The organism is Palleronia rufa, assembly GCF_000743715.1.
Taxonomy (GTDB): domain Bacteria; phylum Pseudomonadota; class Alphaproteobacteria; order Rhodobacterales; family Rhodobacteraceae; genus Palleronia; species Palleronia rufa.
Window position 1 is genome coordinate 1 of record NZ_JQEY01000007.1, and the last position, 111,835, is coordinate 111,835.

The following is a 111,835-nucleotide window of genomic DNA, read 5'->3' on the forward strand; positions in this document are numbered from 1 at the left end:
GTCCGGCTTGGGTTCTGGCGGAACTGAAAAGATCGTCGCCATGTTGGCGGGGCATTTCGGCAGTCGCGGGCATGAGGTCGTCGTGCTCGCGATCCACGGGTCTCCCGCGAACGGCTATTACACGATGCCGGAGCGAACGGTCGTCAGGAGCATGGAGGCGGAAGAGGGCCCCGACGCGGCCAAACGGACCATGCGTCGAGTGTCATGGCTTCGGAAGACGTTCCAGGACGTCCGGCCGGACCTGATTGTATCCTTCCTGACCAAGATCAATATCCAGACCACGGCGGCGTGTTTCGGAATGTCGATTCCCCGGATCGCGTCCGAGCGGAACAATTTCAAGACGCAGCCCATGCACTGGCTCTGGCGCCTTGCAATGGCTCCGACCCTTGCGATGGCGAATGCCGTGGTGATGCTCACCAGCGGTTCTATGAACGCGCTTCCCGAATACGCACGTCGCCGCGCGCGAGTCATCCCGAACCCTTGCCCCCCGATCGTCCGGCATCCGCCGATTTCTGTGCCGCAACGCCTGATCGCCGTGGGACGCTTATGCGACCAGAAGGGCTTTGACACGCTCATCCGTGCCGTCGCGCTCGCCCGCCAGAATGTCCCTGACCTATCGCTGACAATCTATGGAGAAGGTGAGAAGCGGGGTGAGCTAGAGGCCCTGCGCGACACTTTGGAACTCTCAGGGGCGGTGGCGATGGGCGTTGTTGCAGAACTCTAGCCGTAAAGGATTCACATCGGGAATTCATGCGCTTAGACGAGCAGCATGAGCAAGCCCAAGCCCGCCCGCTACCGCACGACGAACTGGTCCACCTACAACGATGCGCTCAGGAAGCGCGGGTCGCTGCTGATCTGGCTGGACAAGGAGATGACCTGGCACGCGCCGCATGAGGGACGCCCGGGGCGCCCCCCGGTCTTTTCGAATGCCGCGATACAGTTCTGCCTATCGATCAAGGTTCTGTTCAAGTTGCCGCTCAGACAGACTGCCGGGATGGTCGCCAGTCTGCTGCGACTCGCGGGGCTGGACTGGCCCGTTCCGGACTACTCGACCCTGTGCCGTAGGCAGAAGACCTTGAAGGTTCAGATCCCCTATCGCCGTGCTGGCGGGCCACTGAACCTGCTGGTTGATAGCACCGGCATCAAGTTCCTCGGCGATGGCGAGTGGCAGGCCCGGAAGCATGGCATTCAGGGTCGCCGCCAATGGCGCAAGGTGCATCTGGCGATGGACACCGCCACCTCGGATATCCTGGCCGTCGAGTTCACCCACAGCCGGGAAGGCGACAGCCCCGTCCTGCCGGACCTGTTGGGCCAGATCCCCGAAGACGAAGACATCGGCACCGTGACCGCGGACGGCGCCTACGACACCCGCCGCTGCCACGGCGCCGTCATCGCACGCGGTGGCACGGCAATCATACCCATCCGAAGGAACGGTCGGGCTTGGAAGGAGGACTGTCCGGCTGCCAAGGCACGCAACGAAACCCTGCGCGCCACGCGTCACTACGGTCGGGCGTTTTGGAAGCGGTGGACCGGATACCACGCCCGAAGCCGCGTGGAGGCCAAGATGCGATGCCTGAAGGCCTTCGGCGAGCGCATCGCCGCGAGAGACCCAGACCGCCAGACCGCCGAAATCCACATCCGTGTCGCCCTTATCAATCGCTTCAACGCGCTCGGCACCGCCGAGGTCGTCCGCGTGGCCTGAACCCGAACGGGAAAGGGACACTCACGCCTCAGGCGGCCTTTCTGCAACAAAACCTGCCCGCGCCCGTGACGGCGACATGAGCGATGATCTCGCGGTCGAAGGCGTCGATGACGAACGCCACCCGGACCTTCTCGCCGTTCCAGCAGGTGATCTCGCAGGCGTCCGAGCACCAGCGCAGTTTCGAGGCCATGACGGCGACCTTGCCGTCGTGGACGCGGCCCTCCCGCGGCCCGTGGACCGCTCCAGCGTCAGGCCGTGCTGGCCCAGAATGCGCAGCACCCGCTTGCGGTTGACCGGCTCCAACCCTGCCGCGCTGCGCTGGCGGTTCAGCAGCGCCGTGATGCGCCGATAGCCGTAAGTCGGGCATGCGTCGACGAGGCGGCGCAGGGCGGGGAGCAGGTCGTCGTCCTCGGCCTTGCCGTAGCGCCCGCGGGGCTTCGACATGCCCGCAGCCCTGGCATGGCGCTGCGAGCGGCTCACGCCGATCGTCTCGGCCACGGCCTTCATCGGCGGCGACAGCGGCAGCGACATCCGTTTTTTGCCCCCGACTTGGCCAGAGCCTCCTTCAGAATCTCCACCTCCATGGTCTTGCGACCGAGCAGGCGTTCCAGGTCGCGAACCCGATCCTCGAGCTTGCGGACCTCCGAGGCACCGACCACCGGCTCGTTCTTCCCGACCGACATGGCGCCCCCCTCGGCCATCAGGCGCCGCCAGCGGAACAGCAGGTTCGGGGCCACCCCGATGCGCCTGGCGACGCCCGAGACGGACCCGCCGTGCGCCAAGCTCTCCTCCACAATGCGCAGCTTCTCCTGCGCGAGCCAATAGCGGCGACCGGCAACGCCGGTCATCACCTCGACGCGGGGTCGATCTTCGTTGGGCACAAGCATGTCCCCAAGCACAGGCTTGGGCCGTCCATCGTCATGCCAGGCTGTCCGGGCAAAATGGGGGGCAGTTCCCATCGACTTTCCGGCACATGGTGCAGGACACCGACATGCCCCTCCAACCGCAAGTCGATCCCGCGCGCGAAGATCGAGGACGGCGGAACCGATGCTCCGCCGCCTACGGCCTGCGCGACAGGTCTTCGCGCTGACCACGGTCATGTTCATCGATGCGTGGGACATGCAGTGTGCGACGTCGAACGGCGACGATCATCGCTTCCTCCGCCCTGGGTCGTCATCCCCGCCCCCAGCGCCAAGCCTGGGACGTCGCGCGCCTGGCGTGAGCCAAGTTTTCACGCATCTGTCGCATGACGGTCACCCATCCGTTGTGTGAAACGGCTATGCTCTTCCCGCGATCCATGAACAATCCGGGGGATATACCTTGACATCAAAAATTTCCGTCTCGCTGGCCGCGATCCTGTGCGCAGGCGCCGCCTCGGCCCAGGATCTGCCGCAATCCGGCAACGAGTGGTTCACGGCCGCACAGGAGACCGTGCAGGCTGTGCTCGACCGGCAGCCGAACACCAACCGCGCCAAGAACGTCATCATCATGATCTCCGACGGCAACGGCGTCGGTACGAACTATGCGTCTCGCCTGTTCGCGGGTCAGCAGGAGGGCGGTTTCGGCGACGGCTACGTTCAGCCCCAGGAAGCGTTCCCGAACCTTGCGCTGGTCAAGACCTACAACACCAACGCCCAGACCCCGGATTCGGCGGGCACCGCGACGGCGATGATGTCGGGCATCAAGACCAAGGCCGGCGTGCTCGGCGTGACCGACGCCGTCGTGCGCAGCGATTGCGCCACGGTCGAAGGCAACACCGTCGCGTCGATGAACGATGTCATGAGCGACATGGGCAAGGCCACGGGAATCGTGACCACCGCGCGGGTCACCCATGCCACGCCCGCGGCGGCCTACGCCAAGAGCGCCGACCGCGACTGGGAGGACAGCGTGCCTGATGGCTGCACCGCCCAGAAGGACATCGCCAGCCAGCTCATCGACGCGATGGAGGCCGGCACGGTCCTGGTCGCCATGGGTGGCGGGCGCCGTCACTTCCTGCCCGAAGGCACCGCGACCGAAGAGGGCGGCGAAGGCCGCCGCGCCGACGGTCAGAACCTGATCGAGACGGCCACCGGGATGGGGGCGCAATACGTCATGGACCAGGAGACGTTCGACGCGGCCAACCTGGACGGTTCGACCCCGATCCTGGGCCTGTTCGAGGACAGCCACATGCAGTACGAGGCCGACCGCGAGGGTGAGCCGTCGCTGGCAGAGATGACCGGCGCCGCCATCGAGGCACTGTCCGCGGCGGGCGGCGACAACGGATTCTTCCTGCAGGTCGAGGCCGGCCGCGTGGACCACGCCAACCATGCTGGCAACCTGGCGCGCACCGTGCGCGACCAAAAGGCCTTTGCGGATGCCGTCGCCGTGGCCGACGAGATGACCGACGATGCCGACACGCTGATCGTCGTCACCGCCGACCATGAGCACGCGATCGCGTTCAACGGCTATTGCGGCAGAGGCTCCGATATCCTGGGACTGTGCATGGAGATCAACGAGGCCGCCCCGGAGGCGTTGGACACGCCGACCCTGGGCGCCGACGGGCTGCCTTATACCGTCGCCGGCTACCTGAACGGTGCGGGATCGGTCCTGGTCGAAGAGATGCCCCAGGACGACAGCACCTCGGCCCCGGCCGACATCGACACCGGAGAGGCCAGCGCCGACGCCGGAGCGGCCGTATATTCCGGCGACCGGTCGGCGATCGAGGGAGCGGACGTGACCGATCTCGACTATCTCCAGCAGGCGCTGATCCCGATGGAGTCGGAGACCCATTCGGGAGAGGACGTGGCGGTTTACGCGAAGGGGCCGTATGCGCATCTCTTCGACGGGACGATAGAGCAGAACGTGATCTTCCATGTCATGTATCGGGCCGCAACGGCGGAGTGACCGCACCGTAAGGCAGGGGCGGGCGATACGTGTCCCCCGCCCGCCACCGTTCGCCCTACACGGACGGCGCCGCCGTTCCGCGGCGCTGGGGGAGGTACGGCCCGAGCATCACGGGCCGTACCTGCGGCTGGCTGCCCCTAGCAGATGCGGGCGGAACGCCCGGTCCTTCCGATCCGCCGCCGCCCTGCCCACGCGACTGGTGCTGGTCGCCCCGCACCAGAGTTCGGCGGGCCGCCGCTACCGGATCACATGCGCCGAACAGGACGCGCGGCGGACGATGCGCCCGTCGGTCGACCCCGGGAAGAAGTCCTGGATGCCCGGGTTATGCGACCGCAGGACGATGACATCGTGTTTGACCTCTCTTTGGTAGGCGACGATGGCGCCTGCGGAGCTACCGGTCTCGACGGTCCCGGTGTGATCCGTCTCACCCGACAGGGCCGCGCCGAGCTTTCGCTTCACCTCGCCGCAGGCGTTTTCGTGGGCGGGATCGGGAAAGCTGACTTCGCGGTACCGAGACGGCGCCGAGCGCCTCGACCTCTGCGCCCGGGCGACCCGAACGAACTCGGCAATGGTTTCGGGATGACCGGGCGCGACCGCGATCAGGATGCCTCCTGGCTCCTTCCGGGCCAGCCGGGCGAGGTTCTGCCTTGACCCAGATCAACCCGTCGCGGACCTGGTTGCGCGGCCGGCGGACCGCCGCGCGTCCCGAGCGGTCAATCCTGGGTATAGAGACCTTCGTAGATCGGTCCCAGCGTCTCATGGTCGAACAGAGAGCTGACGCTGGTGCCGTTCCAGATATTCATGATCGCCTGGGCGAACATCGGCGCGGTGGGCACGATCCGGATGCGCTCGCTGTCGCGCACGGGCTGTGTCGGCTCGATGGAATCGGTGATGACGAGGCTCTTCATCACCGAGTCGTCGATCCTTCCCACTGCCGGGCCGGACAGCACCCCGTGCGAGATATAGGCGTGGACCTCTGACGCGCCGACCTCCAGCAGCGTCTCTGCTGCCTTGCACAGCGTGCCGGCGGTGTCGCAGATGTCGTCCACGATCACGCAGGTCTTGCCGGACACGTCGCCGATCACCGTCATGTCCGCAACCTCGCCCGGCTTCTCGCGGCGCTTGTCCACGATGGCCAGGGGCGCGCCGATGCGCTTGGCCAGTTCCCGCGCCCGCGCCACCCCGCCCACGTCCGGAGAGACCACCATCACATCGTCCATCCGGCCGCGGAACGCGTGCTTGAGGTCCAGCGCGAAGACCGGGGACGCATAGAGATTGTCCACCGGAATGTCGAAGAACCCCTGAATCTGGGCAGCGTGGAGGTCCATGGTCAGCACCCGCTCGATCCCGGCCTCGGCGATCATGTTGGCGACCAGCTTGGCGGTAATGGGCGTGCGTGCCTTGGTGCGCCGGTCCTGCCGCGCGTAGCCGAAATAGGGGATCACCGCGGTGATCCGCGCGGCCGAAGACCGGCGCAGCGCGTCGGCCATGATCAGCAGTTCCATCAGGTTGTCGTTGGCCGGGTTCGAGGTCGGCTGGATGATGAACATGTCCTCGCCCCGGACGTTCTCATAGACCTCCACGAAGATCTCGGCGTCGTTGAAGCGCCGGACCTTGGCATCGACCAGGGTGAGGCTGGTGCCGCGGTGCATGGACATGCGCCGGGCGATGCCCTTGGCAAGCGTCTGGTTGGCGTTGCCGGAGATAAGCTTGGGATCGGCGGAATGGGGCATGGGCAGTCCTTGGGCGGCCGGGTGCCTGTTGGGAATCGGCACGCAGGGGCCGGGTAGCACAGGGCGCGGCGCGGCAAAACACGAACCCTTCGGTCGGGGCCGTTTGTCGGCGGGCGGACCGGCCCGCGCGTTGACAGGCCCGGCGCGCGGCGTAGCTGTGGGCCGGACCGAAGCATCAGCCGGGAGGCGACCCATGGCCCGTATCGACTATTATTTCAGCCCGATCTCACCCTTCACCTATCTGGCCGGGCAGAAGCTTGAGGAGATCGCCGGGCGGCACGGCGCCGGGATCGCCTATCGCCCGCTCGACGTGGCCCAGCTTTTCGGGCGGACGGGCGGGGTGCCGCCCCGGGACCGGCATCCGAACCGTCAGGCCTACCGGCTTCAGGACATGGCGCGCGTCGCCGCCATCGAAGGGCTGGACATCAACCTGAGGCCCGCGCACTGGCCCACCAACGCCGCCCCCGCGTCCTTTGCCATCATCGCGGCGCAAGACGCCGGCGGGGGCGATCTGGGCGCGCTCGTCCACGGGATTTGCCGCGCCTGCTGGGCAGAGGAGCGCGACATCGCCGAGGACGCCGTGGTGGCCGAAGCGCTGGAGGCGGCGGGGTTCGACGCGGGCCTCGCTTCCGGCGGGATGCTGGCCGGCGCCGAAGGCTACGCCCGCAATCTTGAGGACGCCGTTGCCGCCGGCGTGTTCGGCGCCCCGTTCTACATCACGGACGACGATCAGCGGTTCTGGGGACAGGACCGGCTGGCGCATCTGGACTGGTATCTGGGACGCTGAGCGTGGAGGGGATCCGCGCGGGGCTGCGGACGCGTTGGAGCCGGGTCGGGACGGGACCGCGACGCGGGCTGTTCCTGCACTGCTCGCTGGCCTCCGCCCGGTCCCTGCGCCCGGTGCGGGAGGCGCTGGGCGACGTGCTGACCAGCGACGCGCCGGATCTGCCGGGTCACGGCGGCAGCGGCGACTGGGACGGGCAGGGCGACTACCTGACCCGCGCATCGCAGATGGCCGAAACGTTCTGCGACGGCCCGACAGACCTCATCGGCCATTCGCTGGGCGGGGTCGTGGCCCTGGCGCTGATGGCGCGCCGCCCCGATCTGGTGCGCAGCGCGGTCCTGGTCGAGCCGGTGTTCTTCGCCGCGGCACGCGGCACCGCGGCCCATGACAGCTACCGGGCCGACCACGCGACCATGCGCGAGCGCATGGCAGAGGGCGACCGCATGGGGGCGACGCGGGCCTTTACCGGCCTCTGGGGCACCGGTACCTGGGACGGTCTGCCCGACCCGGTGCGGGAGGCGATGGCCGCGCGCATCCATCTGATCGCCGAGACGCGCCCGGGACTGGATGGCGACAGTACCGGGATCCTGGCGGATGGGCGGCTCTCATCCATCCCGGCGCCCGTCTTGCTGGTGCGCGGCGCCGACACCCATCCGGTGATTCCGGAGGTCTTCCGTACCCTCCGCGCACGGCTTCCTTCCGCGGTCGAGGCCGTCGTCCCGGGCGCGGGCCACATGGCGCCGATCACCCACGCCGGCAAGGTCGCGGCGCTGATCCGGACGCATGTGGAGCAAGCCTGACGCGGGCGACGCAGAGCGAAGACCGGCGGGGAGGCCGGTGTCGTGGCGGGGTATGGTTCCGGCGCGGGGTCAAGGCGCCCGGCGCGGCCGACCGGGTGGCGCCCAGCGCATCGGTGCCGCGGCAGGCGCGATGGGATTGGCCGACGGTGCCGCGGGACGATGCGAGGCGGCGAAGATTCGGCCGCCCGCTCGGGAAGCGGACGAGGCGCCCGGTGTGTCGCATCGACCACATCCACAGGTGATCCCGAGGGATAGAAAGACCCCGGCGCGAAAAAGGCCGCCATGTGCCGCGCCCTCCACGCCCGCGGGCCGGATTTTCGGGGGCGGTCATTCGCGGACCCGGACCGGACGCTAGGCCCGCTGCGATACGTTGGTCTGGCCGGATGTTCCCGTGCGCGTCCGACTTCCTCGGTGGCTGCGGATCGTTTCGGCACCGGGCGCGACGCGGCCCGAGATGCCGGAGGGCCGCCCGGAGCAACTCTTTCCGCCGTTCCCTCGCGCCATCCGGGACAGCGGACGGCGGCCCGGCGCGCCACTTGCCCGACTCGCCGGCAGCAGGAACCTGGCCGTCTTGGATGGCGGGGGCGAAACCGGAGCCGTTCCGGAAGCCCGAAATCGAACTGAACGGCTTCTACCCCTGCGTCGGCCGGACGACCATGTTCGCGTGGACCGCCTGTGCGAAGAGGCGCCGGATCCCGGCGATCTCCTCCTAGGACAGCGCCCGCCAGCCGATGTCCCGGCGAAAGACACCTTCCGGCCAGTCCACGGCGTCGGCCATGGCATAGACCCGCTCGCGCGCCTGGCGCAGGTCGTCCCCGCGCGCGGTGACCGACAGCACCCGACCGCCGGTGGCCAGCAACCGGCCTTCGGACAGGGCGGTGCCGGCGTGAAAGACCACTTGGCCGGAGGTGGCGGTCAGCTGCTCCAGGCCGCGGATCTCTGTTCCCCGGACCGGCTCTCCCGGATAGCCCTGTGCCGCCATGACCACGCACATGGCATGGTCGTTGGCCCAGTTGACGCGGGCGCCCTCCAGCCGCCCCTCGGCGCAGGCCTGGATCAGGTCCAGCGCCTGGGCGCCGAGGCGGATCATCAGGCACTGGCACTCCGGATCTCCGAAGCGGGCGTTGAACTCCACCAGGCGGGGCGCGCCGTCCTCGATCATCAGCCCGACATAGAGCACTCCCGAATAGGGCGTGCCGCGGCGGGCGAGCTCTTCGACACAGGGCCGCACGATCCGGTCCAGCGCGGCGGCGGTCACCTCTTCGGTCATCACCGGAGCGGGGGAGTAGGCGCCCATGCCGCCGGTGTTGGGGCCGGTGTCCCCTTCTCCGATGCGCTTGTGGTCCTGCGCGGTGCCGATGGGCAGGATCCGGGTGCCGTCCACCAGCACGAAGAACGACGCCTCCTCGCCGGTCAGCAGGTCCTCGACCACCACCCGCGCGGCGGCTTCGCCGAATTGGCCGGCGAAGATGTCGTCGATGGCGTCCAGCGCCTGTCCGACCGTCTCGGCCACGGTGACGCCCTTGCCGGCGGCCAGCCCGTCGGCCTTGACCACGATCGGTGCACCCCGCGCCTCCACATAGGCGCGGGCGGCGGCGGCATCCGCGAAGCTGGCGTAACCGGCGGTGGGGGCGCTGGCCGCATCGCAGAGCGCCTTGGCGAAGCTCTTGGAGGTCTCCACCATGGCCGCGTCGCGATTGGGGCCGAAAACGGCGATCCCGGCGTCCCGGAGCGTGTCCGCGACACCGGCGGCCAGCGGCGCCTCCGGTCCGACGATCACCAGATCCACCGCGTTCTGCGAGGCGAACTCCGCCACCGCGGCGCCGTCCTCGGTGTCGATCCGCGCGGTTTCGGCGATGCCCGCGATCCCGGCATTTCCGGGGGCCACGATCAGCCGGTCGCATTTCGGGTTCTGCAGGACCGCCCAGGCCAGCGCATGCTCGCGCCCGCCGCCGCCGAGAATCAGGATGTTCATGGGCGCGCCCCCAGTCTCTTTTTCGCGGTCCGGGTTAGCGGGGCGCGGGGCGATTGTGAAGCCGCGCGGGCCTTCCGCCCGTCCGCCGCGCGCGCTAGGGTCCGGTCCATGGACATGTTCGACGACCCGCCCGGCCCCGACGACAATTCCGATGGCAACGCCCATGATTACACGGTGTCGGAGATCTCCGGCGCGGTGAAACGGGTGCTGGAGGACGAATTCGGCCGGGTTCGCGTGCGCGGTGAGGTGGGCCGGGTGTTCCAGGCCCGCTCCGGGCATCTCTATTTCGACGTCAAGGACGACCGGAACGTGCTCGCGTCCGTGGTGTGGAAGGGACAGATCCCCGGCCTCACCCAGCGCCCCGAGGAGGGACTGGAGGTCATCGCCACCGGGCGGCTGACCACCTTCGGATCGCAATCGAAGTACCAGCTCACGGTCGAGGACGTGCGCCCCGCGGGCGTCGGCGCGCTGATGGCGATGCTGGAAAAGCGCAAGGCCGCGCTTGAGGCCGAAGGGCTGTTCGCGGCCGAGCGCAAGCGCCCGCTGCCCTACCTGCCGGACGTGATCGGCGTGGTCACATCGCCCTCCGGTGCGGTGATCCGCGACATCCTGCACCGCCTGCGGGACCGGTTCCCGCGTCATGTCCTGGTCTGGCCGGTGGCCGTCCAGGGCCGGGACTGCGCCGCGCAGGTGGCCGCGGCGATCCGCGGATTCAACGAAATAGCGCCAGGCGGTCCGGTGCCGCGCCCCGACCTGCTCATCGTGGCGCGCGGCGGCGGTTCGATCGAGGATCTGTGGGGATTCAACGAAGAGATCGTTGCCCGCGCGGCGGCGGACAGCGCGATCCCGCTGATTTCGGCCGTCGGTCATGAGACCGACACCACGCTGATCGACTACGTCTCCGACCGCCGGGCGCCGACGCCCACCGCAGCGGCCGAACTGGCGGTCCCGGTGCGTGCCGAGCTTTCGGCCTGGCTGGACGGGCAGGCCGAGCGGCTCGCGGCGACGCTGGTCCGCGCGGTCGCGCTCCGCCGGCAGCGGCTCGCCGATCTGGCGCGGGCCCTGCCGCGGCCCGATACGTTGACCGCGGCGGCACGGCAGCGCCTGGACTGGGTGGATCTGCGGCTGCCCCAGGCGCTTGGCACCGGCCTGACGGCGCGGCGGGCCTATCTGGCAGAGCTGGCCGCCGGCCTCCGGCCCGCCGCGCTGCGCGACCGGGTCGCCGCCGCGCGCGAGGCCGCCGCCCGGCTGGGCGCGCGGCTCCTCCCCGAGACGCGCCGCGGGATCGAGCAGCGGCGCGGCGCGCTGGCCGCCCTGTCGGCCCGGCTGACCCCGCGGCCCATCGCACGGGACGCATTTCGCGCGCATCGCGACCTCGACGCCACCGCCGCGCGCCTCGACCGCGCCTTCGCGGACCGGCTCTCCCGCGCGCGCACGCGCCTCGATTCGGTGGGCCGGCTCCACGCCAGCCTGGGCTATGTGGAAACCCTGAACCGCGGTTTCGCCCTGGTGCGCGCCGGCGATGCGATCGTTACCGATGCGGCCAGCGCCGGCACCTTCCCACGGCTCGAGGTTCAGTTCCGCGACGGAAAAGTTCCCGTCGCCACCGCTGGCGCGCCGCGGCGCCGGACCCCGCCGCGGTCCGAACCGCCGGAACAGGGCAGCCTGCTCTAGCGCGCCGCCCCTTCATCTTTCCAAAAATATCCCGGGGTTCGGGGCAGCGCCCCGAACGGGCAGCGCCCCGAACGGGCAGCGCCCCGAACGGGCAGCGCCCCGAACGGGCAGCGCCCCGAACGGGCAGCGCCCCGAACGGGCAGCGCCCCGAACGGGCAGCGCCCCGAACGGGCAGCGCCCCGAACGGGCAGCGCCCCGAACGGGCAGCGCCCCGAACGGGCAGCGCCCTCAGACGCCGACCCGCGGGCCGGGGCAGAGCAGCGGCGCGTCGCTGATGCGGGTCTCGTAGAGCGCGCGGTCGGGCGCTTCCCCGTCATCGACGACGGTGGCGCTCAGCCCATCGCCGTTCCGGAAGAACAGCCAGCATTGCGGGCCGAGCCCGTCCTCATAGACGAAGCAGATCGCCGGACCTTCCGGATACCAGCGCCCGTCGTGGCAGTCGTCGCCCAGCGCAGCCCAGCGAACACGACGGTCTTCGAAATGCTGCTCGATGCCGTAGGGCGCCCCGTCAACCGAATAGACCAGGGTGCGATCCCGCGTATAGGCGTCGAACTCCTCTGCGGTGATCGGCGTCTGGGCAAGCGCCGGAGCCGCCAGGCCCGCCAACCCGGCCGCAAGATACCCGCGCAGAACCCGCCCGCCGCCCGTTCTGCGCAGGAGTGCCGTGCCCGCGGCACCGAGCGACAGCAGACGTTGTCGCGGTGACGGCGCATCCGCCAGGACCGTCCCCGCGCGACGAGGGGCCGGCGCGTTTCTGCCCGGGGTGACCCCTGGGAAAAGGAGAGCCAGAGCGGCCAGCGCCCCGCCGAGAATGACGGCCATGTGTCCCTCCCGGACCGCAATACGTACAATTGCAGGAAACCATGGTCAGCCGGCAATACAAGCGCCGCCTTTCACACCGGGCGATTTCGGCCTATCTGGGCGGAGACCGATGCGCGGAAAACCCATGTCCTTTTTCGACAAGCTGAAAACGAAGCTCTTCAAGTCGTCCTCGAAACTCGACGAGGGGCTCGATGCAATCGTGGAGGAGGGCGGCGCGGTTGCGCCCGCCGATGCACCCGAGACCGCGCCGGCACCGATCTCCGAACCGGCTCTGCCCCCCGAACCGGCGCCTTCCCCAGACCCCGCTGCGCCCCCCGCTGCCGCGCCCGCGCGACCGGATCCCGCCGGCCCGCCGCCGGAGTCCGCTCCGGACCCGTCCCCGATGCCCGATGCGCCGCGACAGGGCGGGATGGTGGGCCGGCTCTTCGGGCGCCGCGCGGCAGAGGCGCCTGCACTGCGCCGTCCCCTGGACGACGAGATGCTGGAAAGTCTGGAGGATCTGCTGATCACCGCCGACATGGGCGTGGACACCTCCGCCCGGGTCACCGCCAACATGGCCGAGGGACGTTTCGGCCGCCGCATGTCCAGCCGCGAGATCAAGGAACTTCTGGCCCGGGAGATCGCGCGGATCATGGAACCCGTGGCGCGTCCGCTGCCGGTCTACGCCAAGACGCCCCAGGTGGTGCTGGTGGTCGGCGTGAACGGGTCGGGCAAGACCACGACCATCGGCAAGCTCGCCAGCCAGTTCCGCGCCGCGGGCAAGTCGGTGGTGATCGCGGCGGGCGACACGTTCCGCGCCGCGGCGGTGGAGCAGCTCCAGGTCTGGGGCGACCGCGCGGGCGTTCCGGTAATGACCGCGCCCCAGGGATCGGACCCGGCCAGCCTGGCATTCGACGCCATGGCGCGTGCCGAGAGGGACGGCGCCGACCTGCTGCTGATCGACACCGCCGGGCGGCTTCAGAACCGTGCCGACCTGATGGAAGAGCTGGCCAAGATCGTGCGCGTCATCCGCAAGAAGGACCCGGAGGCGCCGCACAACACTGTCTTGGTGCTGGACGCGACCACCGGGCAGAACGCCTTGAGCCAGGTAGAGATTTTCCAGAAGCTTGCGGATGTGACCGGACTGGTGATGACCAAGCTTGACGGGACCGCCCGGGGCGGCGTTCTGGTGGCCCTGGCCGACCGGTTCGGGCTGCCGATCCACGCCATCGGCGTGGGCGAGCAGATCGACGACCTTGCGCCATTCGACCCCGAAGAGTTCGCGGCGGCGCTGACCGGGCTCGATGCCTGATCAGTCTTTGCGCCCGTTGTCGGTCCCGAACATCTTCTCGACCGCGCCGAAGAGGGCAATCACCACAAGCGTGAGCACGGTCGCCATCGCGGCCAGGGCGATCTGTCCCGCGCCGCTGGCAAGCCCGATCGCGCCGGCCAGCCACAGCGATGTCCCGGTCGTGATGTTGCGGACCCGCCCGCCCGAGGTGAAGATCAGCCCGGCTGCCAGAAACGCGACGCCGGCGGTGACGGCCTCGATCAGCCGGATCGGATCGGCGCGCTTGGCCTGTTCGCCGCCGAAATCGAGCTGCGCCAGCTCCAGCCCGACCAGTGTGAAGAGGCAGGCGGCAATGCTGACCAGCATATGCGTGCGCAATCCCGCCGGCTTGGCGTGGGTCTCGCGCTCGAAACCGATGACTCCGCCCAGTACGAGAGCCGCGAGCATCCGCAGGAAGGCGACCCCGGCCGGAACCGCGCTGAACGACGTGACGAAATCGGGAAACAGCGGACCGGTCATCGGCGTTTTCCTCTCCCTCCGGGAACCCAACATCCAGCGCCGCGCCGCGTTCCCGGGACGGGTCGCATGGCAGAGCTGATCCTTTCGCTGGAAGGGACGGCCCAGGGCCGGACGCTGGCGCTGATCCTGGCGCTGACGGCGGCGGTGCTTCACGCGATCTTCGGTGCCTTGCAGAAGGGGCGGCACGACCCCTGGATCAGCCGCATGGCCATCGATAGCGCCTACGGGATCATCGCCCTGCCTATCGCGCTTTTCGTGGTTCCCTGGCCGGAGCCGCACATGTGGCCGATCTTCGCCGGCGCCTTCGCGATCCACCTGAGCTACAAGCTGGCGCAGGGGTCAACCTACGTCAAAGGCGCCTACACCGTCGTCTACCCGGTGGTGCGCGGGACCGCGCCGCTCTTTGCCGTCATCGGTGCGACCATCGTGTTCGGTGAGACCTTCTCGGCCGGGCAGTGGCTGGGGGTGGCGGTGCTGATGTCAGGGATTTTCGGGCTGGCGGTCTACAACTTCGTCTATCTCGACGTGCAGCGCGACACGCTGCCCGCGGCCTTGGCCCTGGCGGTCCTGACCGGCGGCCTGGTGGCCCTCTACACGACCTGGGACGCCTACGGCATCCGGTCGACCGCCAATCCCTTCACCTTCCTGATGTGGTTCTTCGCCATCGACGGGCTGACCTTTCCGCCGCTGGTCCTGCTGTTCCACCGCCGCGCCGTGGCACGGATCCACGATTGGGGCGCGCTGGCGCGGCGCGGACTGATCGGCGGGCTTGTGGCCTTCGGCTCCTTCGGGTCGATCATGATGGCCACCCGGCTCGACAAGGTCGGAGAGGCCGCGGTGCTGCGCGAGACATCGACCGTGTTCGCGGCGCTGATCGGCTGGCTGATGCTGGGTGAGAACGTCGGTCCGCGCAGGCTGGCCCTCATGGCCCTGATCGCGTTAGGAGCGGTCATCGTGGAATTCAGCGGGTAGCAGCAGGCATGAGTAAATCGACCCTCAAGACCGTTCTGGAACTGGGCCCCATCGCGGCGTTCTTCGTGGCCTACCTGCTGCTGCGCGACCGGACGTATATGGTGGCGGGAACGGAATATTCGGGCTTCGTGCTCATCACCGCGGGATTCGTACCGCTGCTGGCGCTGTGCACGTTCCTGCTGTGGCAGCTGACCGGCGAGCTGTCGAAGATGCAGATCGTCACGCTGGTGCTGGTGGTCGTGTTCGGTGCTCTGACGGTCTGGTTCAACGACGAGCGGTTCTTCAAGATGAAGCCCACCCTCATCTACCTGATCTTCGGTGCGATCCTTGGCGTTGGCCTGCTGCGGGGCAAGAGCTACCTGCGCAGCGTGATGGGCGATGCCGTTCCCCTTGACGGAACCGGCTGGATGATCCTGACACGCCGGTTCTGCGCGCTCTTTTTCGGGCTGGCGCTGCTCAATGAGGTCGTCTGGCGCACCATGTCCACGGATGCCTGGGTGAATTTCAAGACCTTCGGGCTGACGGCGGCGATCTTCGTGTTCTTCATCCTTCAGGGGCGGCTGTTCCGCGAGCACGGGACCGGATCGGACGACTGATCCCGCGCCCCGGCAGGTGCCGCGCAAGCATCCGCGACCAGCGCGGCTGCGTGGCTGAGGGCACATGGGCGGCCAGCAGCGGCAGCGGCAGACGGCGCGGGTCGCGCAGCAGATCCCGGTAGAGCGCGAAGACGCCGGGCCGCAGGTAGCACGACCAGTGGCAGACCCGCGCGGAGGCCGGACCGATCGGATAGCCGAGGCGGTCCAGCCCGTCGCGCGTCGCGTCGTCGTCGATCTGCAGGTCCAGCCAGTTGGACGGCGCGCCCGGCAGTCCGTCCCCGATGGTGCGGTCGGCAAAGCCGGTCAGCGCCTCGGTCAGGGCGTCGAAAAGGTCGTTCTCGCGGCTGGTGACGTTGACCACCTCGGCCCGCCGGCCCGCTGGAGAGGCCAGCGCCGCGCGCGCCTCGTGCCGGGGCACGGCACCTGACAGCAGCACGACCCGGCCGATCGCGCCCTCTGGCGCCAGCGCCAGCGCCCGCAGGCAGACCCGCGCGCCCAGAGAATGGCCGACCAGATGCACCGTGCGACCCCGCGCGGCCAGGGAGGACACCAGCCCCGCCAGTGCCAGGGCGGCGGCGCCAGACCGGCGCCAGGCCCGCCAGAAGCTCCCCCGCGCGCCCCAGCCGAAACCGATGGCCAGCGGCTCGGCCGCGGCGCCGTCGCCCACGCCCAGCCGCGCGGGCCAGGAGGCGGCGCGGCGCCCGCGGCGCTGGCTTTCCATGGCGAACAGCGTCCGATGCGGGTCCGTGGCGGCGCCTGCCGGGTCGTACTTGTAGCCATGGACCATGGCGATGACCGGGGCCTCGGGCGGCAGTTCCGCGAGCGCCGTTCCCAGCGACCCCGCGACATCCAGCCCGCCGTCCCGCGTCACACTCACCGAAAGTAGCGGCATCTCCTGCTCTCCCGGCCGGAGCGGCCCGTGTCTTCTGTCCGGCGTCTATACAGGCGCTACGACGAACGGGTGACGGTGAGGTAAATGCCCGATGACGGTGCTTGACGGTTTCACGCAACGGGCCTACCGCTCCGGTCGTGGCGATTTGTTCACCGGATTGCGGGCCACGTAAAACATTTCCGCTAAAGAGGTCGGTCGCCGGATGGCGCCCCGACACTTGATCGGTGGGGGCAATGGCGAGAGGACGATACCCCATGGCAGACGATTGGAACACCCGGACGAAGCTGGTTCACGGCGGCATCCGCCGGTCGCAATACGGCGAAGTGAGCGAGGCGATCTTTCTCACGCAGGGCTTCGTCTACGACAGCGCGCAGGCCGCCGCCGACCGGTTCGAGAACCTGGGCGAGGATGAGTTCATCTACGCCCGCTACGGCAATCCGACGGTCAGGATGTTCGAGGACCGCCTGGCCTCCGTCGAGGGGACCGAGGATTGCTTCGCCACCGCCTCCGGCATGGCGGCGGTGAACGCGGCGTTGATGGCGGTGCTGACGGCGGGAGATCATGTGGTGTCGTCCCGCGCGCTCTTCGGGTCGTGCCTCTATATCCTTGAGGAAATCCTGCCCCGCTTCGGGGTCGAGGTCAGCTTCGTGGACGGCACCGACCTGGAGCAATGGCGCGCCGCGATCCGCCCCGACACACGCGCCGTGTTCATGGAGACGGTATCGAACCCGACACTGGAGGTCATCGACCTGCGGGCGGTCGCGGCCCTGGCCCATGACGCCGGCGCGCTGGTGATCGTCGACAACGTCTTTGTCACCCCCGTTTACAGCCGCGCGGCGGCGCTGGGCGCCGATGTGGTGGTCTATTCCACCACCAAGCATATCGACGGTCAGGGCCGCGCGCTGGGCGGGGCGGTCTGCGGCACGCGCGCCTTCGTCCGCAAGGTGCTGGAGCCGTTCCTGAAACATACCGGCGGCGCGATGTCGCCCTTTACCGCGTGGATCATGCTCAAGGGCATGGAGACCCTGGATCTGCGCGTCCGGGCCCAGTCGGCAAGCGCCCAGACTTTGGCAGAGGCGCTGCGCGGCCATGCGCGTCTGGCGCACGTCGCCTATCCGGGCCTGCCGCGCCATCCCCAGCACGCCATCGCGCGGGCGCAGATGACCGGCTTCGGCACGGTGCTGGCGCTGGACCTCAAGGGCGGGAGAGAGGCCGCGTTCCGGTTCCTGGATGCGCTTCGGATCGTCACGATCTCGAACAATCTCGGTGACGCCAAGTCCATTGTGACCCACCCCGCCACCACCACCCACCAGCGCCTGTCCGAGGAGACCCGCGCCGCGCTGGGGATCGGCCCGGGGCTGGTGCGGCTGTCCGTCGGGCTGGAGGACACGGACGATCTGCTGCGGGACCTTCGCCAGGCGCTGGACCACGCCTGAGTCGCGGCAGATAGATGTATTTTGACGCAGTTCGTGGATCGAGGCGGCATGCGTCCCTATCTTGGGTGCGATGATCCCGGAGGGCACGACATGAACGTTCATCAACCCGGCTTCGGCCGCGAACCGGACAGCGACGAGGCGGCGGAGCTGCTCAAACGGCTGCGCCTCTGGACTGCGAGCGCCACGGTCGAAGAGATCGAGACCGTCGATCCGGCCCTCCGTGCACTGCTCGGCGGTCCGGTCGCGGAATATCCCGCCTTTCGCCGCGCCTATCCGGACGAATTCGCGGCCGATCCGGCCTACCGGCTGAGCCTTCCGGATCTGCAGAACGGTCCGGCAAGCCTGATCCGCGGCGCGCGGAAGAGCATCCAGCACGTGGGGATCTCGAACTTCCGGCTGCCCATCCGCTACCTTAGCCGCGACGGTGCGGCGCATCTGCTTGAAACATCGGTGACCGGCACGGTCAGCCTGGAGGCCGGAAAGAAGGGCATCAACATGTCGCGCATCATGCGCACCTTCTACGAACACGCCGAGGAAACGGCGTCGTTCGAGGTGATGGAGCGCACGCTGGACGCCTACAAGGAGCGGCTGGAAAGCTTCGATGCCCGGCTGATGATGCGCCTGTCCTACCCGATGCGGGTCGAGAGCCTGCGCTCCGGCCTGTCGGGCTACCAGTACTACGATCTTGCGCTGGAGGTGATCGACCGGGGCGGGGTGCGCATCAAGGTGCTGCATCTCGACTATCTCTATTCCTCTACGTGCCCCTGCTCTCTGGAACTCAGCGAACACGCGCGGCGGGAGCGCGGCCAGCTTGCCACGCCGCATTCTCAACGGTCGGTGGCGCGGATCTCTGTGGTGGTCCAATCCGGACAGATCCTGTGGTTCGAGGACCTGGTCGAGCTTTGCCGGGCCGCCGTGCCGACCGAAACGCAGGTGATGGTCAAGCGAGAGGACGAACAGGCCTTTGCCGAGCTGAACGCCGCCAACCCGATCTTCGTGGAGGATGCCGCCCGGCTCTTTGCAGAACGGCTCCAGGCAGAGCCACGCGTCGGCGATTACCGCGTCCTGGCCAGCCACCAAGAGAGCCTGCATAGCCACGACGCGGTCAGCGTCCTGACGGAAGGCGCGACTTTCGACACCGGCAGCCTGGACCCGCGGCTGTTCCAGTCGCTCTACCAACTTGGCTGACGACGTGCCTGAGCGGGGCGTCCGAACCCGGCTCGGGGACGGCACCCCGGCACTGATCCGCGACGTCGGTCCGCAGGACGCGGCGGCACTGGCCGAGGGCTTCGACGGGCTGTCGCGCGAAAGCCGCCTGTTCCGGTTCCTCCACGCGGTGGAGCGGCTGCCGCCGTCCGATATCGACATGTTCACCCGTCCGGACCACGTCCTGCATGAGGCAATCGGCGCCATCCTGATCGAGGGCGGCCGGAAGCAGCCCGCTGGAATCGCTCATTTCTTCCGCGGACAGGCGGATGAGGCCCGCGCGGAGATGTCGCTGGCGGTGATCGACGCGGCGCAGGGCAGGGGGCTTGGCTCTCTCCTCCTGGGCCGGCTTCTAAAGGTGGCCGCAGCGCGCGGGATCGCGCGCTTCGACGCGTTCGTGCACTCGCAGAACCGCGCCATGATCCATATGCTTCTGGCGCTCGGCGCCGACGAGCGACCAGAGGTCGGGCTGCGCGTTTTCGTCCTTGCCGTCCACCGCGATCCGGAGGCGTATCCCGCCACGCCGACCGGCGATGCGATCCGTGCGGCCTACGCATTGGAGTCTGCGCCGCTGGCCGCTTGACACCCCCCGGCCAGGTGGCCAAGCGTTCCGCTCATGATCGACCTTCGCCCTGTCGGATATGTGATCGGCCTGCTGGTCGCCAGTCTGGGGGCATCGATGCTGGTGCCGATGAGCATCGATCTGATCTACCGCAATGGCCACTGGCCGGTGTTCCTGAATGCCGCCGTGATCTCCATACTGACGGGCGGGCTGGTGGCGCTGTCCTCGGTCAATGCGACGACCGCGCGGCTGAGTTTGCAGCAGACGTTTCTGCTGACCACCCTGGTCTGGGTGGCGCTGCCGGTGTTCGGCGCCCTGCCGTTCCTTTTCTCGCCCCTCGAAGCCGATGTGACCGACGCCTTCTTCGAAGCGATGTCGGGCATGACCACCACCGGATCGACAGCGTTCAGCGGGCTCGACGACTTCCCGGAGGGGCTGCTCTTGTGGCGCTCCATGCTGCAATGGTTCGGCGGCATCGGCATTGTCGTCGTGGCGATGGTATTCCTGCCCGAACTGCGGGTCGGGGGGATGCAGATCTTCCGCTCGGAAGCGTTCGACACGATGGGCAAGATCCTGCCGCGCGCGGCCGAGATCGCCAGTCAGATCAGCTGGATCTACGTCGTTCTGACCATGCTGTGCTTTCTGAGCTACCTGACGCTGGGCATGTCGAGCTTCGATGCGATCAACCACGCGCTGACCACGGTCTCGACCGGCGGGTTCTCGACCACGGATGCCAGCTTCGGCGCGTTCCAGGGGCCGCCGGAGTACGTCGCCAGCATCTTCATGGTCCTGGCGAGCCTGCCTTTCGTGCGCTACATCCAGCTTGTGTCCGGTACGGCGCGGCCATTCTTCCGCGATTCACAGATCCATGCGTATCTTTTGGTCATCACCTCCATGGCCGTGGTGCTGGCGCTGTTCCAGATCGTCGAGGACGAGCGCGGCTTCGAGGAGTCGCTGCGGGAGGCGTTCTTCAACGTGACGTCGATCATCTCCGGCACCGGATACGCCAGTGTGGACTACCAGCTCTGGGGCAGCTTCGCGATGGTGGTGTTCTTCTTTATCGGCCTGATCGGGGGCTGCGCGGGATCGACCTGCTGCTCGGTCAAGATCTTCCGCTACCAGATCCTGATGTCGGCCATCGCCACCCAGATCCGGCGCATCCATTCGCCCCATGGCGTCTTCGCCCCGAAATTCGACGATCGCCGCGTCTCCGAGGAGGTCCTGTCATCGGTCATGGCATTCTTCGTTCTCTTCGTGGTGTCCTTGGGGGTCTTGTCCGTGTCGCTGGGGATGACGGGGCTGGACTTCGTCACGGCGACCTCCGGGGCGGCGACGGCGATCGGCAACATCGGCCCCGGTCTGGGGCCGATCATCGGGCCGTCGGGCTATTTCGGGCCGTTGAACGACGGGGCCAAATGGTTGCTGATCGCCGGGATGCTGGTCGGCCGGCTGGAACTCATGGCGGTCTACGTGCTCTTCACCACCGCGTTCTGGCGGGGCTGACCCCCTTACTCCCAAAGGGTTCGCCAGCAGGGCAGCGGGTCGTTCCGGGCAGGGGCGGCCAGAAACACCGCACGGGCGATGGAGCGGGCCAGGCAGGTGGCCGCGGCATGACCCAGCGCGGCCAGCCCGGCCGGGTCGGGCGCGGGCCGCGCGCCGGTGGAGACTGCAAAGACAAGATCGCCGTCGAACGGCGTGTGTGCGGGCAGGATCGCGCGGGCCATGCCGTCATGCGCGACGGTCGCCAGCCGGGTGGCGGTCGCGGCGTCGAGCGCGGCATCCGTGGCGACGATGGCGAGGGTCGTGGCGGTGCCGGGCGCGGACCCCTTGGTGACGGCGCAGGCGCGCTCCGGTACGCCGCGGCCGCCGAACTCCGCAGCCTCTTCGAAAGGCGCGGCCCAGAAGCGGCCCGTCCGGGGGCAGACGCAGCCGCCCATGGGATTCGCGGCGGCCAGCGCGCCCACGGTCGTGCCGTCGTCCAGAACCGCCGAGGCCGAGCCGATGCCGCCCTTCAGCGTGCCCGCCAGCGCGCCGGTTCCGGCGCCGACGGATCCCAGTTCGGGCGCGCCGCAGGCCGCGTCCAGGGCGGCGCGGCCCAGGGCGGGGTAGGGCGTGTCGATCCAGCCGGGGTCGCCGCCCGCATCCAGGTCGTAAAGGATCGCGGCCGGGACGATGGGGATGCGCCGGTCCCTGACCGCAAAGCCCCGGCCCCGTTGCCGCAGCCCCAGCGCCACGCCGTCCGCGGACGCCAGGCCATAGGCCGACCCGCCCGACAGCACCAACGCGTCCACCTCGCCGACCAGGGTGCCCGGGGCCAGAAGGTCGGTCTCCCGCGTGCCGGGCGCACCGCCCATGACGTGCACGCCGGCGGCCAGACGGCCCTCTCCCAGCAGCACGGTGACGCCGGATTTCAGCTCCGCGTCCTGGGCATGGCCCACCCGCAGGCCCGGCACGTCGGTGATGAGGTTTCGCTGGCCCGGTCGCATGGGACGGACTGTGACACGGGTCGCATCCGGGGAGAACCCGACGCGTCCATCAATACGCTTGGCCTTTGCCCCCCGGTCGCGGCATACCGGGGCGACTCACGAAGGAACCGTCATGCGGCCGATCAATATTCTCGCCCTGGTGCTGGTGATGCTGGGCGTCTTCGCCGTGCTGCACTACACGCTGCCGCAGCGCGACGTGGTGCGCATCGTGAACACCGACGTGCGGCGCATGGACTTCGGCTGGAACGCGATCTTCTACGCCGGCGCCGATGGCGGCGATGCCGCGGGCCAGAACCGCGACATCCGCTTCATCGAGACGGTGGACCCGGATGGCAGCCCGATGGTGTATCGCAACGAGGATACCGGCTGGGGCTGGCCGTTCTACTTCAAGTTCGACAGCGCCGACCTGCAGGCGCGGGCGGCCGATCTGGTGTCCAACCGCGATGCGCCGGTCTGGGTGGCGGTGACCCACTACGGCTGGCGTTCCCGGTTGCTGTCGGCGTTTCCGAACGCCACCGCGATCCGCGTGGTGGACGGGCCGGACGTGCGGTTCTTCCCCTGGCCCATGGTGCTGGCGCTGGGCGGGATCGTGCTGGTGGTGCTGCTCTTGTGGCGACTGGCGCAGATCGTGTGGCGCAACACGGTCGGGCCGCTCTTCGGAAAGGGCCGGGGCCGGGGCGACGATGCCTGACGCGACGCCCTGTACAAACCGATGGATGGAAGGCGAGGAGACCCCCCATGGACATGGACGCGTTGAAGCATCGCGGGCTGGTGATGCTGGGTTGCGGCAAGATGGGCTCGGCGATGCTGGAGGGATGGCTCAAAGGCGCGCTGGACCCCGCCGAGGTCTGGGTGATCGACCCGAACCCGTCGGATGAGCTGCGCGCCACGGACGTGCGCCTGAACGAGGATCTGCCAGAGGCGCCGGGCATGGTCCTGATCGCGGTCAAGCCGCAGCTTCTGGACGATGCGCTGCCGCAGGTCACGCACCTGGGCGGCGGCGACACGGTGGTGCTCTCTGTCGCGGCGGGCGTGACCATCGCCCGGTACGCGCAGGACTTCGGCGACGGAACGCCGGTGATCCGGGCCATGCCCAACACGCCCGCCGCGGTGGGCCGCGGCATCACCGCGCTGGTGGCCAACGAGGGTGGCCAGGGGTCGCTCGACCTTGCCGCGCGGCTGCTGGACGCGGTCGGCCAGACCGTGCGGCTTGAGTCAGAGGATCAGATGGATGCGGTGACGGCGGTCTCGGGCTCGGGTCCGGCCTATGTGTTCCACATGATAGAGGCACTGGCCGCCGCCGGTGAGGCCGAGGGCCTGTCCGCCGACTTGGCGATGGCGCTGGCCAAGGCGACCGTGGGCGGCGCGGGGCAACTGGCAGAGGACAGCCCCAAGGACCCCGGCACCCTGCGCGCCGACGTGACCTCTCCCAACGGCACCACCGAAGCCGGGCTGGAGGTGCTGATGGAGAGCCTTCCCGACCTCATGCGCCGCACGGTCGCGGCCGCCGCGGCCCGGTCGCGAGAATTGGGCGCATGACGGCCGGGTTCGACGATTTCCTCAAGCTCGACATCCGCGTGGGCCGGATCGTCGCGGCCGAGCCGTTCCCCGAAGCGCGCAAGCCCGCGATCAAGCTCAGCGTGGAATTCGGCGGAGATCTGGGGGTCAAGCGGTCCTCTGCCCAGATCACCCGGCACTACGCGCCCGAGGCGCTGATCGGCCGCCAGGTTCTGGCCGTGGTGAACTTCCCGCCGCGCCAGATCGGCCCGATGATGTCCGAGGTGCTGGTGCTGGGCGTGCCCGACGCCGACGGCGAGGTGGTGCTGATCGGCCCAGACCGGGAGGTTCCGCCGGGCGGACGGCTCTACTGAGGTGCGGCGTCGCCGGTGGCCTCGCGCCAGTGCCGGCGGCAGAGCGGCACGTAGCTCTCGTTGCCGCCGATCTGGATCTGCTCGCCGCTGGTCAGCACCCGGCCGGCGGCGTCCTGGCGCACCACCATGCTGGCCTTGCGCCCGCAGTGGCAGATGGTGCGGATCTCGCGCAGGTCGTCGGCCCAGGCCAGGAGCGCCGCCGACCCGGGGAACAGCCGGCCGCGGAAATCCACCCGGAGCCCGTAGCACATGACCGGCACGGACAGGTCGTCGGCCACGCGGGCAAGCTGCCAGACCTGTGCTTCGGTGAGAAACTGCGCCTCGTCCACGAACAGGCAGGACAGGGCCCCGCCGGACAGCCAAGCTTTCGTCCGCGCGAAAAGGTCGTCGGCCGCGTCGAATGTCTCAGCAGGAGCGCCGATGCCGATGCGGCTGCCTATCCGCCCGGCGCCGGCCCGCGCGTCGAGCCGTGCGGTCAGCAGGCGGGTGGCCATGCCACGCTCGCCGTAGTTGTGCGCGGCCTGCAAAAGCAGGGTCGATTTGCCTGCATTCATGGTGGAGTAGTGAAAATAGAGCTTGGCCATGTGACGCGGGGTAGCGCCGTGCCCGGACCGTGGCAAGCGTCCGGCACGGGCGCGCGGATCGGCGCGCGGATCTCCTCGGTTTCAACCTTGAAGCGAGCGAACCTCAATTTCCCCGGCTCTGCGGGCCTGCATGGCCAGCGCCGCCGCGTGAGACCCGGCGAGCGTGGTGTAGTAGGGGATCTTGTCGCTGAGCGCGACGGCCCGCATGGAGCGGCTGTCCTCTACCGCGCGGGCGCCTTCGGTGGTGTTCATCACCAGCGCGATGCCGCCGTCCTTCATCACGTCGACGATGGTGCGCCCGCCCTCATAGACCTTGTTGACGCGCACGGCCTCTATCGCGTTGGCAGCCAGGAACCTCTGCGTCCCGTCGGTGGCGACGATGTCGAGTCCCAGCGCGGTCAGGATGCGCGCGGTCTCGACCAGTTGCGGCGTCTTGTCCGCCTCCTTGATCGACAGGAACACCGTGCCGGCATCGGGCAGCACCACGCCCGCGCCCATCTGCGCCTTGAGGAACGCGGTGGCGAAGTCGCGGTCCCAGCCCATGACCTCTCCGGTGGAGCGCATCTCTGGACCCAGAAGCGTGTCCACGCCCGGAAAGCGGTTGAACGGCAGGACGGATTCCTTGACCGAGAACCACGGCATGTTCGGGTCCGCCAGGGTCATCGGATCTGCCAGCGGCAGGGGTTCGTCCACGGACGCGCCCGCGGGGTAGGGGGGGCGGAGGGGGAAGTTCGACAACGGCTCTCCGGCCATGAGCCGCGCGGCGATGGAGGCGATGGCCGAATCAGTGGCCTTGGCGACGAAGGGCACGGTGCGCGAGGCCCGGGGATTGACCTCGAGCACATAGATGTCGCCGTCCTTGACCGCGAACTGTACGTTCATCAGGCCGACGACGCCCAGTTTCAGCGCCATGGCGACGGCTTGGCGCTCCATCTCCTCGACCAGATCGCGGGGCAGGGTGTGCGGCGGCAGGCAGCAGGCGCTGTCGCCGGAATGAACACCGGCTTCCTCGATATGCTGCATGACGCCGGCCACGTGGACGGTCTGGCCGTCGCTGAGGCAGTCCACGTCCACCTCGACCGCGCCGGAGAGGTAGCTGTCCAGAAGCACCGGGTTCTTGCCCGATACGTCCACCGCGTCGCGAATGTAGCGTTTCAGGTGATCGGGATCGCGCACGATCTCCATGGCGCGGCCGCCGAGCACATAGGACGGGCGGATAACCAGCGGATAGCCGACCTCTTCCGCCATCGCCATCGCCTGCTCGTCGGACCGGGCCAGGCCGTTCTTGGGCTGCTTGAAGCCTAGTTCGGACAGCAGCCCCTGGAACCGCTCGCGGTCCTCCGCCAGGTCGATGGCATCGGGCGAGGTGCCGAGGATCGGGATACCGGCGTCCTGCAGGTCGTTGGCCAGCTTCAGGGGCGTCTGGCCGCCGAACTGGACGATCACGCCCTTGAGCGTGCCTTCGGATTGCTCGACGCGCAGGATCTCCATGACATGCTCGAAGGTCAGCGGCTCGAAATAGAGCCGGTCCGAGGTGTCGTAGTCGGTCGAGACGGTTTCCGGGTTGCAGTTGATCATGATCGTCTCGTAGCCCGCCTCCGACAGAGCGTAGCAGGCATGGACGCAGCAATAGTCGAACTCGATCCCCTGGCCGATCCGGTTCGGACCGCCGCCCAGGATCACGATCTTGTCGCGGCCGGAGGGGCGTGCCTCGTCCTCGACCTCGCCCATCATCGGCTCTTCGTAGGTCGAGTACATGTAGGGCGTCTGGGCCTCGAACTCGGCGGCGCAGGTGTCGATGCGCTTGAACACCCCCGTCACGCCGAGATCGTGGCGCGCACGGCGCACGGCGGTTTCGTCCTTCCCGGTGAGCGTGGCGAGGCGGGCGTCGGTGAAGCCCATCATCTTGAGGTCGCGCAGCCCGTCGGCGTCAGAGGGCAGGCCGGTCTCGCGGACCCGGTCTTCGGCCGCGACGATCTCGCGGATGCGGGCAAGAAACCAGGGATCGTATTTCGTGACCGCGTGAATGTCGTCGATGGACAAGCCGTGGCGCATGGCCTGTGCCACCACACGCAGCCGGTCGGGGGTCTGGCGGGCCAGCGCCGCGTGGATCGACGCGGGATCCGGCGCGCCGGGAATGGCGATCTCATCGAAACCCGACAGGCCGGTTTCCATCGAGGCCAGCGCCTTTTGCATCGACTCGTGGAAGGTCCGGCCGATGGCCATGGCCTCGCCCACCGATTTCATCGCCGTTGTCAGATCCGGTTTCGCGCCCGGAAACTTCTCGAAGGCGAAGCGCGGGATCTTGGTCACGACATAGTCGATGGACGGCTCGAAAGAGGCCGGCGTGACGCCGGTGATGTCGTTGTCCAGCTCGTCCAGCGTGTAGCCGACGGCCAGTTTCGCGGCGATCTTGGCGATGGGAAAGCCCGTGGCCTTGGAGGCCAGCGCGGAGGAACGCGACACCCGCGGGTTCATCTCGATCACGATCATCCGACCGTCCTCGGGGTTCACGGCCCATTGCACGTTGGAGCCGCCGGTCTCGACGCCGATCTCGCGCAGCACCGCGATCGAGGCCGCGCGCATCATCTGGTATTCCTTGTCCGTGAGCGTCAGCGCCGGGGCGACGGTGATGGAATCGCCGGTATGGACGCCCATCGGGTCCACGTTCTCGATGGCGCAGACGATGATCGCGTTGTCCGCGCGGTCGCGGACCACCTCCATCTCGAACTCCTTCCATCCCAGCAGGCTCTCGTCGATGAGGATCTGCGCCACCGGAGAGGCGTCCAGCCCGGAGCGACAGTAAAGTTCGTAATCCTCGCGGTTGTATGCCACGCCGCCCCCCGTGCCGCCCAGGGTATAGGCGGGACGGATGATGGCGGGCAGGCCGACGAATTCAATGGCCTCCATGGCCTCGGCAAGCCCGGCCTTGATATCGTAGCCCTTTTCGGTCTTCGGGGCCGCGACGATGGTGGCCCGGGGGTTCTCCAGCCCGATCTTTTCCATCGCTTCGCGGAAGAGCTTGCGATCCTCGGCCTTCTCGATGGCCTCTCGGCGGGCGCCGATCATCTCGACCCCGTATTCGGCCAGAACGCCCATTTCCTCCAGCTTCAGCGCGGTGTTCAGGCCGGTCTGACCGCCCATGGTCGGCAGAAGCGCGTCGGGCCTTTCCTTGGCGATGATCCGGGCGACGACCTGGGGCGTGATCGGCTCGATATAGGTGGCGTCGGCCAGGCCCGGATCGGTCATGATCGTCGCCGGGTTGGAGTTCACCAGGATGACCCGGTAGCCTTCTTCGCGAAGCGCCTTGCAGGCCTGGGCGCCGGAGTAATCGAATTCGCAGGCCTGGCCGATGACGATTGGACCGGCGCCGATGATCATGATGGACTGGATATCGGTACGCTTCGGCATGTCGTCCCTCCGGGGCGTGGCGCCGGACCGAAGGGGCGGGCGCAAATCGACCGGGGTTATACGCAGCCGTGGCAGGGGTGCAAGGGCGGTCGGCGCTCAGGCAAGCCCGTCCGGGTACATGTAGTCCCGCGTAATCGGAACCGCGTCGTTGCGCCGGGTCAGCTGCGCCTGGAACACGACCTGCGCACCATGGACAAAACTCATCTCCGACACCACCAGGTAGTATTTCCACATACGGCAGAATCGCGTGTCATAGAGCGCCTTGGCCGTTTCCCAGCCGGCGGCGAAGCGTCTTTCCCAATGGTTCAGCGTCTTGGCGTAGTGCAGGCGCCAGACCTCGATATCGGTGGAGACCAGCTCCTGCCGCTCGATCGCTGCGGACATCTCCGACAGGGCCGGAAGATAGCCGCCGGGAAAGATGTACTTGGCGATGAAGGGCGATGTTATGCCAGGCGGGTTCGACCGTCCGATGGTGTGGATCAGCGCCACGCCGTCCGGTGCCAGCATGTCGCGGACCTTGCCGAAATATTCATCGTAATGGGGCTGGCCGACATGCTCGAACATACCCACCGACACGATCCGGTCGAAGGTCTCCGGAATGGCGCGGTAATCCTGAAGGCGGAACGCCACCCGGTCGGACAGGTCCCGGTCGCGGGCGCGTTTCGTGGCCATCGCGTGCTGCTCGGTGGACAGGGTGACGCCCAGAACCTCGACGCCGAATTCCTCTGCCAGGGTCAGGGCCATGCCGCCCCAGCCGCAGCCGATGTCCAGCACGCGCATCCCCGGTTCCAGTTGCAGTTTCCGGGCGATATGGCGTTTCTTTTGCAGTTGCGCCTGTTCCAGCGTGTCGTTGTCGGACCGGAAATAGGCGCAGGAATACTGGCGGTCCTCGTCGAGGAATAGATCGTAGAGATCCGAAGACAGGTCGTAGTGATGGGCCACGTTCTTGCGCGCCCGGTCCATCGGATTGAACTGCGAGAACCGCCTGAGATGACGCCCGATGGCGATCTGGGCGTCCTGGGACCAGTGGCGGTGGCCCTTGCGCATGTTCGTCAGCACCATGCCCAGGAACCCGCGCAGGTCGTCGTTCTCCAGGGTGAGGCGGCCGTCCATGTACCCCTCTGCCGTCGCCAGATCGGGATTGGCGAGGATGCGCCTGACGGTGGCCTCGTCATGGATGGTGGCGGCGACCTCCGGCGCGCCCGATCCGGCGGCGAACCGGCGCCCCGATGGCAGGGTGATGCGGAGTGTCCCATCGACGACGATACTGCGCACAAGGCGCTCGAAAATGCGTTCCCACATATCCGGACTCTTCGGTTCCTTGTTCCTTGCCATCATCTTAGGGGGCAAGGCCGCGCTGTCCACATCCTGTACGCCCGCGACGACCCGGACGGTGCGCTTGACTTCCCTGGGGCGGGGATGTGTATCGCGCAGGCAACCGGAAAAGGGGATCCCGATGCACGCCTATCGCAGCCAGACCTGCGCCGCGCTCCGCAAGGGCGACGTGGGAGAGACCGTGCGCCTCTCGGGGTGGGTCCACCGGGTGCGCGACCATGGCGGCGTGCTCTTCATCGACCTTCGCGACCACTACGGGATCACCCAGGTGATCTGCGACCCGGATTCGCCGGCGTTTTCAGAGGCCGAGAAGGTCCGCTCGGAATGGTGCATCCGCGTGGACGGGACCGTGAAGGCGCGGGACGAGAGCCTGGTGAACCCCAGGCTGCCGACCGGCGAGATCGAGGTCTATTGCCGCGAGATCGAGGTGCTGGGCCGGGCCGCGGAACTGCCCCTGCCGGTCTTCGGTGAGCCCGACTACCCCGAGGAGACGCGCCTGCGCTACCGCTTCCTGGACCTGCGCCGCGAGAGTCTGCACGCCAACATGGTGCTGCGCTCGGACGTGGTGCGCGACCTGCGCGAACGGATGTGGGATCAGGGGTTCAACGAATACCAGACGCCGATCCTGACCGCCTCTTCGCCCGAGGGCGCGCGCGACTTCCTGGTGCCCTCGCGGTTGCATCCGGGCAAGTTCTACGCGCTGCCCCAGGCGCCGCAGCAGTTCAAGCAGCTGATCATGGTGTCTGGCTTCGACAGGTATTTCCAGATCGCGCCCTGTTTCCGGGATGAGGACCCCCGCGCCGACCGCTCGCCCACGGATTTCTACCAGCTCGACCTGGAGATGAGTTTCGTCGAGCAGGAGGACGTGTTCGCCACCATCGAGCCGGTGATGCGCGGCTGCTTCGAGCGGTTCGGCGGCGGCCGGAAGGTCGACCAGGTCTTTCCCCGGATCAGCTATGCCGAGGCGGCGCTGAAATACGGCACCGACAAGCCCGACCTGCGCAACCCGATCGAGATGCAGGTGGTATCGAAGCATTTCGCGGGCAGCGGCTTTGCGATCTTCGCGAGCCTGCTGGAGAAGGACGGCACGGAAATCCGGGCGATCCCCGCACCGGGCGGCGGGTCACGCAAGTTCTGCGACCGGATGAACAAGTTCGCCCAGGAGCAGGGGCTGCCGGGGATGGGCTATATCTTCTGGCGGGAGGTCGAAGCAAATCAGGAAAATCGAGACAAGATCGTCGATCCGCGCTCGCGAGAAGCCGATAGCCGAGAGATCGACGAAATACTCGATCCGAGGGATCGGACCTGGATTGTCGGCGCCGGTCCTCTCGCCAAAAACATCGGCCCGAAGCGGACCGAGGAGATCCGCCGGCAGCTTGGCCTCGGGGTGGGCGACGCCGCGTTCTTCCTGGGCGGCAGGCCGTCCGAATTCGAGGTTGTCGCGGGTCGCGCGCGGACCGTGATCGGGGAGGAGCTGGGGCTGATCGACAAGGACCGTTTCGCCTTCGCCTGGATCGTCGATTTCCCCATGTACGAGAAGGACGACGAGGGCCGCATCGACTTCAGCCACAATCCGTTCTCCATGCCGCAAGGCGGGATGGCGGCGCTGGAGGGCGATCCGCTGGGCGTGCTGGGCTATCAATACGACCTGTCCTGCAACGGGTACGAGCTGGTCTCGGGCGCGATCCGCAACCACCGGCCGGAGATCATGTTCAAGGCGTTCGAGATCGCCGGCTACCCGGAGGAAGAGGTCCGGTCCCGCTTCGGCGGCATGGTCAACGCGTTCCAGTACGGCGCCCCGCCGCACGGGGGCTGCGCGGCCGGCATCGACCGGATGGTGATGCTGCTGGCCGATGAGCAGAACATCCGCGAGGTCATCATGTTCCCGATGAACCAGCAGGCGCAGGATCTGATGATGAACGCGCCGTCGGAGCCGACGTCCGAGCAGCTCCGAGACCTTGGCCTGCGCGTCCTGCCGCGGGACTGACCTGCTGGGGAAGGGCGCCGGCCTGCTGGGGATCGCCCGCGTGTCCGCGCAGCGCGCGCTCGACCGGGTGCCGCATCTGTCCGGCTTCGCGGCCGGGCTGGGCGATACCCGGCTGGCCCACGACATGATCGGACTCGACCAGCAACTGAGGTTCGCGATCACATTCGCCCGCCGTCCCGTCCCGGGTCCGGTCGGTCGGACCGGGGGCGACCTGCCCCGGTCGCCGGTCGCGGAACTTGACGTCAGCGCGCGCTCGGAGATCGGGGCCATCGGCGGCCCCATGGTCACCCGGATCCGGCACCGTGCGGGAGCGGCGGATCTGCACCAGTCGCCCCGCGATCATCCGTTGACCGTCGCACTGCCGCGCCTGTGGTTCCGCCTGTCCAGGGCCTGGGTGATCCTGCGTGTCGCGGGTGTTGCGATCGGCAAGGCCGATTGCGACGGCCTGCACATCTGCGCCCCGCCCGATGGCCTGACCTCCGTTCAGACGGCAAGCCGCTCCGTGCCCAACCGGGCCTGCAGGATCGCGGCCAGCTTGGACATCTGTCCCATCACCGGCGCCCCGCGGTCCAGCGCTGCGTCCACGTCCTCGACCGACGCCAGAAGCTCTGCATCGCCGACCGACCGGCAGAGGCCGCGCGCGAAGTTCAGTGCATAGGCGATGGTGCTCCGGTCGCTCGACGGATCCAGCAGGTCCGCGATCAGCGCCAGATCGTCCAGAAGCGCGTTGCGGTCCGGCTCTACCGTTTCGTCGGTCAAAAGCCGCGGGCCGAGCGGGCGCGCGGACTTCGGCAGCCGGGCCAGAAGCGCGCTGTGGAACGACGACACGGATCCGAATGGTTTATCCAGGAAATCGTCGGCGCCGGCGTCGATGGCGTTGTCGCGCAGGTCGGGATCGCCAGAGGCCGCCAGCAGCGCCGGCACCCGCGGCACGGCCTTGGACAGTTGCGAGATGAGCGACAGCCCGGACCCGTCCGGCAGGCCGAGATCCACGATCACGATGGACGGGCGGTAGGAGGTCAGGTGCCGGGCCGCGGCGCGCAGGCTGTCGGCCCGCCGGATCCGGGCGCCGCCGCGCAGACACATCAGGCGCATCGTCTCTCCCGCGTGACGACTGTCCTCGACGACAAGGACGGTCTGGCCCAGAAGCGGCCGGTCGGCCGTCGGGCGATGGGCGAAGACGAAGTCGTCGGACAGATCGGTCATGGCGGTCCTCCAATTTGCGACTCACTAGGCACGAACGAGGCTAATATCGGGTTAACCGCGGCGACCGGCGGCCTTGCGGGCGGGGCGGCGCCGCGATACTCCGGCGCGCGCCGCATGAGGGAGAGGCAGATGATCGGACGACTGAACCATGTGGCCATCGCGGTTCCGGACCTTGCCGCCGCCGCCGCGCAGTATCGCGACACCCTGGGCGCGAAGGTCGGCGCCCCCCAGGACGAGCCCGATCACGGTGTCACGGTGGTCTTCGTCGATCTGCCGAACACCAAGATCGAGCTGCTGCATCCGCTGGGCGAGGACAGCCCGATCGCCGGGTTCCTGGCGAAGAACCCTTCGGGTGGAATCCACCACATCTGCTATGAGGTCGAGGACATCGAGTCCGCTCGCGACCGGCTGGTGGCGTCGGGCGCGCGGGTGCTGGGGGACGGCGCGGCGAAGACCGGCGCCCATGGCAAGCCGGTGGTGTTCCTCCACCCCAAGGATTTCAACGGCTGCCTGATCGAACTGGAGCAGGTCTGATGGGTCCGACGTCGGCACTGGTCCTCTATTCGGTCACCTGGTTCATGGTATTTTTCGTGATCCTGCCCATCGGACTTTCGACCCAGGGGGACGAGGGGCGGGTCCTCCGCGGCACCCACGCCGGCAGTCCGGCGCGTTTTCCGCTGAAGCGCAAGGTGATCCAGACGACGATCTGGGGCACGCTGATCTGGGCGATCCTGTCGGCGGTGATCCTGTCGGGCAAGATCTCTGTCCGGGATATGGATGTCTTCAACCGGATGACGCCGATCCCGGAAGCCGGTGATACAGGTGGGTAAAGGTCGCCGCCCCGAGTAGCGGCACCAGCAGGTTCACGATCGGGATGGTCAGCGGCACCGCCATCAGACAGCCCGCCAGCCAGATCCGCGCCGCGTGACGCTTTCGCAGCGCGGCCGCCCCCTCTCGCCCCAGCCGCCGCGCGGCGATCAGTTGGAAATACTCCCGCCCCAGCAGGAAACCGTTCAACGCGTAGAAAATCAGCGGCGCGAAGGGTGGCAGCAGCAGATAGGCCGCGAAGGCGGCGAGGTTGGCCAGGACCAGCACACCCAGAAAGCCAAGGCCATCGCGCAGCGCGTCGGGGATCGACAGGCGCGGGGCGGGCGGCAGATGCGGATAGTGCCGGTCCTCTACCGCATCGGTCACATCGTCGAGAAAGAGCGACGTGAAGGCCGAGGCGACGGGCACCATCATCAGACCCGACAGGAACACAAGGCCCAGCAGGGACGCGCCAGAGGCGATATCGTCCAGCCATGTCACCGGACCGATCCAGGGCAGGCGCACGCTGTCGGGCAGAAGCCAGTTCAGCCCCCAGAGAAACGCCGCCGAAAATGCCGCCAGCAGCGCCAGGGTCAGACCCAGCCCGGTCCAGAGGACCCGCTGGAAGCGCGGATCGGACAGTTGTCGAACGGCCTTCAGCGTGTCGGTCAGGATCATTCGCGGATCCAGGCGATCTTGGTCGCGGGGTCGGGACGGGGACGGTCGGGCGGGGCGGCGGTCTCTGTCCCGATGTGGATCACCCCGGCGACGAATTCGCGCGGCGCCAGGCCCAGCCCGTCCTGCTGGAACACGCGGTCGTGGCAGGCCCAGCCGGTCAGCCACTGCGCCCCCCAGCCCGCCGCCAGCGCCGCGTTCAGAAGGGCGGTGCACACGGCGCCCGCCGACAGGATCTGCTCGACCTCCGGGACGGCGGGATTGTCCACCGGCGCGCAGATCACCGCCACGGCCAGACCGCCGGTCGCATAGGCGGCACGCTGTTTTTCGATCTCCTCGGGCGTCCGGCCCAGGGCGGTGCCGCGCTCTGTCGCCAGTTCCGCAAGACGGCGCAGGGCGGGACGCTCAAGCACGATCAATCGCCAGGGTTCGAGCTTCTTGTGATCCGGAGAGCGCAGGGCCGCGGTGAGGATCGGCCCGAGCTGTTCGCGGTCCGGCACCGGCGCGGCCAGCGTCTTGGACGGGCGCGACCGGCGGTTCAGAAGGAAATCGAGGGCAGCTTCGTCGGGCGCGGGCATCGGCGGTCTCCTCTATCGCTGCCCTGATGTCGGGTGGCCCGGCGGGCGCGTCAAGGCGCTGCGCGCGCGCCACGGCAACGGTCGCGCGGGGGGGGAATGGAGGTCCCGCCCATCTGCCGGCGTCCGGCGCCGTCCTCGCGTGGGCCGGCGTGCCTGCCCACGGGATGGGGCTCGCCGGTCGCGGACCACTGGCGCGCGGGGCCGGGATCGGGAACAATGCGGGCGGGAGGTTGCCCCATGACCCTGCTCGACACTCTTGCCGGCATCGTCGGCCCCGCGCATGTCCTGACCGGAGACGATGCCGCCCCGTTCCGCCGCGACTGGACCGGAAAATATTGCGGTGAGCCGCTTTGCGCCGTGCGGCCCGGCTCCACCGCCGAAGTGTCCGCCGTGGTCCGCGCCGCCGTCGATGCCGGGGTGCCGCTGGTCCCGGTCGCCGGCAACACCGGGCTGATGGGCGGCACCCATGCGCCCGGCGCCGTCGCCCTGTCGGTCGAGCGCCTGACCGCCATCCGCGACATTCGGCCCGCCGCGCGCATCGCGGTCGTCGAGGCCGGCGTGGTGCTGGCACAGCTTCATGCGGCGGCGGAGGCGCGGGATCTGGTTTTTCCGCTGACCTTCGGGGCGAAGGGATCGGCGCGGGTGGGCGGCGTACTGGGCACCAATGCGGGCGGATCGAACGTCCTGCGCTACGGCAGTACGCGGGGCCTCTGCCTGGGGCTGGAGGTCGTCCTGCCGGACGGGCGGGTGCTCGACACCATGGCGGAACTGGCCAAGGACAACTCCGGCTACGATCTGCGCGACCTGTTCATCGGAGCGGAGGGCACGCTGGGGATCATCACGGCCGCGGTCCTGAAGCTGTTTCCCAAGCCGCTTGCCTACGCGACGGCCATGGTCGCCGTGCCTTCGGTCGGTGAGGCGCTGGTGCTGCTGAACCGCCTGCAGGAGGCGACGGGCGGCGCGGTGGAGGCGTTCGAATACATGCCCGGCAGCTATTTCGGGGCGCTCGCGGCCCACATGCCGCAGATGCGCCAGCCGTTCAAACGCCTCCATGACCATGCGGTGATGGTCGAGGTCGGCGCCACCGCGCCGCGCGACGCGACACCCGGACCGGACGGTGCGGTGCCCGTGCAGGCCTATCTGGAGGAGGTGCTGGGCCAGATGATCGAGGCCGGCGCCGCGCTCGACGCGACCGTGGCGCGGTCAGAGGCGCAGCGGCGCGCGATCTGGGCCCTGCGCGAGATCGCCGGTGAGCTGACCGTCGCCGGCGGCCCGTCCATGTTGACCGACATCTCCGTTCCGCTGGACCGGGTCGAGACGTTCCTGGACCGCGCCTATGCCGCGCTGGAGGCGGACGATCCCGACGTGCGCCACCTCGTCGTCAGTCACCTGGGCGACGGCAATGTGCATCTGGCGATCTGGCCCTCCGAAGGGGTCGCGGGGCACGAGCGGGTTCTGGAGATCGTCGAGGACATCACCGCCGACCTGGGCGGGTCGTTTTCGGCCGAGCACGGGATCGGGCTGGGCAAGCGCGGCGCCATGGCCCGGCGCAAGGATCCGGTGGCGCTGGACGTGATGGGCCGGATCAAGGCGGCGCTCGATCCCGGGGGACTGATGAACCCGGGCAAGGTCCTGCCCGGGCGCGGGGGGATGTCAGGCTGACTGGATTGCACGATGCACGCCATCCGGTGGGCAAGTCCGTCGACCGGGTTTTCCGCCCCCTGATGGACAGATTCCGGTCCCGACCCGGACCTTGAAAGGCGTGGTCTTGCTGGACCGCTCCGGCGGTCCCGACCGACCAGGCAAGGCTGTCCGCGCCGTGATCCGCTGGGTACGCGCGCATCTGCGCCTGCCGCCGCGCCGCCGCCGACCGTGGAACACGGTCGACGGAGTTCGCCAATTTCAGGGGGGTGCCGGAGGAACCGCCGACCGCGGGCGGGCGGCGGCCTGGCGTCGGATCGACACACTGCACGGCGGCGCAACTCGACAGGATGGCGCGGTCATGCGGGATGCGCGCCGGACCGGCCTTGTCGGTCCTGCGCGTCTGCGCGGCGCAGGAGGCGACGGCCTCGCGCACCGGGCGGCGATCACGCTTAACCGCGTACGGCAGGCCTGTTTCCGCGTCGGTCCCTTGCAGTATCGTCCGCCCCGCGATGGCGGATGCGGGATCGGATGCGGCGCCCGCGCGAGGCGGTGCCCGATGTCCCGTTCCCCGCGCGCAGCTGCTGCGGCAGCTCGACCCGTCCGGCGATGCTGTCCTACGCCACATCGCCCTTCGGGGAGGGGTAATGGGCCCTTGCCGACGGTCCGCCGATGATGTCGCCAGCGCACCGGCCGCATGGTGGCTTTGCCAACGATCCGACCGCAAGCGGGCCCGCGCGGGGATCTGTTGCGCGCGGCACGTGCCGATGCGACATGGCGCTCCGAAAGGAGCCGGCCATGCGTGCGCTCGCCCTCATCCTGCGCGATCCGGCGCTGGCGCTGATCGCCGTGGCGATATTGGCGTTCGGCTCCTTCGCGGCCTCCATCGCGCCCTACCAGTCGCTGATGGCGGTGACGTGGTTCGGCCTGCCGGACGCGGCGTTCTCGGCGATCTATGCCGCCGGCTCGGCGTTGAGCCTGCTCTGCGCGATCGGCGTGGGCGTGCTGACCGACCGCACCGGGCGGCGGCGGAACGCGGCACGGCTGGCGGCGCTGGCCGGGATCGTGGGACCGCTGCTGGTATGGACCACCGGAGCCACATGGGCCTATGTCCTTGCCCACACCCTGATCTTTCCCGTCAGCGCGACGCTCTTCGCGCAGCTCTTCACCCTGGCGCGGCTCGCCGCCTCGACCCAGCCGGAGGAGGACCGCGCCGCGATCCTTGTGACCATCCGCGCGCTCTTCGCGGTGCCCTGGGTGACGGTGCTGCCGCTCTGGTCCTGGGCCTTCGGACAGGGGCTGCCGTTGATCTCGGTCTATCTGGCCTGCGCCGCCGCCTCGGCGCTGACCTTCACGGTTTTCGTGGCGTTCTGGCCGCAGGACGGCCGGACGCGGTGGTCGGACGCCGCGTCTGGCCTGTCGGTCGGCGCCGCCCTGTCGGAACTCGCGGCAGGCGCGATCCTGGTCAGGACGGCGCTTCTGGGTGCGACACTCTCCGGCATCCAGCTCTACCTGATCCTTACCGGGCTGGTCCTGACGTCCATTCCGGGTCGCGACACCGGCGATGTCGCGCTTTTCGCCGGTGCGGTCGCGGGGCTGGAAATTCCGTTCATGCTGGCGCTCGCCGCCCCCCTGCGCCGTTTCGGCAAGGTGCGGATCATCGCGGCCGGCGCGCTGATCCATGCCGTCTTCCTGGCCGTCTTTCCGGTGCTGGGCGCCACGCCGGCGGTCTGGGCGCTGCCTCTGGTCGCGGCCATGGGTGCGTCGGCGATCCTGACCGTGCCGCTCCAGTATCTCCAGGATCTGCTGGACGCGCGGCCAGGCGCGGGCGGATCGCTCATCGCGCTCTGCACGCTCAGCGCGCAGATGCTCAGTGCGGCCGTATTCGCGCTGGGCACCGCGCTGGGAGGCTACGCGGCGGTCTCCTGGATGGGGGCCGCGATGGTGGCGTCGGGCGGGCTGGGGCTGCTCTGGGTGGACCGGGACCGGCGGGCATAGGGCCATTGTGTTCGCGCCCCACCCCTGTAAGACGGAGACCGGATTTCGAGGGGACCCCATGGACGCGCCCAAGCGCATCGGCATCGTCGGCACTGGCCTGATCGGCGCGGCTTTCGCGGCACTCGTCGCCCGGCGCGCGCCCGGCGTCACGATCGAGGCGGTCGAGCCCAAGGGTTCCTACCGCGAGGCCGTGGGCGCACGGCTTCCCAATCTCAGATGGCAGCATTGCGCGTCCGAACTCGACCGCTGCGACATGGTGTTCCTGGCCTGTCCGCCCGATACGGTCGTGCCCGTGGCGCGACAGGTGCTGGAGGCGGGCAAGGGGCTGGTCGTCGATTTCGCCTCGACCAAGGGGCGCATCGTCGCCGACCTGTCCGACGCGCCCCGTTTCATCGGCGCGCACCCATTGGCGGGCGGCAACCGGCCCGGTCCGTTCCGTGCCGAACCGGACGCGCTGACCGCCGCCAAGGTCGTGCTGACCCCCCATGACGGCAACGACGAAGCCGACGTCGAACGGGTGGAGCGGTTCCTTGCCAGCCTCGGCTGCACGGTCGTGCGGATCGATGCGACGGCGCATGACACGCTGCTGGCGCGGACCTCCCATCTGCCGCACCTTCTGGCCTATGGCTATGCCGGTCTGTTGGCGCGCATGGATGAGGGCGAGCTTGGCGCCTTCGCCTCCCGCTCGACCCGTGAGATCAGCCGCTTCGCCAGCCTCAACACGCGCATGTGGGCGCAGATCTTCGACCAGAACGCCGAGGCCGTGTCCTCGGCGCTCGACGAGCTGATCGTCGAACTGATGGACCTCAGAAACGCCTTTGCCGGGGCGCGGGCCGGGCGGGTCGAGCCATCGCTCGCCGACGCCGCGCGCATCTCGGAGATACTCAACGGGAGCAACGACGATGACTAGGATCGGCTATCTCGGCCAGCCGGGCAGCTACTCGCACAACGCCGCGACCCTGCTGCGGCCCGACAGCGACCATGTGAGCTACCCCAGCTTCGAGGATCTTGTCGCCGCCTGCGAGCGCGAGGAGGTGACCGAGGCCGTGCTGCCGCTGGAGAACTCCGAGTCCGGCCGGATCCCCGACGTCCATCGCCTGGTGGTCTCCATGGAACTGTTCGTGGTGGGCGAACTGCTGCTCGACGTGTCGCACTGCCTGGTGACCTGCGGCCCGGCCGTGGAGGCCGAGATCCACTCGATCTTTTCCCACCCCCAGGGGTTCCTGCAATCGTCGCGGTTCCTCAAGGAGCGCTTTCCCGACGCGCAGCGCCGGACCCGCTCGGACACCGCCAGCGCGGTCAAGGAGGTCGTGGCCTCCGGCGACCGGCACCTTGCGGCGATCGGCTCTCCGTTCGCGGCCGAGCATTACGGGGCCACGATCCTGCACAAGAACATCTCGAACCGCGAGGATAACATCACTCGCTTCGTGATCGTCGGAAAGGACGCGGTCACCGATCCGGGCCATGACATGTCCTCGATGATCATCCAGGTGGGTCACAAGCCCGGCAGCCTGGTGCAGGCGCTGGCGGTGTTCGGCAGCCACGCCGTGAATATCACCAAGCTGGAGACCTACATGATCTCGGAGCGGACAGAGCTTCCGACCTTCTACCTCGACATCGGTTGCAGCGGCGAGGCCGAGAACCTCATCGCCGCCATGCGGGACATGGAGCCGCATATCTCCTACTCCAAGTTCCTCGGCTCCTACAAATCCGACCCGCGCCGAAACGGCCGCAACGGCTTCCTCAGGCCCTGAGTTCCGGTGCCACGATCCCAGATCCGGACCGTTGCGGCGTCGATCCCGGCCGTCCTCACCGCCCGGGTGGCGGTGTTCGGCTGGCCGCGGGTGGCCAGGGCCGGTCTGATCGAGCGGACCGCCGAGGCTGTTCCGAAAGCGGTGGGGCTCGTTCCGGTTTTCCCGCTGGCCGGGTCCCGGCTGAAGTCGCAACACGACCGCAAGATCCCGGACGACCGTCACCATGTGGCCCTGACCAACAGCCCGCACCGCAACGAGAAATACGGCTGGTTGCGGGTCCTCTCCGGCAACGCGCTGGGCGATTGCACGCGGCGGGACGGGATCAATATCCCTTGCAGCCTGACCCTTTACGACGACTCCGGTCCCGGCGCCGCTGGCCGGTCATCGCCAGCGAGCATGACGGCCGGCGTCGGCGCACCTGGGCGCGGGGGGTGGACGACACGTCGGTGTCCCGCGGCAGGATGTATGCCGCACGCCCTCGCAGCACGCCAAGAGACCTGGATCCGCCGGGAACCCGAAAGGACCATGTGATGAGAAATCCGAAATATGACGAAATCCCCTTTTTCATCCCCGAGGAGAGCGCCAAGTTCGACCGCTTCGCCCGCGGCAGGCCATTGACAGAGCTGGGAAAGCTGGTGCTTTCCGTGCGCAACGCAGAGCATCTGGGCGCGGCTGCTGAGCCGATGGCCGCGGCGTTCCTGGTGACCAACCTGCTGCTGATGAGCCAGGCGCAGAGGCGGATCGCCAAGCTGGTGATCCTGGACATGGAGGGCACCGACCGCGCCGCATTGTTCCCTGTTACCAACGCGTTGCGCTACTACCTGATGGAGGATTACACCCAGCTCGACAATTTCGACACCTGGGTTGCGTCGGTGGGATCGGTGGCGCGGGTGTCGGACCGGCTCCGGGCGGAACTGAGCGATCTGTCTGATTTCATGACCTCGTCCGAGCTGGGCGACGCCGGTTCCAGCCAGCGCAAGGCAGAGACGATGCTGGCCGTGCGCTCACCGGAATTCGCGGAAGATCAAGGGTTTGCGGCCGATGTGTCGAACCCGTTCTTCGCCCGCTTCCGGGCCGGGGCGGATGCCAGCACCGATGTGGTCAGCCAGTCCGTCTATGGCGAGTCGTTCTCGCTCCGGGTCGCCAATTCGCGCGATGTGATCGTCATCGAGATCGACGGCCGCCACGCCGAGACCGCCATTGCCCAGTGGATCGCCCGGCTCGACGCGGTGCTCGACAAGGCCCTATTGGGGCTGAAACCGGCCGGCTGACGGCTGTCGGATTCCTGTAAGAGAAATGTAAGAGTCCTGTCGGAGTCCGGCGCGGACTGCGGGGCCGTCGCCGGCCGGGCAGGGGGGCGCGATCACCGCGCGCGATACTCCGCGCCGTGACGATCCGGGGCATCCGGTCCCATCCGGTTGCCCCGCTTGCAGAGCCATGTCGTGTCCGCCTGACAGGGGGGGGCGACCGCCACAGCCTCCGGTTCAGGGGGGGGCGCCGCGTGATCCTCCGCACCACCCATGCGATCAACCGGATGGTCGGTCGGATCGTCGCCGTCCTGGCGGGCGTCATCGTCTGCGGCGTCGTGATGCGCTGGACCTTCGACGCGCCGAAGAGATGGGCGTTCGGCCTGTTGCGGCACCTCCGGGGGTTCTGTGTCATCCTGCTGGGCGGTGAAGCCCTGCGCCACCAGTCCCATGTCCGGTCGACCTGCCGATCGGGCGGGTCTCTCCGGGCCTGACCCGGATCGTCGCGTTGCCGGGATGCCGGATCCTCTTCGCTCCGTTCGCCTGGGTGTTCATGACCCGGTCCTGCGACTTCGCCGCCACCTCATGGGCCCGGCGCGCGACGACCTGGGGCGCGCTGGCGTTGCCGGTCTATCCGCCGAGGGCCGCGCTCTGCCTGGCGGCGGTGCTGCTGCTGATCCGGGGCGTCGCCGACGTGCCGAAGATCGCCCTGGACCGCCAGCAGGACGCCGATGCCGGCCCGGGCGGCGGATCCATCGCGCCGGTGATGTTCGGCCTGCCGGTGCCGGGGCCGATGACGGTCCATCCGCTGGCCTTGGTGCCGGGCGAAACGGCGGTGCCGGGCGCGTTCATGGCCGGCAAGCCGACGGTCCTTGGCATCGTCCTCAACCGGACCTTCGGCGATGTGCTGGACGACGACGCCCGGACCGCGATCCCGTTTTTCGTGCTCATGGCGCAGGTCCTGAGCAATTCGGGCGTCACCGACGAGATGTTCGAAAGCCTCAGGATGCTCATGTCGAACGTGCGCGGCGGGCTGGCGCTGGCGGTGGTGTCCATCTCTATCCTGCTGGCGGCCACGATCGGCATCATCGGCGCGTCGATCACCGTCACGGGCGTCATGGCGCTGCGCCCGATGCTGCAACGCGGCTATTCGCCGACCCTGACGAACGGGGTGATCGCGGCCTCGGGCTGCCGGGGGGCCCTGATCCCGCCGTGGATCGTGCTGAACCCCTTGGCGCCTGTTCCACGCTGTCGGTCGGAGAGCTTTTTGCGTAAGCGATGATCCCCGGCGTCATGCCGGTGCCGCTCGACGCGGGCTGGGTGGCCGTACTGGCGGCGTTTCGCCCCGACATGGGTCCGTCCGTCCAGCCACGGGACATGTCGCCGCGCGGCCAGTTCTGCCTGATGCCGATAAAAGGGGCCGTGCCGACGCTGTTGCCGGTCGTCGGTATCCTCGGCTCTCTGCTGGCCGGAATCGCCACGGCGGCGACCGGGGCATCGGTGCGGCCCTGGCACCGGTCATCGTGCTGGCGTTCCATGACGACCCGTTCTGCCACGAGGACCGCGGCCGCGGCGCTTGCCGCCGGGCTGGCCAGTGCGGCCCATATCCGCTGTCGTCGCTGGAGCCGATCGGGTTCGGCCGCTCCTTCGTGGATCTGGCCAACAAGCTGACCGGCGACGACCCGACCATCGCGTTCTTCGGGGGCGGCCGCCTGGTCCCTGCCGGAGAGAGTATCCCGACAACGACGCCAAGTGGCGCGAGGGCTCGGCGCCCTACAACCGGGGGCGTACCGCCGACGGCCCCTCCGCCGAAGGGCCCAGCGCCTGCGCCGAGGGCCCCTGACGGCCGCCGCCCGTCCGGTCCGTCCGCCTTAGCGCGGCGCGGACGGGCGGTCCGCGTCGGGCGGCGCGGGTCATGCCGCCTTCCAGTCGAAGAACCCCTCTCCGGCCCGGGACAGAAGGCCGCGGGCCAGGGCGCGGCCCAGGTCGGCGCCGTCGGATGCCGGGCCGGTGACCTCATCGGCCAGGCATTCCGAGCCGTCGGTGCGCAGGATCTCTCCGCGGAGGCGGAGCGTGGTTCCGGTGAGTTCGGCCAGCCCGGCGATGGGGGTCTCGCACGAGCCGTCGAGCGCCGCGAGATATGCGCGTTCGGCGGCCAGGCGCGTGCCGGTGTCGGCGTCGTGGATGGCCGACAGCATCTCTGCGGTGGCCGTGTCGTCGCCGCGCCGCTCTATGCCGATGGCGCCCTGGGCCACGGCGGGAAGCATCTGCCCCTCCGGGATCGGCGCGCGGGGCACGTCGTCCGCGCCCAGCCGGTTGAGGCCGGCCATGGCCAGGAAGGTGGCGGCGGCGACCCCATCGGCCAGCTTGGCGAGCCGGGTCTGCACATTGCCGCGGAACTCGACGATGGTCAGGTCCGGGCGGCGGTGCAGAAGCTGGGACTTGCGGCGGAGCGAGGACGTGCCGACCTGCGCGCCCTGCGGCAGATCCGCCAGCGCGCCGCCGGTCAGGGAGATGAAGGCGTCGCGGGGATCCTCACGCGGCAGGTAGGTGTCGAGCACCAGGCCGCCGGGCTGGTCCACCGGCATGTCCTTCATCGAGTGAACGGCGATGTCGATGGCGCCGGACAGCAGCGCGTCCTCGATCTCGCGGGTGAAGAGGCCCTTGCCGCCGATCTCCTTGAGGGGCCGGTCGATGATCCTGTCGCCGGTGGTCTTGATGACCACGATGGAGAAGGACTCGAACGGCAGGTCGAAGGCGGTGGCCAGCCGGTCGCGGGTCTCGTTCGCCTGGGCGAGCGCCAGGGGGGAGCCGCGGGTGCCGATCTTGAGCGGGGACAGGGGCGTGGGCATCTGCATGGGCCATGGGTAGCGGCGGGCGCGGCCATGGGCAAACCATAAACGCCCCGCGGTCGGAAGCGCCCGGCTGTCGGAAGCGCCCCGGCTGTCGGAAACGCTTGACACCGGCGCCGGGCGACCCGACCAAACGGCGACGCCAGGGGAGGGCAGGATGGCCGGAAAGACACTGTTGCGCGCGCTGGCCGGCGAGGTGCTGGAGGTGCCGCCCGCGTGGATGATGCGCCAGGCGGGACGCTACCTGCCGGAATACAAGGCGACGCGGGCGCAGGCGGGGGATTTCCTGTCGCTGTGCTACACGCCGGATCTGGCGGCGGAGGTGACGCTGCAGCCGATCCGGCGCTTCGGCTTCGACGCGGCGATCCTGTTCGCCGATATCCTTCTGGTGCCCCAGGCCCTGGGCGCGGACCTGTGGTTCGTGACCGGAGAGGGGCCGCGCCTGGGGCCGGTGGACACGGCCGCCGGGGTGGCGGCGCTGAAACCGGCCGGGGACGTGCATGAGGTGCTGTCGCCGGTCTATGAGACGCTGCGGATCCTGTCGCGGGAGCTGCCCCGGGACGTGGCGCTGATCGGCTTTGCCGGGGCGCCCTGGACGGTGGCGACCTACATGATCGCCGGACGCGGCACCCCGGACCAGGCCCCCGCCCACGCGCTCAAGGACGGCGACCGGGCGACGTTCGAGGCGCTTCTGGAGCGGATCACGGCGGCGACGGTGGAGTATCTGTCCGCCCAGATCGACGCCGGGGCGGAGGTGGTGAAGCTTTTCGACAGCTGGGCCGGATCGCTGGGGGCCGAGGATTTCCGCCGCTACGCCCTGGAGCCGGCCAGGCGCATCATCGCCGAGCTGAAGGCGCGGCATCCCGGCGTTCCGGTGATCGCCTTTCCGCGCGGCGCGAAAGACGCCTATGCGGGATTCGCGCGGGCGACCGGCGCGGATTGCGTGGCGCTGGATCAGGGCGTGGACGCGGAATGGGCCGCGAGGCGGGTGCAGGTGGACGGCTGCGTGCAGGGCAATCTGGACCCGTCGCATATGGTCACCGGCGGGCAGGCGCTGGTCGACGAGGTGCTGCGCATCCGGCAGGCGTTCGGGGGCGGACCGCATGTGTTCAACCTGGGACACGGGATCACGCCCGATGCGGATCCCGACAACGTGGCCCTGATGCTGGAGACGCTGCGCAGCTGAGGCGGGCCGCTTCGGCCCGATCCCGGCCGATCATGCGTGAAGCCAGGCCCGGTCCGCAGACCCGCGGACACGCCCTTCGCAGACGGTTCCCGCCCGGGCCGCGTGCGCCGCAGCGGTCCGCGACGGCTCCGGCGCGTGCGGCCCGGGGCCGGCGCCCCGGCGCCGTTCGGGCGGAGGGCCGGGCGCCCTGACGATCCGCTTCGCGGATCGGCCGGGAGGCGGCGGATCAGCCGTCCTGGGGCGCGTTGAAGGTTTCCGCCCAGTCGCCCGACCGGATGATCTGACGCGGATCGACGTCGTGGAGGTAGATGTAGGCCCAGGCCTCCACCGGGCCGGAGCGGGTGCTGATCCGGCGACGCTCTCGCTTGTATTCGGGGGGGCCGTCGTCGAACAGCCCCTCGTAGTCGTCGAGGACGTCCATCAGCCCCGGGGTGGAGAGTTCCCAGACCTCTCCGTGCGCCTTGCCGGGCGCGCCTTCGACCAGGGCGGGATACCAGCCGACGGAGTAGAGCGTGCCGGGCAGTGTGCCTTCGCACAGGAACGTGGCGCCGTTGCGGAAGGCGAGCGTCGCCTCGTTGTTGATGAAGCCGCGACGCAGGGTTCCGTAGACGAAAACCTTGTCGCCGAGATAGGGGTCCGTGCTCATCGCCCGCGACCTAAGGCCCGGGCGCGCGCTGTCCACGGCGGACATGGCCCGCCGCGGCGTCCCGGAGCGGCGCGCAGGGGCGGTGCCGGTCAGACCGGCGCTTGACCCGCGGCGCCGCGGTCGTGGCCTCTGCATCGGCGCCCGAAACGGTGCCGCCGGAGTTGTCGAACCCGTGCGTGAGCGTCTCCGTGCCCGCGGAGGCTGTGCCGACGGGAAAGACCTCATGCCCGGCGCCGCAGCAGCATCCGTCGCTGCCGTCGGAGCCGCCGTCGGCCGGGGTTCGCGTCTGCCCTGGCGTCGCCGCCGGGAAGGTCGTCGAGGTTCCGCCCGCTTTCGAAACCAGCGCGCAGACCCGCCCGCATGACCGTATCCACATCCGCCGCCGCCGGTTTCGAGGTCGGTCCGGGCGGGACTCTCCGTGACGTTCGATAGGCCCAAACGCTCAACTCGGGGTCAAGGTGGCGGCAGGCGGGACCCGCGCTGTCGCGTCAGGTCCACTTTGCCAGGGGCGGCAGGCTCATCAGGACGGCATCGGCGTCGTGGCCGGTTTCCAGCCCGAACCTGGTGCCCCGGTCGTAGACCAGGTTGTATTCGGCGTAGAGCCCGCGATGGACAAGCTGCGCGTCGCGGTCGGCAGCCGTGAACGGCGTGGCGCGCCGCCGCTCGGCCAGCGGAAGCCAGGCCGGCAGGAAGGCCTGGCCGATGTCGCGGGTCAGGGCGAAATCGGCCTCCCAGTCGCCGGTGCAGCGGTCGTCCATGAAGATGCCGCCGACGCCGCGCGCGCGGCCCCGGTGGGGGATGAAGAAATACTCGTCCGCCCAGGTCTTGAGCCATGGGTAGATGTCGGTCCCGTGGGGGTCGAGATGGGCGCGGAGCGTGTCGTGGAAATGGGCGGTGTCCTCTGGATGGTCGAGGCAGGGGTTCAGGTCCTCTCCGCCGCCGAACCACCAGGCGTGCGGCGTCCAGAACATGCGGGTGTTCATGTGCACCGCGGGGACATGCGGGTTCTGCATATGCGCCACCAGGCTGATTCCGGCGGCCCAGAAGCGCGGATCCTCGGCCATGCCGGGCAGACCCTTGCGCGCGGCCATGGCGGCCTGCGCCCGTTCGCCAAGGGTGCCGTGGACCTCCGACACGTTGACGCCGACCTTTTCGAACACGCGGCCGCCGCGCATGACGCTCATCAGCCCGCCGCCCGCGTCGCTGCCGTCGTCCGACGCGCGCCGCGTCCGGGACAGCGCGAAGCGGCCGGGGGCCATGTCGGCGAACGGACCGGCGGTGTGGCTGTCCTCCAGCGCCTCGAAGGCAGTCACGATACGGTCGCGCAACTCCCGGAACCAGGCGCTGGCGCGGGACTTTTCGGCGGCCATCCCAGGGCTTCCGGCGGGGCTTTCGTCTGTCATGGCGACGGTCGTAACAGGTCGGTGATGGGGCGAAAAGCGTGGATTGCGCGGCGCCGTGCGGCGTTCTACCGTCATGGGATGAAGTCGCTTCTTGCCCTGTCCGCGCTGACCCTCCTTGCCGCCTGCGCCACCCCGCGAGAGGCCTGCGTCGCCCAGCAGACCCGCGACCTGCGGGTGGTGGACGGGCTGATCGCCGAGGAGGAGGCGACGCTGGCCCGCGGCTATGCGCTGGACCGGCGGACCGAGCTGCGCCCGCGCCTGACCCTGTGCACCGGCCTCAGCCGCGGCAACGACGGGCTGTCCACCGGTGTCCGCTATTGCAGCGCCCCCGAAACCCGGACCCGCGTGGTGCCCCAGGCGGTCAACCTGGCAGAGGTGCAGGCGCGTCTGGACGGGCTCAGGGCCAAGCGGGCGGAACTGTCGGACCGCGCGTCCCGGGGCGCGGCGGCCTGCCGGGCGCGCTATCCGCAGGGCTGACGGGGCGGATTCGGCGGGTCTGGACGTCCGGTTCCGCCCGGCGGCGGGGACCGCCCCCGACGAGCTGGCGCGGACCCGCCCCTGACGATCCTGGCGGGGGCCCGCCCACGACGCGCCTGGCGCGGGCCCGCCCACGACGCGCCTGGCGGGGGACCGCCGCCGACGCGCCTAATGCGCGGAGGATTCCACCGTGTCGAGCAGCGAGCGGCCGCCATCCACGGTCAGGATCTCACCGGTGACGAAACCGGCCCCGTCGGAGGCCAGGAACTGCACCGCCTCCGCCACCTCGGAGGGCGAGGCGATGCGCTGGAGGGGCGTCGCCTCTATGATCTCCTCGCGCAGGTCCGACTGTTCCTTGATCGCGCCCTTGAGCGACGCCGACATGACCGACCCGAAGGCGATGGCGTTGACCCGGATCCGGCGCGGGGCGAGCGCCACGGCCAGGTTGCGCGTCGCCTGGTCCAGCGCGGCGGTCGAGACGGAATAGGCCATCAGATCGGGCTGCGTGCGCCGCGCCGCGATCGACGAGAGATTGATGATCGAGCCGAGAGGCCCGTCGCCGTCGTCGCCCTCGCGCTGCTTGATCATCCGCCGCGCCACATGCTGGCTGAGCCTGAGCGCCGTCATCAGGTTCTGGTCCATCAGCGTGTCGATGGTGGTGTCGTCGGGGTCGAGCGGGTCGCAGACCTCCATCTGGCGGGAGGCGTTCACCAGGATGTCGATGCGGTCGAACGCATCCACGGTGGCCGAGAGCAGGTTCGCCATGGTCAGCTTTTCGCGCAGATCGCCCGCGTAGTAGCGCGCGGTGCCGCCGTCGTCGTCCATCTCTCCGATCTCGTCCTGAAGGCGCGCCTCGTCGAGGTCGGTCATCATGACGTTGGCGCCCTTGTCGATGAAATGGCGCGCAACGGCGAGACCGACGCCATTGGCCGCCCCGGTGACGATGGCGGTCTTGCCGGCGATGGAAAGCGACATGGCGGATCCTCAGCGGGGCCGGCGCGGGCGCGCGGCGCGGAACAGTTTGTAGGCCGGGCTGCCCGACAGCTCCTCGATCTCTGCGAAGAGGCCGGACAGATGCCTTTCGTAGGGCAGGTGGCGGTTGGCGACCAGCCACAGCGTGCCGCGCGGCGTCAGGCTGGCCGCCGCCGTGTCGAGGAAGGCACGCCCAAGGCCGGGATCGCCCGCACGGCCCCGGTGGAACGGCGGGTTGGCGACGACATGATCGGCGCGGGCAGCGGGGCGCCAGGCGGTCGCGTCGGCCCAGTGGAACGCCGCGCGGGGATCGGCCAGGTTGGCGCGCGCGCAGTCGAGCGACGGGCGATGCGATTCGACCAGGTCCAGCCGGGTCACGGCCGCATGGGAGAGAACGGCGCGGGACAGCGCGCCCCAGCCCGCGCCCAGGTCGATCGCATGGCCCTTGAGCGGCGGCAGTGCGGCGATCAGCGCGGCGGAGCCGGGGTCGATCCCGTCGGTCGAGAACCCCCCCGTCGGCACGGCGAAGCCGTCCACCCGGCCGGGCGCGGCTTTCCAGCCGGAGAAATCGCCGCCCTCGATCACGAAGAGTTTGCCGTGAGCCTTGGAGATCACCGCCCCGACCCGCCCCACGGCGCGGGCGGCCCTTAGCGCCGTGTCGATACCGTCGGTCTTCTGCCCGTCCACCAGCACCGGCACGCCCAGCGCCGCGGCCTGCGCGATCCGGTCGCGCTGGGCGGCGCGGGACCGGGGCAGGGACAGCACCACGCCGCCCGCGGGACCGGCGATGGCGTCCCGCATCGGGTGCCGGCGCGCCAGCATGTCGTGATCGGGCTGATGGTCGTGAAAGATCGCCACCGGGCCCGGCAGTTCGGTCAGGTCGGTGTCCGCCGGCGGGTCGATCAGCAGGACCGGCCCCGTCAGCAACCCGTCCCGCAGCGCCAGCGGAAGGCGCGCGCCCAGCAGCCGCCTATTCCTTTTCCATGGTGCATTGCAGCGGATGCTGATGGCGGCGGGCGAAATCCATCACCTGAGTCACCTTCGTCTCCGCCACCTCGAACGAGAACACGCCGACCACGGCCAGCCCCTTCTTGTGCACGGTCAGCATGATCTCGAACGCCTGGGCGTGGTTCAGCCCGAAGAACCGCTCCAGCACGTGGACGACGAATTCCATCGGCGTATAGTCGTCGTTGAGCAGCATCACCTTGTAGAGCGGCGGCCGCTTGGTCTTGGGCTTGGTTTCGAGCACGACATCGGCATCGCCGTCGCCGGGTTTCGTCGCCATGCTCTTCAGATCTGTGGTCACGTCTGGCCCGCCGCGGTTACTCGTGAAGTCCGAAGCTGTCATATAACCAGACCTGCGTGCGGGAAAAGAGGGTGCGATGACACGGCTCACCACGATCGGCTTCGATGCGGACGACACGCTGTGGCATAACGAACGGTTCTACAAGCTGACCGAGGCGCGGTTCGCGGCGCTTCTGGCCGACCACGCGCCGCCCGGCGACCTGGCCGCGCGGCTGCTGGCGGCAGAGCGGCGCAACATCGGCCGCTACGGGTTCGGCATCAAGGGGTTCATGCTGTCGATGGTGGAAACCGCGCTGGACGTGACCGACGAGCGCGTGCCGGGGGAGGTGATCCGCGGCATCCTCGACGCGGGCCAGGAGATGCTGGCCCATCCGGTCGAGATCCTGCCCCATGCGGCCGAGACGGTGGCGGCGCTGCACGGGCGCTACCGGCTGGTGCTGGTGACCAAGGGCGACCTGCTGGACCAGGAGCGCAAGCTGGCCCAATCGGGTCTGGGGGAGTGGTTCGACGCGGTGGAGATCGTATCCGACAAGGACGCGGCGACCTACGCGCGGATCTTCGCGCGCCACGGCGACGGGGCGGCGGCCGCGTTGATGGCCGGCAATTCGATGAAATCCGACGTGCTGCCGATGATCGCGGCGGGGGGACACGGCGTGTTCGTGCCCCATGACGCGGCCTGGGCGCTGGAACATGCCGACCCGCCCGTGTCCCAGCCGCGGTTCCATCGAATCGCGGATCTGCGTGAACTGCCCGATCTGGCCGCGTCGCTGAAATAAGGTAATTTTGTGGCGCGATCCGGTATCTAGCGGAGATGCGCGGCCCGACGCCTACATCTATGGTTGACGCGGCATCGGACAAATGTTCGAAAAATGAAGCGGTTCCCGGACGACGCTGGTTGTGTTAGGGAATTGTTCATGCGGACCGACCATTGAAGAGTGGGCCGCAAGAGGCAGAAAAGGCAGTGGTTCCGTGGCATTTCTACGGTCGTTTCCCGATATTCGGGCAATCTTCGTCTGCGTGGCCCTGACCTTCTCCGCTGCGGCGGCGACGGCGGCCCCCTACGCGGCCATGGTCATCGACGCGCGCTCGGGAGAGGTGCTGCACGCGCGCAACGCCGACGCCCGGCTTCATCCGGCGTCCCTGACCAAGATGATGACGCTCTACATCGCGTTCGACGCCATTCGGCGGGGCGAGATTTCGCTCGACACGCAGGTGCAGATCTCGCGGTTCGCGGCGTCCGAGCCGCCGTCGAAGCTGGGCCTGCGCGAGGGGCAGAAGATCGCCTTTCGCTACCTGGTGCGCGCGGCGGCGGTGAAATCGGCCAATGACGCCGCGACCGCCATCGGCGAGGCGCTTTCCGGGTCGGAGTCCGCGTTCGCGCGCCGGATGACCGAGACGGCGCAGGCGCTGGGCATGACCCGGACGACGTTCCGCAACGCCCACGGCCTGACCCAAGAGGGGCACCTGTCCACCGCGCGGGACATGACCAACCTGGGCCGGCGGCTGCTCTACGACTTTCCCGAATACTACAACCTCTTCTCTCGCCAGAGCACCGACGCCGGGATCAAGACGGTGAACAACACCAACCGCCGCCTTCTGGCCGCCTATCGCGGCGCCGACGGCATCAAGACGGGCTACACACGCGCGGCGGGGTTCAACCTGGTCGCCTCGGCCGAGCGGGGCGGCGAGCGGGTCATCGCCACGGTCTTCGGCGGCCGGTCCACCGCGACACGCAACGCGCGGGTGGCGGAGCTGCTGGACATGGGCTTCGCGCGCGCGCCGTCCTACGTCGCGGTGGCCAAGCCCGCGGCGCCGGACCTTGGCAGGGCATCCGGCGCCGCGGTGGCCGTCGTCGCGCGGTCCCTGCGCCCGACGCCGCGGCCCGCGACGGCGGCGCCGGCACCGGCCCCCGTGGTCGTGGCCTCCAACGGGGCGATCCCGCTGACCGCGCTGCCGGCGCCGGCCACGGCGCTGGTCCCGCCCGCGCGGCCCAGCGACGGGCTGCAGGTCGTCACCCGGATGTCGAGTTCCGGCGGGCGGCACTGGGGGATCAACATCGGCAGCTTCAACTCCCGCTACCAGGCCGAGCAGGTGCTTCTCCAGACCGCCCTGACGGAGATCGGGACCCTGGACGAAGCGCTGCGCAAGGTGGTCCAGGGCAACCGGGGATGGGAGGCGAATTTCGTAGGCATGACCGAGGACCGCGCCCAGCTTGCCTGCCGGCGGCTCCAGGCGCGGGACATGGCCTGCACGCCCCTCGGACCCGGCTGAGGGGGCAGAGCGGTCGGTCCGGGCGTCCTGGACCGACGCGCGCTGCCTTTCTTGCTGCCTTTTGCGGATGCCGACGGGCGGTCCGCCACGCGGCATCGCGGCACACGGGGGTGGTAACGGGGGGGGGCGGGTCAGTCCGCGGTCCAGCCGGACACGGCGGACCGGGAGAAGGACAGCGCGCGGTCCCGCTGGAACGTGGCATCCGTGCCGGCCGAGAACGTCTCGACCTCGATGCGGCCGGGGGTGCAGCTCAGCAGGTTGAACGTGTTGTCCTCTCCCCTCAGGCGGGTCGAAAGGCCGGTGCCCGCCTGAACGAAGAGACAGCCCGGCGAGATCGCGAAAGGCCGCGTGACCGTATTGTGCAGATGGCCCGACAGCACCACGTCGGCGCCCGCCCCGCGCAGCGCGGCAAGGGCATGGCGCGCGCCGCGCATCAGCCGTTTTTCCACCTCCGGCCCGTGTTCCAGGGGATGGTGCAGGACGGCGATCCGGAGCCGGGCGTCGCCCCGCGCGAAGGCCGCCGAGAGCCGGCGGATGGTGCGCGGCGACATCCGCCCCCGCTGCCAGGAGAACCGGTTCACCGTGTTCACGCCGACCACATGCATGTCCGGGGTTTCCAGCTCTGGCTCCAGCACCGGGTCGATGGCACGGCGGTAGCGCCGGAACGGCACCACGAAACGCAGCAGCAGATTGTCCAGGGGGGTGTCGTGGTTGCCGGGCACCGACAGGGTGGGCGGCGCCAGCCGGTCCAGAAAGGCGCGGGCGCGGGCGAACTGCGCCACCCGCGCCCGCTGGGTGAAGTCGCCCGAGATCGCCACAAGGTCCGGGGCCAGGCCGTTGACCGTCTCGACCAGCGGGGTTTCCAGCTCTGGCCGGTCGCGGCCGAAATGCAGGTCCGACAGGTGGAGGATGCGGATCACGGCGCCGGCTCCTGTCTGTCCGGAAGGAGGATGGTCAGCAGATCGTCGGACATGCGAAAGCGGTAAGGACCCGGCAGGCGGGCCTTTTCGCCGTCGAAGGCGACAAGGGTCCGGGCCCGCCGCGTGGTCACGACCAGCGACCGCGTGGCGATGAGGTCGTAGTCCCGGCCGCGCTTGGGCGCGCGCAGCGCCAGCCGCAGCGTCATCGCCAGCAGTGCCCGGCGCCCGGAGGCGCGCGCGATCAGCACGGCGAAGCGGTCCCGGTCTATCGCCTCCGCCCCGTCGAGCCCGAAACTGCGGAGCTGGTAGGCGGAGCGCGCCGCGAAGACCAGCGGCGTGCGCCGGGTCTCGGTCCCCGCATCCGTCTCGATGGTCAGCTTCATCGGCTTGCGGAACCGCAGGAACACCTTGAGCACCGACCAATGCGCCGCCAGGCGGAACCGCCCCCAGCGGGAATAGACCGTCTCCCGCTCCTTCAGGATCGCCGGGTAGATGCCGATGGAGGCGTTGTTCAGAAACGCCCGGCCGTTGACCGTGCCGACGCGGATCGGGTGCGGCCGGGCATCGAGAAGCTGTCTGGCGGCCTCTTCCGGCACCTCGCTGAGGCCAAGTCCGCGGGCGAAGAAATTGAACGTGCCCATCGGCAGGACGCCCATCGGGACCTCGCGCCCCAGAAGCGCGCCGGCGACGGCCATCACCGTTCCGTCGCCGCCCGCCGCCACGATGAACTCCGGGCGATGGGCCAGCGCGCGGTCGATGGCGGTTTCGATTGGCTGGCCGGAGGTCCATTCGATCCGGTGCGCGCCGTCGCCCAGCACCGCCATGGCGCGCGCGACGGCGTCCTGGCCGCGCCTGTTCCGGCCGGACCCGGCATTGCAGATGAGGCAGATGGTGCGGGACATGCGGAGCCTGAGCGGAGCGTTGACCGTAAAACGCGCGAGGGCGCGTGCGGGTCCGTGCCTCAGGCGGCGGAACCTGCCGCCGCGCCGAAGGCCGCGGCCATGAGTTCGCGCGTATAGGCGGTGCGGGGCCGGTCGAAGATCTCATCGACGGGCCCGGCCTCGACCACATCGCCTTTCTGCATCACCATCACCTTGTGGCTCAGGGCGCGCACCACCTTGAGGTCGTGGCTGATGAACAGATAGGCAAGGCGGTATTTCTGCTGCAAGTCGCGCAGCAGCGTCACGATCTGCACCTGCACGGTCATGTCCAGCGCCGAGGTCGGCTCATCCAGCACCACCAGGCGGGGGCGCAGGATCATGGCGCGCGCGATGGCGATGCGCTGACGCTGTCCGCCGGAGAACTCGTGCGGATAGCGATGCATCGTGGCGGGGTCGAGCCCCACTTCGGCCATGATGTCGGCCACCATCTGCCGCTTGTCGCGCCCCTCGCGGGTGCCGTGGATGCCCAGCCCCTCGGCGATGATCTCCTCGACCGTCATGCGGGGCGAGAGCGATCCGAACGGATCCTGGAACACGATCTGCATGTCGGCGCGCAGCGGACGCATGGCGCGACCCTTCAGCCCCTGGATGTCGCGGCCCAGGAACACGATCGGCCCCTCGGAGGAGATCAGCCGCATGATCGCCAGCGCCAGGGTGGTCTTGCCGGAGCCGCTCTCGCCGACGATGCCCACCGTCTCACCCTCGCGCACGCTGAGCGTCGCGGCGTTCACCGCCTTCACGTGGCCGACCGTGCGGCGCATGAGACCCCGCTGGATCGGGAACCAGATCCTCAGATCCTCGGTCCCGGCGATCGGCTTGGCATCGGCGGGCACGGGCGCGGGCGTGCCGGTGGATTCGGCGGCCAGGAGCATCTGCGTATAGGGATGGCCCGGCGCGTCGAAGATCTCCGCCGTGGGGCCGGTCTCGACGATCTCGCCGTCCTTCATCACGCAGACCCGGTCGGCGATCTGCCGCACGATGGTCAGGTCGTGGGTGATGAACAGCATCGACAGGCCCTGCGCCACCTTCAACTCGCGCAGGAGTTCCAGGATCTGGGCCTGGATCGTGACGTCGAGCGCGGTGGTGGGTTCGTCCGCGATCAGCAGCTCCGGCCCGTTGGCCAGGGCCATGGCGATCATCACCCGCTGGCGCTGCCCGCCCGAAAGCTGGTGCGGATAGGCGCCCAGCCGGCTTTCGGGATCGTTGATACCGACCTGGGTCAGCAGCTCCAGGATCCGCGCGCGGGCCTTGTCGCCGGTCAGGCCCTGGTGCAGCGCCAGGCTTTCGGCCAGCTGCTTTTCCAGCGTGTGCAGCGGGTTGAGAGAGGTCATCGGCTCCTGAAAGATGAAGCTGATGTCGTTTCCGCGCACCTTCCGCAGCAGACGCTCGTCGGCCCCGACCATCTCCTGCCCGGCGTAGCGGGCCGAGCCGGTGATCCGCGCGGAGCCGGGGAGCAGATCCACGGTCGACAGCGCCGTGACCGATTTGCCGGAGCCGGATTCGCCCACCAGCGCCACGGTTTCCCCGCGCGCCACGGTGAAGGAGACGCCGCGGACGGCGCGGGTTTCCGCCCCGTCCTGGCGGAAGTGCACGTTGAGGTCACGGACCTCCAGGACGGGTGGGGTGTCGCTCACTGGAAGGTCTTTCGCGGGTCGAAGGCGTCGCGGATGCCTTCGAAGATGAACACCAGCAAAGACAGCATCACCGCGAAGGTGACGAAGGATGTGAAGGCCAGCCAGGGCGCCTGGAGGTTCTGCTTGGCCTGGAGCGTGAGTTCGCCCAGCGACGGGGCGCTGGACGGAAGCCCGAACCCCAGGAAATCGAGCGAGGCCAGCGTCGAGATCGTGCCGGTGATGATGAACGGCAACATGGTGACGGTGGCGACCATGGCGTTGGGCAGCATGTGGCGGAACATGATCGTGCTGTTGGACACCCCCAGCGCGCGGGCGGCGCGGACGTATTCGAAGTTGCGCGCGCGCAGGAATTCCGCGCGCACCACGCCCACCAGCGCCGGCCAGCCGAAGAGGACGGTGACGAACACCAGCAGCCAGAACCCCCGCCCCAGGATCGCGAACAGGATGATGATGACGTAGAGCGACGGGGTCGAGACCCAGATCTCGATCACCCGCTGAAAGATCAGGTCGGTCCAGCCGCCGAAATAGCCCTGCACCGCCCCGGCGAGGATACCGATGACAGAGGTCAGCACGGTCACGATAAGGGTGAACAGGATCGACAGGCGGAAGCCGTAGATGACCCGCGCCGCCACGTCGCGGGCGGTGTCGTCGGTGCCCAGCAGGTGGTCGGCGTCCGGCGCGGAGGGGGCCGCGCCGCCGATGTCGTTGATCGTGTCGTAGCTGTAGGGGATCGGCGGCCAGAGAAGCCAGCCGGCGCTGGCGCCGTCCGCCACGGCGCCGCTCTCGATCAGGTCCCGGGGCGTGTCGAAGCACTCCTCCAGCCCGCCGGTGCGGATCAGGCACTGCACCTCGACGTCGGTATAGATCGCCTCGGTCCGGAAATCGCCGCCGAAGGCGGTCTCCGGGTAGAAGTTGAATACGGGCATGTAGATCTCGCCCCGGTAGCTCAGCGCGATGGGTTTGTCGTTGGCGATGAACTCCGCAAACAGGCTGAGGCCGAAGATCACGCAGAACAGGATCAGCGACCAGAAGGCGCGGCCGTTGCGGCGGAAGTTGCGCCAGCGCCTCTCATTCAGCGGGCTGAGATAGCGGCGGCGGCGCGCCGGCGCCACGGGGGGCGGCGCGTCATGGCCGGGAGAGGGCAGGGGTGCGGGGCTTTCCAGTCCCGGATCCGTCGGGCCGTGGGCGCGCGAGGCGGGGTCGGGGCGGCTCATCTCAGCCCTCCCGCGTCTCGAAGTCGATGCGCGGATCGACGAAGACATACATCAGGTCCGACAGGATCCCCACCACCAGACCGATCAGGCCGAAAAAGAACAGCGTGCCGAAGATCACCGGGTAGTCGCGGGCGACCGCGGCCTCGAACCCCAGCCGGCCCAGACCGTCGAGCGAGAAGATCGTCTCGATGATGAGGCTGCCGCCGAAGAACACGCCGATGAACACCGACGGGAACCCGGCGATGACGATCAGCATGGCGTTGCGGAAGACATGGCCGTAGAGCACGCGGCTTTCCTTCAGCCCCTTGGCGCGGGCGGTGACGACATACTGCTTCTTGATCTCGTCCAGAAACGAGTTCTTGGTCAGCAGGGTCAGCGTGGCGAAGGCAGAGATGGTGGAGGCCATGACCGGCAGCGCGATGTGCCACAGGTAGTCGCCGGCCTTGCCCAGCAGCGACAACTGGTCGAAATTGTCGGAGGTCAGCCCCCGCAGCGGGAAGATCTGCCAGTAGGAGCCGCCCGCGAACAGCACCAGCAGCAGGATCGCGAAGAGAAAGCCCGGGATCGCGTAGGCGACGATGATCAGCGCCGAGGTCCAGGTGTCGAAGCTGGAGCCGTCGCGCACCGCCTTGTTGATGCCCAGCGGGATCGACACCAGATAGGCGATCACCGTGGACCACAGCCCCAGCGTGATCGACACCGGCAGCTTTTCCCAGACCAGCTCCAGCACGCCGATGGAGCGAAAGTAGCTCTCGCCGAAATCGAGGCGGATGTAGTTCCACATCATCGAAAAGAAGCGTTGCAGCGGCGGCTTGTCGAAGCCGAACTCCTTTTCCAGCTCGGCGATGAAATCGGCCGGCAGCCCGCGCGCGCCCGCGTAGTCGGAGCTGCCGGAGCCTGCGTCCATCTCCGCCGCCCCGGTCGATCCGCCACCCGAAAAGCCCTCGAACACGTTGCCGGAGCCTTCCATACGGGCGATCACCTGCTCGATCGGCCCGCCGGGGACGAACTGCGTCAGCACGAAGTTCACCACCATGATCCCGAAGAGCGTGGGGACGATCAGCAGCAGCCGCCGAAGGATATAAGAGCCCAAACCGGACCTCAGTATGCGCCGGCGGCGCGCAGGTCGGCGGCGGCGTCGGCGTCGTACCACCAGAAGTCGAGCACGCCGACGGCCAGCGGCGGCAGCTCCTCGGGGTGCTTGTAGACGTTGTAATAGGCCACCCAGTTGTCGGGATTGTAGAAGAACGGGATGTCGAAACCGATGCTGCGCAGCGTCCGGTCGAAGGCATGTGTCGCGGTGGTGAGTTCCTCCAGCGTCCGGGTGTCTTCGGTGATGACGTCGATGAGGCGGTCCACGGCCTCATCGCGCAGGCGCATGATGTTGCGGGACGAATCGTCCGCGACCTCAGACCCGAACCACTGTTCGAGGCCGGTGGAGGGTTCGAACCCCATCTGGAAGGCCTGGTTGGTCAGGTCGAAATTGCCCGCGCGGCGGCGTTCGACATACTGGGCGGTATCGACCTTTTCCAGTCTGCCGTCGACGCCCAGCTGCCTGAGATTGCTCAGGAACGGCGTGATGACCTTGTCGTAGGTCGGGTTGAACTGGATGAAGGTCAGGGTCAGCCGCTCGCCGTCCTTGACGCGGATACCGTCGTCGCCGGATTCCCAACCCGCCGCGTCCAGAAGCGCGCCGGCGGCGCGGACGATCCGCCGTCCGGGCTGGTTGGTGGACGCGTCATGCTCTACCGGCACGGCCGCGGGTTCCGTCAGGATGCTGGCGTCCAGCAGCCCCTCATCCACCAGCGGTTGCAGGATGGCCGCCTCTGCCGCATCCGGAACCCCGGTCGCGGCCAGATCGGTGCCGGTCCAGAAGCTTTCGGGCTGGCCGTAGGCGTCGTAATAGAGCGTCTTGTTCGACCAGGCGAAGTTGAACATCATCGCGATGGCCTTGCGCACCCGCGGATCCTGCCATTTCTCCTTGTCGAGGTTGAAGTTCCACGAGAACCGCTGCGCCACGGTGCCGTCGGGGATCTCTTCCTTGGTGACGTAGCCGTTCTGCATGGCGCGGAAATCGTAGCCGGTGTTCCAGTCGGCGGGGTCGGTTTCGGTCCGGTAGAGGTATTCGCCCGCCTTGAACGCCTCCAGCGCGGCGGAACTGTCGGCGAAATACTCGATCCGGATCCGGTCGAAATTGTTGCGCCCCCGGTTCATCGGCAGGTCGTTGCCCCAGTAATCCTCATTCCGGGTATAGACGATCTGGCGGCCGAAATCGGCGCTGCCCAGCACATAGGGGCCGGTAGACATGAACGGTTCGGTCTGGCTGTCGTCGAGCCGGACCTCGTTCGCCTCGAACCAGGCCTTTGAGAACACCGGGCTGGAGCCGGCCTGCTGCACGCGCACGCGCTCCGGCATGTAGTCTGAGAAGTTGAAGCGGATGGTGTAGTCGTCGATCACCTCGACGCTGTCGTAGAACTGCGCGGCGGAGCGGCGGAATTCCGGGATGCCCTGCTCGACGAACAGCTGCTGGGTGAACTTCACGTCCTCTGCGGTCATCGGCGTGCCGTCGGAAAAGGTCACGTCGTCGCGCAGCGTGAAGGTGGCGTAGGTCCGTGCGTCGTCGTATTCCACGCTGGTGCACAGAAAGCAGTACATCCCGTAGGGGTCGTCCGCGACCTCCGTCATCAGCCGCTCCGTGCCGATCGACGCCAGGGACGCCGCGACCCCGACGCGGGCGTAGGGGTTGAAACTGTCGTAGGTTCCGATCGACCAGGTGGACAGCTCGCCGCCCTTGGGCGCGTCGGGGTTGACGTAGTCCAGCTGTGCATCGGGGCCGTATTTCAGCTCTCCGTAGTTCGTGTAGCCGTGCGAGACGGTGACGCCCTGGCCAGCCGCCTCTGCCGGGACCTGGGGGGCCGTCGCTGACAGCGCCGTTCCGGCCAGCACGATTGCGGTCAGGAGCGGCCGGAGACCGGGCAGCGTGCGGGCCCTGGCGCGGGCGGGTCTGGCAGGCGTCATGTCTCTCTCCATCACGGATCGGGGGGAACAGGGAAAGCTAAGGGGGCGCGGCGGCAACGTTCAAGTTGAAAACGCGTGATGCGCCGGTGAGCCGCGCGCCGCAACGAACGACGCCGGCCACGCGGGACCGGCGTTCGGCGTGCTGACCTGGACGGGCGCTCAGCCCCCGAGGCTGTCGAGATAGGCGATCAGGTTGGCGCGGTCGTCGACCTTGGGCAACCCGTTGTAGCTCATCGCCGTGCCGGGCGCGGTTCCCTGCGGATTCTCCAGGAAGGTGTTGAGGCTGGCCGGGTCCCAGACCTCGAAGTTTTCGGACAGGGCGCCGGAGTAGTTGAAGCCGGCGATGGACGCGACCTCCCGGCCGACGACGCCGTTCAGATACGGCCCCACGGCATTCGATCCGTCGACCTTGTGGCAGGCGCGGCATTTGGTGAACACCCGCTCGCCGGCGCTGGCATCGGCCGAGGCGAACACCTCCTCGAACGGAACCGCCTCTTCCTGCTGGCCGTCCCCGCCCCCGTCGGCGCCTTCGGGCACCTCGATCGAGTAGGCCTGCTCTTCCTCGCCGTGCTCGCTGCCGACGCTGTAGATCGCCTCCGCCGCCCAGCTGCCCAGCAAAAACACCAGCAGAGTGCCGCCGAAGCCGCCGACGATCTTGGTCACGGTCATGGTATCGAACATATATCGCCTGCCTTGCATCGGATGTCGCGCTTTCTCTAGCCGCAAGCGGGCGGCATGTTCAAGCGTCATGGGGTGCGACGAACGGGCCTTCGGCGGCCGCGTCAGCCGTGGGGGTGCGCTTTTTCATAGACCGCCATCAGCCGGGAGGCGTCGACGCCGGTATAGGCCTGGGTGGTGGACAGCGACGCATGGCCCAGCAGTTCCTGGATCGTGCGCAGGTCGCCGCCGGCGGCCAGCAGATGCGTGGCGAAGGAATGGCGCAGCGCATGGGGCGTGGCGCTGGCGGGCAGGCCGAGCTGCAGGCGGGCGCGCTCCATGGTCAGGGCGATCTGGCGCGGGTTCAGTGCGCCGCCGCGCACGCCGCGAAAGAGGGCGCTGCCGGGCGACAGGTCGAACGGGCAGAGCCGGCGGTAGGCCTCGACCGCGGCGCGGGCGGCGGGCAGGACCGGCACCAGCCGCTCCTTGCCGCCCTTGCCCGCGATGCGCAGCGTGTCGGGCAGGGGGGCCTTGCCCGCGTCCAGCCCCAGCGCCTCCGAGATCCTCAGCCCGCAGCCCCACAGCACCGTCAGCACCGCCGCGTCGCGGGCCGCCACCCAGGGCGTGTCGTGCTGGAGGGCGGCGGTGGCGAGCATGTCGCCCGCCGCCTCCACGCTGAGCGGGCGCGGCAGTTTGCGGACGAATTTCGGCGCGCGCGCCGACAGGATCGGGGTGGGATCGAACCCCTCGCGCTCGGCCATCCAGCCGGCAAAGCCCTTGACCGCCGACAGCGCGCGGGCGAGCGAGCGCGCCGACAGACCGTCCGCCCGTTCGCGCGCCATCCAGGCGCGCATGTCCGTCAGGCGCACGGCGGCCAGCAGCGCGGTGCCGGTCTCCTCTCCCAGATGTTCGGACTGGAACGCCAGAAACCCCACCAGATCGGTGCGATAGGCCTCGATCGTCGCGGCAGAGGCCGCCTCGACCCCCCGCAGGTGATCGAGCCAGCGGCCCAGCGCGTCGGCCAGGCCCGCGGAGATCATGCCAGGAACCGCCGCAGGCTCCGTTCCAGCACACCGGCGAAGAAGGCCAGCAGATCGGACCCCTGGCCGGGCGCGAACTGCTGCGGATCCTCGGCGCCCAGGATCAGCAGCCCCGGCAGGCGCCCCTTGCCCAGGTCCAGCGCCAGGCAGGCCTCTGACCGGATCGCGGGGGCACGGTCGCCATAGACATCGGCATCGCCCCCCTCCACCCGGCGCAGGGTCACCTGACGCGGCGCGCCGCCCTGCGACAGACCGACGAAGAGGCTGGTATAGCCCATCTCCGCCAGACCCATCACGTCCTCCAGGGCGCCCAGATGCGCGGTGGAGCGGTCGCCCGCCGTCTCCAGGACCAGCCGCATCCCGTCCACCCTGAGCGTGTCGGCGACCGGGCCGGCGAGCGCCCCCATGAAGGCGTCGAAGGCGTCGTGCTCCAGCAGGGTCAGGATCGCGCGGTGGATCATGTTGGTCCCCGCCAGGTTTTCATAGGCCGCGGCGATCACGTTGCGATGGGTGTCCTCCAGCCGGTCGAGCCGCGCCTCCAGCCGCTCCATGGCGACGGCGCGCATGTCCACGACATTGCCGCCGCGGGTGTTGTCGGCGGCATCGGCCAGCGCGCGCATCAGGTCGGGATCGTCGAGGATCCGGTCGGGTTCGGACAGAAGTTTGCCGCGCACCGCGGGGTCCGCCAGGGGATGGGATGTCATTTGCCTGCTCTCTTCGGTTTTTCTTCCGTCTACCAGAGCGCGACTTGCCCGGCCTAGCGGCAAATTCCGCACAGCCGCCCGACGATGCCGGAAAGCGACAGCGCGCCTTGCGCCGCCGCCGGCGGCAGCGGCCGCGGCCGCGCCAAGGGTTGCGCGGGACGCGGCAAGGGCGCATCTCAACCCAACCCCAGGACCCGCCTCGATGACCGACGATCTCTTTGCCCGTCCCGACCCCGCCGCGCCGCCCTGCCCGCAGACCGGCCGGGCGCGATTCGCTCCCGGCGCGCTGGTGTCGGTGCTCACCACGCAGCCGCTGGACCGCACGCTGGACTACCGTGCGCCCCAGGCCGGCTGCGCCAAGGGCGATTTCGTGGAGGTGCCGCTCGGCCCCCGCCGGGTGCTCGGCGTGGTCTGGGGCGCGGGAGAGGGCGGCTACGATCTGTCGCGCGTGCGGCCCGTGCACCGGGTGCTCGACGTGGCGCCGATGCGCGACGAGATGCGGCAGTTCCTGACCCGCGCCGCCGAATACACGCTGACCCCGTTGCCCGCGATGCTGCGGCTGGCGACCCGGTCGCCGGGCCTGGGTCAGGACGTGTCGCTGCGGCGCGTCTATGCGCGCGGCGCGGCCGACCCCGACCGCATGACCGACGCCCGTGCCCGTGTCCTGGCGGTGTTCGACGACGCGCCGGGCCTGTCCTTCACCATGGCCGAACTGGCGGAGCTGGCGGGCTGCGGCGCCTCCGTGGTCAGGGGGCTGGTCGCCCAGGGCGCGGTGGAAGAGCGCGAGGCGCCGCGCGACACGGCCTATCCCCGGCTCGACCCCGACCTGCCCGGCAAGCCGCTGACCGACGACCAGGCGCCCGCCGCGGCGCAGCTGACCGGGGCCGTCGCCGCCGGCCGCTACGGCACGACCATGCTGCGCGGCGTCACCGGGTCGGGCAAGACAGAGGTCTATCTGGAGGCCGTCGCCGCCTGCCTGCGCGCCGGCCGCCAGGCGCTGGTCCTGCTGCCCGAGATCGCGCTGACCTCCGAATTCCTGTCCCGGGTCGAGGCGCGATTCGGCGCGCGGCCCGCAGAATGGCACCATGGCGTGACCCAGACGGAACGCCGCCGCTGCTGGAAGATGGCCGCAGAGGGCGGCGCGTCGCTGGTGGTCGGCGCCCGATCCGCCCTGTTCCTGCCGTTCCGGGATCTTGGTCTCATCGTCGTGGATGAGGAGCACGACACATCCTACAAGCAGGAGGACGGCGTGCTCTACTCGGCCCGCGACATGGCCGTGCTGCGCGCGTCGCTGGCGTCCGCGCAGGTGGTCCTGGCCTCCGCCACGCCGTCGCTGGAGACCTGGGCCAACGTGGAGTCCGGCAAGTACCGCGCCCTGACGCTGCATTCGCGCTTCGGCGACCGCGCCATGCCCGACATGCGCGCCATCGACATGCGGGCCGAGGACGTGCCGCCCGGCCGCTGGGTGTCGCCCACGCTCCGCGCGCTGATCGCCGACCGGCTGGAGAAGGGCGAACAGTCGCTGCTGTTCCTGAACCGCCGCGGCTATGCGCCCGTCACGATCTGCCGCGCCTGCGGCGGCATGATCGGCTGCGACCACTGCGACGCGCGGATGGTCGAGCACCGGTTCCTCAAGCGGCTCGTCTGCCATCAGTGCGGTGAGACCAGGCCGATTCCGGCGGCCTGCCCCTCCTGCGACGTCGAGGGCAAGCTTGCCCCCGTCGGCCCGGGCGTCGAGCGCATGGCCGAGGAGGCGACCGCGCTCTTCCCGGAGGCCCGGGTCGAGGTGCTGTCGTCGGACATGTATACCTCGGCCCGGGCGCTGAAGGCCCGGATCGAGGCGATCGCCGCGGGCGATGCCGACATCGTGGTGGGCACCCAGCTTGTCGCCAAGGGGCACAACTTTCCGCTGCTGACGCTGGTCGGCGTGATCGATGCCGACCTGGGGCTGCAGGGGTCGGACCTGCGCGCGGCCGAGCGGACCTTTCAGCTGATGCGCCAGGTCGCGGGGCGGGCAGGGCGGGCGGAGCGCCCGGGCGCGGCGTGGCTGCAGACCTTCCAGCCGGACCATCCGGTGATCCGCGCGATCCTCAAGGGCGACGAGGACGGGTTCTGGGCCGCGGAGGCCGCCGAGCGCCGCGCCGCCGGGGTGCCGCCCTACGGGCGCATGGCGGGGATCGTGCTGTCGTCGCCCGATGTTCAGGCGGTGTTCGATCTGGGCAACCGCATGGCCCGCGCGGACGCGCCGCTGCGCCGTGTCGGCGCGCGGCTCTACGGGCCCGCTCCGGCCCCTATCGCCCGCATCCGCGGCCGCCACCGCGTCCGTCTGCTGGTCAAGGCGGACAAGTCCGCTCCGCTCCAGGCCGCGCTTGCCGAGTGGCTGGCCCAGATCCGCATCAAAGGCGACATCCGGCTCAGCGTCGATATCGACCCGCAGAGTTTCTACTGACGGGCCATGGGACGGCGACGCCTGCGCTGGCACCTGAGACCGGCCGGGCCGGACGGCGCCGGGTTGTCATCCGCGACCGACGCCGGCGGCGATCTGGGTCGGGGCGGTCAGGGCGGCCGCTGGACCGCTCCGCGGAGCGCCTTGGGAACGCGGCGCCCCTTTCTCAGGAGCCATTCCGAGTTGTAGGACACGGGCGGCAGGAAACTGTCGCCCGTTTTCCGTTTCAGGTCGTCATCGACCCTGAAGTTTCGCCCACATCGGCGTGCCGTGGAACAGCCACGGTTGGTAGAGAATCCTGGCGAGGTCGGGCAGGTGAGGTCGGTCGTCCCGCCGGCGGTCTCGCTTCTTGTTGGTGGCTCCAGGCGAGGGACGCCGCCTTCGTGTAGGTATCGCGCGTCATAGCGCCATCGAATGCGTTCCGGCTGTCGCGCTCGTGCTTCACAAAGTTGAACCAGTGATCGCGCAGGTGCTCGATCTCGTCTGCCCGAGCGCTGGCGGCTAGCGTTGCCATGTAGGCCTCTGGCGAGAGCGCTTCACCAGCGGCGTCGAATGCCTTGGCGGTCCGCCCCACGAAGTGACGCAGGCGCTTCTCCGCGGCGGAGAAGAGCGCAGGCTCGTCGAACCTCGCAGTCGGTCGCTGGAAGTGGAGCAGCGGCGCTGTGAAGGTGCCTTTCGAGTTCTCGTATTCCTTGCGAAGGCTCGAGCCCCGAGCGACGCCGAAATAGGCCTCTTCGATCACCTCCAGCGGGTCGATAGTCGGATCGAAATCTACATCGCAGCGGAAGACATAGCCTGACCGGATGTCGGCGCTGACCGAGCAGTTCAGCTGCGTGATCTTGCGGTCGATCTTCGTCTGCCAGTTCACCCCCACGACGATGTCGTCGTGGGCGATGCGGGTGTGGGTGTATGGCTTGCCGTCCTTGATGCGCTGCCGTTCGATGCGCTTTCGCCATTCCGCAAGTTGCGCCTGTTCGTAGGCGAGGAGGGTCCGTTCGAGCCAGAAGATGCGATCGTAGAGCCTGGACATTCCCGGCTCCGTTTCGCCTCTCGACGTCCGAAGAATGCGCCGGATGTCGTGGAGGCCGGTGCCGTTGGCCAGCAGAGACAAGATCTCGATGTTCTCGTCGCGCTTCTTCTGTCGACGATGTTCGCTGGAGACCGTGAAGCGGGAGCCAGGCAGTCCCTTGCAGGGCTTGTGGATCACCCGGACAGAGCGCGCACGAGGCACAGAACCCTTCTTGTAGCCGACCTTTCGCGACGGCTTGCCGTTGGCGCCGTTGAAAATGAACTCCTCGGGCTTTTCCAGGTAGGCCGTGCCGCAGTTGCCTCAGAAGGGGCCCTCCAAGGAGCCGTTCTGGACCCATAGTCGATGCCGCTCCTCCTCGTAAGCTTCGTTCGATAGCAGCCTCGTCTGGACGCCGCATTCCGAGTTGCCCCGGAGGTGCTGGCAGATAATGACACGGCCGTCGCTCCAAGCGCGCGGATCGCCCGCGAACTCGAAGGCATCGGTCTCCCGATGTAGGTTGTCGCCGCTCTCTGCCTCCATCCTTTAGCGACCGACACCCCGCGCAATCGTGGGGTCGGCCATCGCGGCCCTTAGCCGCTTCTCGGCCGCACCACGCCCTACGAAGGCGTGCTTCGTCGGCGCCGGTTCGATTCCGTAGTTCCCGCAGTCAGGATCGCCGCAGCAGTTGAGATTTGTGTCGCCCGACACACGAGGGTATACTTGCGCGAGCGTGAGGTTCTGAAGGCTCTTCACCTTGTCCGGTCCTTTCGTCCGTTTCTGGGTCAAGAGCTCGCGCACCTCCAAGATTGGCCGGTCTGGCCAATGACGAAATCAGGCGGGCGCAAGAGAGCGCTCGCGGCGGGAAGTTCAGACTTCCCGCGATTCCGCCTCTGATGGCGGAAAAATCAGACGAAATTAGGGCGGAAAAACAAGAGCCTGCCGACCTCTCGGTCGGCAGGCTGGCAAGACGCGTGTCCTACGGTGCGGAATGGCGCCCCTTTCTCAGGCACCGTTCCAGATAGGCCGGGCGCCAATGGGCATAGCGGCCCATCCGCTCCTGCTGGGCGATGACAAGCGCAAGAAAGGCCTCGGCGGCGGTGCGCTTCTTCAGGGTCTTGCCGATTTTCTTCTGATCCCTGGTCATCGAACAGCCGATGCAATGCGCCCCCGCCGGGCCGGGGCGCTTGAACTTGCAGACACCGATGCAGGGGCTTTGAACCTTCGCCATTCCGCGTCTCATATGGGCACTGCGGACCGTCGCCGCCAGCGGGGCCGACACCCCGTTTCCGAAAACCGCGGCGGATGGGCGCGTGCGGGGCCTGCCCAGCCGCCGGTTTCCGCCATCGTGCGCCCGATATGCGCCGCATGCTGCGGTCTGCCGCGCAGGGCGGCCCCTGCGCCGTCTCAGGGCGCCGCGCGCGGGACCGGACCGCGTTCCAATGACATGCGCGCCGCCGGCGGCGCCCGCGGCAAGGGCACGGATCGCGGCGCGATCCCCTGCGTCCGATCCGGTCCCTGCCCGGTCAATGGACCGGCGTGCCCCCGGCGCGGGCGCGGCACAGCGACCGGGCGCACCACCGCACGGCCCGTCCGGCCCGTTCGGCGGCGTTGAGCGCGACCAGCAGCCTGTCGGCCCGGATCACCAGAGACAGCATCAACATCGCCTCTTCGCGCTCGCCCTCCGCCGCAAGGGACAGGGTCTGCGCGAAGACCGCCTCATCCGCCCCGACGCATTGGCAGGAAGGGTGGTGGCACATGAGCGGCCGGCGGGCATGACGGACGAGTTCCTCCAGTAGCTGGTCCCAGTCCTCCAGCGCGCCGTGCGCCCGGTCCGGTCCCAGCGCTTCCGACAGCACGGCTTCGACGCGGCGCCTGCCCTCCGCCCCCCCGAACCAGTCGCGATACATCAGCACGGACAGGGCCTGCGCCCCGTCGAGGGCGGGCAGGGAGGCGACGGCGGCACCGCCGGGGTTGGTCCGGCAGGCGTCGTTCACGGGATGTTGCAGGCTCATGGGAAGGGGCCTTGTGCAGCCTGGCGGCGCGGACCGTCGCTGACGGGCGTGGCATCGACCGGGCCGGCGCGCGGGTCCGTGCCGCAACGGGTCCGGTCGCCGTCTGTCCGGTCGAGCCGGTCGAGCAGCATCTCGATCCGGCTTTCCGAAGGCGCCTGCCCGGAAAAAAGAAGCGACAGAACCGTTCCGTGGCACAGGGTCGATTCTCGCAGGCCCCCGGTTGGCGGCGTCTCCCTCTGGGTCGCATCGTGTCTCATGGGTTCGGACCCGTGTTCAGCCGGGCGAAAAGCCGCCCGCCAGAAAATCCTGACTGTTAATGTCGGGTTTTGCAAGGGGGTCCTGCCAAGACGGGTTCGCAGCGCGCGTCACCGCCCATGGGCGGTGCGAAACGCCCCGTCGTTCAGGCCTCTTGGCCGGTTCGCAGCGATGCGGGGGCGCCACGCACGGACTGTCGCCGCGGAACGCAATCCGGCATATCGCCGTCCGGCGCGTGGGGTGATCGAAAAAGCCGTCCCCGCGCGGCCCGGGATGTGGGCGCGCAGGGACGGCGGCGGCGGGACCACGGCCTGCGCGGCGCGGTCCCGCCCGATCGGAACGGACGGGCGCGCCCGTCCGCCGAATCAGTTCGCGGTCTGATCGTCGGCGGGCGCGGCCTCGTCGGTCTGATCGCCGGAAGGCGCCATCCCGCCGGCCGAGCCCTCGCCGGTCGGCGCGCCTTGGGTGGCGTCGCCCGTCGCGTCGCCCTGCGCTGCGCCGTCCGTCCCGTCCTGCGACGCGCCGTCGGTCGCGCCGTCCCCCGCGGGCTGGTCCGGGGCTCCGACCTCAGGGGTCAGTTCCTCTCCGTCCGGGCCGTAGAAGGTGATCTCGGCATCCGCGCGCAACCGCTCGTTGAGGGCCGAGAAGGCTTCCTGGCGCACCTGGTTCTCGACCTGCGGGCGCACCTCGGAAAGCGGGGGAACCTCGGCGTCGGTGTTCTCGACCACCGCATCATAGGCCTGCTGCACGGCCTCGTCGGTCACCGCTGCATCCAGTTCGCGCTGGACATAGACCTGCACCACCGCGTCGTCCTGTTTCGCCTCCGGGTTCTGTTCCAGCAGGGTCTGGACCTCGTCGCTCTGGGCCATCTCGTCGCCGGCGTCCTGCAGGACCAACTCACGCAGGATCAACTGGTCGAGCGCTGCGGCGATCAGAAGATCGGCGGGCTGGCCTTCGGCGAACTGCGGCGGGAACGCGCGGGCGGCGGCCTGGACCTCACCCATGGTGATGTCGGTGCCCGCAACGGTCGCCACGCGTGCGTCCATGCCGGGCGCGTCGGCGCCGGCATCGGCACCGGACCCGGAGTCGGTTCCGGCGGCGGGATCGGCGCCGGACCCCGTATCGGACCCTGCGCCGGACCCGGTATCGGACCCTGCCATGGACCCCGTGTCGGACCCGGTGGCGGGGTCGGTTTGCGCGTCCGCGCCCGTGTCCTCGGACGTCTCCGGGTCCGCGCCCGTGCCGTCGGGCGACGGCATCGCCTGGGGATCCTGCGCCGATCCGTCGGCCGGTTCGTGCTGCGCGGCGAAGGCCGGTGCGGTGGACAGGGCGGCTGCTATCGCGAGTGCGGAGAGTCTCGAAAGAAGGGCGGGCATCGTCGGCTCCTTTGATCTGGTTACGGGGGGCAAACGGGGGGATCGGTGCCCTGTTCCATGGCTCGGCGCCCCACCGCTCACGCCGCCGGCGCGTGCCGCCCCGGTGCGCCGGCACGCGCATGAGCCGCAGGCAGGCACCGCTGGACCCAGCCTCCCGCGTTTTGCCCCCTCGCGCCAGCCTGCGCACGCGATACGGCGCAAGGCCCCTGCGACGGATCGTCCGACGCCGCGGCATCCCGGTCCCGGGCAGGATACCTCGCGTCCCGACGCGGGCGGGGACCGCCCCCGGTTCGCCGCCGCCGCGCCGGCGACGCCGTGCCCTTGTCGCGGCGCCGACATGTGGCAAGGCGGCCGGGCAACGCCTATATCTGCCCTGACCCGACAAGGAGGCCACCGATGTTCAATCTGCTCCGCAAATCGACCGAGATGCCCGCCCAAGGCGAAGCCCTGCCCGGCCGCGACACGCCAATCCCGACGGCCAAGACCCACTTCGTCTTCGACCGCCCCCTGAAGGACACGCCGGACGGGTTCGAGGAGGCGGTCTTCGGCATGGGCTGTTTCTGGGGTGTCGAGCGGATGTTCTGGAAGGTTCCGGGCGTCTGGACCACCGCCGTGGGCTATGCCGCGGGCGCGACGCCCAACCCGACCTATGAGGAGGTCTGCTCGGGGCGTACCGGCCATAACGAGGTGGTGCGGGTGGTGTACGATCCCGACAAGGTCTCCTACGAGTCGCTGCTCAAGGTCTTCTGGGAGGGGCACGACCCGACCCAAGGCATGCGCCAGGGCAACGACCGCGGCACCCAGTACCGCTCCGGCATCTACACCTTTACAGATGCCCAGCGGCGCGCGGCCGAAGACAGCAAGGCGGCCATGGCCCCCAGGCTGCGCGAGGCCGGGTTCGGCGCGGTCACGACCGAGATCCGGGAGGCGCCGGAGTTCTACTTCGCCGAGGATTACCACCAGCAGTACCTTGCCAAGAACCCGGCTGGCTACTGCGGTCTAGGCGGCACCGGCGTTAGCTGCCCGATCGGCACCGGCGTCGCCTGACGCCGGCCTGGCGGGGCGGGGGCGGCTTTGTCTTTCCGCGCTGCATCATCCGGGCGGCGGACTGAGGTGCCGCGGGCGCGTACCCGTGCCATGCGCTGCCACGGGACCGCTTCGACCCGTGCCGCGTGTCATGCCGCCTGCGTCAGCCGGACCTCATGGCGCAGGGTAGCGGGTGCCTCCGAGTTGACGATGTGGGCGGCCGCGCGGTGCGACCCGCGCGGCGTCTATTCCGGTCAAGGGAGCACCAGCACACCCGGCGACCGATCCATGTCGCCGTGCTTTCCCGGCATACAGATCATGCCGCGCGGACAGCATCCCGCCCGGACCCGTTGCCGGCGATGGCGTACTTTCCGGAAGGGGCCCCGGCGCGGCGCCGCCGGGCTGACGGACGCCGCGCGGCCGCAAATTTCCCGCGTGGGTACGCATCGTACAGCGTCGGGACAACCGCGACACATCCGCCGCAACCGGAACCCGGCCCGGCCCGCCGGGGTTGGGGCCTCACGAAAGCGTTAGCGGGGGGCACATGGAGCAAGTGCAGAACGCGATCACCGGCCTGGATCTGGGGGTCATCGCCGCCTATTTCGGCGTCGTCATCCTGATCGGCGTCTGGGTCGCGCGACAAACCGACTCGGACGAGGATCTGTTCCTGGCCGGACGGTCCCTGGGCTGGGCGGCCATCGGATTTTCGCTCTTCGCGTCGAACATCTCCTCCTCCACGCTGATCGGTCTGACCGGATCGGCCTACACCACCGGACTGGCCCCGTCGGCCTACGAATGGCTCGCAGGCGTGCCGCTGCTGATCATGGCCTTCGTCTTCGCGCCGATCTTCCTGAAATCCCGGATCACCACAACGCCGGAATACCTCGACAAGCGGTACTCGCGCCGCGTCAGGCTCTACTTCTCCGGGCTGACGATCTTCTTCACAATCGTGGTGGATTGCGCGGGCGGGCTCTATGCGGGCGGTCTGGTGCTCAACACCTTCTTTCCCGGGATCCCGCTGTGGCAAAGCGCGGTGGCCATCGGCCTGTTCGCCGGCATCTACACCGCGGCCGGCGGCCTCAAGGCGGTGGTCTATACCGACGTGATGCAGGCCGTCGTGCTCATCTTCGGCTCTGCCATCCTGGCCTGGATCATGTTTGCAGAGCTGGACTATTCCTTCGCCACCATCCGCGACTCCGTCCCGAACGAGGATCACCTGTCCATGGTCCTGCCGCTCGACAACGACACGCTGCCCTGGCCGGGCCTTTTCTTCGGCGTGTCGCTCCTGGGGTTCTGGTACTGGGTCACGAACCAGTACATCGTCCAGCGCATCCTGGGCGCGCGCACCCTGCCGGACGCGCAATGGGGCGCGGTGCTGGGCGGGCTGCTGAAGATCCTGCCGCTGTTCATCATGGTGTTCCCAGGGGCCATGGCGACGGCGCTGCTGCCCGACATCGAGACCGCCGACCGGGTGTTCCCGATCATGATCACCCAGGTCCTGCCGTCCGGGCTGACCGGGCTGGTGCTGGCGGGGCTGGTGGCCGCGATCATGTCGAGCGTGGATTCGACGCTCAATTCCTCCTCGACCCTGCTGGTGCACGACTTCATCACCAAGCCGGAGGAAGAGATCGACCACGCCAAACGCAAGAAATACGGCACCTACGCCACCCTTGGCTTCATGGTGCTCGCGATCGCCTGGGCGCCGCTGATCCAGTTCGCAGGCGGGCTGTGGTCGTACCTCCAGCAGATGTTCTCGGTGCTGGTGCCGCCGCTGGTGGTGCTGTTCCTGATGGGCGCACTGTCGCGCTTCGGTACCGAAAAGGCCGGGTTCTACACGCTGATCTTCGGCCATGCGGTCGGCGCGGTGCTGTTCTCCCTGGGCAATCCCGGCGTCATGGGCCTGTTCGGAACGGAACCCGTCTGGCCGATCCACTTCACCATCAACGTGGCCATCGTGACGGTGCTGTGCCTGATCTTCTACATCGCGGTTTCCGCGGTCACGGAGGGGCGCGAGCTGGAGGACGACGTCATCTGGGAGCGTGGCAAGGCGCTGCGCGACGCGGCCTGGGGGCAGGAATGGTACAAGGACGTGCGCATCCACTCGGGCGTTCTGGTGTTCGGGATGCTTGCGGTGCTGATCGGGTTCTGGTGAGGCGCGGGGCTTGCCGCGCGGTTCGCGGTATGGCACGCGCCGAGGCCTGACCGGAGACCGCCATGCCCACCTGGACCGCCCTGACCCTCGTCCCCGACGAAGCCCGCGCCACGGCCTTGGGCGCGGCCATGGAACGTCTGTCCCCGGAACCCACCGGCATCGGCGTGTTCGAGATGGAGGACGGGTCCGGGCTGTGGGAGGTCGGCGGCTACTTCACCGAGGCACCTGCGCCGGCAAGCCTGGCGCTGCTCGCCGCCGCCTTCGACGCGCGCCCCTTCACGGTGTCCGAACTGCCGGAAACCGACTGGGTCGCCAAGGTGCGGCGGGAGCTGTCGCCGGTCGAGGCCGGGCGCTTCTTTCTCTACGGCTCCCACGACGCGGACCGGGTGCCGGACGGGGCGGTGGCGCTGCTGGTCGATGCCGCCATGGCCTTCGGCACCGGACACCACGGCACCACCAGGGGCTGCCTGGTCGCGTTCGACCGTCTGCTGACGGACGGCGCGCGGCCGACATCGGTCGCCGACATCGGCTGCGGCACCGCCGTACTGGCCATGGCCGCCGCGCTGAGCCTGCCGGTGACGCCCATCGCGTCCGATATCGACGCCGTGGCGGTCGAGGTGGCCGAGGCGAACGTTCGCCTCAACGACCTTGCGGGACGCGTGCTATGCCTGGAGGCCGCGGGGTTCGACCATCCCCGCCTGGCCGCGGCGGCGCCCTTCGGGTTGATCTTTGCCAACATCCTCAAGGCACCGCTCATCGCGCTCGCCCCCGACATGGCCGCCCATGCGCGGGACGGCGGGCATGTGATCCTGTCCGGTATCCTCAATCCCCAGGCCGATGAGGTCGTCTCGGTCTATGGGCGCGCGGGGTTCGATCTGCTGCACCGCGACACGCTGGGCGACTGGACGACGCTGACCCTGACCCGCCGCGCCTGAGCCCCGGAGCGCGCCGCACCGGGGCTGGCGGGGATGCGCCCCCCGGTCGGCCGGCCGCCCCCGCTCTCGCGCCTGGGGCCGCTGGCGGCGGGACGTCCGTGATGAGACAGCCGAGCCTGGCTCTGGACACGCGGGCCCGGACGGGCGCGGCAGGGGACGCCGCGTTCCGCAGGATCCCACCCCGCGGATCGCCGTGCCGCGCGTGCCCAGGTCCGACGGGGTCCCGTTGCGACCATTCCGGCCGCCGGCCGGGATCCGCCGCGCCGGTCGCGGTGTCCGTCCCGACCCTCCGGGCCGTGCCCCACCCCCGGAGCCGCACTTGCCCCCGGTCGCGGTGCGCCCCCGGGCCGGGGCGGCGCCGTGTGCCCCATGCGTGGCGCCAAAGGCACCGCGCGGCCGCGACGCGTGCCAGCCCCCTTGGCGCATGTTCGCCTTTCGTGCTAGCGGTCGCGAAACGGGCGTACGAAGGGCAGGCACCATGCGGATACTGGGCATCGACCCCGGTCTCAGGACGCTCGGCTGGGGGGTGATAGAGTGCCGGGGCAGCCGCCTCGGCCATGTCGCCAACGGACAGTGCCTGTCCGGCGGCGGCGATCTGGCCCAGCGGCTTCTGTCGCTGCATCGGCAGCTGACGGAGATCCTGCTGCGCGAACGTCCCGACGCGGCCGCCATCGAGCAGACTTTCGTGAACCGCGACGGGGCCGGCACGCTGAAGCTGGGGCAGGCCCGCGGCGTGGCGCTGCTGGCGCTGGCCCAGGCAGGGCTGACGGTCGGCGAGTACGCGCCGAACTCCGTCAAGAAGACGGTCGTTGGCGTGGGCCATGCGGCCAAGCAGCAGATCGCGCATATGGTGCGGATGCAGCTTCCCGGCGTTGTCCCGGCGGGACCGGACGCTGCCGATGCGCTGGCAGTGGCGCTTTGCCACCATGCCCATCTGGGCGCGGCCCGCACGCTTGCCAGGGCCCGGTCATGATCGGCCGGCTCTCCGGGCGGATCGGGTATGTGGGCAGCGACCACATCCTGCTGGAGGTCGGCGGGGTCGGCTATGTGGTCCATGTCTCGGACCGGACCCGCGCGTCGCTGCCCGGACCGGGAGGGGTCGCGTCGCTCTATACCGACATGCTGGTGCGCGAGGACCTGCTGCAACTCTTCGGCTTCCCGACGCTGCTGGAAAAGGAATGGCATCGCCTTCTGACCAGCGTGCAGGGGATCGGGGCAAAGGCGTCTCTGGCGATCCTGGGCACGCTGGGGGCCGACGGGGTCGGACGGGCCATCGCGCTGGGCGACGCGACGGCGATCCGGGCGGCCCCCGGCGTCGGCCCCAAGATCGCCCAGCGGGTGATAAACGAACTGAAGGAGAAGGCGCCGGCCGTCATGGCCCTGGGTGCCCGGGGCGGCGCGGTCCTGGCGGCGGACGACCCGCCGCACCCGCCTTCGGCTGCGGCCGCCCAACTTCCGCAGCCCCACGCCCCGCCCGGTACCGGCGCGGCGCAGGCAGAGGCCATGTCCGCCCTGTCGAACCTGGGCTATGCCCCGTCGGAGGCCGCCCGCGCCGTTGCCGAGGCCTCCGGCGCACAGGCCGACGCCACGACAGAAACCCTCATCCGCGCCGCGCTCAGGGTGCTGGCGCCGAAGGGGTAGGGATGGCGGTTTTCCAGAACGCCACCGACACGGACGGGCGCGCGGCCGGCGACGTCCTTGCCATCGTCGGCGCCGCCGCGATGGCGCGGTCTTTCGGCGCCGTGCGCATGTCCACCGTCTCGGCCGTGCCGCCCACGCCGCTGCCGCGCGTTCGCGGTGTTGGCGCGCGGCGCCTGGCGCGTCGATACGCGGGACCGCTGCGGATATTGCCCGCCGCGCGGCGCCCCGGTCGGCCGGTCCGTGGCCGGGGCGGTGCGGGATTTCTGCCTCTCCCGCCCACCCCCGAGGCGGCGACGGCCGCCGGTACGCGGACGGTCGCCGCCCCTCCCCCCCCGGCTCTGTCCCGGCCGGAATGCTTTTGTCGTTGCGGCACCCAGCCGTCCGCGGCGCATGCTGCCGCAAACCCGGGCCGTCCCGTCCGCAGCCAGGAGACGGCCCCATGACCGATCCCGATCCCACCCTGCGACCGGAGCCGCTGGCAGAGGATGACGGCCCCGCGCTCAGACCGCAAACGCTCGACGCGTTCACCGGACAGGCGGAGGCGCGCGCCAATCTGGGCGTGTTCATCGAGAGCGCGAAGATGCGCGGCAAGGCCATGGACCACGCGCTGTTCCACGGCCCGCCCGGCCTGGGCAAGACCACGCTGGCGCAGATCGTCGCGCGCGAACTCGGCGTGAGCTTTCGCATGACCTCCGGACCGGTGCTGGCCAAGGCCGGGGATCTGGCCGCCATCCTGACCAACCTGGAGGCGCGGGACGTGCTCTTCATCGACGAGATCCACCGCCTGAACCCGGTGGTCGAAGAGGTGCTCTACCCCGCGCTGGAGGATTTCGAGCTGGATCTTGTGATCGGCGAGGGCCCGGCCGCGCGCACCGTGCGGATCGAACTCCAGCCCTTTACCCTGGTCGGGGCGACGACGCGTCTGGGGCTGCTGACGACCCCGCTCAGGGACCGGTTCGGCATCCCGATCCGGCTGCAGTTCTACACCGTGGACGAGTTGCAGGCCATCGTGGCGCGGGGCGCGCGGCTGTTGGGCGTGGAGGCGGAGCCGGAGGGCACCCGCGAGATCGCCGCCCGCGCGCGTGGCACGCCACGCATCGCCGGACGGTTGCTGCGCCGGGTGGTCGATTTCGCGCTGGTCGAGGGCGACGGGCGGCTGACGCGGGCGCTGGCGGACACGGCGTTGACCCGGCTGGGGGTGGACCACCTGGGGCTCGACGGGGCGGACCGGCGCTATCTGGGCCTTATCGCAGAGCATTACCAGGGCGGACCGGTGGGGATCGAGACCCTGTCCGCCGCGCTCAGCGAAAGCCGCGACGCGCTGGAAGAGGTGATCGAGCCGTTCCTGCTCCAGCAGGGGCTGATCCAGCGCACGCCGCGCGGGCGGATGCTGGCGCGGGCGGCCTGGGGGCACCTTGGACTGGCGCCGCCGCGCGGCCCGGGCGCCGGCGATCTCTTCGACGGCTGACCCCCGCCTGCGGCCGCGGCTTCTTGCCCTGCCGGTCCGCGTCCCCTAGGTCGCGCCCCCAGAGGAGGCCCGCCCATGCAGCCCGACCAGATCGAACCGCTTTTCACGCGCTCGGACGGAAGCTACCTGTTCGCGCGGTGGGGTCGGCCCATCGCGCCGGTGGTGTTCGGCGTGGACGACGCCACGCTGTCGGTGGTCAAGGGCGCATTGCAGGCGGTGACGCAGCTGGCCGGACTGGATCTGGCCGAGACGGACCCGGAACTCGGCGTCAACTTCATGGTGTTCTTCTTCCGCGACTGGGACGAATTGCGCCAGGTCCCGGATCTCGACCGATTGATCCCCGACCTGGCGCCCGTGCTCGACCGGCTCGAAGACGCGGAGGCCAACCAGTACCGGGTGTTCCGCTTCGACGAGGCCGGCGCCATCCGCGCGGCGTTCCTGTTCGTGCGGATGGACAGCGAGATGTCGGGCATTCCGGCCGAAACCGTGGCGCTGTCGCAGGTGGTGCAATCCATCGTGCTGTGGTCGGACACCGCGTTTCAGGACCGCTCGCCCCTGGCGCGCACGCCGGGCGGAACCGTGGTCCTGCACCCCGAGATCGGCGCGGTAATCCGCGCAGCCTATGATCGTGTCATGCCCGCCATGTCCCGCGATCCTGCCCACGCGTTGCGGCTCTCGGCCCGGATCTTTCCGCCGGCCTGACGAAAAAAGACCGGAGCGGATGGGCTCCGGTCAGTCTTGCTTTGCGATGCGGACCCGGTGCGGGAGGGAGCGGGCCGCCCGAACATGCTGGCACGGACCGGACCGGGAAGGTGTGATCGCACCCACAGCGATTGCCGTTCCCGAGGCAGATCCAGCCCCCCCGGACCGGCAGCGGACACGAATTGGGCCGGGACCGCCCGGTACGGACGATCCCGGCCCCGCCGGGGGCACACCATCATGCCGGACCGGCCTGAAAAGTCTTTGTTCTAAAATGGCCCGGCCGCGGGCGACCGTGAGGTTCAACCATCGGTATCGCGATGGCCGCTGCGCCCTTGGACGCAGCATCTTCATGGTTGCGGCGATTCGCCGCTGCGGGGTGTGATCGCGATCACACCTCGGGCAGGTATTTTCGCAACCGGCCCATGTCGAGGATCCGCGCCCGACCCTGCTCCAGCGCCAGTGCCCCGTCCTTCTCCAGCGCCCGCAGGTGCTTGTTCACCGCCTCGCGCGTCACGCCCAGCATGGCGGCGATCTCGCGCTGGCTGAGCGGCGGCGGGGTGTCTCCTTCCGAACCGCAAAGGGCCAGAAGCTTGCGCGCAAGCCGGGCGCGTAGGGAATGATAGGCCAGCGCGTGAAGCTCTCCGTTGAGGTGGCGGACGCGCGCGGCCAGCACCTCTATCATCCGCCGGGCGAATGCCGGCTCGGTCCCGATAAGCCCTTCGAAGCTGGCGCGCGGCAGGTGGAACAGCCGCGCGATCTGTTGCGCCGTGGCATTGGCCGACCGCGGCGCGGTCTCCAGCGCCATCTCTCCCAGACTGGCACCGGGCCGCAGGAATGCCAGCGTGAACGGATTGCCGTCGCGGTCGGTACGCCAGACACGGATCAGCCCGGTCTCGACCACATAGAGCCCGTCGCTGGGGTCGCCCTCGTGAAAGAGGGCGGCGCCGGGTTCCAGCACCTCGTGCCGGCCGGCGGCCGCGATGCGGGATATGGTCCCGGCCTCCAGCCCCGCGAAGATCGGCGCTGCCGCCATCGGCGTCAGTCGTGTCATGATCGGTTTCCCCCGCCCTGCGCCACCCTAGACTCCCGCCGCGCGCCATCCTATCCCCTTCGCCGATGGCATGGCGACGAGGCCGCGCATGGCGCATTTCTTCCCGATCACGGTCTATTACGAAGACACCGACATGGGCGGGATCGTCTATCACGCCAACTACCTGAAATACATCGAGCGCGCGCGGTCCGCCTGGGTGCGCGAAAAGGGCATAGACCAGGTGACCATGCGCCGCGACGGATCGGTCTTCGCCGTGCGCCGGGTCGAGGGCGATTTCCTGGCCCCGTCCCGGCTCGACGACGCGCTGGAGGTCGAGACAGCGATCGAAAGCGCGTCCGGGGCGCGGATGGTCCTGTGCCAGGTCATCCGGCGCGGTCCCCGCACGCTGTTCCGGGCGCGGGTCGAGCTGGTCGTGATCGACCACGTCACCGGCGGCGTGCGCCGGATGCCGCCGGAATTGCGCGCGCTGGGCTGAGGACGCCGGCGCGCCGCCGCCGATCGGGCGGGGGGCGTCCCCCACGATCACCCGATCGTGCGCTTTCGGTGGCTTTTGCGTCCGCACTCCGGTAGGTAAATCGCCGAAGGGATCCGCAAGCGGTCCCGCGGCAGACAAAGAGCAGTCAGATGGAAACGGAAACTCTCGCGGCGGCGGCGGAGATCGACTTCTCCATGCTGGCGCTGTTCGCGCGCGCCACGCTCACGGTGAAGCTGGTGATGCTGATCCTGATCGCGGCGTCGGTCTGGTCCTGGGCGATCATCATCCGCAAGCACCTGACGTTCCGCACCGCGCAGGCAGAGGCCGCGCGGTTCGATTCCGCGTTCTGGTCGGGTGAGCCGCTGGACGATCTCTACCGCCAGATCGGCCCGGACCCGGACGGCCGCGCGGCCAGCGTCTTTGCCGCGGGCATGGCCGAATGGCAGCGCAGCCACAAGGGCGACGGCGCGATGATCCCGGGCGCCGCGGCGCGGATCGACCGCAGCATGGACGTCGCCATCGCGCGCGAATCCCAGGATCTGGAGGGCGGTCTGCCGATCCTTGCGACCATCGGCGCCACCGCGCCGTTCATCGGCCTCTTCGGCACGGTGTTCGGCATCATGAACGCCTTCATCGACATCGCCGAGGCGCAGAACACCAACCTTGCCGTGGTGGCGCCCGGCATCGCAGAGGCGCTTCTGGCCACCGGGCTGGGCCTTCTGGCGGCGATCCCGGCGGTGATCTTCTACAACAAGCTGTCCGCCGACCAGGGACGGATCGTCGGCGGATACGAATCCTTCGCCGACGAGTTCTCGACCATCCTGTCGCGCCAGCTGGACGGCTGACATGGCCGCAGGCATCATACAGAAGGACCAGCGCGGCGGGCGCCGGCGGCGGCGGTCCCGCGCGCGTCCCATGTCGGAGATCAACGTCACCCCCTTCGTGGACGTGATGCTGGTGCTGCTCATCATCTTCATGGTTGCCGCCCCGCTTCTGACCGTGGGCGTGCCGATCCAGCTGCCCGAAACCGCCGCCGAGGCCCTGCCGACCGAGCGTGAGGAGCCGCTGACCGTCACCCTGACCGGCGACGGGCGGGTGCTGCTGATGGACAACGATACCGAGAGCGGCGACCTGATCGGCCAGCTGCGCGCCATCGCCGCGGAGCGCGAGAGCCGCAAGGTGTTCCTGCGTGCCGACGGGGCGATCCCCTACGCCCGCGTGGCCGAGGTGATGGGCGCGCTCAACTCCGGCGGCTTCAATGAGATCGGACTGGTGACGGACGCGGGCGGGCCGCGGCTCGACGGGTCCGACGGGTAACCGGCGGGAGGCTCCGTGAGGGGGCACATGGACACGCCACTCATCATATCCGGCAGCGCGCATGTGCTGCTCTTGCTGGCGCTTCTGTTCGGGGGGCTGTTCCAGCGCGCGCCGCGTCCGCCGCTGGAAACCGCCGAGGTGACGGTGCTGAGCGAAGAGGAATTCGCCGCCCTGACCCGCCCCGACGAGGGCACGCCCACGCCGCCCCCCATGATGGAGGCAGATGAGCCGTCGGCCGCCGTGGACCCCGAAGCACCCGAGGAGGAGACCCCGCCGCAGATGCCCCGCGTGGTCGATCCCGCCCCCGAACCGGAGCCCGCGTCCGAACCGGAGCCCGCGCCGGAGCCAGAACCCGCGCCGGAACCCATGCCGGCGCCGGAACCGGAGCCGGTGCCCGAACCGGCCCCGGACCCCGCGCCGGAGCCCGCGCCGCAGTCCGCGGCTCCGGAGCCGCTGCCGACCGGGCCCGAGGACAAGCCGCGCCCGGCGCCGCGCGTCGCCCCCACACCGGCCCCCGCCCCGCCGGTCGAGGCCGAGCGCGCCGAGACCCCGGAGGAGGCGGTGGCGCCCGAGCCGGTGGAGGAAGCGCCGCAGCTGGCGGAGGAACAGCCCCCCGCCGCCCCGCCCGAGGCCGCGACGGAGATCGTGACCGAGGCCGAGGAGCCGGAGGCCAGCACCCCGAACGTCGCCCCCGCGGCCACGGCCCGCCCCCGGACCCGCCCGGAGCGCGTGGCTCGCGCCGATCCCGCCCCTCCGCCCGACCCCGCCCCGACGCCCCCCCCGGCGCCGCAGACCCCGGCCGAGACCAGCTCGGCCGCGTCCGACAACGTCCAGAGCGCCATCGACCGGACCATCGCGGGCCTGGAAGAGCGGGTCGAGGAAGGCACGCTCCAGGGCGCGCCCGCCGGCCCGCCGATCACCGCCGGCGAGAGAGAGGCCTTCACCCTGGCCGTCCGGTCGTGCTGGAACGTGGATGTGGGGTCCGAATGGGCCAACGTGGCGGTGACGATCCGCTTCAACATGACGCCGGACAACCGGGTGGTGGACAGCAGCCTTCAGCAGGTCGCCGCCGATGGCGGGTCGCCCGCGGCCCAGCGCGCGGCGTTCGAGGCCGGCCGCCGCGCCATACTGCGCTGTCAGTTCGAGAACGGGGGCTATAAGCTGCCGGCTGAGAAATTCGCCCAATGGCAACAGGTCGAAGTGACCTTCAACCCACGCGATATGAGGGTGCGCTGAGATGACAGTCGAGACAACCAGAGAGAAGCTGATGCGCGTTTTCCGCTGGGCGGGCCTTGCCGCCCTCTGCGTCCTGCCGCTGGCCCCCGCACAGGCGCAGGAGGGACCGCTGCGGATCGAGATCACCGAAGGCGTGATCGAACCGCTGCCCTTCGCCCTGCCCACGTTCATCGCCGAGACCCCGGACGCCGGCGAATGGGCCGGCAAGATCACCCAGGTGATCGCCGACGACCTGGTGGGAACGGGTCTCTTCCGCCGCATCCCCGACAGCGCCTTCGTGGAACCGGTGACCGAGTTCACCCAGACCGTGTCCTATGCCAACTGGAAGGCCGTCAACGCCCAGGCGCTCATCACCGGCGCGGTGTCAGCCGGCGCGGACGGCTCGCTGACCGTCAAGTTCCGACTCTTCGACGTCTTCTCCGACGCGCCCCTGGGCGAGGGGCTTTCGCTTTCCGGCAGCCAGTCGAGCTGGCGCCGGCTGGGCCACAAGGTCGCCGACGCGGTCTATTCGCGGATCACGGGCGAATCGGGCTATTTCGACAGCCGCGTGGTGTTCGTGTCGGAGGCCGGTCCGAAGAACGACCGCCAGAAGCGTCTGGCGGTCATGGATTACGACGGCGCCAACGTGCAGTACCTCACCGACAGCTCGTCGCTGGTGCTGGCGCCGCGTTTCTCGCCCACCGGCGACCGGGTGCTCTATACCAGCTACGAAAGCGGCTTTCCGCAGATCTACCAGATGGACGTGGGCAGCGTGTCGCGCGTGCCGCTGCCGGTGCCGTCGGAGTCCATGACCTTCGCCCCGCGCTATGCGCCGGACGGCTCGACGGTGGTGTTCTCGGCCTCGACCGGCGGCAATACCGACATCTATCGCCTGTCGCCGGGCGGCCAGCCGCAGCGGCTGACCAACGCGCCGTCGATCGAGACGGCGCCCTCCTACAGCCCCGACGGCAGCCAGATCGTGTTCGAGAGCGACCGCTCGGGCTCGCCGCAGCTCTACGTCATGCCCTCCGGCGGAGGAGAGCCGAAGCGGATCTCCTTCGGGCCGGGGCGCTACGGCACGCCGGTCTGGAGCCCGCGCGGGGATCTCATCGCCTTCACCAAGCAGAACGAGGGGCGGTTCCATATCGGCGTCATGCGCACCGACGGCAGCGAGGAGCGGCTTCTGACCGCCTCTTTCCTTGACGAGGGGCCGACCTGGGCCCCGAATGGCCGGGTGCTGATGTTCACCCGGCAGAGTGCGGGCGCAGAGGGGCAGCCGGCGCTCTATTCGGTGGACGTGTCGGGGCGGAACCTGCGCCGGGTGCCGACGCCGGGGCCGGCCTCCGATCCGGCCTGGTCGCCGCTGCTGCCATGACGTTTCCAAGCCGCCGCGGCGGTGCTAGAACACCGAAAGTCAATCTGAGGAGAGCGCGTCGATGCCTATGATCGGAAAATCCCTGCTGCTGCTGGGCCTGCTGGGCCTTGCCGCCTGCTCTAATCCCAGCCGGTTCGGGCCCGGCACGGCCGACGGGACCGGGCCGGGTGCCTTTCCGGGGGCGGACGGGATCAGCCAGGGCGCGCTCGACCCGTCATCGACGGCGTATTTCAACCAGACCATCGGCGACCGGGTGCTGTTCCAGGTCGATCAGTCCACGCTGAACGACGATGCGCGCCAGACCCTGCAGGGGCAGGCCCGGTGGCTGACCCAGAACCCCGAATACACCGCCATCATCGAAGGCCATGCCGATGAGCAGGGCACGCGGGAATACAACCTCGCCCTCGGCGCCCGCCGTGCCGCGTCGGTGCGCGATTTCCTGGTCAGCCAGGGCGTCTCCGCGGGGCGGCTGGAAACGCTGACCTATGGCAAGGAGCGCCCGATCGAGGTCTGCTCGACCGAAGACTGCTACGCCAAGAACCGCCGCGCCGTGACCGTGATCGCCGCCGGCGGCCTGACGAGCTGAGGGGGTGGCCATGTTGCGCGCGCTCAGCGTTCTTGCCTGCGTCGGCACGCTCGCCGGTCCGGCGCTGGCGCAGGACGGCCAGACGCTGGCCGACATCCGCCAGGAGATCCAGGTCCTGCTGGTGGAGGTCGGGCGGCTGAAGCGTGAGCTGTCCACCACCGGCGCGCCGCAGACCAGCCTGACCGGCACCTCGGCGCTGGAGCGGATCGACGCCATGGAGGCCGAGCTGCGCCGCCTGACCTCCTCGACCGAGGAGGTCGAGAACCGGGTCAACCGGGTCGTGTCGGACGGCACCAACCGGCTGGGCGACCTGCGCTTCCGGGTCTGTGAGCTGGACGATGGCTGCGATCTGGGCAGCCTTGGCGAAACACCGCCCCTGGGCGGCGTGGATGTGCCCACCGCGGCCCCGGCACAGAACGTGACCGACGGCGCGCAGCTGGCGATCGGGGAACAGGCGGATTTCGACCGGGCGAAGGAGGCGCTCGATTCCGGCAGCTTTCGCAGCGCCGCTGACCTCTTCGAGACCTTCACCGAGACCTACACGGGCGGCGCGCTGACCGGCGAGGCGCATTTCTACCGCGGCCAGGCCCTGTCGGAACTGGGCGACGACAAGGCCGCGGCGCGCGCGTATCTTGCGTCCTACTCCGGCAGCCCGGACGGGGCGCTGGCCCCGGACGCCTTGCTGCAGCTTGGCCGAAAGCTCGACGCGGTGGGCCAGACGGCCGATGCCTGCGCCACCCTGGGCGAGGTTCCGTCGCTCTTTCCCGGCAGCGAGGCCGCGGCGGAATCCGAGACGGCGCGGGCCTCCATCGGCTGCCAGTGACGGCGGGCGGGCCGCGCCCCGCGCCTGTCGATCCCGGCCCCGCGCACCGGATCGGCGTCGCCGTCTCCGGCGGCGGCGATTCCATGGCCTGCCTCGACCTGGTGCTGTCGGGGGCCGGCGGACGGTCCGTCCATGCGGTCACCGTCGATCACGGCCTGCGGGCCGAAGCGCGGGCGGAGGCTGTGGCCGTCGCGGCGTTCTGCGCCGCCCGCGGCATTTCCCACGACACGCTGCAATGGCACTGGGACGGCACAGGCAATCTTCAGGCCCGCGCGCGGGACGCGCGCTACCGGCTGATCGGGGAGTGGGCGCGGGTCCGGGCGCTGGATGTCGTGATGCTGGGCCATACCGCCGACGACGTGGCCGAGAGCCTGCTTCTGCGCCTCCGCCGCGCGCCCGGTTGCGACGGACTGGCGGAGATGCCGCGCCGGTTCGCGCGTCACGGTGTCGCCTGGGCGCGCCCGCTTCTGGACCTGAGCCGGGCGGCGCTCCGCGACCACCTGCGCGGCAGGGCCATCGGCTGGAGCGACGATCCCTCCAACGACGATCCGCGCTATGACCGGGCCCGCGCCCGCCGGGTGCTGGCCGCGCTCGCCCCCATGGGCGCGGGGGTCGAGGCCCTGTCGGCCACCGCGCGTCACCTGCGGCAGGCCAGCACCGCGCTCGACCATTACGCCGATGAAGAGGCCGCCCGCCGCGCGACCGCGGACCGCGGCGACCTGCTGCTGGACCTGACGCCGCCGCTCCCGGCGGAAATCGCGCGCCGTCTCGTCGCCGCGGCGCTGCGCTGGGTGTCGGGACGGGGCGACGGGCCGCGCCAGGCCGGGCTGGACGCCCTGGCCACGTGGCCGACGCCTTGCGGCATCCGCACGCTGCACGGCTGCCTTCTGTCGCCCGGTCCCGGCCAGCGGCTCCGCATTGCCCGCGAACCCGCCGCCGTGGCCCGGATCACCGCCCCGGCCGACCGGCTCTGGGACGGGCGCTGGCGCCTGACCGGACCCGCAGCGCCCGATCTCTGCATCGCCGCCCTGGGGCGGCATCTGACAGAGTGCGCCACCTGGCGCGACACCGGCCTGCCGCGCCATTCTTTGATGGCGTCCCCGGCGGTTTTCAGGCATGGTACTCTGGTCGCGGCCCCTGTCGCGGGACATCCCGCGGGGTGGCAGGCCGTCGCCGACGGGCGCGGCAATTTCGCGGTCTCGGGACAGGGTGATTGAATCCGCACGCCCGATGTATATCTAAGCCCGGAAACGCGGATCGCGGCATGGCGGTTCGAAGACACCCTTCGGAGGCAATTTCTTGGGAAACGCGCGTAGCTTGGCCGTCTGGGTCGTCCTGCTCCTGCTGGTGCTGACGCTCTTCAACCTGTTTTCCGGCGGCCAGTCGTCGCTGAACGCCCGGAGCGTCTCCTACTCCGACTTCATCGCCCAGGTCGATGCCGGAGAGGTAAGTTCCGTCACGCTGGACGGAGAGCGGGTCGTGTTCCGCGGCGGCGACGGCCAGGATTACACCACCGTCCGACCGGACGGCGGCGACAGCCTGACGGACCGCCTGATCGCCAACGACGTGACCGTGAACGCCAAGCCGCAGGAGCAATCGGGCTTCACCACCATCCTGATGACCTTCCTGCCGTTCCTGCTGCTGATCGGCGTCTGGATCTACTTCATGAACCGGATGCAGGGCGGCGGACGCGGCGGGGCCATGGGGTTCGGCAAGTCCAAGGCCAAGCTTCTGACCGAAAAGCACGGCCGCGTGACCTTCGACGACGTGGCCGGCATCGACGAGGCCAAGGACGACCTGGAAGAGATCGTCGAATTCCTGCGCAACCCGCAGAAGTTCAGCCGCCTGGGCGGCAAGATCCCCAAGGGCGCGCTGCTGGTCGGCCCGCCGGGCACCGGTAAGACGCTTCTGGCCCGCGCCGTGGCCGGTGAGGCGGGCGTGCCGTTCTTTACCATCTCCGGCTCCGACTTCGTCGAGATGTTCGTGGGCGTCGGTGCGTCCCGGGTCCGCGACATGTTCGAGCAGGCCAAGAAGAACGCGCCCTGCATCGTCTTCATCGACGAGATCGACGCCGTCGGCCGGTCCCGCGGCGTCGGCTACGGCGGCGGCAACGACGAGCGCGAGCAGACGCTGAACCAGCTCCTGGTCGAGATGGACGGGTTCGAGGCGAACGAGGGCATCATCATCGTCGCCGCGACCAACCGGCCCGACGTGCTCGACCCCGCTCTGCTGCGTCCCGGCCGGTTCGACCGGCAGGTCCAGGTGCCCAACCCCGACATCAAGGGCCGCGAGAAGATCCTGGGCGTCCACGCCCGCAAGGTGCCGCTGGGGCCCAACGTGGATCTGCGCATCATCGCCCGCGGCACGCCCGGCTTCTCCGGTGCCGACCTTGCGAACCTGGTGAACGAGGCGGCGCTGATGGCCGCCCGCGTCGGCCGGCGCTTCGTGGTGATGGACGATTTCGAGAACGCCAAGGACAAGGTCATGATGGGCGCCGAGCGCCGGTCCATGGTCATGACCGAGGACGAGAAGAAACTGACCGCCTACCATGAGGCCGGCCACGCCATCGTCGGCCTGAACGTCCCCGAGCACGATCCCGTCCACAAGGCGACGATCATCCCGCGCGGCCGCGCGCTGGGTCTGGTGCTGTCCCTGCCCGAGCGTGACCAGCTGTCGGTCAGCTACACGAAATACACCTCCAAGATCGCCATGGCGATGGGCGGGCGGGTCGCCGAAGAGTTGAAGTTCGGCAAGGACAAGGTGACCTCCGGTGCGGCGTCCGACATCCAGCAGGTGACCAAGATCGCCCGCGCGCTGGTCACCCAGTTCGGCTTCGACCCGGAGCTTGGCTTTGTGGATTACGCCAATGAGCAGCAGTCCTACCTGGGCGGCTATTCGGGCGGTCCCAGCCATTCGGCGGCGACCCAGCGCGTCATCGACGAAAAGGTGAAGGCGCTCATCGACGAGGGGTACGAGACCGCCAAGCGCATCCTGACCGAGAAGAAAGAGGAATGGGAACGTCTGGCCCAGGGGCTTCTGGAATACGAGACCCTGACCGGCCCGGAGATCCTCAAGGTGGTCAACGGCGAACCGCTGAACCGCGACGATGACGATACCCCGGATGAGGGCAACCGGTCCTCTATCGCCTCGATCCCCAAGACCAAGCCCAAGGCGAAGCCCGAGGGCGACCTGGAGCCGGAGCCGACCTGATCCGCCCGCCGGCGTGACACCACGGCCGCGGTCCCCTGGGCCGCGGCCGTTCTCGTTCCGGACCATGCGCGCGCCGCGGGGACGTGCAAGCGATCTGGCCAGGGGCGGCGCGGCGATCTACGCTGCCGGGGCCAATGAACGGACACGCCCATGCCCGCCCTCAAGCCCACCGATCATGTCGCCCGCATCACATGGCTCGGCCGCGTCCCGCATCGCCAGCGCCCGGAGATCGAGGGCGAGGCGCTCGGGACCATGGTGCTGGGGTTCGGCGGGCAGGACGGGGAGGTCCATGCCGGCCGCACCCGTCCGTCCTGCAGCCGCGTGACCGCGCAGCACCCCCGGGGAACCGAGATCGCCAATACCCGTCAGGTCTCCATCGTGTCGGCCGAGGAGCTGGACCGGATCGCCGCGGCCATGGGGGTCGGGGCGCTCGATCCCCTATGGCTCGGCGCGTCCGTGGTGGTCCGGGGCATCGCCGATTTCAGCCACGTCCCGCCCTCGTCCCGGCTACAGGGACCGGATGGTGCCACGCTGGTCGTGGATATGCAGAACCGGCCCTGCCACCTCCCCGCCAGGACGATCCAGGGCGCGCTCGGGGAGGCCGGCAAGCGGTTTCAGGCGGCGGCGAAGGGGCGGCGCGGGATCACCGCCTGGGTCGAGCGGCCCGGCACGCTGCGCATGGGCGATACGCTTCGGCTGCATGTCCCCGACCAGAGGCCCTGGTCCGTCTGACGAAATCCGCCTCCGGACCCTCGGGACTGCCTCCGTCGCATCCGATACCCAAGCCGGCGTGACGTCCGTCAGGACCGCAACGCAGGTCGGCCTGCTCCAACCGGTCCGTCCGGCACGCTCTGCGCTCATCCCCGTACGGCGGACGGGGGGCCTTCAGGTCGGGATCATCGTACCCTGCAGCAGGGCGATCTCCGTCTCCGTCCCGTGGCGCAGGGCAGAGACCGCGGCGGTGACCACGACCAGCCGCCGCCCGGGCTTGACCACCCGGCCGCGGGCGATCAGCCGCTCTCCCGCGCAGGGGCGCAGCAGGTTGATCTTCATCTCGATGGTCAGGACCTCGGCCTCATCCGGCAGCACCGTCAGCGCAGCGTATCCGGCGGCGGTATCCCCGATGGCGAAGGTCAGCGCGGCATGTCCGTAGCCGTGCTGCTGCAGCGCCAGCGGCAGGATCGGCGCCTCGACCGTCACCGTGCCGTCCCCCACATGGACAAGTTCCGCGCCAAGCGTGGCCATCATCGACTGCCGGGCGAAACTGGCACGGATCCGCGCGCTCATGCCCGCGCCCTTTGCGGGACCGGCAGCGCGCAGGGCCGGGTGCCGGTCAGGATCGCGCAGGCTCCGGGCCGGAACAGCCGGGCGAGCCCCGGGTCGGTCCAGTCCAGCCCGCCGGTATAGGTGCCATAGGCCGGCAGGATCGCGCGGCCGGTATCGTAGAGGCAACACGGCCGAGAGATCGCGCGGCCGCGCAAGATCAGCCGCGCCTTGGGGTGGTAATGCCCCGAAAGTTCCCCCACCGCCCCGGGGACCGCGATGTGGCGGAAGGTCAGCGCGCCGGAGCAGAGGTCGTCCAGCGCCGCGCCGCCCAGATCCACCGGCGCCGGATCGTGGTTCCCGGCGATCCAGATCCAGTCCCGCCCCGCCTGCATCCGGGCGATCCACAGCGTCTCGGCCTCGTCCAGTCCCGACCGGGCCGCGTCGTCGTCGAAACTGTCGCCCAGGCAGATCACCCGCGCGGGCCGCGTTGCCTGAAGGTCGGCGTCGAGCCGCATCAGCGTGTCGCGGGTCTCATAGGGCGGGAGCATCTGTCCCGACCGGCGGGCGATCCGCTCCGATTTGCACAGATGCAGGTCCGCCACGATCAGCGTCCTGGCCGACGGCCACCAGACAGCGCCCGTGGGCAGCACCCGCAGCCGTTCGCCGCAGAGATCGAAGTCGCAGAAGTTCATGCTCCGTTCGATATCCAAGCCCGCCGCCCGCCGCAAGATGCCGCGGCTCAGAACGGCACCCGCCAGCGCCGCGCGTCCTCTTGCGTGATCTGCAGCCCCGCGCCCTCCATCAGCCGCTCGGCCTCGTCGGCCAGAAGCTTGTCGGTCCCCGCGCCCTCCACCGGGACGCGCCCGGCTTCCAGGAACAGGGGTGCTGCCAGCGGCGTCGGCCGGTCCGCGACCACGTGGTCGATGCGCCCGGCGGTGCGGGCCAGCATCTCCTCGATCCGGCCGAAATCGACCAGCCCCTTCAGTGCCTCCTCTCGCGTGATGTCCAGCAGCAGGTGGCCCGGTTCATATTTCCTGAGCGTGTCGTAGAGGATGTCGGCGGAGAAGGTCGCCTGCCGCCCGGACTTGCGCTGCCCGCGGGTCTGGCGGTCGATCAGCCCGGCGATCACCGCCGATTGCTTGAACGTCCGCTTCATCACCGCGTTGCCCGCCAGCCATGTCTCGAACGCCGCGCGCAGGCCGGCGCCGTCGAAGAGCGGGGCAGGGTCGTCCACTGTCTCCAGCCCCCAGATCAGCGTCGCGTAGTCGGTCGCCACGAACCCCAGCGGATGCAGGCCCCGCGCCTCCATCCGCGCGGTCACCAGCAGGCCCAGCGTCTGCATCGCGTTGCGCCCCGCGAACCCGTAGATGCAGGTGTGCGCGCGGCCGAGGAACGGGAAGCTCTCGACCAGGATGCGGTCCGCCTCGGGCAGTTTCGACGCAGCGCGCTGGAGATGCAGCCAGGCGCGCGTCGAATCCGGCAGTTCGGGCCAGTCGTCCTGCGCGAACATGCGCAGGATCCGGTGGCTGAGCTGGGTGGACGTGGCGAATTTCGTGCCCATGAAGGTGGCGATGCGGGGCGGCTTGTCGGGGCGGCGCGTGACCTCGACCACGGTTTCGCGCAGGCCCTCGTAGCGGACGATCTGGCCGCCGATCAGGAACGTGTCGCCGGGGGTCAGGGTGGCGGCGAAGCCTTCCTCCACCTCGCCCAGGGGGGTGCCGCCGCGCCGGTTCCGAAGGCGCACCTTCAGCAGGTCGGTGTCCATGATCGTGCCGATGTTCTGGCGCACCCGCAGGTCGCCGCGCGGATCGCGCAGCTGCCACATGCCGTCCTTCAGCACCAGCCGCTGCCACTGGTCGTAGCGGCGCAGCGCATAGCCCCCCGTGGCCACGAACTCCACGCAGGCGTCGAAGGCGGCGCGGGTCAGGGCGCGGTAGGCCCCGGCGCTTGTGACCTCGGCGTAGAGGTCGTCGGCGGCGAAGGGACCGGAGGCGGCGCGGATCAGGATGTGCTGGCAGAGCACGTCGCGGGGTCCGGGTCCGCGCGGGTCGCCGTCCAGGTCGCGGGCCGTCACCGCGTCCAGCGCGGCGACGCATTCCACCACCTCGAACCGGTTCGCCGGCACCAGCAGCGCCTTGGACGGCGCGTTGTAGCGGTGGTTCGCGCGACCGATCCGCTGCACCAGCCGCTTGACGTTCTTCGGCGCCCCGACCTGGATCACCAGATCCACGTCGCCCCAGTCGATGCCCAGATCCAGGCTGCCGGTGCAGACGATGGCCCGCAGATGACCCGCCACCATCGCCGCCTCGGTCTTGGCGCGCTGCTCGCGCGACAGCGAGCCGTGGTGGATGCCGATGGGCAGCGCGTCCTCGTTCTGGAGCCACAGCTCGTGAAAGAAAATCTCGGCCTGGGCGCGGGTGTTGTGAAAGATCAGCGTCGTGCGGTGTCGCCGCACCTGCTCCAGCACGGCGGGGATGGCGTAGCGCCCGCCGCCCCCCGACCAGGGCGGGGCGGCGTCGGTGTCGAGCATGGCGATGTCCGGATCGGGTCCCGGATCGGCATACAGGATCTCGCACGGGTCGGGATGGCGGGCGAGGAACGAGGCGATGGCGGCCGGGTCCTCCACCGTCGCCGACAGGCCCACCCGCCGCAGGTCCGGAACCAGCGCCTGCAACCGGCTGAGCGCCAGCATCAGCTGATCGCCGCGTTTCGATTCCGCCAGCGCGTGGATCTCGTCCACCACGACGCGCCGGAGGCCCGCGAAGATCCGCGGCGCGTCCGGGTAGGACAGCAGCAGCGCCAGGCTTTCCGGCGTGGTCAGCAGGATATGCGGCGGGTCGGCGCGCTGGCGGCGCTTCTGCGTGTAGGACGTGTCGCCGGTGCGGTCCTCGACGCGGATCGGCAGGCCCATCTCGGTCACCGGGGCGGTCAGGTTGCGGCGGATGTCCGCGGCCAGCGCCTTCAGCGGCGAGACATAGAGCGTGTGCAGCCCGTCCTGCGCGCCCTCCGCCAGTTCGATCAGCGAGGGCAGGAACCCGGCCAGGGTCTTGCCGCCGCCGGTCGGCGCTATGAGCAGCAGCGACGGGGCGTCCGCACGCGCCAGCATGTCGCGCTGGTGGGGATGGACCGTCCAGCCGCGGGCGGCGAACCAGGCGTCGAAACGGGCGGGAAGTGTCACCATCCCCCGCCATGTAGGCGCGCCGGGCCGGCTTCGCCATCCGCTCTGCGCGCGCTAGGTCTCCGAGCCGGACCCAGAGACAGGACGGAGCCACGCCATGGCGAGGATATTGATCATCGGAGCGACGGGAGGCGTCGGCGCGCGGCTGATCCCGCTTCTGGCCGCGGACGCCCATGAGATCCACGGGCTGCACCGCGCCCCCGCGCAGGCCAAGGATCTGCAGCGCCAGGGTGTGACGCCCCACGGCGGCGATCTGATGGAGATGTCCGAGGACGACTACGCAGCACTCGTCTCGGGCATGGAGGTGGTCGTTTTCTCCGCCGGCGCCGCCGGGTCGGGCGCCGACCGCACGACGGAGATCGACGGCAATGGCCCGGTCAAGCTGATCCGCGCCATGGAGCGCGAAGGGGTCACGCGGCTGGTGCTGGTGTCGGTCTTTCCCGAAGCCGGACGCGACCGCGCGCCGTCTGACGGGTTCGAGCATTACATGGCCTGCAAGAAGCGCGCCGATGTCGCTGTCGCGGCCTCCGGACTCGACTGGGTGATCGTACGGCCCGGAACCTTGCAGGACGCCGATGGCGACGGCATGGTCCGCGCCGGCCGGGCGGTGCCCTACGGAGACGTGGCGCGCGGAAACGTGGCGCGGCTGATCGCAGAGGTCGTGGCCACGCCCGCGCTGAGGCGCGAGGCGATAGAGCTGACCGATGGCGACACGCCCGTGGCCGAGGCCGTGGCCGCGCTTCGCCGTGACGGCTGAGGGATCCCGGCTTGCGGTCAGCGGTGATCGTGCGACAGTGTCGCGCAAACGGGAGGGCAGGACATGAAACTCGACGGACAGGTGGCGATCGTGACCGGGGGCGCGTCGGGGCTTGGCGGCGCGACGGCGGCGCGGCTGGCGGGCGCGGGCGCGGCGGTGGCGATCTTCGACCGCGACGCGGACAAGGGCCGGGCCCATGCGACGGCGATCGGCGCCACGTTCCATGAGGTCGACGTGACCGATGCGACCGCCGTCGCCGACGCCATCGCCAGCGCAGAGGGCGCCAACGGCACCGCGCGCATCCTGGTGAACTGCGCCGGGGTCGGCCCGCCCGCCAAGGTCGTGAACCGCGACGGAGACCCCCTGCCGCTGGACGCCTTCGCCCGCGTCGTGTCGATCAACCTGCTCGGGACCTTCAACGTGCTGTCGAAATTCGCCGCCCGGCTGGTCGCCGCCCCCCGCGACGGCGAGGAGGCCGGCGTGATCGTCAACACCGCCTCCGTCGCGGCCTATGACGGGCAGATCGGGCAGGCCGCCTATGCGGCGTCGAAGGGCGGCATCGTCGGCATGACCCTGCCCGTCGCCCGGGAATTCGCCCGCCACGGCATCCGCGTGATGACCATCGCGCCGGGCCTGTTCCTGACCCCGCTGCTGGAAAGCCTGCCCGAAGAGGCGCAGCACTCCCTGGGCGCGCAGGTGCCGTTCCCGAACCGGCTGGGCGATCCGGAGGAGTTCGCCCTGCTGGTCGAAAGCATCGTCGCCAACCCGATGCTGAACGGTGAGGTCATCCGCCTGGACGGCGCCATCCGGATGGCGCCGAAATGACCCCGCTGGAGCAGACCCACGGCCTGTCGGACCGCGCCCGCGACATTGCCCGGCGGGTCGAGAGCTTCGTGCGCGACACCGTCGTCCCCTACGAACGGGACCCCCGGCAGGACGCCCACGGCCCCGCGGAGGCGCTGGTCGCGGAACTGCGCGAACAGGCCCGCGCCGCCGGGCTGATGACGCCCCATATCGGCGCGGACGGCAGCCATCTCACCCACCGCGAGATGACGGCCGTCCTGATCCGCTCGGGCCTCTCCACGCTCGGCCCCGTGGCGCTGAACACCGCCGCACCGGATGAGGGCAACATGTTCCTTCTGGGCCGGGTCGGCAGCGATGAGCTGAAGGCGCGGTTCCTGGCGCCGCTGGTGGCGGGCGACAAGCGCTCGGCCTTCTTCATGACCGAACCGGCGGCGGACGGCGGCGCCGGTTCGGACCCGTCGATGATGCAGACCACCTGCCGCCCGGACGGCAACCACTGGGTGATCGACGGGCGCAAGGCCTACATCACCGGAGCCCAGGGCGCCGGCGTCGGCATCGTCATGGCGAAGGCCGACGAAGGCGCCTGCATGTTCCTGGTGGACCTGCCGGACCCCGCGATCCGGATCGAGCGCGTGCTCGACACGCTCGACGGCTCGATGCCCGGGGGCCATGCCGTCGTGCGCATCGACGGCCTGCGCGTCCCCGCCAGCCAGATGCTGGGCGAGGCGGGAGAGGGGTTCAAATACGCGCAGGTCCGGCTGGCCCCCGCCCGGTTGACCCACTGCATGAGGTGGCTGGGCGCGTGCCTGCGCGCGCAGGAGATCGCCACCGACTACACCTGCCGCCGCCATGCTTTCGGCAAGCCGCTGATCGAACATGAGGGCGTCGGCTTCATGCTGGCGGAGAACCGCATCGACCTGATGCAGGCCGAACTGATGACCTACTGGTGCGCCGACGTGCTCGACCGCGGCGACCGCGGCACCACCGAAAGCTCCATGGCCAAGGTGGCGGTGTCGGAGGCGCTGATGCGGGTGGCCGACAAATGCGTGCAGGTGATGGGCGGGCAGGGCGTCACCGCCGATACGCCGGTCGAGCGCGTGTTCCGGGAAATCCGCGCCTTTCGCATCTACGACGGCCCGACAGAGGTGCACAAATGGAGCCTGGGGCGCAAGATCCAGCGCGACTGGAGCAAGCGCGCCTGACGGCTTAGGACATGTTGCGCTGGTGGTGGCGGATCGCGGCGTCCACGTCCTCGTAATAGGTGAGGTTGCCGTTCTCCAGAACCGCGCCGGAGTCGCAGAGCAGCTTCACCTGGTTGAGCGAGTGCGAGATCATGATCGCGCCGGACTTGCGCAGCCGGTCCTTGAGCACGGCGGCGCTCTTTTCCTTGAACGCGGCGTCGCCGACGGCGCCGATCTCGTCCATCAGGTAGGTGTCGAACGGAATCCCCATCGACAGCCCGAAGGCCAGGCGCGCCTTCATCCCCGATGAATAGGTGCGCACCGGCTCATAGAAGTGATCGCCCAGTTCCGCGAAGGACTGCGCGAAGTGGATCAGCTGCGCGCTGTCCACGCCGTAGACGCGCGCCGTGAACCGGACGTTCTGCACGCCCGTCAGATCGGCGTGGAACGTGCCGGCGAAGCCCACCGGCCAGGAAATCGTGCCGTCCGACAGGACCTGCCCGCTGTCTGCGTTCAGAACCCCCGCGATGATCTTCATGAGGCTCGATTTTCCGGCCCCGTTGCGGCCCAGGATGGCGACGCACCGACCGGAAGGGAACTCCGCGTTCAGGTTCCGCGCGACGACCTTGCGCGAGCCTTTCAGCCAGAATGTCTTGCACAGGTTCTGCAGCCGGATCATGGACTCACCGGCGGTCCTTCATGCTGTAGGCGACCAGGGTGATCAGGCAGAAGAGCCCGAAGGATCCCAGCGCCACCACCGCCAGGAGCAGCCAGCGTTGCGGATAGCGCGGGCTCTGGGGCAGGGTCGGGTCCACATAGGCGGCCAGGTACCGGCTCTGGCGCCGCGCCTCGGCCTTGGCGCTGTCATAGGCCGCCTGGGCCGACACATAGGCCTGCTCGGCGAATTCGCGGTCGAGCGACAGGCTCTCGAACTCCCCGATCACGTCCGCGTAGCCGCCGGACTCGCCCGATCCGCCGACCCCCAGCTTGCGGCGCTCCTCGGCGATACGGTTGCGGATCACGCCGATCCGCCGTTCGATCTGGTCGCCGCGCAGGTTGGCGCCGGTGGTCTGCTGCAGGGTCAGGTCGTATTCGATCAGCGATTCGGCAAGCTGCGCCTGGAGCGTGTTGAGCACCCCCATCTGGCCCTGGATGTCGGCCTGGGGATCGACGATCTGCTCGACGTTGCGGAACCGCGTCAGCGCGGTGCGGGCCGCGCGCAGGCGCTCCACCGCGTCCTCCAGATCGCGCCGCGCGTATTCGGTCAGGTCCGACTGGGCGACGGCCGACAGCTCGTTGATCCGCTGGCTCGACATGTCGAACAGGGTCTCGGTGATGAGCTGCGCGTCCTCCGGCGTGAAGGCGCGGGCCTCGACCTCGATCAGGCCGGTGCCGGGGTCGTAGCTGACCTTGACCATGCCGTGCCAGAAATCCACCAGCTCCTCGACCGTCGGATCGGGGCCCAGCGTGAAGACCGGATCGTTGTCGGGCTTGCTGAACATGGCGCTGACATCGATGCGCTCGTCGATGGCCATGACCAGTCCCTGGGACTGGATGTATTCGTAGAGGATATCGGTGTCGGACCCGCTGCTGTTGGACATGCCCGCCAGCCCCACCAGCGTCTCCACCGGATTGGTGACCTCTTCCTTGCGCACGGTGAAGCCCACGGTAGAGGCATATTGGTCCGCCGCGCGCGCGAAGAGGTAGATGCCGGTCGCGGCGGTCGGCGCCAGGCAGAACACCACGAAGGCCGCAAGCGTCACCCAGTGGCGCAGCCGCATCCGCGCCCGCTGCGCGGCGGGCGCGATCTCGACCACGCGCATGGCGGGCGCCCCGCCGGGGGGGGGCTTGCGGTTCGCCTGGGGGCCGCGCTTCGCGGGCGCGTCCACCTGGTCGGTCGGGATCGGAGATTTCGCCAAATGCGTCCCGTCGATGGGCGGAATTGCCTTTATCCTGCCTGCCGACTATACGCTGCGACCGGGACTTTCACCAGCCGAGGTCATCAGAAATTTGCGACCGACCGCCCGTCTGAGATCCACGCGCAGCGTTCCCACATTCCGCGCCATCACCGCGCTGATCCTGCGCGAGATGGAGACGACCTACGGGCGCTCTCCCGGCGGCTATCTCTGGGCCTTCGTGGACCCCGTCGCCGGCATCGCGCTGCTCACCCTGGTGTTCTCGCTGCTGCTGCGCTCGCCCAGCCTGGGGACGAATTTCGCCCTGTTCTATTCGACCGGGATCGTGGTCTTCACCGGCTACAACGCGCTGTCGGGCGCGGTCTCCTCGGCGCTGCGGTATTCCAAGGCGTTGCTGCAATATCCCGCGGTGACCTTCATGGACGCCATCCTCGCGCGGTTCCTGCTGAACCTGCTGACGCAGATGGCGGTCGGGGCGCTCATCGTTTACGGCATCATCTGGTTCTACGAGCTGAACCCGATCATCCGCTGGGAGCCGATCATGCTGGCCACCGCGATGAGCGCGTCGCTGGCCATGGGGATCGGGCTGTTCAACTGCTACCTGTTCCTGCGGTTCCAGGTCTGGCAGCGGATCTGGTCGATCCTCAATCGCCCGCTCTTCATCCTGTCGGGGATCATCTTCATCCCCGAGGACGTGGGCGGCAGGAGCGCCGAACTGCTGATGATCAACCCGCTGACCCACATCACCAGCGAGATGCGCAAGGGATTCTACGGCACCTATGAGGCCGCTCTCGTCAACCCGACCTATGTGTTCGCCTGGGCGCTGGGCTTCGGCGTGGCCGGCATGTTCCTGCTGTCGTACCACTACCAGGACGCGATGAACCGGTGAGGGCGCGGCCATGAGGGATCTGCGGCGCAAGGCCGGTCTGGTCCTGAGGCTGGCCCTGCCGACCCGGGCAGAGCGCGCCTGCGTGGCCGAGATCCGCCAGAGCGGGCTGTTCGACCGGGCCTATTACCGCGCCTCCCACCCCTATTTGAACCCGCTGCACCGCGCCTGGCCCGAGCGGCACTACGTCCAGTTCGGAGAGCGCGCCGGACTGCGGCCGAACCCCGCCTTCTCGCCGCAGGCCTACCTGCGCCACCTGGCGGACCCGCCGCGCGACGGGCGCGCGCTGCTTCACTACATCCGCGCCGGCCGGACCGGCGTCACCGAAGAGCCGGACGGCGCCTGGCATCTGACGCCCCTTGCCGGGACGGACCGGGCCCCCGTCGCCCCCGCCGCCATCGTCGCGCATGTGTTCTACCGCGATCTCTGGCCGGAGCTTGCCGCCGCCATCGCCCGCCAGGGCATCGCCGCCGATCTCTTCGTGACCGTCACCGCCCATCCCGCCGGCGACGAACGGATGGTGCGCGCCATCACCGGGCAATTTCCGCGGGCGCGCGTCTGGTCGGTGCCGAACCGGGGCCGCGACGTGCTGCCGTTCCTGGGGCTGCTGGCCACGGGCGCGCTGGCGGAATACCGCGCGGTGGCCAAGATCCACGGCAAGAAATCGCCGCTGCGCACCGACGGCGACGCCTGGCGCGCGCGACTCGTCGACGGGATCCTGGGCGATTCCCGGGTCACCGAACGCGCCCTGGAGCGGTTCCTGGCGGACCGTAGCGCCGGCCTCTGGGTGGCGGACGGACAGCGGCAGGGGGGGGCGCGGCTCTGGCGGATGAACCGCCCCCGGACAGAGGCGCTGCTGGCCGCCATCGGCATCGCCCCCGACGCGGATCTGGCGCCGTTCCCCGCCGGCTCGATCTACTGGGCCAAGCCGCAGGTGCTGGAGGCGCTCCGCAGGCTCCATCCCGGCCCGGACGGGTTCGAGCCCGAGCGGGGCCAGGCCGATGGGACGACCGCCCACGCGGTCGAGCGCGCGACGGGCCAGATCGCCCGCGCCCAGGGTCTCCGCGTGGTCGAGACGTCGGAGCTTTTGACCCCGTGACCCCGCATGTCCAGATCCTGCTGGCGGTTCACAACGGTGCGGACCACCTGCCCGACCAGCTTGCCAGCTACGCCCGGCAGACCCTCGACACCTGGTCGCTGATCGCCTCGGACGACGGATCGGCGGATGACAGCCGGGCGGCGGTCGCGCGGTTCGGCGCCGCCCATCCCGGACGCGTCGCGGTGATCGACGGGCCGCGGCAGGGCTACGGGCAGAACTTCCTGCACCTTCTGCGCCAGGCGGATGCGGAGTTCGCGGCGCTGTCGGATCAGGACGACGCGTGGTTCCCGCATCATCTGGCCCGCGCGGTCTGGCGGCTCGGGGGCCATACGGACCGCCCGGCGCTCTACTGCGCGCGGACCATCCTGTGCGACGCGGACCTGCGCCCCCTGCGCCCGACGCGGTTGTTCCGCGGCACCCCCTCCTTCGCCCATGCGCTGGTCCAGAGCCTGGCCGGCGGGCATACAATGGTGCTGAACCGCGCGGCCCTGTCGCTGGCGCAGGACGCGTCCGCCGCCGTGGAGGGGCCGATCGTCCATGACTGGTTTCTCTACCAGCTTGTGACCGGCAGCGGCGGCGTGGTGATCTACGATCCCGCCCCGGCGCTTGAGTACCGCCAGCACGGCCGCAACCAGATCGGTGGGGCCGCCGCCCCGCGCCACCGCGTCGCCCGGCTGCTGGAGGGCCGGTTCCGCCGCTGGAACGAGGTCAATATCGGCACCCTTCAGCGTCTGCGCCCGCATCTGACCGCCGATGCCGCCGACCGGCTGGACCGGTTCGCCGCCGCTCGCGCCGCCCGCACCGGGATCGGACGCCTGCGCGCCCTGTCGCGCGCCGGCGTCGGACGGCAGACGGTGCCGGAGCAGATCGCCCTCTACCTTGCCGCCCTGGCCGGCCGGATCTGAACCGTCTGGCCTCTCGCGCCAAGTCGGGTTAGCTCAGGGCGCGAACCGAACCGGGGAGTTTTCGCGTGCAGATCGACGCCACCGCCATCGCCGATGTCCTGATCCTCACCCCGCGGCGTTTCGCCGACGACAGGGGCTTCTTCTCGGAAGTCTGGAACCGTGAGACCCTGCGCCGTGAGGCCGGGATCGACGCCGCCTTCGTGCAGGACAACCAGTCCCTGACCCGCGCGCCGGGCACCGTCCGCGGTCTCCACTGCCAGACCCCGCCCCGCGCCCAGGCCAAGCTGGTGCGCTGCGGCCGGGGCGCCGTGCGCGACGTGGCGGCGGACATCCGCAAGGGCTCCGACACCTACGGGCAGTGGGTCGCCGTGGAGCTTTCGGCAGAGAACGGCCGCCAACTCTATATCCCCGAAGGGTTCCTGCACGGTTTCGTGACGCTGACGCCGGACGCCGAACTGCTCTACAAATGCACCGACACCTACGCCCCGGAGTGCGATGTCTCGATCCGCTACGACGACCCGGACCTTGCCATCGACTGGGGCGTGACGGTCGACGCAGGCCAGCTTTCGGCCAAGGACCGCGACGCACCGGCGCTGGCCGCGTTCGACAATCCGTTCGTCGTGGAGGTGGCGCGATGAAACTGCTGGTGACGGGCGGCGCGGGCTTCATCGGCTCGGCGGTGGTGCGGCTGGCCGTGGCGCGGGGCCATGAGGTCGTGAACCTGGACAAGCTGACCTATGCCGCGTGCCTCGCCAACCTGGCCCCGGTGGACGATGCGCCGGGATACGCGTTCGAGCAGGCCGACATCTGCGACGCGCCCCGCGTCCGCGCGATCCTGGCCCGTCACCGCCCCGACGCGATCCTGCATCTGGCCGCCGAAAGCCATGTGGACCGCTCCATCGACGGACCCGGCACGTTCGTGCGCACCAATATCGACGGCACCTATACGCTGCTGGAGGAATCGCGCCGCTACTGGGAGGCCGCGAACCGGCCCGCCGGGTTCCGCTTCCACCATGTCTCCACCGATGAGGTGTACGGCTCCCTCGGCGCCACCGGCCAGTTCACCGAGGACACGCCCTATGCGCCCAACTCGCCCTATTCCGCGTCCAAGGCCGCCAGCGACCATCTGGTGCGCGCCTGGGGCGAAACCTACGGCCTGCCGGTGATCGTCACCAACTGCTCGAACAATTACGGCCCCTACCACTTTCCCGAAAAGCTGATCCCCGTGGTCATCCTCAAGGCCCTCGCCGGTGCGCCGATTCCCGTCTACGGCAAGGGTGAGAACGTCCGCGACTGGCTCTACGTGGAGGATCACGCCGACGCGCTGCTGACGGTGCTGGCGCGCGGCACCGTGGGCCGCAGCTACAACATCGGCGGCGAGAACGAGGTGCGCAACATCGACCTGGTGCGGATGATCTGCGCGCATCTGGACCGGCTCCGACCGCGTGACGCCGGCCCCCATGCGGATCTGATCACCTTCGTAACCGACCGCCCGGGACACGATCTGCGCTACGCCATAGATCCGTCCCGGATCCGGGACGAGCTTGGCTGGCGTCCCGGCGTGACGCTGGAACAGGGTCTGGAGCGGACCGTGGACTGGTATCTGGCGAACCAGGACTGGTGGCGCGCGCTTCTGGACCGCGACGGGGTGGGCGCGCGGCTGGGGACGGGTACGGCGGCGGGCCGGGGGGGCGCGGCATGATCCTGGTGTTCGGCGCGAACGGTCAGGTGGGCCGCCACCTGGCGCGGATGGACGGCACCCGCGCCCTGTCGCGGGATGAGGCGGATCTGTCGGACCCCGGCGCCTGCGCGCGCGCGATCCGCGACGCCCGCCCCGACGCGGTGATCAACGCCGCCGCCTACACGGCCGTGGACAAGGCCGAGGAGGACGAGGCCCGCGCCACCACGGTCAACGGCGACAGCCCCGGCGCCATGGCGCGGGCGGCGGCGGATCTGGGCGTGCCGATCGTACAGATCTCCACGGATTATGTCTTTCAGGGGACAGGAACGGTGCCCTATTGTACAAACGACGCCACCGCGCCGCTCGGTGCCTACGGCCGCTCCAAGCTGGCCGGCGAAAAGGCCGTCCGCGCGGCGGGCGGCACGCACGCGATCCTGCGCACCTCCTGGGTCTTCGCGGGCCACGGCGCGAATTTCGTGCGCACCATGCTGCGCCTTTCCCAAACCCGCGACCGGCTGGCCATCGTCGCGGACCAGGTGGGCGGCCCGACGCCGGCCGGGGCCATCGCAGAGGCCACCCTTGCCATGGCGCACCGCCTGATCGCCGCGCCAAGTGCCTCCGGCACCTACCATTTTTCCGGTGCGCCCGATGTCAGCTGGGCCGATTTCGCCCGCGCCATCTTTGCCGAAGCCGGCCGTGCCGTGACGGTCGAGGATATCCCCGGCGCATCCTACCCAACCCCCGCCGCGCGGCCCGCCAACTCGAGGCTGGATTGCTCCGACACCAAGGCCGCTTTCGGGCTGACCCGCCCGGACTGGCGCGCGGCGCTCGGCCCCGTCATCCGCGAGATCGAGGCGACGCCATGACCGACAGCCCCCCCCAGACCCGGAAAGGCATCATCCTGGCCGGCGGGTCCGGCACCCGGCTCTATCCCCTGACCACCGGCGTGTCGAAACAGCTCATGCCGGTCTACGACAAGCCGATGATCTACTATCCGCTATCGGTGCTCATGCTCACCGGCATCCGGCAGATCGCGGTCATCACCACCCCGGAGGACGGGTCCCAGTTCCGCCGCGTCCTTGGCGACGGCAGCCAGTGGGGACTGTCGCTGACTTATATCGAGCAGCCCAGCCCCGACGGACTGGCCCAGGCCTACATCCTGGCCGAGGATTTCCTGGACGGTGCGCCCAGCGCCATGGTGCTGGGGGACAACATCTTTTTCGGCCACGGATTGACGGAAGAGCTGAACCGCGCCGGGTCGAGGCCCACGGGCGGGACGGTCTTCGGGCACCGGGTCCACGATCCGCAGCGCTACGGCGTGGTGTCCATGGACGAAGAGGGTCGGGTCACCGGTATTGTCGAGAAACCGGAGGTGCCGCCGTCGGACTACGCGGTGACGGGACTCTACTTCCTCGACGGCCGCGCGCCGGAATGGGCGCGCAAGGTGAAGCCGTCGGCGCGCGGAGAGGTCGAGATCGTCAGTCTGCTGGAGATGTACCTGGCCGAAGGCAGCCTCGACCTCGCGCGGCTGGGGCGCGGCTATGCGTGGCTGGACACCGGCACCCATGCGTCGCTGCTGGATGCCGGGAATTTCGTGCGCACGCTGCAAAGCCGCCAGGGCATCCAGTGCGGCTGCCCCGAAGAGATCGCTTTCGAACAGGGCTGGATCGGGGCGGAGGATCTGAGGGCCCAGGCCGCGCGCTTCACCAAGACGGAATACGGCCAGTACCTTCTGCGTTTGATCTGACAAGTGGGCAGCCGCCTGTCGTCGGACTGCCCATGCGCCGCCTCCCTGTCCCAGTCCCGAGGCCCTAGCCCACCGGAACGCGGCGGGGCGGGGACGAGCGGCGGGCATCAAGGCGCTCGTCGCCCCGACCCCGACTGAGGCCGGGGAAAGTCCCATGCGCGGTTCAAACTGGCTAGACTAATGACCTGGCGGGCGTTTCCGGGCTGCCGAAGCACCCGCAAGGACCGTCCGGGAGCAGATGAACGGCCCCGCCAGTCAAACGGCGCGACAGAGATGGATATGGCGCGCCTCCGGTCAGGCGCAGCCGAACATGACCCCGCATGGGTCAGAGAAATCGGGAACACGGTGAACCCGTCGGGGACAAGGCCAGCACAGCACCCGGAATGCGCCCTTATCGCGACCGGGGTCAGCCTATTCCGTCGGCAATGCGGCGCAATGGGCGCCGTCCGCGGCCGAGCCCGATCCCAGGGCCAGCAGCGACGGCTGGTCGTAGATGTCCAGCGGCCGGGAGGATGCGAGGTCGAAGGACAGGAGGCCCGCCATCAGCAGCAGGACCAGGGCGGCCGTCAATCTGCGGGTCATGCTACCCTCCCAGCCCCAGCCTGGGCCGCAGCCTGACCCCGACGGCAGAGCCCGCGAAAGCCGCCGCGAACCAGGCCCAGCCGTGCAGAGAGCCGGTCGAGATACCTGAAAAGAACGCCCCCACGTTGCATCCGAACGCGATGCGCGAGGAATAGCCCAGAAGGAACCCGGCCACGATCGCCGTGACCCAGGCCCGCGCCGGGTAAGAGGGCAGCTTCTGCGCGAACCCCTGCCGCCAGGCCGTGACCAGCAGCGCGCCGCCGATGATCCCCAGGTTGGTCAGGGACGTCACGTCGGTCAGCAGGCTGTCGGCGATGCGCTGCTGGTTGGACGCGATCCCCCAGAAGGCCGAAGGCTCTGTCGGGATGCCGATCGCGCTCGCCCCCTTCGCGGCCCAGAGGCCAAGGCCGTAGACGACGCCCCAGGGCTGGCCCGCGACGATCAGATTCAGGATCGCGAAGAACGCCAGAAGGAGCGACGCCCAGACATAGCGGCGCGGGATGCGTCGCAACTCCGGGGGCGCCAGCCACAGCACGAAGGCGGCGACGGCGGCCAGCGCCGCCAGTGTCACGATCAGCCCGGAGGTGCCCGAGAACACGACCGTCGGCAGGCTTCCGAGGTTGGTCCACCAGATCAGATTGTAGGCGCCCGCGAAGGAGCCGATGGCGAAGAAGGGCAGCGTCAGAACGCCGATGGCATTGCCACTGCCGGCGTTGACCAGGGTGCCGGAACCGCATCCCATGACAAGCTGCATCGCGGCGCCGAAGACGAAGGCGCCGCCGACCATGGCGAAGCCGACCGGGGCGTAGGCGCCGATCAGTTCATCCCCTGCGCCGGACAGGAGCGGAAAGGCGACCAGCGCGACGACTCCGATCGACAGCAGGTGACCCAGCAGCCCATCGGGATTGCGGTCCACGATCATCCGCCGCCAGGGTCCGGCAAAGCCGAAGCGGAACCCTTCCAGCGTGATGCCGAAGCCCAGCCCGATGAGGATCAGCAGTCCGTAGCGCGCACCAGCAAACAGCGCCACGGCAAGGGCGAAGGCCAGCGCCGCGCCGATCAGCGCGGCACGGGTGACGGTCGAGGCGCCGATGGGAGCGGCGGGGATGGCGGCCTGGGACATGGAGACTCCGGTGGAGGGCTCAGAACGCCGACGTGACCTGCCGCCAGAGCATCGTCAGCGGACCGGGGACGTTCTCCATCTCGCCGCCCGCGATGGACCAGCCGACGATGCTCTCGGGATAGAGCTTGACGTTGTCGATGCCGGCAAGCTCGCTCAGGGCGAACCAGTTCGTCGCGGCCCAGTGGCCGGTGTTGCAGAACGAGATGATTTCCCCGGCGCCGGTGAAATCCTGCTCGGCGGCAAGACTTTGCGCAGAGGCGGCATCGACGATGGCAGGTCCGTCGTCGAACCAGCCGGAATGGGTGAAATACTGCGACTGGGGCAGGGTGCCCGGCTTGGCGGCGGCGGGGTGGGCCTGCTTGCCCTCCCAGAAACTCTCTGGCCGGGCGTCCAGCAGCAGCGCCTCTTCGTCGCCGGAGATGACGGCGCGTACCTCGTCGGCGGAGGCGGTCCACCGGTCGTTCCAAGTCACCTCGATCTCCGAGGTCATGTAGGCGCCGTCCTCCTGCGACAGCTCCATGCCCGCCTCCGTCCAGGCGTTCACGCCGCCGTTCAGGATCGAGAGGTTCTCGAACCCGCTGGACTTCAGCGTCCAGTAGACCCGGGCGGCGGCGCCGAAATCGGTTTCGTCCCGGCCCTGGTAGGTCACCACGATATGGTCGTCCAGCTCCAGGTCCAGCCCGCGATAGATCTCCTGCAGGTCGGCAATGTCCACGAGCTGTCCGGGATTCTCGGCCGGCCCGCGGAACAGCTGGTAGGGCGCCGGGGCAGCCGTGGGCACATGCCCACCGTAATAGCCGTTTTCGTCGGCGTTGCGGACGTCGAGGACGCGCACCTCGTCAAGATTGGCCTGCAACTCCTGGGGCGTGACCAGCGGGCCCAGGTCGGCCGTCTGGGCCAGCGCGCTGGTGCTGAACAGGAGAGCGGCGGCAAGGGGCAGGGCGTGTTTCATCGTAGAACCTCCGATCGGCGTTGGCCCCTATCTGGCACGGTGGGCTGCCGGCGCAAGTCCCCGCGACGCGCAGGGCGCGGACGATCGTTCCCGGGCGACCGCCGGGGCCGGGGCCGCGTTGGTCCGGGTGCGGGCGGGTCGGGACGTGCGTTCCGGGCCGCGTGCCGGGATGGAACGCCGGTCCTTTCCGGGACCCGTGGTACGGTTCAGGCCGCCTCTGCCGGTTCCTTTGCGCCGGTCATGTAGGCCACGGCGTCGGACATGCTCTGCTCCTTGGGATCGAGCACGCAGAGACGCTTGCCCAGCCGGTGGACATGGATGCGGTCCGCGACTTCGAACACATGGGGCATGTTGTGGCTGATCAGGATGATCGGGATGCCGCGCGACTTCACGTCCTGGATCAGCTCCAGAACGCGCCGGCTTTCCTTGACCCCCAGGGCCGCCGTCGGCTCGTCCAGGATGATGACCTTGGAGCCGAAGGCTGCGGCGCGGGCCACGGCGACGCCCTGGCGCTGCCCGCCGGACAGGGTCTCTACCGCCTGGTCGATGTTCTGGATCGTCATCAGCCCCAGGTCGCTGAGCTTCCTGCGGGCGAATTCGCGCATCTGCGCCTTGTCGAGCTGGCGCAGGTACTTGCCCATGAAACCCGATTTGCGGATCTCGCGGCCCATGAACATGTTGTCGGCGATGGACAGGGCCGGGGACATGGCAAGCGTCTGGTACACCGTCTCGATCCCCGCGTCCCGCGCGTCGATGGGCGTGGTGAAGCTGATTTTCTTGCCTTCCAGCCAGACCTCTCCGGCGTCGGGTATGACCGCACCGGAGAGCACCTTGATCAGCGACGACTTCCCGGCCCCGTTGTCGCCGATGACGGCCAGGATCTCTCCGGGCAGGAGGTCGAAATCGCAGCGGTCCAGCGCCGTGACCCTGCCGTAGCGCTTCAACAGGCCGCGCGCCTTCAGGATGGGCTCTGTCATGCCGACACCTTTCTGATCCACTGGTCCACCGCGACCGCGGCGATGATGAGGACACCGATGAGAAGGTAGGTCCACTGCGCGTCGGCCCCGGCCATCCTGAGGCCCATCTCGAACACGCCGACGATGAGCGCGCCCAGGAACATGCCCACGATGGAGCCGCGCCCCCCGAAGAGCGAGATCCCCCCGATCACCACCGCGGTGATGGCCTGGATGTTGCCCAGAACGCCCGTGGACGCCGACGGAGAGACCGACCCGAACCGCCCGATCATCACCCATCCGGCGATGGCGCAGAAGAACCCCGCCAGCGCGTAGGTCTGGATCAGCAGGGCGTCCTTCTTGACGCCCGCCAGTTCCGCGGCCTCCGCATCGTCCCCGACGGCATAGAGATGGCGTCCCCAGGCCGTGGCGCGCAGGACGTAGGCCACGATGGCCACAAGGACGAGCAGCAGAACCACCGCATAGGTCACCCGCGCGTCGAAGATCACGAAGGAATTGCCCCAGAACTTGAGGATCGGAGCCTCCGCGTCGATGTCCTGGCTGCGGATCGTCTCATTGGCCGAATAGATGTAGTTGGTCGCCAAAAAGATCTGCCAGGTGCCCAGGGTGGTGATGAACGGCGGGATCCGCAGCTTTGCGACCAGCACGCCGTTGATCGCGCCCATGAGCGTTCCCGCGGCCAATCCCAGCACGACCGCGAAGCTTGGCGGTATCCCGTAGCGGAACGCGAACTGGCCCATGATGACGGAGGACAGGACCGCCATGGCGCCCACGCTGAGGTCGATGCCCGCGGTCAGGATCACGAGGGTCTGGGCGATGCCCAGCAGGCCGACGATGCCGATCTGCTGGAAGATGATCGACAGGGTGCTGATCCGCCAGAAATTGGCGTTCAGAAAGCCGAAGACGATGACCGCGCCGACCAGAACCAGAAGCGGCACCAGGGCGGGGTTCTGGTGCAGGATGTGGTGGAGATGCCCGATAACGCCCTTGCGGTCGTCCTTGAACTCGGCCTGCCTATCCGCCCCGCCGCCGCGCGTGGCCTCTTCGTAATCCGCCTTGGCCATGAACCCGATCCTTCTGTCGAATGGCCGGGCGGCGAGGCGCCGCCCGGGGGGTTTTCACAGGCTGTGCGCGCCGCCGGCGGGCGTCAGCCCCAGCACAGCTCCAGCCCTTCCTCGACGGAGATCGAGTCCACTCCGTCCACCGGCTCGTCGGTCACCAGCGCCACGCCGGTATCGAAGAAATCCTTCCCCTCGGTCGGCTGGGGGATGGTTCCATCCTTCGCGTACTGGGCGATCGCCTCGATGCCGAGAGACGCCATGCGCAGCGGATATTGCTGCGAGGTCGCGCCGATCACGCCGTCCGCGACGTTCTGCACGCCCGGGCAGCCGCCATCGACCGACACGATCGTCACGTCGCCGCCCGCGCCCATGGCTTGCAGCGCCTCGTAGGCGCCCGCAGCCGCCGGTTCGTTGATGGTGTAGACCAGGTTGATCTCCGGATCCCGGGACAAGAGGTTTTCCATCGCGGTTCGGCCGCCCTCTTCGTTGCCGGCGGTGACGTCATGGCCGACGATGCGGGGGTCCTCTTCGTCGCCCCATTTGTTCGGGTCGCCCACGTCGATGCCGAACCCGTCCAGGAACCCCTGGTCGCGCAGAACGCCCACGGTCGGCTGGCTCACCGCGAGGTCGAGCATCGCGATCCGCGCGTCCGCGGCCGCGTCGCCCATCTTGGCGGCGGCCCACTGGCCGATCAGCTGTCCGGCAAGGTAGTTGTCGGTGGCGAACGTCGCGTCGGCGGCGTCGGCAGGGTTGAGCGGCGTGTCCAGCGCGATGACCAGCAGCCCGGCGTCCTTCGCCCGTTGCAGGGACGGCACGATTCCGGCCGTGTCGGAGGCGGTGATCAGGATCCCGCTGGCGCCGTCCGCGATGCAGGTTTCCACCGCGGCGATCTGCGTCTCCGTATCGCCGTCGACCCGGCCGGCGAAGGTCTTGAGCGCGATCCCCAGCTCATCGGCCTTTTCGGAGGCGCCTTCGCGCATCTTGACGAAGAACGGGTTGGTGTCGGTCTTGGTGATGAGGCAGGCCGAGACGTCCTGGTGCTCGGCGGCACCGGCGGCCCCCGCCCATGCGATCGAGGCCGCCGCGCACATGAGCGCGGTTCTGGTAGCTTTCATGTCTTCCTCCCTGAGTGCCGGACGCAACTTTGCCCGTGTGCATTGTCGAAACACCTACAATGATTGGCGCAAACATGACCCTCTGTCAATAATTCAATACGCGGGATTTAGTCTGAAAGGTTCAACGGTGTCTTTGCCCCGGCCAAGAAGTCTGCGAGATTGCGCGCATGAACAATCCGGAGTCCTTCCGCAGCGCCCGCGACGCACAGCGCCAGATGCTGGGTTCCAACCAGTCGGGCGTGCGCGCCCATAACGAGCGGCTGGTGCTGTCGCTGCTGCGCCGCCATGGCCCGCTGGCCAAGGCAGAGATCGCGCGGCTCACGCGGCTGTCGGCGCAGACCGTGTCGGTCATCATGCGCGCCCTTGAGGCCGATGGGATGTTGCTGCGCGACTCGCCCCGGCGCGGCAGGGTGGGCCAGCCGTCTGTGCCCCTGCGTCTGGACCCCGACGGCGCGTATTTCTTCGGGGCGACGATCGGCCGGCGCTATGTCGATCTGGTGCTGGTGGACATGCTTGGACGGATCCGCGCCTCTGCCAGACGGGTCCATGGCCATCCGGATTTCGACGCGGTCGCGGATTTCATCGCCGGCGAAGCGGGCGCGATCTGCGCCGATCTGTCAGAGCGGGACAGGACGCGGGTCCACGGGATGGGGGTCGCCATGCCGATGCGCCTGTGGGACTGGGCCGGACATCTGGGCGTCTCCCCCGAAGCCCTGTCGGACTGGGCCGGGCGCGACATCGGCGCGGAACTGGCAGAGCGCACGGGACTTCAGGTCCATGTCCGCAACGACGCGTCATCGGCCTGCGGCGCGGAGATGGTGTTCGGCACCCACCCCGAAGCGCCGGCGGTCATGCACATCTATATCGCCTATTTCATCGGCGGCGGGCTGATCCTGAACGGCCAGCTCTTCGTCGGACATACCGGCAACGCGGGGGCGATCGGTTCGATGCCGATCCCGCAGCCCGACGGGAGCACCCGGCAGCTTCTCGACACCTCCTCCCTGGTCAACCTGTCGAGGCGCCTGGCCGCGGCCGGCAAGCCGATCGAACCGCTGTGGGAGGTGCCGCTGGACTGGGACTATGCGGCGCCGGAGGTCGACGCCTGGATCGAAGAGATCGCCCCCGGCATCGCCCATGCGATCTCGGTCGCCGCGACCGTCATCGACCTGGAGATCGTGCTGATCGACGGCCACATGCCCGAAAGCCTGCGCAGCCGGGTGACGGCGGCGGTCTCCCGGCGGCTCGACGCCTACGATTTCGCGGGCATCAGCCGTCCGGACCTGCGCGAGGGGTCCATCGGCGCGAGCGCCCGGTCCCTGGGCGCGGCCTCCTTGCCGCTGGCGGCCCAGTTCATGGTCTGAACGGGCCGCGGCCTTGCGGTTCGCCGGGGGGGCTTGACGGCGCATCCCGGAGCGCCGAACCAGGCGCCGGCGAAGCAGGGGAGCAGGGGAGACGGGCCGATGGGCGGGCTGGATGCGGGGACACTCACGACGCTGGCCGCCACCGCCGTGGGCGCCGGCGTCGTCGGCGGCACCCTTGCGGGTCTGCTGGGGATCGGCGGCGGCATCGTCATCGTCCCGGCGCTTTATCTGTCGCTGTCGCTTGCCGGGATGGATCCGGCCATCGTCATGCAGATGGCGGTGGGCACGTCGCTGGCGACCATCGTTTTCACCTCGCTCTCCTCGGCATGGGGCCATCAGCGCAAGGGCGCCATCGACTGGGATCTGCTGAAGCTCTGGGCGCCGTCGATCCTTGTCGGGGTGGTGATCGGCTCGGTCCTCGGCGGGATCGTCTCCGGCCTGGCCCTGATCGCGGTGTTCGCCACGGTGGCGCTGGCCGTCGCCGTCCACATGATGCTTCGCCCGGGGGGCGACGGGGCGGCCCAGCGGACCTTCAGCGGGCCGGTGTGGGCGCTTTTCGGGGTGCTGGCGGGCACTCTGTCGGCGATGATGGGGATTGGCGGCGGATCGGTCTGCGTGCCGCTGTTGAACTTTCTGGGCTACGACATCCGCCGCGCGGTCGGCACCTCGGCGGCGATCGGGTTCCTGATCGGCGCGCCGGGCGCCGTGATCTATGCGATCACCGGCTGGGGCGCCACGGGCCTGCCGCCCTTCTCCCTGGGCTATGTGAACCTTGCCGCGGCGGCCCTGATCGTTCCGCTGACCATCGGCTTCGCGCGGGTCGGCGTAACGCTCGCGCATGTCATATCGCGGCGGGCGCTGAGCCGGTTCTTCGGGCTCTTCCTGCTGGCCACGTCGGCGCGGATGTTCTGGGATCTGTGGTCGCGGATCTGACCGTCAGCGCCGGCGGTCCCGGCGCGAGGACATGGGCTGAAAGGCAACGCCCACATGCGCCTCGCAGTAGGGTTTGCCGCTCTGCACGCCAAGCCCGCAGAACCAGAAGTTCTCTCCGGCCGGATCGCCGATCGGCCATTTGCAGGTCCGCTCCGTCAGTTCCATGAGGCTCAGACGCTTCGCGTTCTTCTCGACCTCGCGGACGGTTTCCAGCGCCTCGGGAGAGATCTCGTTGGCCGATGGCTGCGGCGGCAGCGGCTGACCGGCGGGCACGATCATCTGGCGGCGGGGCGCCGGCGCGGCCTCTACGGGTTCTGGAACGGTCGCAACGGGCTCTTCCGGTGCGGACGGTTCCGCCGCCGCGGGTTCGGCGGCGACAGGCTCCGGCTCGGCGGCGACGGGCTCCGGCTCTCCGGTCGTGCGGTTCGACAGGCCCAGCCGGTGGACCTTGCCGATCACCGCGTTCCGGGTGACCCCGCCCAGATCCTTGGCGATCTGGCTGGCGGACTGCCCTTCGTTCCACATCTTCGTCAGACGCTCGACGCGCTCATCGGTCCAGGACATGCCATACCTCTTCAGGACGAAGCGGCACGC

107 protein-coding genes, 2 pseudogenes and 1 riboswitch are annotated in these 111,835 nt (G+C 69.4%); of the genes and pseudogenes, 62 read left to right on the forward strand and 47 right to left on the reverse strand.

What is annotated here, in order from left to right; genetic code table 11:
- Positions 1-7 precede the first annotated feature (7 nt).
- Positions 8-724 carry a glycosyltransferase gene (locus tag KW83_RS10525; RefSeq protein ID WP_268745543.1) on the forward strand — a complete coding sequence of 239 codons (717 nt, stop codon included), beginning with the start codon at positions 8-10 and terminating at the stop codon, positions 722-724.
- A gap of 45 nt (positions 725-769) precedes the next feature.
- On the forward strand, positions 770-1,702 hold the full coding sequence (locus KW83_RS10530) for an IS5 family transposase (RefSeq protein ID WP_036173704.1): 933 nt from the start codon (positions 770-772) through the stop codon (positions 1,700-1,702).
- 55 nt (positions 1,703-1,757) lie between these two features.
- Here KW83_RS10530 and KW83_RS21465 read toward each other — a convergent pair.
- Positions 1,758-2,589: pseudogene (locus KW83_RS21465) on the reverse strand (transposase); the annotation flags it as partial.
- A 433-nt stretch (positions 2,590-3,022) separates the two neighbouring features.
- Between KW83_RS21465 and KW83_RS10545 the strand changes: the two are divergent.
- The gene (locus tag KW83_RS10545; RefSeq protein ID WP_200879676.1) at positions 3,023-4,585 is read left to right on the forward strand and encodes an alkaline phosphatase; all 1,563 of its coding nucleotides are present in this window, start codon (positions 3,023-3,025) and stop codon (positions 4,583-4,585) included.
- A gap of 237 nt (positions 4,586-4,822) precedes the next feature.
- Here the strand turns inward: KW83_RS10545 and KW83_RS19915 are convergent, their stop codons facing one another.
- Together KW83_RS19915 and KW83_RS10555 are read right to left on the reverse strand one after the other, a co-directional pair.
- Entirely contained in the window at positions 4,823-5,215 is a 393-nt protein-coding gene (locus KW83_RS19915) for a universal stress protein (RefSeq protein WP_081904566.1), read from the reverse strand.
- Between the two features lie 83 nt (positions 5,216-5,298).
- Positions 5,299-6,318: a ribose-phosphate pyrophosphokinase gene (locus KW83_RS10555; protein ID WP_036178271.1), complete on the reverse strand. Its 1,020-nt coding sequence runs from the start codon at positions 6,316-6,318 to the stop codon at positions 5,299-5,301.
- A 193-nt stretch (positions 6,319-6,511) separates the two neighbouring features.
- Between KW83_RS10555 and KW83_RS10560 the strand changes: the two genes are divergently transcribed.
- Both KW83_RS10560 and KW83_RS10565 read left to right on the forward strand, forming a co-directional pair.
- Positions 6,512-7,105: a 2-hydroxychromene-2-carboxylate isomerase gene (locus tag KW83_RS10560; protein WP_036178273.1), complete on the forward strand. Its 594-nt coding sequence runs from the start codon at positions 6,512-6,514 to the stop codon at positions 7,103-7,105.
- Between the two features lie 2 nt (positions 7,106-7,107).
- Entirely contained in the window at positions 7,108-7,902 is a 795-nt protein-coding gene (locus KW83_RS10565; RefSeq protein ID WP_051928435.1) for an alpha/beta fold hydrolase, read from the forward strand.
- A 709-nt stretch (positions 7,903-8,611) separates the two neighbouring features.
- Here KW83_RS10565 and purD read toward each other — a convergent pair.
- A complete protein-coding gene (gene purD / locus KW83_RS10570; protein WP_036178275.1) occupies positions 8,612-9,877 on the reverse strand; it encodes a phosphoribosylamine--glycine ligase in 1,266 nt (421 codons plus the stop codon).
- A gap of 108 nt (positions 9,878-9,985) precedes the next feature.
- Between purD and xseA the strand changes: the two genes are divergently transcribed.
- Positions 9,986-11,551: an exodeoxyribonuclease VII large subunit gene (gene xseA / locus KW83_RS10575; RefSeq protein ID WP_036178277.1), complete on the forward strand. Its 1,566-nt coding sequence runs from the start codon at positions 9,986-9,988 to the stop codon at positions 11,549-11,551.
- 228 nt (positions 11,552-11,779) lie between these two features.
- Here xseA and KW83_RS10580 read toward each other — a convergent pair whose 3' ends face one another.
- Positions 11,780-12,373, reverse strand: a complete 594-nt coding sequence (locus KW83_RS10580) for a hypothetical protein (protein WP_235191406.1) — start codon at positions 12,371-12,373, stop codon at positions 11,780-11,782.
- Positions 12,374-12,497: 124 nt separating this feature from the next.
- On the opposite strand from KW83_RS10580, the gene ftsY reads away from it, so the two are divergent.
- Positions 12,498-13,664 (forward strand): signal recognition particle-docking protein FtsY, encoded by a 1,167-nt coding sequence (ftsY, locus tag KW83_RS10585; protein WP_036178279.1) that lies wholly within the window; start codon positions 12,498-12,500, stop codon positions 13,662-13,664.
- On the opposite strand, the gene KW83_RS10590 is transcribed toward ftsY, so the two are convergent.
- A complete protein-coding gene (locus KW83_RS10590) occupies positions 13,665-14,162 on the reverse strand; it encodes an MgtC/SapB family protein (RefSeq protein ID WP_036178281.1) in 498 nt (165 codons plus the stop codon). It lies immediately after the preceding gene.
- A 66-nt stretch (positions 14,163-14,228) separates the two neighbouring features.
- Between KW83_RS10590 and KW83_RS10595 the strand changes: the two genes are divergently transcribed.
- Both KW83_RS10595 and KW83_RS10600 read left to right on the forward strand, forming a co-directional pair.
- Complete coding sequence (locus KW83_RS10595) at positions 14,229-15,134, forward strand: EamA family transporter (RefSeq protein WP_036178283.1); 906 nt, start codon at positions 14,229-14,231, stop codon at positions 15,132-15,134.
- An 8-nt stretch (positions 15,135-15,142) separates the two neighbouring features.
- Positions 15,143-15,730: an inner membrane-spanning protein YciB gene (locus tag KW83_RS10600; protein ID WP_036178285.1), complete on the forward strand. Its 588-nt coding sequence runs from the start codon at positions 15,143-15,145 to the stop codon at positions 15,728-15,730.
- Here KW83_RS10600 and KW83_RS10605 read toward each other — a convergent pair.
- Positions 15,678-16,622: an alpha/beta hydrolase family protein gene (locus tag KW83_RS10605; protein WP_152563564.1), complete on the reverse strand. Its 945-nt coding sequence runs from the start codon at positions 16,620-16,622 to the stop codon at positions 15,678-15,680. The genes KW83_RS10600 and KW83_RS10605 overlap by 53 nt on opposite strands.
- Before the next feature lie 127 nt (positions 16,623-16,749).
- A riboswitch (SAM riboswitch) is annotated at positions 16,750-16,829 on the forward strand.
- A gap of 47 nt (positions 16,830-16,876) precedes the next feature.
- Between KW83_RS10605 and metZ the strand changes: the two genes are divergently transcribed.
- The 4 genes from metZ to KW83_RS10625 all read left to right on the forward strand — a co-directional run bounded on the left by metZ (position 16,877) and on the right by KW83_RS10625 (position 21,329).
- A complete protein-coding gene (metZ, locus tag KW83_RS10610; RefSeq protein ID WP_036178287.1) occupies positions 16,877-18,058 on the forward strand; it encodes an O-succinylhomoserine sulfhydrylase in 1,182 nt (393 codons plus the stop codon).
- Positions 18,059-18,148: 90 nt separating this feature from the next.
- A complete protein-coding gene (gene folE2, locus KW83_RS10615; protein WP_152563565.1) occupies positions 18,149-19,246 on the forward strand; it encodes a GTP cyclohydrolase FolE2 in 1,098 nt (365 codons plus the stop codon).
- Positions 19,247-19,250: 4 nt separating this feature from the next.
- Positions 19,251-19,847, forward strand: coding sequence for a GNAT family N-acetyltransferase (locus KW83_RS10620; protein ID WP_161785486.1), 597 nt, complete (start codon positions 19,251-19,253; stop codon positions 19,845-19,847).
- Between the two features lie 33 nt (positions 19,848-19,880).
- Positions 19,881-21,329 (forward strand): TrkH family potassium uptake protein, encoded by a 1,449-nt coding sequence (locus tag KW83_RS10625; RefSeq protein WP_036178291.1) that lies wholly within the window; start codon positions 19,881-19,883, stop codon positions 21,327-21,329.
- Positions 21,330-21,334: 5 nt separating this feature from the next.
- Here the strand turns inward: KW83_RS10625 and KW83_RS10630 are convergent, their stop codons facing one another.
- Positions 21,335-22,312 carry a P1 family peptidase gene (locus tag KW83_RS10630; protein ID WP_036178293.1) on the reverse strand — a complete coding sequence of 326 codons (978 nt, stop codon included), beginning with the start codon at positions 22,310-22,312 and terminating at the stop codon, positions 21,335-21,337.
- Positions 22,313-22,424: 112 nt separating this feature from the next.
- Here KW83_RS10630 and KW83_RS10635 point away from each other — a divergent pair, with 112 nt between their 5' ends.
- From KW83_RS10635 to KW83_RS10645, 3 genes are read left to right on the forward strand one after another with little or no spacing between them, the layout of a single operon-like run.
- Positions 22,425-23,003: a DUF1523 family protein gene (locus tag KW83_RS10635; protein ID WP_051928437.1), complete on the forward strand. Its 579-nt coding sequence runs from the start codon at positions 22,425-22,427 to the stop codon at positions 23,001-23,003.
- 47 nt (positions 23,004-23,050) lie between these two features.
- Positions 23,051-23,851, forward strand: coding sequence for a pyrroline-5-carboxylate reductase (gene proC, locus KW83_RS10640; protein ID WP_036178295.1), 801 nt, complete (start codon positions 23,051-23,053; stop codon positions 23,849-23,851).
- Positions 23,848-24,183: a tRNA-binding protein gene (locus KW83_RS10645; protein ID WP_036178296.1), complete on the forward strand. Its 336-nt coding sequence runs from the start codon at positions 23,848-23,850 to the stop codon at positions 24,181-24,183. Before proC ends, KW83_RS10645 begins: the two co-directional genes overlap by 4 nt.
- Here the strand turns inward: KW83_RS10645 and KW83_RS10650 are convergent.
- The 3 genes from KW83_RS10650 to KW83_RS10660 form a co-directional block, all read right to left on the reverse strand.
- On the reverse strand, positions 24,177-24,767 hold the full coding sequence (locus KW83_RS10650) for a thymidine kinase (RefSeq protein WP_036178298.1): 591 nt from the start codon (positions 24,765-24,767) through the stop codon (positions 24,177-24,179). The genes KW83_RS10645 and KW83_RS10650 overlap by 7 nt on opposite strands.
- An 81-nt stretch (positions 24,768-24,848) precedes the next feature.
- Positions 24,849-28,178, reverse strand: a complete 3,330-nt coding sequence (carB, locus tag KW83_RS10655; RefSeq protein WP_036178301.1) for a carbamoyl-phosphate synthase large subunit — start codon at positions 28,176-28,178, stop codon at positions 24,849-24,851.
- Positions 28,179-28,274: 96 nt separating this feature from the next.
- Positions 28,275-29,480 carry an SAM-dependent methyltransferase gene (locus tag KW83_RS10660; protein WP_036178303.1) on the reverse strand — a complete coding sequence of 402 codons (1,206 nt, stop codon included), beginning with the start codon at positions 29,478-29,480 and terminating at the stop codon, positions 28,275-28,277.
- A 154-nt stretch (positions 29,481-29,634) separates the two neighbouring features.
- On the opposite strand from KW83_RS10660, the gene aspS reads away from it, so the two are divergent.
- Positions 29,635-31,500 (forward strand): aspartate--tRNA ligase, encoded by a 1,866-nt coding sequence (gene aspS, locus KW83_RS10665; protein WP_036178304.1) that lies wholly within the window; start codon positions 29,635-29,637, stop codon positions 31,498-31,500.
- A 67-nt stretch (positions 31,501-31,567) separates the two neighbouring features.
- Positions 31,568-31,924: pseudogene (locus KW83_RS21930) on the forward strand (hypothetical protein); the annotation flags it as partial.
- Positions 31,925-31,983: 59 nt separating this feature from the next.
- Here KW83_RS21930 and KW83_RS10670 read toward each other — a convergent pair.
- Positions 31,984-32,706 carry a response regulator gene (locus KW83_RS10670; RefSeq protein WP_036178305.1) on the reverse strand — a complete coding sequence of 241 codons (723 nt, stop codon included), beginning with the start codon at positions 32,704-32,706 and terminating at the stop codon, positions 31,984-31,986.
- 129 nt (positions 32,707-32,835) lie between these two features.
- Between KW83_RS10670 and mce the strand changes: the two genes are divergently transcribed.
- Positions 32,836-33,240 (forward strand): methylmalonyl-CoA epimerase, encoded by a 405-nt coding sequence (mce, locus tag KW83_RS10675; protein WP_036178307.1) that lies wholly within the window; start codon positions 32,836-32,838, stop codon positions 33,238-33,240.
- On the forward strand, positions 33,240-33,536 hold the full coding sequence (locus KW83_RS10680) for a DUF1467 family protein (RefSeq protein ID WP_036178309.1): 297 nt from the start codon (positions 33,240-33,242) through the stop codon (positions 33,534-33,536). The genes mce and KW83_RS10680 overlap by 1 nt, the downstream gene beginning before the upstream one ends.
- Here KW83_RS10680 and KW83_RS10685 read toward each other — a convergent pair.
- Positions 33,490-34,191, reverse strand: coding sequence for an EI24 domain-containing protein (locus KW83_RS10685; RefSeq protein ID WP_036178311.1), 702 nt, complete (start codon positions 34,189-34,191; stop codon positions 33,490-33,492). The genes KW83_RS10680 and KW83_RS10685 overlap by 47 nt on opposite strands.
- Positions 34,188-34,766 (reverse strand): nitroreductase family protein, encoded by a 579-nt coding sequence (locus KW83_RS10690; RefSeq protein ID WP_036178313.1) that lies wholly within the window; start codon positions 34,764-34,766, stop codon positions 34,188-34,190. Before KW83_RS10690 ends, KW83_RS10685 begins: the two co-directional genes overlap by 4 nt.
- Positions 34,767-35,003: 237 nt before the next feature.
- Between KW83_RS10690 and KW83_RS10695 the strand changes: the two genes are divergently transcribed.
- From KW83_RS10695 to KW83_RS21475, 8 genes are all read left to right on the forward strand, one after another.
- A complete protein-coding gene (locus KW83_RS10695) occupies positions 35,004-36,428 on the forward strand; it encodes an FAD-binding oxidoreductase (protein WP_036178315.1) in 1,425 nt (474 codons plus the stop codon).
- 777 nt (positions 36,429-37,205) lie between these two features.
- Positions 37,206-38,405: an MFS transporter gene (locus KW83_RS19185; protein ID WP_051928438.1), complete on the forward strand. Its 1,200-nt coding sequence runs from the start codon at positions 37,206-37,208 to the stop codon at positions 38,403-38,405.
- A 58-nt stretch (positions 38,406-38,463) separates the two neighbouring features.
- Positions 38,464-39,315 (forward strand): prephenate dehydrogenase, encoded by an 852-nt coding sequence (locus tag KW83_RS10705; protein ID WP_036178317.1) that lies wholly within the window; start codon positions 38,464-38,466, stop codon positions 39,313-39,315.
- The gene (locus KW83_RS10710; RefSeq protein WP_036178318.1) at positions 39,308-40,159 is read left to right on the forward strand and encodes a prephenate dehydratase; all 852 of its coding nucleotides are present in this window, start codon (positions 39,308-39,310) and stop codon (positions 40,157-40,159) included. Before KW83_RS10705 ends, KW83_RS10710 begins: the two co-directional genes overlap by 8 nt.
- A gap of 530 nt (positions 40,160-40,689) precedes the next feature.
- Positions 40,690-41,430 carry a hypothetical protein gene (locus KW83_RS10720; RefSeq protein WP_036178322.1) on the forward strand — a complete coding sequence of 247 codons (741 nt, stop codon included), beginning with the start codon at positions 40,690-40,692 and terminating at the stop codon, positions 41,428-41,430.
- Positions 41,431-41,660: 230 nt separating this feature from the next.
- The gene (locus KW83_RS19190) at positions 41,661-41,900 is read left to right on the forward strand and encodes a hypothetical protein (RefSeq protein WP_051928439.1); all 240 of its coding nucleotides are present in this window, start codon (positions 41,661-41,663) and stop codon (positions 41,898-41,900) included.
- A gap of 14 nt (positions 41,901-41,914) precedes the next feature.
- Complete coding sequence (locus KW83_RS21470; RefSeq protein ID WP_051928440.1) at positions 41,915-42,688, forward strand: TRAP transporter large permease subunit; 774 nt, start codon at positions 41,915-41,917, stop codon at positions 42,686-42,688.
- Positions 42,685-43,077 (forward strand): hypothetical protein, encoded by a 393-nt coding sequence (locus KW83_RS21475; protein WP_051928441.1) that lies wholly within the window; start codon positions 42,685-42,687, stop codon positions 43,075-43,077. The genes KW83_RS21470 and KW83_RS21475 overlap by 4 nt, the downstream gene beginning before the upstream one ends.
- A gap of 242 nt (positions 43,078-43,319) precedes the next feature.
- Here the strand turns inward: KW83_RS21475 and hemC are convergent, their stop codons facing one another.
- A complete protein-coding gene (hemC, locus tag KW83_RS10735; RefSeq protein ID WP_036178324.1) occupies positions 43,320-44,264 on the reverse strand; it encodes a hydroxymethylbilane synthase in 945 nt (314 codons plus the stop codon).
- Positions 44,265-44,415: 151 nt separating this feature from the next.
- Here hemC and hemE point away from each other — a divergent pair, with 151 nt between their 5' ends.
- Entirely contained in the window at positions 44,416-45,444 is a 1,029-nt protein-coding gene (gene hemE, locus KW83_RS10740) for a uroporphyrinogen decarboxylase (RefSeq protein WP_036178326.1), read from the forward strand.
- A 226-nt stretch (positions 45,445-45,670) separates the two neighbouring features.
- Here the strand turns inward: hemE and KW83_RS10745 are convergent, their stop codons facing one another.
- Positions 45,671-46,090, reverse strand: a complete 420-nt coding sequence (locus KW83_RS10745) for a gamma-glutamylcyclotransferase family protein (protein WP_036178639.1) — start codon at positions 46,088-46,090, stop codon at positions 45,671-45,673.
- A gap of 488 nt (positions 46,091-46,578) precedes the next feature.
- Positions 46,579-47,460, reverse strand: a complete 882-nt coding sequence (gene hemF / locus KW83_RS10755) for an oxygen-dependent coproporphyrinogen oxidase (RefSeq protein WP_036178332.1) — start codon at positions 47,458-47,460, stop codon at positions 46,579-46,581.
- Positions 47,461-47,517: 57 nt separating this feature from the next.
- Here hemF and KW83_RS10760 point away from each other — a divergent pair, with 57 nt between their 5' ends.
- Complete coding sequence (locus KW83_RS10760; RefSeq protein WP_161785487.1) at positions 47,518-47,970, forward strand: hypothetical protein; 453 nt, start codon at positions 47,518-47,520, stop codon at positions 47,968-47,970.
- A 168-nt stretch (positions 47,971-48,138) separates the two neighbouring features.
- Here the strand turns inward: KW83_RS10760 and KW83_RS10765 are convergent, their stop codons facing one another.
- The 3 genes from KW83_RS10765 to clpS are packed head-to-tail and all read right to left on the reverse strand — an operon-like array spanning position 48,139 to position 50,227.
- Positions 48,139-48,945, reverse strand: coding sequence for an SDR family NAD(P)-dependent oxidoreductase (locus KW83_RS10765; RefSeq protein ID WP_036178334.1), 807 nt, complete (start codon positions 48,943-48,945; stop codon positions 48,139-48,141).
- Between the two features lie 9 nt (positions 48,946-48,954).
- Entirely contained in the window at positions 48,955-49,869 is a 915-nt protein-coding gene (locus KW83_RS10770) for a class I SAM-dependent methyltransferase (RefSeq protein WP_235191407.1), read from the reverse strand.
- Positions 49,870-49,912: 43 nt separating this feature from the next.
- Positions 49,913-50,227 carry an ATP-dependent Clp protease adapter ClpS gene (clpS, locus tag KW83_RS10775; RefSeq protein ID WP_036178336.1) on the reverse strand — a complete coding sequence of 105 codons (315 nt, stop codon included), beginning with the start codon at positions 50,225-50,227 and terminating at the stop codon, positions 49,913-49,915.
- A gap of 97 nt (positions 50,228-50,324) precedes the next feature.
- On the opposite strand from clpS, the gene KW83_RS10780 reads away from it, so the two are divergent.
- Positions 50,325-51,023 carry an HAD family hydrolase gene (locus KW83_RS10780; RefSeq protein ID WP_036178339.1) on the forward strand — a complete coding sequence of 233 codons (699 nt, stop codon included), beginning with the start codon at positions 50,325-50,327 and terminating at the stop codon, positions 51,021-51,023.
- A 292-nt stretch (positions 51,024-51,315) separates the two neighbouring features.
- Positions 51,316-52,518, forward strand: coding sequence for a D-alanyl-D-alanine carboxypeptidase family protein (locus tag KW83_RS10785; protein WP_152563570.1), 1,203 nt, complete (start codon positions 51,316-51,318; stop codon positions 52,516-52,518).
- 131 nt (positions 52,519-52,649) lie between these two features.
- On the opposite strand, the gene KW83_RS10790 is transcribed toward KW83_RS10785, so the two are convergent.
- The 9 genes from KW83_RS10790 to KW83_RS10830 all read right to left on the reverse strand — a co-directional run bounded on the left by KW83_RS10790 (position 52,650) and on the right by KW83_RS10830 (position 62,646).
- Positions 52,650-53,438 carry a metallophosphoesterase family protein gene (locus KW83_RS10790; RefSeq protein WP_036178341.1) on the reverse strand — a complete coding sequence of 263 codons (789 nt, stop codon included), beginning with the start codon at positions 53,436-53,438 and terminating at the stop codon, positions 52,650-52,652.
- Complete coding sequence (locus KW83_RS10795; protein WP_036178343.1) at positions 53,435-54,340, reverse strand: diacylglycerol/lipid kinase family protein; 906 nt, start codon at positions 54,338-54,340, stop codon at positions 53,435-53,437. Before KW83_RS10795 ends, KW83_RS10790 begins: the two co-directional genes overlap by 4 nt.
- 59 nt (positions 54,341-54,399) lie before the next feature.
- Positions 54,400-56,013 (reverse strand): ABC transporter ATP-binding protein, encoded by a 1,614-nt coding sequence (locus KW83_RS10800; protein ID WP_036178345.1) that lies wholly within the window; start codon positions 56,011-56,013, stop codon positions 54,400-54,402.
- Positions 56,010-57,227 (reverse strand): ABC transporter permease, encoded by a 1,218-nt coding sequence (locus tag KW83_RS10805; RefSeq protein WP_036178346.1) that lies wholly within the window; start codon positions 57,225-57,227, stop codon positions 56,010-56,012. Before KW83_RS10805 ends, KW83_RS10800 begins: the two co-directional genes overlap by 4 nt.
- Position 57,228: 1 nt before the next feature.
- On the reverse strand, positions 57,229-58,320 hold the full coding sequence (locus KW83_RS10810; protein ID WP_036178348.1) for a microcin C ABC transporter permease YejB: 1,092 nt from the start codon (positions 58,318-58,320) through the stop codon (positions 57,229-57,231).
- Between the two features lie 8 nt (positions 58,321-58,328).
- Positions 58,329-60,245: an extracellular solute-binding protein gene (locus KW83_RS10815; protein WP_036178351.1), complete on the reverse strand. Its 1,917-nt coding sequence runs from the start codon at positions 60,243-60,245 to the stop codon at positions 58,329-58,331.
- 159 nt (positions 60,246-60,404) lie between these two features.
- A complete protein-coding gene (locus KW83_RS10820; RefSeq protein ID WP_036178353.1) occupies positions 60,405-60,926 on the reverse strand; it encodes a c-type cytochrome in 522 nt (173 codons plus the stop codon).
- A 101-nt stretch (positions 60,927-61,027) separates the two neighbouring features.
- The gene (locus KW83_RS10825; protein WP_036178355.1) at positions 61,028-61,942 is read right to left on the reverse strand and encodes a tyrosine recombinase XerC; all 915 of its coding nucleotides are present in this window, start codon (positions 61,940-61,942) and stop codon (positions 61,028-61,030) included.
- Entirely contained in the window at positions 61,939-62,646 is a 708-nt protein-coding gene (locus tag KW83_RS10830) for a DUF484 family protein (protein WP_036178357.1), read from the reverse strand. Before KW83_RS10830 ends, KW83_RS10825 begins: the two co-directional genes overlap by 4 nt.
- 202 nt (positions 62,647-62,848) lie before the next feature.
- Between KW83_RS10830 and KW83_RS10835 the strand changes: the two genes are divergently transcribed.
- A complete protein-coding gene (locus KW83_RS10835; RefSeq protein ID WP_051928445.1) occupies positions 62,849-65,095 on the forward strand; it encodes a primosomal protein N' in 2,247 nt (748 codons plus the stop codon).
- A gap of 223 nt (positions 65,096-65,318) precedes the next feature.
- On the opposite strand, the gene KW83_RS10840 is transcribed toward KW83_RS10835, so the two are convergent.
- From KW83_RS10840 to KW83_RS20955, 5 genes are all read right to left on the reverse strand, one after another.
- Complete coding sequence (locus tag KW83_RS10840) at positions 65,319-66,299, reverse strand: hypothetical protein (RefSeq protein ID WP_036178359.1); 981 nt, start codon at positions 66,297-66,299, stop codon at positions 65,319-65,321.
- A 778-nt stretch (positions 66,300-67,077) separates the two neighbouring features.
- A complete protein-coding gene (locus KW83_RS10850) occupies positions 67,078-67,329 on the reverse strand; it encodes a DUF1289 domain-containing protein (protein ID WP_036178364.1) in 252 nt (83 codons plus the stop codon).
- A 295-nt stretch (positions 67,330-67,624) separates the two neighbouring features.
- Positions 67,625-68,113, reverse strand: a complete 489-nt coding sequence (locus tag KW83_RS10855; protein ID WP_051928446.1) for a hypothetical protein — start codon at positions 68,111-68,113, stop codon at positions 67,625-67,627.
- Complete coding sequence (locus KW83_RS10860) at positions 68,110-68,370, reverse strand: hypothetical protein (RefSeq protein ID WP_036178366.1); 261 nt, start codon at positions 68,368-68,370, stop codon at positions 68,110-68,112. Before KW83_RS10860 ends, KW83_RS10855 begins: the two co-directional genes overlap by 4 nt.
- Positions 68,371-68,733: 363 nt before the next feature.
- Positions 68,734-69,744 (reverse strand): hypothetical protein, encoded by a 1,011-nt coding sequence (locus tag KW83_RS20955; protein ID WP_036178368.1) that lies wholly within the window; start codon positions 69,742-69,744, stop codon positions 68,734-68,736.
- Positions 69,745-70,140: 396 nt separating this feature from the next.
- Between KW83_RS20955 and msrA the strand changes: the two genes are divergently transcribed.
- The 7 genes from msrA (at position 70,141) to KW83_RS10905 (ending at position 77,668) form a co-directional block, all read left to right on the forward strand.
- Complete coding sequence (msrA, locus tag KW83_RS10870; protein WP_036178370.1) at positions 70,141-70,791, forward strand: peptide-methionine (S)-S-oxide reductase MsrA; 651 nt, start codon at positions 70,141-70,143, stop codon at positions 70,789-70,791.
- A gap of 523 nt (positions 70,792-71,314) precedes the next feature.
- Complete coding sequence (locus KW83_RS10875; RefSeq protein WP_036178372.1) at positions 71,315-72,922, forward strand: sodium:solute symporter; 1,608 nt, start codon at positions 71,315-71,317, stop codon at positions 72,920-72,922.
- A 62-nt stretch (positions 72,923-72,984) separates the two neighbouring features.
- Positions 72,985-73,857 carry a 50S ribosomal protein L11 methyltransferase gene (locus tag KW83_RS10880; RefSeq protein ID WP_036178374.1) on the forward strand — a complete coding sequence of 291 codons (873 nt, stop codon included), beginning with the start codon at positions 72,985-72,987 and terminating at the stop codon, positions 73,855-73,857.
- 478 nt (positions 73,858-74,335) lie between these two features.
- Positions 74,336-74,830 (forward strand): crossover junction endodeoxyribonuclease RuvC, encoded by a 495-nt coding sequence (ruvC, locus tag KW83_RS10885; RefSeq protein ID WP_036178376.1) that lies wholly within the window; start codon positions 74,336-74,338, stop codon positions 74,828-74,830.
- Complete coding sequence (gene ruvA / locus KW83_RS10890; protein ID WP_036178378.1) at positions 74,827-75,498, forward strand: Holliday junction branch migration protein RuvA; 672 nt, start codon at positions 74,827-74,829, stop codon at positions 75,496-75,498. The genes ruvC and ruvA overlap by 4 nt, the downstream gene beginning before the upstream one ends.
- Before the next feature lie 439 nt (positions 75,499-75,937).
- Positions 75,938-76,966 carry a Holliday junction branch migration DNA helicase RuvB gene (gene ruvB / locus KW83_RS10900; RefSeq protein WP_036178390.1) on the forward strand — a complete coding sequence of 343 codons (1,029 nt, stop codon included), beginning with the start codon at positions 75,938-75,940 and terminating at the stop codon, positions 76,964-76,966.
- Positions 76,967-77,041: 75 nt separating this feature from the next.
- The gene (locus tag KW83_RS10905) at positions 77,042-77,668 is read left to right on the forward strand and encodes a hypothetical protein (protein WP_036178392.1); all 627 of its coding nucleotides are present in this window, start codon (positions 77,042-77,044) and stop codon (positions 77,666-77,668) included.
- Between the two features lie 388 nt (positions 77,669-78,056).
- Here KW83_RS10905 and KW83_RS10910 read toward each other — a convergent pair whose 3' ends face one another.
- Entirely contained in the window at positions 78,057-78,719 is a 663-nt protein-coding gene (locus KW83_RS10910; RefSeq protein ID WP_036178394.1) for a Crp/Fnr family transcriptional regulator, read from the reverse strand.
- Between the two features lie 88 nt (positions 78,720-78,807).
- On the opposite strand from KW83_RS10910, the gene ybgC reads away from it, so the two are divergent.
- The 10 genes from ybgC (at position 78,808) to KW83_RS10960 (ending at position 88,452) form a co-directional block, all read left to right on the forward strand.
- Positions 78,808-79,194: a tol-pal system-associated acyl-CoA thioesterase gene (gene ybgC / locus KW83_RS10915; RefSeq protein WP_036178397.1), complete on the forward strand. Its 387-nt coding sequence runs from the start codon at positions 78,808-78,810 to the stop codon at positions 79,192-79,194.
- 149 nt (positions 79,195-79,343) lie between these two features.
- The gene (gene tolQ, locus KW83_RS10920; protein ID WP_036178399.1) at positions 79,344-80,039 is read left to right on the forward strand and encodes a protein TolQ; all 696 of its coding nucleotides are present in this window, start codon (positions 79,344-79,346) and stop codon (positions 80,037-80,039) included.
- Position 80,040: 1 nt separating this feature from the next.
- Positions 80,041-80,511 (forward strand): ExbD/TolR family protein, encoded by a 471-nt coding sequence (locus tag KW83_RS10925; RefSeq protein WP_036178402.1) that lies wholly within the window; start codon positions 80,041-80,043, stop codon positions 80,509-80,511.
- A gap of 27 nt (positions 80,512-80,538) precedes the next feature.
- Positions 80,539-81,747, forward strand: a complete 1,209-nt coding sequence (locus tag KW83_RS10930; RefSeq protein ID WP_036178404.1) for a hypothetical protein — start codon at positions 80,539-80,541, stop codon at positions 81,745-81,747.
- Positions 81,748-81,778: 31 nt separating this feature from the next.
- A complete protein-coding gene (tolB, locus tag KW83_RS10935; RefSeq protein WP_036178650.1) occupies positions 81,779-83,101 on the forward strand; it encodes a Tol-Pal system beta propeller repeat protein TolB in 1,323 nt (440 codons plus the stop codon).
- A 61-nt stretch (positions 83,102-83,162) separates the two neighbouring features.
- Positions 83,163-83,687, forward strand: a complete 525-nt coding sequence (pal, locus tag KW83_RS10940; RefSeq protein WP_036178407.1) for a peptidoglycan-associated lipoprotein Pal — start codon at positions 83,163-83,165, stop codon at positions 83,685-83,687.
- A gap of 10 nt (positions 83,688-83,697) precedes the next feature.
- Positions 83,698-84,510 (forward strand): tol-pal system protein YbgF, encoded by an 813-nt coding sequence (gene ybgF / locus KW83_RS10945; RefSeq protein ID WP_036178409.1) that lies wholly within the window; start codon positions 83,698-83,700, stop codon positions 84,508-84,510.
- On the forward strand, positions 84,507-85,727 hold the full coding sequence (gene tilS / locus KW83_RS10950) for a tRNA lysidine(34) synthetase TilS (RefSeq protein ID WP_051928447.1): 1,221 nt from the start codon (positions 84,507-84,509) through the stop codon (positions 85,725-85,727). The genes ybgF and tilS overlap by 4 nt, the downstream gene beginning before the upstream one ends.
- A gap of 82 nt (positions 85,728-85,809) precedes the next feature.
- Positions 85,810-87,720: an ATP-dependent zinc metalloprotease FtsH gene (ftsH, locus tag KW83_RS10955; protein WP_036178411.1), complete on the forward strand. Its 1,911-nt coding sequence runs from the start codon at positions 85,810-85,812 to the stop codon at positions 87,718-87,720.
- Positions 87,721-87,870: 150 nt separating this feature from the next.
- Positions 87,871-88,452, forward strand: a complete 582-nt coding sequence (locus KW83_RS10960) for an MOSC domain-containing protein (RefSeq protein ID WP_036178414.1) — start codon at positions 87,871-87,873, stop codon at positions 88,450-88,452.
- Positions 88,453-88,605: 153 nt separating this feature from the next.
- On the opposite strand, the gene KW83_RS10965 is transcribed toward KW83_RS10960, so the two are convergent.
- Genes KW83_RS10965 through KW83_RS10975 form a run of 3 tightly spaced genes read right to left on the reverse strand, consistent with a single transcriptional unit; the run spans position 88,606 to position 92,167 of the window.
- Positions 88,606-89,007, reverse strand: coding sequence for a PaaI family thioesterase (locus KW83_RS10965; protein ID WP_036178416.1), 402 nt, complete (start codon positions 89,005-89,007; stop codon positions 88,606-88,608).
- Entirely contained in the window at positions 89,004-89,678 is a 675-nt protein-coding gene (gene pdeM, locus KW83_RS10970) for a ligase-associated DNA damage response endonuclease PdeM (protein ID WP_036178418.1), read from the reverse strand. The genes KW83_RS10965 and pdeM overlap by 4 nt, the downstream gene beginning before the upstream one ends.
- A 47-nt stretch (positions 89,679-89,725) precedes the next feature.
- Positions 89,726-92,167 carry a ligase-associated DNA damage response DEXH box helicase gene (locus tag KW83_RS10975; RefSeq protein WP_036178419.1) on the reverse strand — a complete coding sequence of 814 codons (2,442 nt, stop codon included), beginning with the start codon at positions 92,165-92,167 and terminating at the stop codon, positions 89,726-89,728.
- Positions 92,168-92,261: 94 nt separating this feature from the next.
- On the opposite strand from KW83_RS10975, the gene KW83_RS10980 reads away from it, so the two are divergent.
- The 3 genes from KW83_RS10980 (at position 92,262) to KW83_RS10990 (ending at position 94,927) form a co-directional block, all read left to right on the forward strand.
- Complete coding sequence (locus KW83_RS10980; RefSeq protein ID WP_036178420.1) at positions 92,262-92,921, forward strand: NAD(P)H-binding protein; 660 nt, start codon at positions 92,262-92,264, stop codon at positions 92,919-92,921.
- 63 nt (positions 92,922-92,984) lie between these two features.
- The gene (locus KW83_RS10985; protein WP_036178421.1) at positions 92,985-93,746 is read left to right on the forward strand and encodes an SDR family NAD(P)-dependent oxidoreductase; all 762 of its coding nucleotides are present in this window, start codon (positions 92,985-92,987) and stop codon (positions 93,744-93,746) included.
- A complete protein-coding gene (locus tag KW83_RS10990; protein WP_036178424.1) occupies positions 93,743-94,927 on the forward strand; it encodes an acyl-CoA dehydrogenase family protein in 1,185 nt (394 codons plus the stop codon). The genes KW83_RS10985 and KW83_RS10990 overlap by 4 nt, the downstream gene beginning before the upstream one ends.
- Positions 94,928-94,931: 4 nt before the next feature.
- Here KW83_RS10990 and KW83_RS10995 read toward each other — a convergent pair whose 3' ends face one another.
- Together KW83_RS10995 and KW83_RS11000 are read right to left on the reverse strand one after the other, a co-directional pair.
- Positions 94,932-95,585 (reverse strand): ABC transporter ATP-binding protein, encoded by a 654-nt coding sequence (locus KW83_RS10995; protein WP_036178426.1) that lies wholly within the window; start codon positions 95,583-95,585, stop codon positions 94,932-94,934.
- Between the two features lie 4 nt (positions 95,586-95,589).
- On the reverse strand, positions 95,590-96,825 hold the full coding sequence (locus KW83_RS11000) for a hypothetical protein (protein WP_235191408.1): 1,236 nt from the start codon (positions 96,823-96,825) through the stop codon (positions 95,590-95,592).
- Positions 96,826-96,916: 91 nt separating this feature from the next.
- Between KW83_RS11000 and KW83_RS11005 the strand changes: the two genes are divergently transcribed.
- From KW83_RS11005 to rfbA, 7 genes are all read left to right on the forward strand, one after another.
- Positions 96,917-97,711: an ABC transporter permease gene (locus KW83_RS11005; RefSeq protein ID WP_051928454.1), complete on the forward strand. Its 795-nt coding sequence runs from the start codon at positions 96,917-96,919 to the stop codon at positions 97,709-97,711.
- A gap of 10 nt (positions 97,712-97,721) precedes the next feature.
- On the forward strand, positions 97,722-98,807 hold the full coding sequence (locus tag KW83_RS11010; RefSeq protein WP_051928448.1) for a rhamnan synthesis F family protein: 1,086 nt from the start codon (positions 97,722-97,724) through the stop codon (positions 98,805-98,807).
- The gene (locus tag KW83_RS11015; RefSeq protein WP_036178429.1) at positions 98,804-99,712 is read left to right on the forward strand and encodes a glycosyltransferase; all 909 of its coding nucleotides are present in this window, start codon (positions 98,804-98,806) and stop codon (positions 99,710-99,712) included. The genes KW83_RS11010 and KW83_RS11015 overlap by 4 nt, the downstream gene beginning before the upstream one ends.
- Before the next feature lie 65 nt (positions 99,713-99,777).
- The gene (gene rfbC / locus KW83_RS11020; protein ID WP_036178432.1) at positions 99,778-100,350 is read left to right on the forward strand and encodes a dTDP-4-dehydrorhamnose 3,5-epimerase; all 573 of its coding nucleotides are present in this window, start codon (positions 99,778-99,780) and stop codon (positions 100,348-100,350) included.
- The gene (gene rfbB, locus KW83_RS11025; RefSeq protein WP_036178434.1) at positions 100,347-101,414 is read left to right on the forward strand and encodes a dTDP-glucose 4,6-dehydratase; all 1,068 of its coding nucleotides are present in this window, start codon (positions 100,347-100,349) and stop codon (positions 101,412-101,414) included. Before rfbC ends, rfbB begins: the two co-directional genes overlap by 4 nt.
- Entirely contained in the window at positions 101,411-102,259 is an 849-nt protein-coding gene (gene rfbD / locus KW83_RS11030; protein ID WP_036178437.1) for a dTDP-4-dehydrorhamnose reductase, read from the forward strand. Before rfbB ends, rfbD begins: the two co-directional genes overlap by 4 nt.
- On the forward strand, positions 102,256-103,140 hold the full coding sequence (gene rfbA, locus KW83_RS11035; RefSeq protein ID WP_036178439.1) for a glucose-1-phosphate thymidylyltransferase RfbA: 885 nt from the start codon (positions 102,256-102,258) through the stop codon (positions 103,138-103,140). Before rfbD ends, rfbA begins: the two co-directional genes overlap by 4 nt.
- A gap of 411 nt (positions 103,141-103,551) precedes the next feature.
- Here rfbA and KW83_RS21160 read toward each other — a convergent pair whose 3' ends face one another.
- The 6 genes from KW83_RS21160 to KW83_RS11060 form a co-directional block, all read right to left on the reverse strand.
- A complete protein-coding gene (locus tag KW83_RS21160) occupies positions 103,552-103,722 on the reverse strand; it encodes a hypothetical protein (RefSeq protein WP_200879677.1) in 171 nt (56 codons plus the stop codon).
- A gap of 1 nt (position 103,723) precedes the next feature.
- On the reverse strand, positions 103,724-104,845 hold the full coding sequence (locus KW83_RS11040; RefSeq protein ID WP_036178442.1) for a YeeE/YedE thiosulfate transporter family protein: 1,122 nt from the start codon (positions 104,843-104,845) through the stop codon (positions 103,724-103,726).
- Between the two features lie 19 nt (positions 104,846-104,864).
- On the reverse strand, positions 104,865-105,797 hold the full coding sequence (locus tag KW83_RS11045) for a sulfurtransferase (protein WP_036178444.1): 933 nt from the start codon (positions 105,795-105,797) through the stop codon (positions 104,865-104,867).
- A gap of 206 nt (positions 105,798-106,003) precedes the next feature.
- Complete coding sequence (locus KW83_RS11050; RefSeq protein ID WP_036178446.1) at positions 106,004-106,774, reverse strand: ATP-binding cassette domain-containing protein; 771 nt, start codon at positions 106,772-106,774, stop codon at positions 106,004-106,006.
- The gene (locus tag KW83_RS11055; RefSeq protein WP_036178448.1) at positions 106,771-107,835 is read right to left on the reverse strand and encodes an ABC transporter permease; all 1,065 of its coding nucleotides are present in this window, start codon (positions 107,833-107,835) and stop codon (positions 106,771-106,773) included. Before KW83_RS11055 ends, KW83_RS11050 begins: the two co-directional genes overlap by 4 nt.
- A gap of 83 nt (positions 107,836-107,918) precedes the next feature.
- Positions 107,919-108,947 carry a sugar ABC transporter substrate-binding protein gene (locus KW83_RS11060; protein ID WP_081904572.1) on the reverse strand — a complete coding sequence of 343 codons (1,029 nt, stop codon included), beginning with the start codon at positions 108,945-108,947 and terminating at the stop codon, positions 107,919-107,921.
- Positions 108,948-109,114: 167 nt separating this feature from the next.
- Here KW83_RS11060 and KW83_RS11065 point away from each other — a divergent pair, with 167 nt between their 5' ends.
- Positions 109,115-110,308, forward strand: a complete 1,194-nt coding sequence (locus tag KW83_RS11065) for an ROK family transcriptional regulator (RefSeq protein WP_036178453.1) — start codon at positions 109,115-109,117, stop codon at positions 110,306-110,308.
- Between the two features lie 99 nt (positions 110,309-110,407).
- The gene (locus tag KW83_RS11070; protein WP_036178456.1) at positions 110,408-111,241 is read left to right on the forward strand and encodes a sulfite exporter TauE/SafE family protein; all 834 of its coding nucleotides are present in this window, start codon (positions 110,408-110,410) and stop codon (positions 111,239-111,241) included.
- 3 nt (positions 111,242-111,244) lie between these two features.
- Here KW83_RS11070 and KW83_RS11075 read toward each other — a convergent pair whose 3' ends face one another.
- Complete coding sequence (locus KW83_RS11075; RefSeq protein WP_036178458.1) at positions 111,245-111,805, reverse strand: GcrA family cell cycle regulator; 561 nt, start codon at positions 111,803-111,805, stop codon at positions 111,245-111,247.
- Positions 111,806-111,835: the final 30 nt, after the last annotated feature.

What these genes read in the sequence shown, in the direction of transcription:
- KW83_RS10530 (WP_036173704.1), top strand. Translation starts at nt 770, where the DNA reads ATGAGCAAGCCCAAGCCCGCCCGCTACCGCACGACGAACTGGTCCACC.
- KW83_RS10555 (WP_036178271.1), bottom strand. Translation starts at nt 6,318, where the DNA reads ATGCCCCATTCCGCCGATCCCAAGCTTATCTCCGGCAACGCCAACCAG.
- KW83_RS10560 (WP_036178273.1), top strand. Translation starts at nt 6,512, where the DNA reads ATGGCCCGTATCGACTATTATTTCAGCCCGATCTCACCCTTCACCTAT.
- purD (WP_036178275.1), bottom strand. Translation starts at nt 9,877, where the DNA reads ATGAACATCCTGATTCTCGGCGGCGGCGGGCGCGAGCATGCGCTGGCC.
- xseA (WP_036178277.1), top strand. Translation starts at nt 9,986, where the DNA reads ATGGACATGTTCGACGACCCGCCCGGCCCCGACGACAATTCCGATGGC.
- KW83_RS10580 (WP_235191406.1), bottom strand. Translation starts at nt 12,373, where the DNA reads ATGGCCGTCATTCTCGGCGGGGCGCTGGCCGCTCTGGCTCTCCTTTTC.
- ftsY (WP_036178279.1), top strand. Translation starts at nt 12,498, where the DNA reads ATGTCCTTTTTCGACAAGCTGAAAACGAAGCTCTTCAAGTCGTCCTCG.
- KW83_RS10590 (WP_036178281.1), bottom strand. Translation starts at nt 14,162, where the DNA reads ATGACCGGTCCGCTGTTTCCCGATTTCGTCACGTCGTTCAGCGCGGTT.
- KW83_RS10595 (WP_036178283.1), top strand. Translation starts at nt 14,229, where the DNA reads ATGGCAGAGCTGATCCTTTCGCTGGAAGGGACGGCCCAGGGCCGGACG.
- KW83_RS10600 (WP_036178285.1), top strand. Translation starts at nt 15,143, where the DNA reads ATGAGTAAATCGACCCTCAAGACCGTTCTGGAACTGGGCCCCATCGCG.
- KW83_RS10605 (WP_152563564.1), bottom strand. Translation starts at nt 16,622, where the DNA reads ATGCCGCTACTTTCGGTGAGTGTGACGCGGGACGGCGGGCTGGATGTC.
- metZ (WP_036178287.1), top strand. Translation starts at nt 16,877, where the DNA reads ATGGCAGACGATTGGAACACCCGGACGAAGCTGGTTCACGGCGGCATC.
- folE2 (WP_152563565.1), top strand. Translation starts at nt 18,149, where the DNA reads ATGAACGTTCATCAACCCGGCTTCGGCCGCGAACCGGACAGCGACGAG.
- KW83_RS10625 (WP_036178291.1), top strand. Translation starts at nt 19,881, where the DNA reads ATGATCGACCTTCGCCCTGTCGGATATGTGATCGGCCTGCTGGTCGCC.
- KW83_RS10630 (WP_036178293.1), bottom strand. Translation starts at nt 22,312, where the DNA reads ATGCGACCGGGCCAGCGAAACCTCATCACCGACGTGCCGGGCCTGCGG.
- KW83_RS10635 (WP_051928437.1), top strand. Translation starts at nt 22,425, where the DNA reads ATGCGGCCGATCAATATTCTCGCCCTGGTGCTGGTGATGCTGGGCGTC.
- proC (WP_036178295.1), top strand. Translation starts at nt 23,051, where the DNA reads ATGGACATGGACGCGTTGAAGCATCGCGGGCTGGTGATGCTGGGTTGC.
- KW83_RS10645 (WP_036178296.1), top strand. Translation starts at nt 23,848, where the DNA reads ATGACGGCCGGGTTCGACGATTTCCTCAAGCTCGACATCCGCGTGGGC.
- KW83_RS10650 (WP_036178298.1), bottom strand. Translation starts at nt 24,767, where the DNA reads ATGGCCAAGCTCTATTTTCACTACTCCACCATGAATGCAGGCAAATCG.
- carB (WP_036178301.1), bottom strand. Translation starts at nt 28,178, where the DNA reads ATGCCGAAGCGTACCGATATCCAGTCCATCATGATCATCGGCGCCGGT.
- KW83_RS10660 (WP_036178303.1), bottom strand. Translation starts at nt 29,480, where the DNA reads ATGTGGGAACGCATTTTCGAGCGCCTTGTGCGCAGTATCGTCGTCGAT.
- aspS (WP_036178304.1), top strand. Translation starts at nt 29,635, where the DNA reads ATGCACGCCTATCGCAGCCAGACCTGCGCCGCGCTCCGCAAGGGCGAC.
- KW83_RS10670 (WP_036178305.1), bottom strand. Translation starts at nt 32,706, where the DNA reads ATGACCGATCTGTCCGACGACTTCGTCTTCGCCCATCGCCCGACGGCC.
- mce (WP_036178307.1), top strand. Translation starts at nt 32,836, where the DNA reads ATGATCGGACGACTGAACCATGTGGCCATCGCGGTTCCGGACCTTGCC.
- KW83_RS10680 (WP_036178309.1), top strand. Translation starts at nt 33,240, where the DNA reads ATGGGTCCGACGTCGGCACTGGTCCTCTATTCGGTCACCTGGTTCATG.
- KW83_RS10685 (WP_036178311.1), bottom strand. Translation starts at nt 34,191, where the DNA reads ATGATCCTGACCGACACGCTGAAGGCCGTTCGACAACTGTCCGATCCG.
- KW83_RS10690 (WP_036178313.1), bottom strand. Translation starts at nt 34,766, where the DNA reads ATGCCCGCGCCCGACGAAGCTGCCCTCGATTTCCTTCTGAACCGCCGG.
- KW83_RS10695 (WP_036178315.1), top strand. Translation starts at nt 35,004, where the DNA reads ATGACCCTGCTCGACACTCTTGCCGGCATCGTCGGCCCCGCGCATGTC.
- KW83_RS19185 (WP_051928438.1), top strand. Translation starts at nt 37,206, where the DNA reads ATGCGTGCGCTCGCCCTCATCCTGCGCGATCCGGCGCTGGCGCTGATC.
- KW83_RS10705 (WP_036178317.1), top strand. Translation starts at nt 38,464, where the DNA reads ATGGACGCGCCCAAGCGCATCGGCATCGTCGGCACTGGCCTGATCGGC.
- KW83_RS10710 (WP_036178318.1), top strand. Translation starts at nt 39,308, where the DNA reads ATGACTAGGATCGGCTATCTCGGCCAGCCGGGCAGCTACTCGCACAAC.
- KW83_RS10720 (WP_036178322.1), top strand. Translation starts at nt 40,690, where the DNA reads ATGAGAAATCCGAAATATGACGAAATCCCCTTTTTCATCCCCGAGGAG.
- KW83_RS21475 (WP_051928441.1), top strand. Translation starts at nt 42,685, where the DNA reads ATGATCCCCGGCGTCATGCCGGTGCCGCTCGACGCGGGCTGGGTGGCC.
- hemC (WP_036178324.1), bottom strand. Translation starts at nt 44,264, where the DNA reads ATGCAGATGCCCACGCCCCTGTCCCCGCTCAAGATCGGCACCCGCGGC.
- hemE (WP_036178326.1), top strand. Translation starts at nt 44,416, where the DNA reads ATGGCCGGAAAGACACTGTTGCGCGCGCTGGCCGGCGAGGTGCTGGAG.
- KW83_RS10745 (WP_036178639.1), bottom strand. Translation starts at nt 46,090, where the DNA reads ATGAGCACGGACCCCTATCTCGGCGACAAGGTTTTCGTCTACGGAACC.
- hemF (WP_036178332.1), bottom strand. Translation starts at nt 47,460, where the DNA reads ATGGCCGCCGAAAAGTCCCGCGCCAGCGCCTGGTTCCGGGAGTTGCGC.
- KW83_RS10760 (WP_161785487.1), top strand. Translation starts at nt 47,518, where the DNA reads ATGGGGCGAAAAGCGTGGATTGCGCGGCGCCGTGCGGCGTTCTACCGT.
- KW83_RS10765 (WP_036178334.1), bottom strand. Translation starts at nt 48,945, where the DNA reads ATGTCGCTTTCCATCGCCGGCAAGACCGCCATCGTCACCGGGGCGGCC.
- clpS (WP_036178336.1), bottom strand. Translation starts at nt 50,227, where the DNA reads ATGGCGACGAAACCCGGCGACGGCGATGCCGATGTCGTGCTCGAAACC.
- KW83_RS10780 (WP_036178339.1), top strand. Translation starts at nt 50,325, where the DNA reads ATGACACGGCTCACCACGATCGGCTTCGATGCGGACGACACGCTGTGG.
- KW83_RS10785 (WP_152563570.1), top strand. Translation starts at nt 51,316, where the DNA reads ATGGTCATCGACGCGCGCTCGGGAGAGGTGCTGCACGCGCGCAACGCC.
- KW83_RS10795 (WP_036178343.1), bottom strand. Translation starts at nt 54,340, where the DNA reads ATGTCCCGCACCATCTGCCTCATCTGCAATGCCGGGTCCGGCCGGAAC.
- KW83_RS10805 (WP_036178346.1), bottom strand. Translation starts at nt 57,227, where the DNA reads ATGAGCCGCCCCGACCCCGCCTCGCGCGCCCACGGCCCGACGGATCCG.
- KW83_RS10815 (WP_036178351.1), bottom strand. Translation starts at nt 60,245, where the DNA reads ATGACGCCTGCCAGACCCGCCCGCGCCAGGGCCCGCACGCTGCCCGGT.
- KW83_RS10820 (WP_036178353.1), bottom strand. Translation starts at nt 60,926, where the DNA reads ATGTTCGATACCATGACCGTGACCAAGATCGTCGGCGGCTTCGGCGGC.
- KW83_RS10825 (WP_036178355.1), bottom strand. Translation starts at nt 61,942, where the DNA reads ATGATCTCCGCGGGCCTGGCCGACGCGCTGGGCCGCTGGCTCGATCAC.
- KW83_RS10830 (WP_036178357.1), bottom strand. Translation starts at nt 62,646, where the DNA reads ATGACATCCCATCCCCTGGCGGACCCCGCGGTGCGCGGCAAACTTCTG.
- KW83_RS10835 (WP_051928445.1), top strand. Translation starts at nt 62,849, where the DNA reads ATGACCGACGATCTCTTTGCCCGTCCCGACCCCGCCGCGCCGCCCTGC.
- KW83_RS10850 (WP_036178364.1), bottom strand. Translation starts at nt 67,329, where the DNA reads ATGGCGAAGGTTCAAAGCCCCTGCATCGGTGTCTGCAAGTTCAAGCGC.
- KW83_RS10855 (WP_051928446.1), bottom strand. Translation starts at nt 68,113, where the DNA reads ATGAGCCTGCAACATCCCGTGAACGACGCCTGCCGGACCAACCCCGGC.
- KW83_RS10860 (WP_036178366.1), bottom strand. Translation starts at nt 68,370, where the DNA reads ATGAGACACGATGCGACCCAGAGGGAGACGCCGCCAACCGGGGGCCTG.
- KW83_RS20955 (WP_036178368.1), bottom strand. Translation starts at nt 69,744, where the DNA reads ATGCCCGCCCTTCTTTCGAGACTCTCCGCACTCGCGATAGCAGCCGCC.
- msrA (WP_036178370.1), top strand. Translation starts at nt 70,141, where the DNA reads ATGTTCAATCTGCTCCGCAAATCGACCGAGATGCCCGCCCAAGGCGAA.
- KW83_RS10875 (WP_036178372.1), top strand. Translation starts at nt 71,315, where the DNA reads ATGGAGCAAGTGCAGAACGCGATCACCGGCCTGGATCTGGGGGTCATC.
- KW83_RS10880 (WP_036178374.1), top strand. Translation starts at nt 72,985, where the DNA reads ATGCCCACCTGGACCGCCCTGACCCTCGTCCCCGACGAAGCCCGCGCC.
- ruvC (WP_036178376.1), top strand. Translation starts at nt 74,336, where the DNA reads ATGCGGATACTGGGCATCGACCCCGGTCTCAGGACGCTCGGCTGGGGG.
- ruvA (WP_036178378.1), top strand. Translation starts at nt 74,827, where the DNA reads ATGATCGGCCGGCTCTCCGGGCGGATCGGGTATGTGGGCAGCGACCAC.
- ruvB (WP_036178390.1), top strand. Translation starts at nt 75,938, where the DNA reads ATGACCGATCCCGATCCCACCCTGCGACCGGAGCCGCTGGCAGAGGAT.
- KW83_RS10905 (WP_036178392.1), top strand. Translation starts at nt 77,042, where the DNA reads ATGCAGCCCGACCAGATCGAACCGCTTTTCACGCGCTCGGACGGAAGC.
- KW83_RS10910 (WP_036178394.1), bottom strand. Translation starts at nt 78,719, where the DNA reads ATGACACGACTGACGCCGATGGCGGCAGCGCCGATCTTCGCGGGGCTG.
- ybgC (WP_036178397.1), top strand. Translation starts at nt 78,808, where the DNA reads ATGGCGCATTTCTTCCCGATCACGGTCTATTACGAAGACACCGACATG.
- tolQ (WP_036178399.1), top strand. Translation starts at nt 79,344, where the DNA reads ATGGAAACGGAAACTCTCGCGGCGGCGGCGGAGATCGACTTCTCCATG.
- KW83_RS10925 (WP_036178402.1), top strand. Translation starts at nt 80,041, where the DNA reads ATGGCCGCAGGCATCATACAGAAGGACCAGCGCGGCGGGCGCCGGCGG.
- KW83_RS10930 (WP_036178404.1), top strand. Translation starts at nt 80,539, where the DNA reads ATGGACACGCCACTCATCATATCCGGCAGCGCGCATGTGCTGCTCTTG.
- tolB (WP_036178650.1), top strand. Translation starts at nt 81,779, where the DNA reads ATGCGCGTTTTCCGCTGGGCGGGCCTTGCCGCCCTCTGCGTCCTGCCG.
- pal (WP_036178407.1), top strand. Translation starts at nt 83,163, where the DNA reads ATGCCTATGATCGGAAAATCCCTGCTGCTGCTGGGCCTGCTGGGCCTT.
- ybgF (WP_036178409.1), top strand. Translation starts at nt 83,698, where the DNA reads ATGTTGCGCGCGCTCAGCGTTCTTGCCTGCGTCGGCACGCTCGCCGGT.
- KW83_RS10960 (WP_036178414.1), top strand. Translation starts at nt 87,871, where the DNA reads ATGCCCGCCCTCAAGCCCACCGATCATGTCGCCCGCATCACATGGCTC.
- KW83_RS10965 (WP_036178416.1), bottom strand. Translation starts at nt 89,007, where the DNA reads ATGAGCGCGCGGATCCGTGCCAGTTTCGCCCGGCAGTCGATGATGGCC.
- pdeM (WP_036178418.1), bottom strand. Translation starts at nt 89,678, where the DNA reads ATGAACTTCTGCGACTTCGATCTCTGCGGCGAACGGCTGCGGGTGCTG.
- KW83_RS10975 (WP_036178419.1), bottom strand. Translation starts at nt 92,167, where the DNA reads ATGGTGACACTTCCCGCCCGTTTCGACGCCTGGTTCGCCGCCCGCGGC.
- KW83_RS10980 (WP_036178420.1), top strand. Translation starts at nt 92,262, where the DNA reads ATGGCGAGGATATTGATCATCGGAGCGACGGGAGGCGTCGGCGCGCGG.
- KW83_RS10985 (WP_036178421.1), top strand. Translation starts at nt 92,985, where the DNA reads ATGAAACTCGACGGACAGGTGGCGATCGTGACCGGGGGCGCGTCGGGG.
- KW83_RS10990 (WP_036178424.1), top strand. Translation starts at nt 93,743, where the DNA reads ATGACCCCGCTGGAGCAGACCCACGGCCTGTCGGACCGCGCCCGCGAC.
- KW83_RS10995 (WP_036178426.1), bottom strand. Translation starts at nt 95,585, where the DNA reads ATGATCCGGCTGCAGAACCTGTGCAAGACATTCTGGCTGAAAGGCTCG.
- KW83_RS11010 (WP_051928448.1), top strand. Translation starts at nt 97,722, where the DNA reads ATGAGGGATCTGCGGCGCAAGGCCGGTCTGGTCCTGAGGCTGGCCCTG.
- rfbB (WP_036178434.1), top strand. Translation starts at nt 100,347, where the DNA reads ATGAAACTGCTGGTGACGGGCGGCGCGGGCTTCATCGGCTCGGCGGTG.
- rfbD (WP_036178437.1), top strand. Translation starts at nt 101,411, where the DNA reads ATGATCCTGGTGTTCGGCGCGAACGGTCAGGTGGGCCGCCACCTGGCG.
- rfbA (WP_036178439.1), top strand. Translation starts at nt 102,256, where the DNA reads ATGACCGACAGCCCCCCCCAGACCCGGAAAGGCATCATCCTGGCCGGC.
- KW83_RS21160 (WP_200879677.1), bottom strand. Translation starts at nt 103,722, where the DNA reads ATGACCCGCAGATTGACGGCCGCCCTGGTCCTGCTGCTGATGGCGGGC.
- KW83_RS11040 (WP_036178442.1), bottom strand. Translation starts at nt 104,845, where the DNA reads ATGTCCCAGGCCGCCATCCCCGCCGCTCCCATCGGCGCCTCGACCGTC.
- KW83_RS11045 (WP_036178444.1), bottom strand. Translation starts at nt 105,797, where the DNA reads ATGAAACACGCCCTGCCCCTTGCCGCCGCTCTCCTGTTCAGCACCAGC.
- KW83_RS11050 (WP_036178446.1), bottom strand. Translation starts at nt 106,774, where the DNA reads ATGACAGAGCCCATCCTGAAGGCGCGCGGCCTGTTGAAGCGCTACGGC.
- KW83_RS11055 (WP_036178448.1), bottom strand. Translation starts at nt 107,835, where the DNA reads ATGGCCAAGGCGGATTACGAAGAGGCCACGCGCGGCGGCGGGGCGGAT.
- KW83_RS11060 (WP_081904572.1), bottom strand. Translation starts at nt 108,947, where the DNA reads ATGAAAGCTACCAGAACCGCGCTCATGTGCGCGGCGGCCTCGATCGCA.
- KW83_RS11065 (WP_036178453.1), top strand. Translation starts at nt 109,115, where the DNA reads ATGAACAATCCGGAGTCCTTCCGCAGCGCCCGCGACGCACAGCGCCAG.
- KW83_RS11070 (WP_036178456.1), top strand. Translation starts at nt 110,408, where the DNA reads ATGGGCGGGCTGGATGCGGGGACACTCACGACGCTGGCCGCCACCGCC.
- KW83_RS11075 (WP_036178458.1), bottom strand. Translation starts at nt 111,805, where the DNA reads ATGTCCTGGACCGATGAGCGCGTCGAGCGTCTGACGAAGATGTGGAAC.